Below are 111,673 nucleotides of genomic sequence, written 5' to 3'. Positions count from 1 at the left end.
GCCAGCGCTCGCGTATGCGCTCGGCGAGCTGGGTACCGGTCATCTGCGGCATCGCGTGATCGGTGATGACGAGATCCACGCATGTTGCTTCGAGCACCTGCAGCGCTTCGTAGCCCGATCGTGCGGGGATGACCTGGTAACCGAGCGCTTCCAGCATGTCGACCGTGGTGGTGCGAACGAGGTCGTCGTCGTCCACCATGAGGATGCTGAGGGTCGATTCGGGTGCACAGCGCGCCATTACCGGTTCGTGTCGCGGTTCGCCTGGGGCGGTGCCCGCATGTTCCGGAGCCGCAGGCAACCAGATCTCGGCCGTCGTGCCTTCGTCCACGCGACTGCGCAGAATCAGCGCGCCACCGAGTTGCTCGGACAGTCCATGCACCATGGACAAGCCGAGGCCCGTCCCTTTGCCGACGCCCTTGGTCGTGAAGAAGGGTTCGATCGCCCGCTTGAGCATGGCGTCGTCCATGCCCGCACCCGAATCGGAGACGGAGAGGCGAACATAGCGACCTGGCGCAAGCGACGCATGGCCGTTCTGCACCCAGGCTTCGTCCGTGGCGATCACGAGCCGACCCGCACCGTCCATCGCATCGCGCGCGTTGACCGCGAGATTGAGCAGCGCGGTCTCCAGTTGGTTGGCGTCCGCCTGGATGGGCGGAACGCGCGCGCCGAAGTACGTCTCCAGGGCGATCGTCGGTCCGAGTGAACGGCGCAGCAGTTCGGTCATGTCCTCGACGAGACGACGCAGATCGATGCGCTCGGTCGTCAGGTCCTGACGCCGCGCGAAGGCGAGCATGCGGCGTGTCAGTGCGCTGCCGCGCTCGGCGCCGGCGATGGCATTGGCCACCAGGCGCGTCAGCCGTGGTTGCTCCGGCATGCTCTCACGCAGCAGCTCGAGACTGCCTTGCACGGCCATCAGCAGGTTGTTGAAGTCGTGCGCGATCCCACCCGTGAGATTGCCGAGCGCTTCCATTTTTTGCACCTGAAGCAGCGCCTGTTCGGCCTGGATGCGGGCTGTCTTCTCGACGGCTTCGGGAACCATGGCGACGATATCGCCTGCCTCGTTCATCACGGGACGCATCGAGAAGTCGAACGAGCGCACGCCCGTCGGCAGGTTCAAGGCCATGCTCATGTCCTCGCTCCGGCCGGTGCTGGCGCGTCGCGTTGCCGCTTCGACGGCCTGGGGCATGCCTGGTGTGCCGTCGAACCACGGCGTGAGCCAGAACGGCAGGCCGATCACGTCATCCAGTGTGGCTTCGATGCCGGCCAGTGCGGTGGCGTTCGCGTAGAGGACGCCGCCGTCGGGCGAGAGCAGGTACTGATACAGATGGGACGTCTCGAAAATCGTGCGCAGGTTGGCCTCACTACGCTCGAGCGCGACCGTGCGCTCGGCCACCATCGCCTCGAGATGTTCGCGAAAGCGACGCTCGCCTTCGCGGACGTTCTCTTCTGCGCGGACGCGATCGGTGGTCTCCACGACGAAGGCGATAACGCCGCCGGGCGTGCCGCTTTCATCGAGGACGGGCGAGTAGTCCAGGTTCATGAATACCGGCTCGGACTTGCCGTGTCGCTCGAGCGTGAGCTGCTGATCCTTGTAGGCCAGGGTTCCGCCGGCCAGGCAGACGCGCATCACGTTATCGTTGAAGTCCGCGATCTCGGCCCAGCCTTTACGCACCTCGGACCCGAGGAGATGCGGATGTCGGCCGCCGGCGAAAACGGAGTAGGCATCGTTGTAAATCATGCGGCCCTGGGGACCCCAAAGCAGCACGATGGGAATCGGCGATAGCAGCAGCATGCTGGTGATGGTGCGAAGGCTCTGCGGCCAGGCGCCGAGGGGTCCCAACGGCGTGTGCGTCCAATCGAACGCACGAATCAGCGCGCCAGCTTCGCCTCCCCCGTCCAGCCAGGAAAGATCGCTGTCGTCATGGGGCAAGGATGGGGTGATCTGGGTCATCGGAACCGGTCCGCAAAGGCGCGTCGGCAGGATTCTAGAAACGCGGACGTGACGATGACCGCAAGGCCGCGCGGCTTCCGCGACCGGGGTCAGCGCTGGCTTCGGCGCCGGGCGTCGTCCAGCCGATGACAGAGCAGGTCGACGCTGCCGAGGATCGAGGGCGAGGGCAGGGCAAGCGTCGGTGCGTCGATGGTGAAGACGTTGTCGTGCTTCACGGCGCTCAGGAAGCCGCTTTGCCGCCAGCTCGCCAGGGCATCGTGGCCGCCATCGCCGCTGACGATGACATCGGGGTTGCGCGCCAGTACGGCCTCCCGCGTCACGGTGGGAGCGGCTTGCGAGAGGTCGGCGAAGATATTGTCGCCACCGCAGAGGTCGAGGGCGTCATCGATGATCTGCGCGTGCCCGATGGTCATCAGGGGGCGGTCCCAAATCTGGTAGAACACCTTCAGGCGCGCCTTGCCCGCGTACTCGCCACGAAGCTTCGCCAGCGACGCGTCGAACGCGGCGGCGTTCCTGTTCGCTTCGTCCTGCGTGCCGGCCAGCGTCCCGAAGCGGCGTGTGGCGGGCGCGACATCGGCGAGCCGCGTCGTCTCCGAGTAGAAAATCGGGATGCCGAGCCGGCTCAACTTTTCCACTTGCGCTGCCGGTGTCCCGCTGCGCCAGACGACGATGACGTCCGGTTTGAGCCCGACAATGCGTTCCAGGTCGATCATCGTGGCGTCGCCGACGATGGCCACCTTCTTCGCTTCGGCCGGGTAGTCGCTGAAACGCGACGTGCCCACCACGTAAGCACCAGCACCAGCGGCGAAGAGCGCATCGGTGATGTTCGGTGCCAGGCTGACGATGCGTCGCGCCGGGGCTTTCAGCGCGACAGCCCGACCCGCGTCGTCGGTCACCGTGACGTCGGCGCTGGCGGCGCCGGTGATGAAGAAAGCGAGCAGGGCGAGGCGGCGAATCATGGGGAAATTCCGTTAAGGCGTCCGGCGCGGAAAAATCGTTCGCCGTCGAGAGTCACGCCGTGGATGGGGTGGTGGAAAGCGGCAGACAGATGCTCGCTGGTGATCACCTCGTCCTTGAGGCCGGCGAGTGCGCCGCCGCTGCCGTCCAGCAGTACGGCATGCGTCGCATGCTGGAACGCGAGGTTGATGTCATGCACGGTGTAGACGACGGATTTGTTCTCGCGCTCCGCCGTCAGCAGCAACTCGTGCAAGGTCTTCATCTGGTGATGCAGGTCCAGCGATGACAGGGGTTCGTCGAGGAGCATCACGTCGACGTCCTGGGTGAACAACGCGGCGATGTTCACCCGCTGCCGTTCGCCGCCGGACAGCGTGGTGACGTCGCGTTCGGCGAGTGCCTCGAGTTCGAAGGTCCGCAAGGCGTTCCGCGCGGGTTCGAGGTCTTCATCGCCCCATGCCCAGAACGGAAGGCGCGGATGACGCGCGGCGATCACCGCTTCCATGACCGTGAGGCTGAAGGCGTCGACGATGGATTGCGGCAGGAAGCCCCGCAAGCGGGCGAGTTCGATGGGCCGATACGATCGTATGTCGCGCTCACCCAGGGTCACGCGGCCCTGGTCGGGCTCGCGCAAGCCGGCCAGCGTGCGTAGCAGGGTCGACTTGCCGGCGCCGTTGGGGCCCAGCACACACCAGACCTGCCCCGGATCGACGCGCATGCTCAACTGCTGCACCAGCAGGCGTTCGCGTACGGAGAGGCTGACCGCCTCGGTGGCGAGGACGCTGCTCATCGGCGTTTCACCAGCAGGAACATGAAGGTGGGGACACCGATCACCGCCATGACCGCGCCCACCGGTAACTGGATGGGATCGGCCACGATGCGCGATATGGCGTCGGCGACGACCACGACGATGCCGCCACCGATCGCGCATGCCGGGATGAGGACGCGCTGGTCGTTGCCGATCACCCGGCGCAAGGCATGCGGCACCACCAGTCCGACGAAGCCCACCGTGCCTGCCGTGGTCACGGCCACGGCGGTCGCCAGCGAAGCGATGACGAAGATGGCGGACTTCACGACGTTGGGGCGGACGCCGAGCGCACTGGCGGATTCTTCACCGCGACCGAGCAGGTTCAGCTGTCGCCCAAGCGGTACGACGCACAGTACGCCGAACAGGAGACTGATCACGGGCAGCCACGGATTGGCCACGCCGCTGAGGTCGCCCATCATCCAGAACAGCATGCCGCGAAGATTCTTGTCCGGGGCCAGCACCAGCATCATGCTGACGATGGCACCGAAGCCTGAGGCCAGCATGACGCCGATCAGGATCAGGTCGGTGGAGTCCTCACGTTGTGCCGCACGTTGCCGCGAAAGCAGGTCACGATGACCGAGCACGAAGACCGCGACGCAAGCGAGCAGTGCGCCCGATGCCGCGCCCGCGGCCGTCAGTACCGCCCCCAACCCTCCCAACATGGCACCCAGGGCGCCGACCGAGGCGCCGCCGGAAAGGCCGAGGGTGTAGGGATCGGCCAGGGGATTGCGCACCAGGATCTGCATCAGGCAGCCCGACATCGCCAGCAGGCCGCCCACGCCGTAGGCCGCGATGGAGCGCGGAAGGCGCAGCTCCCAGATGATCGAATGCATCGGCGTGTCTGCCGACGAGACCAGGCCCTGCCATGACGCCGCGATGGTCGAGTCGCCTCCGCCCAGCAGGATGGATGCCAGCAGGGCGATGGCGCCGACGATCAGCATGCCGAGCCAGAGACGGACGGCCGATCCGAAGCTAGCCATGCGCGGTGTTCCCGCAGAACGTCGGATCGTCACCGTGTGGCCTGCATGGGCCAGTCGACGACATAGCGCGTGCTCCGGCCACCACCGGGCAGTTTGCGCAGGAGGCCCTTGTCCATGAGGTCGCCCAGATGACGCGTGGCCGTGGCCTTCGAGACCTTGGCTACGGCCTGGTATTGCGAGGCGTTGATGCCACCGTCGAAACCACGTTCGCCACCGTCGAGCAGCCGGTTGATCACCTTGCGCTGTTCCGCGGATAGCACGTGGTCGCCATGCTCGCGCCAGAAACGCGCCTTGCCGAGCACGCGCTCGATACGCAACAGCGCCTGCTGCAGGCTATCGAGCAAGGTCTGCAGGAACCACAGCACCCATGCCGTGATATCGAGATCGCCTTTCTGACAGTGCTCGAGCACGCGATAGTAGCCCGCACGATCGGCAAGGATGCTGGCCGACATCGTATAAAAGCGGATCGCCTGATGTTCGGCCTGGGCCAGTGCCAGATCGGTGATCGCGCGTGTCAGGCGCCCGTTGCCGTCGTCGAAGGGATGCAATGTGACGAACCAGAAATGCGCGACGGCGGCACGCAGGAGCGGGTCCAGTGTCGACGTATGCACGCTGGATTCGAACCACCTAAGGAATGCGTCGACCTGCGTCTCGAGGCCGTCACGTGGCGGTGCTTCGAAGTGAACGGTCGGCCTATCGAGTCGACCGGAGACGACCTGCATCGGCTCGTCACCTCGAAGTTCTCCTACGCGGATTCGTACGGGAAGCAGTGACTCCCGGGCAGGGAACAGCAAGTGGTGCCACTGAAACAGCCGTTCGAGATTTAGTGGTTGCCTGTAATGCTGGGTCGCGTCCAGCATCAGTTCGGCCAGGCCTTCGCTGCGCGGCGTGCTGCGTCCGTCCGCGTCGCTCTCGATGCCGAGGCGGCGTGCCAGCGACGAGCGCACCGAGCCCGCGTTGAGTTGCTCACCCTCGATGGCCGATGACGTGATGATGTTCTGCAGCAGCGCATCCAGCTCTGTTTCGAGTCCGGCCTCGGCACCGGCCGACCCGACGGCACCCAGGAGGCGCCCCTGGGCCAACTGGCAGGCCCGCAAAAGGGCGGGCACACGGTCTCCCTGCCAGTGAAAGGCAGGCCAGTCAGCGTGTTGCCAGATCCATCGGGGGTCGGTCATCTCGCCTTTCTCGGGCCGGGTGAGCCGAATGAAGGAGCTATTCGGCTCACGGAATGAGCCGAATATATCCGCTAATCGGCTCATTCGCCACCACCTAAGGCGTCTTCGCCACGAGTTTCACGACACTGGAGAAGTCCAGGCCGCCGTTGCCGGCCTGGCTGTTCATCGCATAGAGATTGCGTGCGAGTTCGCCCAGCGGAATCGATGCGCCCACACCCATCGCCGCTTCGGCGGCGAGCCCGAGGTCTTTGAGCATGAGGTCGTTGCCGAAGCCGCCGGTGTAACCCCGCGAGGCGGGCGCGTTCTCGAGCACGCCCGGCCAGGGGTTGCAGACTTCGGTGGCCCAGCTGCGCGCGGTGCTCACGGCCATCATCTGCGACAGCACGGTCGGATCCAGACCATGCGCCGCACCGAGTGCGATCGCTTCGCCGGTCACCGCCATGATGACGCCGAGCGCCATGTTGTTGCACAGCTTGGCCACCTGGCCCGCGCCGTTGGCGCCGACATGGAAGATGTTCTTGCCCATGCTGGCCAACAACGGTCGTGCACGCTCCAGCGCATCGCCCTCACCGCCGACGATGAAGGTGAGGGTGCCGGCTGCTGCCCCGGCCGTGCCGCCGGACACGGGCGCATCGATCATCGCGAGGCCACGCTCGCCAGCGGCGCGAGCCACCTTCTGCGCGGATGCCGGGGCGATCGTGCTGCAGTCGATCACCAGTGCGCCTTCGGCGATGTGCCGGAGTAGCCCGGCGTCGCCGAGGTACAGCCCTTCGACGTGGCGGCTCGCCGGCAGCATGGAAATCACGACCTCCGCATCTTGCACGGCGTCGATCGCCGTGTTCGCGGCCGTGGCGCCGTGGGTGACGGCTTGCGCCACCGCATCGGCGGAAAGATCGAAAACATGCAGCGTGTGCCCGGCCTTGAGCAGGTTGGCGGCCATCGGGCCGCCCATGTTGCCCAGGCCGATGAAAGCGATGCGACTCATCGTTCCGTCCTCGGTGCGGTGTCGTTACCCAGGTCGCGCAGCGGATGTCCGCCCGCGCTCCAGGGTTCGACGAAGAAGGGCTCGACCCAGGCCTGCGTGGCGTTGGTCAGGGTGGCCGGACGCCAGCGCGGCGTGCGGTCCTTGTCGATCAGCAACGCACGGATGCCTTCGGCGAAATCGCCGTAGGCCGCGCAGTGCAGGGAAACGACATATTCCAGGCGGAAGGTGTCCGCCAGCGAAAGAGACGCGACGCGCTGTTGCAGCGCGAACGCCAGTCGTGCCGACCCCGGTGCGCCCGCCTCCAGCGTCTGTCGTGCCGTGACCAGCCAGGGATCGTCGCCCGGCATGGCCTGGATAGCCGCCAGTACAGTGTCGAGATCGTCGTGGGCACAGGCGGCCTCGATCGCGCCACGATGACCCTGCAGCGGACCCGGCGTAGCCGGCACCGCGAAGCCCTCCAACACCTTCGTGAGCAGGTCGGCGTTCGCGTGCCGGTCATCCGTCCATGCGGCGAGCAACAGCGCGGCATCGAGATCGTCACGACGGTCTGCCGGAAGCTGCACATCGGCGAGACCGGCATGGATGGCGTCGCCGCTGGTCAGTGGTGCGCCGGTCAGCGCGAGGAAGACACCCGCGTGCGCCGGTACGCGATGAAGCAGGAAGCTCCCGCCCACGTCCGGATAGAGTCCGATGGTGATCTCCGGGAAGGCGAGCCGCGAGCGTTCGGTGACCACGCGATGGCTCGCGCCCGCCATCAGGCCGATGCCGCCGCCCATGACGATGCCATGACCCCAGCAGAGGACGGGTTTCGGGAACGTATGGATCAGGTAGTCGAGCCGGTACTCGACCGAAAAGAAGTCGCTGGCATACGTGTTGTCGCGCACGTCGGTGCTGCCGCTTGCCTGGTAGTCGCGCATGGACCGATACAGGCTGTGCAGATCGCCACCTGCGCAGAATGCCTTCTCGCCCGCGCCTTGCAACACCACCATGGCGACGGCGTCGTCGCTGGCCCACGCGCGCAGCCGCTCGTCGAGGAGTCGTGCCATCTCCAGCGAAAGGCCGTTGAGCGTCTTCGCGGCGTTGAGTGTCGCGATGCCGATGCGCTTGCCGTTGTCGGCGACGCGTTCCTCGAACAGGACCGGTGCTTCGGGCGGCGGCGGGAGAGTCGTGTCGCTCATGCGTTCTTCCACGTCGGCGCGCGCTTCTCGAGAAAGGCCAGCACACCTTCTTTCTGGTCCTGGCTATCGAACAGGTCGACGAAGGCTTCGCGCTCGCTGACCAGGGCCGTGGCGTGGCTCTGCGTGCGCGTGGCCTGGACCAGGCGCTTGCAGGCCGCGACACTGGTCGGGCTCTGCTTGCCGGCCTGAAGTGCCCAGGCGATCGCGCGAGCACGCGATTCGCCCTTCGGTACCACGTCTTCGACCAGCCCGATGCGCTGCGCGGTCGCTGCATCCACCCGCTCGCCGAGCAGGATCATCCGCTTGGCCCAGCCTTCGCCGACCAGACGAGCGAGGTTCTGCGTGCCGCCTGCGCAGGGCAGCAGGCCCACGCCGGCTTCGGGCAAGGCCATCTGCGCCTGCTCCTCGGCGATGCGCAGGTCGCAGGCCAGGGCGCACTCGAGGCCGCCACCCATGGCATAGCCGTTGATCGCCGCGATGCTCACGCCCCGGAACGCGGAGAGCGCTTCGAACGCCTCACCGAAGCGACGTGCCGCTTCACGGGCCACGGCCTTGTCGCCGTCGGCGAACTGCTTGAGGTCGGCGCCGGCCGAAAAGAACTTCTCGCCCTCGCCCGTGATCACCAGGGCATAGATCTCGCGGTTGGCATCGAGGTCGTGGACGAGGGTCCGCAGGGCGACCAGGCTGTCGCGAGTCCAGGCGTTGGCTGGCGCGCTGGAGAGCGTGACGACGGCCACGTGGCCGTCGATCTCCAGCGTAAGCCCGGTATAGCGCGTCGCGGTGTCGCTCATCGCAGTTCCTCTTCGGTATTGAGCAGGTGACGCGCGATGATAACGCGCATGATTTCATTGGTGCCCTCGAGGATCTGGTGCACGCGGGAATCACGCAGCAGGCGTTCGATGGGGTATTCACGGATATAGCCGTAGCCACCGTGGATCTGCAGGGCGTCGTTGCAGATGGCGAAGCCGGCGTCCGTGGCGAAGCGCTTGGCCATCGCACACCACACGGTGGCGTCGCTGCTGCCGGCGTCGAGCTTGCGTGCGGCCGTGTGTACCATCTGCCGTGCCGCGACCAGCTGCGTCGCCATGTCGGCCAGCTTGAACTGCAGGGCCTGGAACTCGCCGAGCTTCTTGCCGAACTGCTTGCGCTCACCCATGTAGCGCCGTGCCGCATCCAGCGCCCCCTGGGCGGCGCCCAGCGAACACGCGGCGATATTCAGGCGGCCGCCGTCGAGTCCCTTCATGGCGATCTTGAATCCCTCACCCTCGCTACCCAGCCGATGGTCGGCCGGAATGCGCACACCGTCGAAGCTGACGCTTCGGGTGGGCTGGCTGTGCCAGCCGAGCTTTTCTTCGTTGCGCCCATAGCCGATGCCCTGCAGGTGGGCAGGCACGGCGAACGCGCTGATGCCTCGCGCGCCACCCTCGGCCGTACGCGCCATCACCACCAGCATGTCCGTCGCACCCGCGCCGGAAATGAACGCTTTGCTGCCACTGAGCACGTAGGTGTCGCCGTCGCGATCGGCGCGCGTCTTCAGCGCGCCGGCATCCGAGCCCGCACCCGGCTCGGTGAGGCAGTAGGACGCCAGCTTCGTACCGCTGGCGAGAAGCGGGCCCCACATGTCGCGCACCGCCGGCGTTGCATGGGCGGTCAGCATCCAGGTGGCCATGTTGTGGATGCTGATGAAGGCGGCGGTCGATGGATCGATGGCGGCGAGTTCCTCGAACACGATCGCCGCATCGAGCCGTGTCAGTCCGGTACCGCCGGCCTGCTCGTCGACATAAAGGCCGCAGAAACCGAGGTCGCCCGCCTTGCCGATCGCCTCGCGCGGGAACTCGCTCTCGGCATCCCAGCGTGCCGCGTGCGGCGCGAGCTCGGCGAGGGCGAACGCGTGCGCCGCATCGCGGAAGGCCAGTTGATCGTCGCTCAGGTCAGTCTGTGGTGGGGGAATCCGCGGGATATCCATGACCGCGGCCATCACTTGAGACTGATGGTGGTGTTGACGCCGACGTGCAGCGTGTCGTCATCGAACCAGCGCTGCGTCACCGTCTTGGTCTGGGTGTAGAACATGACCACCTGCTTGCCGTAGGGGCCAAGGTCGCCGAGCTTCGACGCGCGCGACCCGGTGAACGAGAACAGCGGCACCGGTACGGGAATCGGCACGTTGATGCCAACCTGGCCCACGTCGATGTCTTCCTGGAAACGTCGCGCCGCGGCGCCGGACTGGGTGAACACCGCCGTGCCGTTGCCGTTTGGATTGGCGTTGACCAGGTCGATCGCCTCGTCGAGCGAGTCGACGGCCAGGATCACCAGCACGGGTCCGAAGATCTCTTCGTCATAGATGCGCATGCCCGGCCGCACGCCCGAGAAGATGGTCGGTCCAACGAAATTACCTTCCTCGAAGCCGGGCACCACCGGCTTGCGGCCGTCGAGTTCGAGGGTGGCACCTTGCTCCACACCCGAGGCAATGTAGGCCTCGACACGCTCGCGCGCCGCACAGGAAATCAGCGGTCCGACATCGGTGCCGGCGGCATGGCCCGCGCCCACCTTCAGCGTCTTCGCCTTGGCCACGAGCTCGGGAATCCAGTTCTGTGCGTCGCCGACCAGTACTGCGGTCGACGCTGCCATGCAGCGTTGGCCTGCCGCACCGAAAGCTGCGCCGGCGAGGGCGTTGAGCGTCTGTTCCTTGTTGGCATCCGGCAACACGACAGCATGATTTTTCGCGCCCATCATGCACTGCACGCGCTTGCCGGTCTGCGAGGCCCGGTGATACACGTGAGTGCCGACGCGCGTGGAGCCGACGAAGGAGACCGCCTTGATATCGACGTGATCGCAGATCGCATTGACTACGTTTTCACCGCCGTGGACCACGTTGAGCACGCCCTTCGGGATGCCGGCTTCGAGTGCCAGTTCGACCAGACGCATCGTCACCATCGGATCCTGCTCGGACGGCTTCAGCACGAAGGTGTTGCCGGTGGCGATCGCCATCGGGAACATCCACAGCGGAATCATGGCGGGGAAATTGAACGGCGTGATGCCGGCACAGACCCCGATCGGCTGCAGAAGCGTGAACGTGTCGACGCCGCCGGCGACGTTGTTGGCCAGTTCGCCCAGCTGCAGGTTGCCGATGGCGGCGGCGTGCTCGACCACTTCCAGGCCACGGAAGACGTCGCCTTCGGCGTCGGGAAGCGTCTTGCCCTGCTCGGCGCTGAGCAGGGCGGCGAGCTCGCCCATGTGTTCGCGAATCAGCTGCTGGTACTTAAGGAAGATGCGCGCGCGTACGCCGATCGGTGTCTTGCGCCAGCTCTTGAACGCCTGCGCGGCGGCGGCGACCGCGGCGTTCACCTCGTCGGTGGTCGCGAAAGGCACGCGCGCCAGGACCGCCTGGGTCGCGGGATTGACGACATCGCGCCATTCGGTGGATCGGGATTCGACGAAGATGCCGTCGATCAGCAATTTGACGGTCGCGACATCGGTCGCCACTGAGTCCAGCTTGTTCATGTCCTGCTCCGTACGCTCACCCGCGAAAGGGGTGCGGCGAAGCAGACAAGAGGACGCGGAGCAGCGGGTGGCCGCGCCGAATCAGCCCGTCCGGTTGCCCGCCGCAACACCCGAGGAGGCGCCCCTGGGGGCACCTGCACAGGCCGGTCTCCGGGCTTGCGAGCGGTGCATGCCGCACCACCCCGACACCTTCCCGCGCATCGCGCAGTGGTTACGTCGTCGGGTGTTCTCGCCTACCGTTGCGGGGGCAGCGCCGGCATGGGATCTCGCGATCCGCACCGGCTTCCCGTTTCACCCTGCCCGCTGCGTGTGCGGCGGCAGGACACCTGTGATCCGCCGAGTGTAGCGTGGTGGCTGACGCGCTCAAGCTGCAGTGCGGTAGAACTCAGCGACCGACGAGGGCTTGCAGGTGCGCGGGGTAGCGCTCGCCTTGCAGCGGAATCCTCGACACCGAGGCATGGATGTCCTGGAGTTCGTTGGCGCTCAGCGCGACATCGGCGGCACCGAGGTTTTCTTCGAGTCGGTGCAGCTTGGTCGTCCCCGGAATCGGTACGATCCACGGCTTCTGGTGCAGCAACCACGCCAGTGCGATCTGGGCCGGCGTGACGTGCTTCGCGGCGGCGATGCTGCCGAGCAGATCGACCAGCGCCTGGTTGGCCTTGCGCGATTCTGCGGTAAAGCGCAGCACGCTGTTGCGGAAGTCCTTGCTGTCGAAGCTCGTGCCCGCGTCGATCTTGCCGGTCAGGAAGCCCTTGCCGAGTGGGCTGAACGGCACGAAGCCGATGCCGAGTTCTTCCAGGGTCGGGATGATCTCCGTTTCCGGTTCGCGCCAGAACAGCGAGTACTCGCTCTGCAGGGCCGTCACCGGCTGCACGGCATGCGCGCGACGAATCGTCTGCGCCCCGGCTTCCGACAGGCCGAAGTGCTTCACCTTGCCCTCGGCAATCAGGTCCTTGACCGCACCGGCGACGTCCTCGATGGGCACGGACGGGTCGACACGATGCTGGTAGAACAAGTCGATCGCGTCGGTGCGCAGCCGCTTCAGCGAGGCCTCGGCGACGGTCTTGATGTGTTCGGGGCGGCTGTTGAGCGCACCCTGCACGCCGCCGACGTCGAAGCCGAACTTGGTCGCGATCACGACCTTGTCGCGGAACGGGGCCAGCGCTTCGCCGACGACTTCCTCGTTGGTAAACGGACCGTAGACCTCGGCGGTATCGAAGAAGGTCACGCCGCGCTCGACGGCGGCACGGATCAGGGCGATGGCCGCGTCGCGTTCGGTAGCGGGGCCATAGCCGAAGCTCAGGCCCATGCAGCCGAGGCCGATGGCGGAGACGTCGAGGCCGGTGGATCCCAGTGTGCGTGTCTGCATGTCGTTTCCTCTTTGAGGTAGCCAATCTAGGGGCGAGCCCCTCGCACGACTAGCCAGCGCGTGCGGCTTGCTCTTATAGCCAGAATTCATGAATCGGCCCGATGGCTTGAGGGCACCTGCGTCCCCCGGGCGTTTTGACGGCTCTCGACCCTTCACGGTGCTAGAGTCCATGCGTCACTCATGAGCAGGCGTCACGTGTCATGCGTAAGGATCTCCACGATCTCGTCGCCTTTCTTGCCGTGGCCAGGGAGGGGAGCTTTACCCGGGCGGCGGCGAAACTGGACACCACCCAGTCGGCCCTCAGCCACACCATCCGCAAACTCGAAGGCCGTCTCGGCGTGCGCCTGCTCGCCCGCACCACGCGCAGCGTGTCGACGACGGAAGCGGGCCAACGACTGGTCACCCGGATCGGCCCGATGTTCGAGGACATCGAGACGGAACTGACCGGCCTGAGTTCGTTCCGGGAGAAGCCCGCCGGATCGATCCGCATCAGCACGTCGGTCCACGCCGTCGAGGCCGTGCTCCAGCCGATGCTGGCGACGTTCCTGCCGCTCTACCCGGATATCCAGGTGGAGGTGTCGGCTAACAACGAACTGGTCGACATCGTTGCCGAACGCTACGACTTCGGTATCCGTCTTGGCGAGCAGGTGGGTAACGGCATGATCGCGGTCCGCGTCGGCCCGGACTTTCGAATGATGGTGGTCGCGGCGCCCTCGTACTTCGAACACCGTCCGCGCCCGGCGGTGCCGCAGGACCTCACCGCGCACAACTGCATCAACATCCGCCTGCCCACCTACGGCACGTTGTTTCCCTGGGAGTTCGAGAAGGATGGCCGCGAGATCAAGGTTCGCGTCGACGGGCAGCTGACGCTAAACAGCACGGCGCACATCTTGCGCGCGGCGCTGGACGGTCTGGGCCTGGCCTGGGTTCCGGAGGACATGGTCGCCGCGCACATCGAGGCGGGCGAGTTGATGCCCGTGCTCGAGGACTGGTGCACGCCGTTTCCGGGTTATCACCTCTACTACCCGAACCGGCGGCACACCTCGTCGGCACTGACGCTCTTCGTCGATGCGCTTCGATACCGCGGATTGGCGTAATCTTCGTACCAGGCGCGCAGCATGCGCGACAACCCTGACCGAGGAGGCGTTATGAGCAAGGGCTTGGATTCAAAGAAGAGCGACAAGAAAAAGCCGGCGAAGACCATGAAGGAAAAGAAGGCCGCCAAGGACGAAAAGAAAAAGAACGCCCGCTGATCCGGGGCCCAATGCCGGCATAGCCGGCTCCCACAGGAGCCGGCTCCCACAACCTTGCTACTGGGCCGCCGTGACCCGCCACACCGTATCGCCGACATCGTCGGCGATCAGGATGGCTCCCTCCTTGTCCTGCACGATCCCCACCGGGGCACCGAACAGCTGCTTCTCGTCCTTCGAGTAGAAGCCGCTGACGACGGACACCGGCTTGCCGACCGGCGTGCCGTCCTTGAAGGCGACGAAGACCACCTCGTAGCCGCTCAATGGCGATCGATCCCAGCTACCGTGCTCACCGATGAAGGCGCCACCCTGGAACGTCGCGGGGAGTGCGTTGGTGGCCGACATCAGCAAGCCCAGCGGAGCGACGTGCGAGCCGATGGCGTAGTCCGGCTTGATCGCCTTGGCGACCATGTCGGGACGTTGCGGTTTGACGCGGGTGTCGACGTTCTGGCCGTAGTAGCTGTACGGCCAGCCATAGAAGGCACCTTCGTGCACCGAGGTCATGTAGTCGGGCACGAGGTCGGCACCGATTTCGTCGCGCTCGTTGACGATCGCCCAGAGCTTTCCGGTGGTCGGCTCCCATTGCAGGCCGGTCGGGTTACGCAGGCCGGAGGCATAGATACGGCTGGCGCCGGTGGCGACATCCACTTCGAGAACGTCGGCACGGCGGTATTCCACGGCCAGGCCGTTCTCGGTGATGTTGCTGTTCGAACCGACGCCGACGTAAAGCTTGCTGCCATCGGGGCTGGCCAGCAGCGCCTTGGTCCAGTGATGGTTGATCGTGTTGGGCAGGTCGGTGAAGCCGACGCCGGGCGTCTTGATCTCGGTCTCGCCGGTCACATAAGGAAACCTCACGATGCCGTCGGTGTTGGCGACGTAAAGCGTGTCGCCGATCAGTTGCACGCCGAAGGGCGAATTCAGGTTCTCGATGAAGACATGCTTGTCCCATCCGCCGCTCGCGTTCTTGCGCAGCAGGGTGATCCGGTTGCCTCCCTTGCCGCCCTTACCCGACTGGTTCTTGACCATGCCGGCGATCAGCTGCTTCGGTGTGGTGACCGGCTCGGTACCGGGCCCGTTGGACTCCACGACCAGTACGTCGTCGTTGGGCAAGACGTAGAGCTGGCGCGGATGCATCAGGCCGGAGGCCATTGCCTCGATCTTCAACCCGGGGGCGACGGTGGGCGTCTGTCCCTGTTTCCAGCCGGCCTTGTCCGGCACCTGCATGGGCGGTACGAGGAAGCTCTGCGCCTTGGGCAGGGGAGGGTTGCCGCCCGATTGCTGGTCCGGCTGGAGCGAGGCCTTCTCGTCGCAGCCGCCGAGGACGGCCACACACGCCATGGCCAATACGCTTCGGTAGAGGGTCTTCTTCATGCGAGGTTCCCCGGCGTGGTCGGCTGCGTGGCGATGACGATATGGGCGACGGCCAGGAGCAGGACCGTGAGGGCCGACAACCAGACCCCGGCGGGCATCACCGCATAGGCGTCGCGGCTGTGCACGAAGGCGTTGATGACGGCGACGGCGATGGCGATCAGGTTCAGCCAGAAATCGAACCGCTCGGTGGCCACGGTCGTGCGTCGCGAGGTGATCCACACCTGCACGAGGTTGACCAGGCGCGGAATGATCGCGAAGAGCAGGCCGATCACGATCAGCCACGCCGCCCCCTTCATCCAGAGGATCTCGCCACTCCTGTCGTAAACGACATCGAAGATCAACGCGGCGACGAAGAAGCCGAAGGGGAGCGGGTTGAAAAGGCCGTAGATGGCGTTGGCCACGACGGAGCGACGCGGTGCAGGGCGATAGCTCATGGGCAGGTGTCTCAATGGGGGCGGGAGGTGCTTGAGGCGGACGCTGCAAGCTAGTCCGGCCCATGTCGAGGCTATGTCTGGGGCGGGGCCGTGGCTTGTACCGGATGCACCTCCTTGTCGACTAAGATCGGCGCATGGCCTCTGAAAGTACCTCGACCGATCCGGAAGCAACGCCCCATTACCCTGCCGGCCTGCGCATCATCGCGGTGTACAAGGCGGTGAAGACCATCGGGCTGATTTTCATCGCCATCGCCGCGTTCCGGCTGGACGAGCAGGAAAGCTTCCAGCACCTCGTGCAGTGGCTGGAGCACCTGCAGCTGACCGAAAGCAACGGCATGCGCTGGAGCCTGGTCCACCTGCTCGAAGGCATGGGTCCGGCGAAGTTCGTCGCCGTCGGCATCGTCGCCCTGGTCTACGCGGCCATCTTCGCCACCGAGGGCATCGGCCTGTGGTTGCGGAAGTACTGGGCGGAGTGGTTTACCGTCATTGCGACCGGCTCGCTGGTGCCCGTCGAGATCTACGAGTGCGTCGAGCGCTTCAGCTGGCTCAAGCTGGCCATCCTCGTGGCGAACGTGCTGATCGTGATCTACCTGGTCCGGGTGGCGATGCGACCGCGCGAGGGCCATGGCAGCCAGCCTGCGAGCTCGCGGCCGAGCGGCGCCTGATCACCGGCCAAGCCATTCTCACGAGTCCTTGATATTCCCGGGGTTTTCTGGAATGACGCCGTCAGCTTCGTGAAACGGCCCGGTCGGCCTACGCGTGTAAAATGGTCGTCTTTTAACCGGCAGAACCGTGCAAGCAGCACCTCTACGGTCGACGGTCCGGGGCCCGGCGTTCATTCGCCTGCTGACACGCCTCACCGACGTCGACGCCCCACAATCCGGCGCCTCCCTTCCGGACCGGCTGAGCCACTGGCTCGACTGGAAGCAGGCGATCGCCTTGTCGACGGCGCTCGACGGCATGCCCGCCGAGCCGGCCGACGACATTCCGGCCTTCGGGGAGTCCGTGGAGGACGAGTGCCGGGGCGCGCGCGATGCGCTGATCCAGGCCATTGCCAACGACCGTGCCTTCCTGACGTCGGCGCAGCGTCAGGCCCAGGGCATGCCGACCCTGGATGCCGCGAACGACTATGCGCCGCTCCGCCAGCGCTATATCGCGCTGCAACGGAAGATCCAGGCGACCACGGGCAGCCTTCGCGGCAACCTGCGCGACATGCTCGCCCAGGCGTCCCCCGAGCTGGCCCGGCTGGCGGAAGTGGATGCGGTGATGGAGATGGCGCTGAGTCCCCGCGAGCAGTCCCTCCTGGGCAAGGTTCCGACGCTGTTGGGTGAGTACTTCGATGGCTTGCGCCAGCGCACCCAAGGCTCCCCCGCCGACGCGTCCGCCCTGTGGCTGGACGTGTTCCGCAAAGACATGCAGAGCGTATTGCTCGCCGAACTGGACGTTCGTTTTCAACCGGTCGAAGGCCTGCTTGCAGCGCTTCGTGCCAGCTAACTGGAAAGTCATGTTCAGAAATTTTCTCAACCTTGCAGTGTTCGTCGTCGGCCTCGTGGCCGTGTGCTGGATCGGCGTGGGCTATGTCGGCTCGAACCCGCTGGGTGCTGCCGTCGCGCTCCTGATCGGTGCCTGCTATGTCGCCGGCGCGCTCGAACTGCATCGTTATCGCCAGGCGACGAGCACGCTCCAGCACGCCGTCGCCGACCTGTCCGTCGCGCCGTCGAGCCTGGGCAGCTTCCTCGAGCGTCTCCACCCCAGCCTGCGTAACGCGGTGCGCCTGCGCGTCGAGGGTGAGCGCGTAGCCTTGCCCGCGCCGTCGCTCACACCCTACTTGGTGGGCCTCCTTGTGCTGCTCGGCATGCTCGGCACCTTGCTCGGCATGATGGCGACCCTGCGCGGCACGGGTCTGGCACTGGAAAGCGCCACGGATCTGCAGGCGATTCGCGGTTCGCTCGCCGCGCCGGTGAAGGGTCTCGGTTTCGCGTTCGGAACCTCCATCGCCGGTGTCGCCACCTCGGCGATGCTGGGCCTGCTGTCGGCGCTGTGCCGTCGCGAGCGGCTGGACGCCGTGCAGCTGCTCGACGTAAAGATCGCGAGCACGCTGCGCATCTATTCGCAGACGCACCAGCGTGAGGAAGCATTCAAGCTGCTCCAGCAGCAGACCGAAGCGATGCCTGTGCTGATGGATCGCCTGCAGACCATGGTGGCCCGGATCGAGCAGCACAGCGAGGACGCCAGCGAGCGGCAGCGCATCAGCCAGGACGCGTTTCACGCCTCGACGAGCGAGATCTACGCGAAGCTCGCGGCATCCGTCGAGCAGTCTCTGAAAGACAGCGTCACCGAAAGCGCACGCGCCGCCAGCGCCGCGTTCCAGCCGGTCATGGCATCGACCATGGCGGGCCTGGCACGCGAGACCGCCTCGTTGCACGCCGCGGTGACCCAGGCCGTGACCCAGCAGCTCGACGGCCTCACGAACGCGTTTGAAACCAGCACGGCCCGCGTTGCGGATGTCTGGACGAAGGCCGTCGCCGAGCAGCAGCGCGCGAATGAAACGTTGGCGCAGGATCTACGCGCATCCCAGGACCGTTTCGCCGGGACGTTCGAAGAGCGCTCGGTCGCCCTGGTCGACCGTGTCGCAGCGCGTCTGGACACGACCGCCGGGAACGTCGCCGAGGCGTGGAACGACGCACTGGCGAAGCAAGCTTCCGCACACGAAGGCCTTGCGACACGCAACGAGCAAGCGCTCGTCGCCGCCTCGGCGGTCTTCGAAGCGCATGCGTCGTCGCTGGTGCGTGTCGTGCAAACCTCGCACGACGATCTGCAGGCCAAGCTGCAGGCGCGCGACGAAGCACGACTGACGACCTGGACCGACTCGCTTACCGCGATGGTCGCCGCACTGAAGACGCAGTGGGAAGAAACGGGCGAAGGCGTCGCTATTCGTCAACAGGACATCTGTGACACGCTGGCACGCACGGCGGACGACATCGCCACGCAGACCCAGGCTCACGCGAGCGAGACCATCGCCGAGATCTCCCGCCTCGTCGACGCGGCCTCGGAGGCGCCGAAAGCCGCCGCTGAAATCGTCGCCGAACTGCGCCAGAAACTTTCCGAGAGCATGGTCCGCGACACCGCCATGCTCGAAGAACGCAGCCGCCTGCTCGCCACGCTGGAAACCCTGCTCGACGCGGTGAACCACGCATCCACCGAGCAGCGCGTCGCGGTCGATGCCCTGGTCACCACGTCGGCTGACCTGCTCGAGCGCGTGAGCACCCGCTTCATCGATCACATCGAAGCCGAGACCGGCAAGCTCGAAGTCGTCGGCGCGCAGGTCGCCGCGAGTGCCGGCGATGTGGCGAGCCTCGGCGAAACCTTCGGCGCCGGCGTGCAGTTGTTCGGCCAGTCGAACGAGGCATTGATGGAGCGCCTGCAGGTCATCGCCACCGCCCTCGACAACTCGCTCGCTCGCAGTGACGAGCAGCTGGCCTACTACGTGGCGCAGGCACGCGAGGTGGTCGATCTCAGCATGCTCTCGCAGAAGCAGATCATCGAGGAGATGCAGCAGCTTGCCCGTCAGCGCGTCTCCGCCACGGCGGAAACGGCATGAGCGACGACATCGAGTTCGAAGGGGAATCGGTCGCGCCGATCTGGGCCGCCTTCGGCGATCTCATGTCGGTGCTGCTCGGCGCCTTCGTACTCATCCTCGTTGGCGTGATCGGCGTGCAGTTGCAGTTGTCGCACCGGCTGGATGAGGAAGTGAAGCAGCGTCAGGCTGAAGCACAGCGGCGTATGACGCTGGAGCAGGCGCTGGCCGCGCCGCTCGCGGCCGGTCGCGTCACGCTCGTGAACGGCCGTATCGGCATTCGTGGCAGCGTGTTGTTCGCGCTGAACTCCGATCAGCTGCAGCCCGAAGGTCGCGATGTGCTGAAGAGCCTCGCCGGTCCGCTGTCGAACTACCTCACCTCACGCGACGAAGTCCTCATGGTCAGTGGGTTCACCGACGACCAGCAGGTGCACGACAGCAATCGTCACTTCACCGACAACTGGGAGCTTTCGGCCCAGCGCGCGCTGACCGTCACGCGCGCCCTGATCGCCGAAGGCGTGCCCGCGCCATCGGTTTTCGCGGCAGCGTTTGGCTCGGAACAGCCGGTCGGTGCGAACGACAGTGAGGAAGGGCGTGCGAAGAACCGTCGCGTGGAGATTGCGCCGATTCCGAAGCCTGCCTCGGCCGCGGTGACGCCCCATGCGCCCTGAGCGCGGTCCACTCGGCCGCATCGCGGACGAACTGGCGGCGCGCCCGTCGTCGTATCCGGTACTGCCGGTCCTCGACGAGTTCCAGAAGATCTGGTCGCGCATGCGCACGGAGAGCCAGCTGCGGCAGTCCCTGCAGGAAGCGCCCGAGAACGCGGGTCCGCTCAACTCCAGCGCCCTCGTGCACCGGTCGATCGCAATGATGCGCGATCTGTCGCCGGGTTATCTGCAGCATTTCGTCTCGTACGTCGACGATCTCTCGTCACTGGAGCAACTGGGTCACAGCGGCCCGGCAGCCCCGCGCGACGTGCCGCAGGCGGCGACCATCGGCAAGCGTCCCCGGGCAAAAAAGGCGCGAACGCGCGGCGAATGACGCGCGTCCTTCCGAAGCACTTTACTTTGCTTCGATGGCCCGCTTCGGCTCCGCCGTCGCCTCGTCGGGACGCGCCACCTTATACATCTCCCGACTCATTTCCTTGAGCAGCGCATTCGGGTCGTCACCCTTCGCGTAGAGATCCATATGCGCCTTGTTGGGCACGAAGCGGATGTCCGACGTCGCGTGCAGCTCATCGAGCACGGCCTTCAGCTTGTGCACCGCGCCGTCGAGGTACCAGCTGTCTTCCGTGCCCACGGCGATGTGGATCTTGCCGTCGAGATCGGGCTGGAGCGTCGGCCAGTTCAGGCGGATGTAGCGCGAGATGTCGTAGTGCTCGATCCAGTACGTCTGGACCTGCGGGTCGATCTGGCCCGAGTAGCGATCGAACAGGAGCATCGGTGTGCCGTCGAGATTGCGTGGCGAGAACACCCACTCGTACGACGACACCTGTCCGCCGTATGGGCCAAGCACGCGCTCCAGTCGCGCCGCATCCTCGAAGGTGCCTTCACCGTGGAAATGCACGCGGCTGATCGGCCAGGGCTGGCCATCCGGACGCCGGTAGAAATTGGCGTTATGTGCGTAGATATCCACGCCGGAGAAGTCGTGGAAGTCGACGGGGTCGGGTGATGTCGACCACGTACCGCCGAAGATCTTCGGGTACTTCGTCTGCAACCAAAGCGTCGCCCAGCCGCCGGACGAGTGCCCGGTAAGCAGGCGGCCCGATGGCGTGGCATCCATGCGGTATTTCGCTTCGAGCTGCGGAATGAGTTCCTGCGTGAGGGCATCGCCCCAGGGGCCGTTGTTCACCGAGTTGGCGAACTCGTTCGTTCCGGTGGCGCCGGACTGGTCGAGAAAGACCCAGATCATCGGTGGCATCTCGCCCTTGCTCGTCGCCAGGTGCACGATGACGAGATCGTCGACGAGGCTGTCCTTGTCGCCACCATAGGCATGCGTGTAGTAGACCGTCGGATAGCGCTTGCCGTCGCCCTTCTCGTAGCCAGGCGGCAGCAACACCCAGCCGCGCGTGTGAATGCTCCGGCCGGTGAAGCCCGACAACAGTGGGCTGATGACATCGAGCGATTGCGTGCTGCGGCGCGCGGCCGCTGCATCGGCCTGGATGTCCGGCGTCTCCCAATCCAGCACCCACGGATCGGGATTGGCGCGCATCTGCACCAGCGGCAGCGTCGGCGGAATGATCAAGGGCAGCCGTACGCTCATCACGGGACTGACCAGGTCACCCGCATCGCGGCCGTAGTAGTTGTAGTCATGATCCTTGTCGAGCACCGCCTGCAGCAGGTACTCGCCCGGTGGCAGATCCGAGAAGCCCGTCGGAAAGGCGATGGCATCGGTATCGATCTCGGTAGTCTGTCCGGGAGCCAGCCGGAAGATCTCCCGCGCCGCGACGGCGGTGCGCTTCGGATGCCACGGATCCGCATCCACCTGGGTGACCTTGCCACCCTTCGCCTGCGCCCGTGCCGCCTTGGCCGGCGTGGCGAAGACCAGCAGGCGACCCGACACGGGCCGGGTCGCGGCGCCGTCGAGCTTCACCAGGACGATCGGTGGCGTCCTGCTGGCACGCCAGCGCAAGGCGACGCCGCTGCCGATCAACGCCACCGCGATCAGGGCGGCGATCCAGATGGCGTTGCGCGACTTCATGCGTGGGTGTGTTCCTTAAGCGGAGGGTCCCTTGGCCGGAGGGAAGATCGTTATGCCGAAGCGTGGCGCATGGCCAAGCAGCTTGTCGATATCGTTCTTCGACGGCGGTGCGGGTGGCCACGCACCGTCATCGTCCGTGACGCAAGAAGCTACGAAGTCCTCGAAGCCCGCCGGCGCGCAAACGACGATGTAGCGGGCATCTTCGCTTTCACCCGTGACGAGGCGGTGAGGCTGGTTCGGTTGCAACACCATGGAGTCACCCGGCGAGAGATGAAAGGTCTCTTCGCCAACGATCACCGCGAGTTCGCCGGAAAGAAGATGGACCGACTCGGTCTCCCGCTCGTGCATGTGCGTGGGTGTGCCCCGCCCCGCGGGGCTGGTGAACTCGAGCATGCAGAACCGGCCACCGGTTTCGCGGCCGGCGATCAGCTCGCGTACGCGCGAGCCGGTGAAGATCACGGTATCGACAGGAAGCGGGGACATGGGGGGGGCATCCGTGGGGGAGGGGAATCCCAAGGATGGGGCGACGGATCGGGCCGGATAAGTACCGTCGGGGCCACGATACTCGTGGCATCATGTCGTCAATGATGGTCAATCTGACTCAATTCGTGGCATTCGCGGCCGTCGCCCGGCACCTCAGCTTCGCCCAGGCCTCGCGCGAACTTGGGGTCGCCCCCTCGAGTGTGGCGAAAAGCGTGGCCCGGCTCGAAACCCGTATGGGTGTCCGCCTGTTCGTCCGCACCACGCGCTCGGTCCAGCTCACCGCGGATGGCGAGGAGCTGTTCCGCCGATGCAGCGACGTGCTGGCGCAGGTCACCGAACTCGAGGAGATGACGGACGTACGCTCCAGCGAACCGACCGGCATCCTGCGCATCAGCGCACCCATCGGTTATGGCGGCAAGGTGGTGATACCGGTGATCGGGACATTGCTCGCGCAGCATCCGAAGCTTCGCGCGGATCTTCGCCTGAGTGACGAGCGTGTCGATCTCGCGAGGGACGGTCTCGATGGCACGCTGCGCTTCGGCAAGTTGCCCGACTCCAGCCTCATCGCCAGGGAGGTCGATCGCCAGCCCCTCGTGCTTTGCGCGAGCCCGGGTTACCTCGCGCAGCGCGGTACACCGACGACACCCGCCGATGTCGCGGACCACGACGTCATCGCCTTTCGCATGCCGGGAAGCGGAAGGGATCGTCCGCTCGAGTTCCGCGTGGAGGGCGAAACGATCGCGCCGACGTTCACGCCGCGGATGTGGCTGAGCCACGGCGAGTCCCTGGTCGATGCCATGCTTGCCGACTGCGGGCTGGCGCAGGTGCCGCAGTTCATGGCGCAGGACGCACTGGCTGTTGGGCGCCTGGTCGAACTCATGCCGACGCTCAGGCCCGAGCCGCTCGAGGTCAACCTGGTGACATCCGGCGGCCGGACGTTGATGCCCCGGGTGAGGGTGCTGCTCGACGCGCTTCGCTTGCGCACCGGCTACGCGAAGGCGAACGGCATGCCCCAGTAGTTTTGCGGGCCGCGTACTCAGGGATCTACCGTTTCCGAACACCGTGGTCGGTTCCAGGCTGAAGGCCTGACTCCTTCTTCGGCCGTGGCCATGGCAACCCAAAGCACCGAGTACCTGTCGCAATCCCTGATTCCTGCCCATCCGGGTTTGAGTAACGGGGCCGGTATCGCCGCGGGGCTCGCGGCGGAAAGCTATATCGAGTCCCTTGCACGCATCGTTTATTACTGGGGCTACCCAGCGGTCAACACGTTCGGGCGGACCAGCTCGTGGGCGATCATGAGGGATGGCCCGGGAGCAACGATGGGTCTGTTTCCCGGCGCGCCCAAGAACACCATGGGCTACCTGGACGATCTCATGGCGTCGGCTCAACGCAAGGTCGTGACGCCGAACCGCGACACGATCTACGGCGCAGGTTTCGCGGACCTCGCAGAGGATGCCGTGGTGATCCAGACGCCGGACAATGTTCCTGCGGGTCATTACTGGACGATCCAGATCGTCGACCTGTTCACTACCGTGATCCACCAGTTGGGTTCGGCATCCCATACGCCCGGGGGCAAGTACCTCTTGGTCGGGCCCAATTGGGAGGGGCGAAAACCCGAGGGTTTCGTCGAGGTGTTGCACTCGCCAACTCATATCTCGGGAGTCTTCGGCCGGAGCTTCGCGGGCCACGGCGCACAGGACATGGCGCTTGCACGCAGCATCCTCAACCAGATCGGTGTCGTCCCGCTGCGAAACGATCACCGCGGTCCGCTCGTCTTCGATTGCGAAGCGAGCGCGCGCAACGCGGTCTTTCCGCCCGGGCTGACACGCGAGATGGTGACGGCCGACCCGGATCTTCTCCGGGTTCGACCGGTGAATGCCGCGACGTTCTGGGACGATCTCGAGAAGGCGCTGGATGCGAGCCCGAAGGTGAGTGCCGATGACACGCCGATGGCCGCCCAGGCGCGTGCCCTGCTTGCGTTGCGCAAAACGAGCAACGAGCTGAAAAGCCTCATCGATCACGTCGCGCTGGCGGCGGACGCGGAACTCCAGGAGGGTGCGCGTTACTACCAGACCGGCGTCGACACGGGAAACGGCTGGCAACGCCAACGCAACGCAGGTGCATGGGGCGCCGACTGGTACGGACGCGCGCAGGCGGCGGTCATCTACATCTACGTTAACGACTTCCACGAAGCGATCTACTTCATTCGTGGCACCGATGCGAAAGGGCAGTTGCTCGAGGGTCGCTATCACTACACGGTAACCTTTCCGAAGGACGGATTGCCCGCTGTCGATCGATCGCGCGGCGGCTTCTGGTCGTTGACGATGTACGACGAGGACTACTACATGCTTGCCCATCCGGACGGCGGCCGGACCAACATCGGTACGGCGGCGCTGGACGCGAAGGAAGTCGACTTCGCACCGGACGGATCACTCACGTTGCACCTGTCGTTCGCTCCGCCGGAAGACGCCGCCGCGCGGAAGAACTGGTTGCCTGCGCCGGATGGGAAATTCGCCTTGCTCATTCGCGCGTATGTCCCCACGGATGAGATCGCCGGCGGTGCGTACGTCCTGCCCGATGTCGTGCGCGCAAGCGTGTGACGTATGCTGTGCCGCGGCCATATCGATGGCTCTAACGCGGTCAGGGGAAGGGTTCGTGATGACGTATCAAAAGACGGCGGTTTTCATCCTTCGGCTGGTGGGAATCCTCTGGGTAGCGTTCTTCTCCTTCGCGTGGGCGCTGTACGCCGTGGAGTTCGCCTTCGGCGTCGAAGTCCAGCGGTATCCGGCGCACATGATCGGCGCAAGCGTCGGCTATATCGTTCTAGGTGTTCTAGTCGTCGCCCTGGCGAAGCCGGTCGGTCGTCTGATCGGGCGAGGACTCGATGTCTGAGGCGACATATCCCGTCGCCATCGTATGGCCGCTCGGCACCCATCTCCGGTGAGCCGCAAGGCCAGCGAAAAAACCTCGGTTGCATCGATATAGTCTAAAATGACAATTCGAGCTTTTTAAATCGTCAAATTAGACTATTTTTTATAGCCGGGGCTGTCTCGGGCTTACCGGTCGATGGCTAACGAAATCCACGTCTGGCGGCTAATCCGGAGCATCAGCGTCTTAATGAACTAGTCTAAATTGACAATTGAAAGCTTTTCAATGATCATTTTAGACCATGAAGATGTCTGCAACTCACTCCCTCAGCCCACGGGGGCACTCGGCCGCCCAATCGTTCGGCCGCAAGCTTCGGGCCGCGCGACAGGCTCGCGGTTATACGCAGCCAGATCTCGCCGCTCGCGCCCGGATCAGCCTGTCGACGCTGGTGCGCATGGAGGCGGGCGATTCTGGAACGGCGTTCGGCATGTGGATCAACGCGTTCGAAGTCCTGGGGCTGCTAAGCATGTTCACGGATTCAAACGATCCGCTGACTGAAAGCGTCGCCCTGGCAAATCTGGATCGCCCAATTCGAAAGCGTAAGCCTTCCAGAAACCTGGATTTTTGATGGCGCACGTCGAACGAATCGTGACGATCGAGTTGCCCGGCGAGCGGAAGCCGGTCCCGGCTGGCCTTCTGGACATGCAGGAAATCGGGGCGACCACGGCGTTCTCTCGATTTAGCTACGGCCTGCGTTATGTGGACCGCCCCAATGCCATGTCGGTCGACCCGATGAGTCTGCCACTGGGTGGCAGCCTGATCGACGTGGCGCCCTACGGTGCCCTTGAGCTTTTCGGCGCTTTGCGAGATGCGACGCCCGATTTCTGGGGGCGCCGTGTCATCGAGAACAAACTAAGGGCCGTGCCAGGTTCCCTCCCCGAGTCGGTATTCCTGGATCACGCCGGGCCAAATCGCGTCGGTGCCCTCGATGTACAGAAAGATCAAAAAGGAGCGCCGTTGCCCAGTGCGCTTCCGAAGCACATCGAACTCGAGTACCTGATGGAAGCTGCCGACCGGGTTGAAGAAGGCTTGCCGGTGCCTGCACAGCTGGAGCACTTTTTCACGGGAGCTCCGTCCCTTGGTGGCGCGCGTCCGAAAGCGCTGATAGTGGACGACGGCTATCAATGGATTGCCAAGTTCCCGGCCCGTGGTGATGTCCTGGACATGGCGTGGCTCGAATACGCGACTCTCGAACTTGCACGCAGAGCCGGCTTGAACGTTCCTTCCGTCAGGCTCGTGTCGTTGCCTGGCAAGCGCAATGTCATGCTCATCCAACGCTTCGACAGGCGAACGGAAGCCGAGTCGTTCTCGAAGCGCCACATGATCAGCGCATTGACGGCCACTGGCTTGCACGAGCAGCAATCACACACATCGAGCTACGCAGACATTGCACGCGCGATAGAACGGTTCGGAACCGCTGGCGGAGTTGCCGACGATCGCATCGAACTATTCAAGCGAATGGTCTTCAACATTCTCGTGTCCAACGATGACGATCACTTGCGCAACCATGCCTTCCTCTACGACGCAGAAAATCACGGATGGCGGTTGAGTCCGCTGTACGACGTTGTGCCGCGACCCTCGTCCACCCACGAGCGATTCCTCCATCTCGGAGTGGGCCCCGATGGTCGGGCCTCACACCTGTCGAATGCGCTGCGCGGATGTGGTCAGTTCGGCCTCTCGACCAGGCAGGCGGCCGCGCTTATCGACGACGTCGCTTCCGTGACGCGCGAGTGGATGGGGTACTTTGAAGAGGCTGGAGTGCCGGGTGTGTTGATCGAACAAGTCCGTTCCGCTTTCCCGCGGCCTTCGGACGTGGGATTGGCCGAGGTGGTCAAACACCTATGACCGGCCGCGCAAGCAAACGGTATTGCCATCGCCATGGATGAGCGTAAGGCGTCCTCCCACTACGTGGTCTCCCTGTTCGTTGGATTGATCGCTCTCCTCACCGCTATCGTGCTCTTCGTGCCGCGGTACGAGAAGGCGGTGCTGCGCGCCCATGCCGCTCCCCCGGTGCGCCAGATCATGCCTTCTGTCGCGGTCTGGCTCAGCACCACCGATCACCGGTCGAAGCTGGCCCCGCAGCCCGATATCCCGGTGAGCCCCCGTGGTTCGGCGACCGCCGATATCGTCATCGATCCCACCACCCGGTACCAGAGCATCACGGGTTTCGGCGCGGCGATGACGGATTCCTCGGCGTGGCTACTCCATACGAAGATGAGCGCGCCCGAGCGCCAGGCACTGTTGCGCGAGTTGTATGGTCCGCCGCCGAACCTCAACTTCAACATGATGCGGCTGACGATCGGCTCGTCTGATTTCTCGTTGAACGTTTACACGCTCGACGACATTCCGTTCGGCCAGATCGATCCGCAGTTAAAGCATTTCAACATCGCGGCCAACCTCCAGGACGTGGTGCCGATGATGCGGGAAGTCCTCGCCATCAATCCCGGCATGCTCACGATCGCTTCGCCGTGGGGCGCGCCGGCGTGGATGCGCACCACCCAGAATCTGCTTGGTGGCGAGCTGCTGGAGCAGTACGAGGGCGTCTACGCGGACTACCTCGTCAAGTATCTCGATGCCTACCGCAGCCACGGCATTCCCATCTTTGCCCTGACCTTGCAAAACGAACCCGCGTACGCACCGATCAGCTACCCCGGCATGACGATGGGTGCGGAGACGCGGGCCCGCGTGGTCTCGAAGTACCTCGGACCGAAGCTCGCTGACCGAAAGCCCAGGACAGCCATCCTCGAGTGGGATCACAACTGGACGCCTGTCGAAGAGCCGCTGGCCGTCTTGGCCGACCCCGATGCCGCGCGTTACATCGACGGCGTGGCGTGGCATTGCTACGGCGGCAGCCAGCACGAGCAGGGCCGCGTCCATCGTGCCCACCCCGATAAAGATGCTTACATCACGGAATGCACCGGTGGCGACTGGCCGTTGTCGGTCAACGGCGAATTGCTGTGGTTCTCACGAAACCTGCTGGTCACCGGCATCCGGCAGTGGGCCCGCGGCGTCGTCTACTGGAACCTTGCGCTGGACGAGAACCACGGTCCGCATTTCGGCGGGTGCTCGCGTTGCCGCGGCGTCGTCACCATCGATTCGGAAACGGGCGAGGTGACACGCAACGACGAGTATTACGCGCTGGCGCACTTCAGCCGGTTCGTCGAACCGGGCGCGTTCCGGGTGAATTCCAACGATACCGATGTCGACGACAGGGGCATCGCCAATGTCGCTTTTCAGAACGAGTCCGATGGCTCGCTCGTCCTGGTGGTGGTGAACCTCAATAAGGACGAACGCCGTCTCTCGGTAACGGACGGGCGTAACCGTTTCGAGTACGCGATGCCGGCGGAAAGCGTGGCGACGTTCGTGTGGGATCCGGACCTTCCCGCGGGTTGGATTCGACGCGCCCAGCGGTGGCTGAGCGGAGCGCGCCCGCAGGCGCGCGTCGACTAGACGCAAGCCTCCCCTGCACGCAGGGGAGGGTCCGATCAGACGATCACGTCATGATGGATCAATGCCAGATGCCCTTGATCTGCGACACCGTAAGGCCGTTGATCAGGCAGTGGTTGGGATTGTTCGGCATGGCGTCGATGACCACGTTACCCTTGAGATTGATTACCGTGGACGCCCGGGTAAGGCCGCGGTTGACGCCCCACACCCGCGTGCCATCGGTGTTGATCAGGTTCTGCACGTTGGCAGCGGTCTCAGTGATGTCGGCACAAAGAACCGACACACCCTGCAGCTTGTCGTCGCTGTCGCTGTCCTCCTTGTCGTAATTCGCCGTGGCGTTGGCTACGCCGCTGCGGACCAGCAGCCACCCCTTCGGAGCGGGATCGCCGTTCTTTGCGAAGACGGGGCAAGCCAGGCCCAGCAGACAGGTGATGAGAGCGACCGTGATGATCGTGTTCTTCATGGGAGTTCCTCGATGTGGTGTCGTGCGCAGCCATTGGCGGCAAGGGAAGCCCATGCCGGGACGATGGCTGGCTGACGCGACGGCCATGCGCCCGCCGCCAGAGTCACGCGGTACCAAGGCGCGAAGTATCAGGCGATTGCTGAGAATCGAAGCGTCACGTGCTGAGTGCGACGCCTGACCAGGCGAAGCCATGCCCCGCGGACGATCTGGCGTAAAATGGCGCCGCAGGTCCTCTGGCTACGTATGAGACGCGTTCGATGGCGAAAAAAATCCTCAGCGCCATCGGTACGACTGAGAACGGCATCGCGCCGCTTCCGTCCAAAGGCCAGGCATCCTTCAGCGCGCTGATCGGCCACATAGAGAAGCGGCGCGCTGCCCTGGCCGAGTGGGAAACGTTCGACGCCGACTTCCGGCGTAAATACAACGATGAGTTCGTTCTGCTGTGGCAGGGCTACGATGCGGTGCGTATACGTCTGATCCATCGCCTCGATCAGTCACATGACACGAGGGGGCTTACCAAAGGCGAACGTCAGACGATCGCCGAACTGATCAGCCAGTTTGCCGCCGACGTGCTCGCGTCCGTTGCCGAGCCTGATATCGCGGAGATCCATCGGCGTTACAACGGATCAGCTGGCGAAACCCAGGTAGCTCATGCCGTCGAGGCGCGTGATGAAGTGCCGGTTGCGTCCACCATAGAGGTCCCTGACGAGGCCGAGCCCGGCTCGCCCGACGACGTGCTCCGGCACATACAGGAACAGCTGGACCAGGAGGAGGCGCGAGAACGCCTCCGTCGCGAGGCGCGCGAGGCGCACCACGCAAAGCGAAAGAAGACGCCCAAGCGCACTGCGACGGAGGAACGCGCGCGGCTCGAGCAGGCTGAGATCCATCTGTCGATCCGCGAGGTCTATCGCAAGCTCGCCAGCGCGCTTCACCCGGACCGCGAGCGCGATCCCGTCGAGCAGCAACGCAAGGCCGCGTTGATGCAGCGAGTGAACCAGGCGTACGCCAACAAGAGCCTGCTCGATCTCCTCGAACTTCAGCTTGAGCTGGAGCATATCGACCAGGCCGCACTGGAGAACATCGGCGAGGACCGGCTCAGGCGCTGGAACGTGATTCTCAAGGAGCAACTCCATGGGCTGGACCAGGAGCTTGCCGAGATCGAGATGGATTACCGGAGGCGGTTCGGTATGAGTCCGGCCACGGCCGTATCGCCGAAGACGGTCAAGCGGGCGCTCACCACGAACATCACCCACGTGCGCGAAAGCATCCGGGCCTTCGAGCATGACCTGCGTGCGTTCGATGATGTCGAGCGACTCAAGGCGTGGCTGAAGGACATGAGGGCCGGTTAAGGGGAATCAATGGAAGCCGACCACTAGCTCGGTTGAGTTTTCGCCTTGCGGAACCAGCTACCGGGTATCGAACATGGTAGCCAGCGACTCCTCTAAACGTTGCTTCTTGTTGCCTGGCCTGTGACGTGCCACGAGGGGCCCCAATGCTTCGGGCATGACCGTCCTTACCATCGGGATTGACCATGCGATTAGCCTGTCGGTCTTCCAGCCATAGCTCAGCGATAGCGCATCTACCAACGACGGAATAACCAGAACCCATAGTTCCGAACTTCCAGAAACGGAGTTCGCCAGCGCAAAGAGTGAATCGGCGCGTCGCAGGCTATGGGGCTCCCGATTCGCCAATTCGACAAATCGACCCAAGTGTTGCGGGACGGCATCTCTATCGACAGATGCCATAACCCGCAACGGCCAGCTGGCAACCGTGACGATTCGATTGATCTGAGTCTGTTCTTCAGCTGACCGCAATGCTTCCGCGAGGACATGCTTGCGTTGCACCGCGTTTCCCCAGTGCTCCGCGACCATCGAAAGTGATTGGCATCGATACCAAGGGTGACGAATGGCTCGCGCGATTTTCAGCGCTTCGCGTGGCTCGGTGAGCACCAGCTTTGCCACGCGCGCTCGACCGGCCACGTCTTCCTTGGTGATTGACGAATCTACCATCGCGTCCGTTCCTCCATGCCGTCACCGCGTTAATCTTGCGGACTCGTACAGGCAGCATACCGGTTGCCCTCCACCTGCGTAACCTCGCCGCGGCCTTCGGCCGTGACGCTCCCTGTGTAGTGCTTGGCGCTGTCGAAATCCACGTGCGCCGACGCCGACGGGGCCAACTTGCAGGTGAGCTTCCACGCCAGCGACGTAGTGTGGCGTTGCTTGTCCGTGGCGGTGCAATCGCCCTCGGCCGGTGTCCACGCGGCGAACGTGGTCCAGGGATCCGCGCCTTCATCCACGCAATGCCAATGCACTTCCGGTGCACCTGCCTTGCCGTTGGTCACGTGCCGCAGCAGGATCTTCCACAGTCCGGGCATGGCGCCGAAGTCACCGGGATCGGCGTGGACAGGTGTGACTGCCGTCATGGCCAGCGCACACGCGGCGAAGGCGGCCCATCGGTGCAGGGAAAGCTTCATCATCATCTGACTCCTTGCGAACACGAAAACCCTGCCCGCTTTCGCGGGCAGGGTCGGCATCGAGCAAACCGTAAACGATCAGTCGGCGATCGCGGCGGTATCGCTGACATCCTTCCGGGTGAAGTTGAACATGTCCATGAGGTTGCCGATGGCCGGCGCGTTCACCGGTACGTACGGGTTCTCCCGGAACGACACCGGGTTAGGCAGGTTGTCGCGGCTGCGAGCAGAGATCTGGTCCTTCAGATTCCAGTTGGCCTCGACGAATTTGTCGAACGAGACATGGTCGTAGTACGTGTGCACGACCTTGCCGCCCTGGGAGAACTTCGACACCACCAGCAGCGGGATGCGCGTGCCGTCGCCGAAGAAGTCGATCGGCTGGATGTAGCCGGAATCGTAGTAGCCACCGCCTTCATCGAAGGTCACCATGATGACGGTGTCGTCCCACACCTTCGGGTTGGCCTTGGCCATGTCGACGATCTTCTGCACGTAGCCTTCGAACAGATCCAGCTTCGACGAGGCCGGATGGCCATCGAGGATGCCGTCCGGCTTGGCGATGGAAACGGCCGGCAGCGTGTTGTTCTGGATGTCGTCGTACAGATCGTTGATGTCCTGGTTCTTGGCGCGCAGTTCCGGGTTGGTCATGACCTGGGTGGAGTACAGGAACGGATCGCAGATGTTGCAGAAGGTGCCAGCCTCGCCGTCTTCCTTGCCGCCACCAAAGCCTTCACCGTAGTACTTCCAGGACACCTTGTGCTTCTCCAGCAGCAGCGCCAGGTTCTCCTGCGTGGTCGGTGGGATGGTGAACTGGTCGGCGCCCAGCGGAGCCGGCGTGCCGTCACCCATGTAGCCCGGGTTGTAGTTGTTCACCAGGTAGTACGCCTTGGCTTTGCAGTCCGTGCCCTTGAACGTCAGGTACGGCAGCGAGCGAAGGTAGTTCTTGATCTGCTTCACGCCCGGCTGGCTTTCGTCAGCGCAATTGACGTACGAACCACCACCGTAGCCGTCCTGCACCCACCAGTTGTTCGTGCCGAACTGCGCGTCCGGGTTCTCGATCTGGTTTTCCGGCGGGGTGGCCGGATTACCGTTGGCGTCGGCGTAGTAGATCAAGGTGCCGAAGCCAAGCATGATGTGGTTGGCACCCGTGCCGCCCATCACCGACTGGTGGAAGTTGTCGCTCAGCGCATACGTCTGGGCCAGCTTCTTGAAGTAAGGCGCATCGCCCTGGGCCATGTTCATGAACTGCATGGCGGTGGAGCCTTCACCGGTAGTCTGGTCGTTGAAGTTCGCCGGCAGCGGAGCGCCGTTGTTACCTGCGCCCATCGTGGTTTCGACCCACGGGAACAGGTCGTTGCGGCAACCACTGGGATTGGCGGCGGCGGCTACCTTGGTGTCGCAATCGAGCTGCTGCCACATCTGGAAGAAGCGGTGCACGGGGCTGTTGGCGTAAGCGTCGTAGCTGATCGACGCATGCATATCCACCGGTGCGTTGACGAGCTTGGCCGGGAAACGCGTATCGACCACGCCGTTGGGCAGGCCCGTGCCACCGGCAGCGAGCATGTCGTAGCTGCCATCGGGTAGAGCCGGTTCAATGCTCTGCGCCTGCGCCGCCGAAGCGAAGGGTGCCGCGGTGGGTGCGCCACCGGTGTTCATCTGCGGAAGCGTCTTGTACTTGCCGGCCTTCTTCGGCGACATGTCGTACTTGCCGGTGCTCGAGGCCATGAACTGCGTCGCAAGGTCCACGTGCGGACCCGGCGTGCCGTCGGCATTGACGATGCCTTTGGACAACAGGTTGTCCACCGACTGCCCCTTGGGCGCAGTGTAGGTGCCATAAACGTGGTCGAACGTGCGGTTTTCACCGATCAGCAGGATCACGTGCTTGATCGGAGTGGCGGTATTATCGCTGTTGTCCTGGCCCTTGGGCGGCTTGTGCAGAACGACGATGCCGCCGGGAAGGCCAGACTGGGTCTTGAAGGGAGCCACGGGCACGTTCTGGCGGAACTGTGCATCGTGATCGGGCGGAGTGGTGTCCTGGGCGCTGACGACGCCGGCGAGGCCGACGGAAAGCGCGCCAAGCAACAGCGGCGAAAGCCGTGTGCGGCGCAACCATGTAACCATTGTGAATCTCTCCCTAGTGGAAGTCTTCCCCCTGATGCATGTCGACTGAGGTTGTGGATGACCCGTCGACCGCGTTGAGCTTCCACCTCGCTTGTGACGGATCGTTGGCACAAGGGAGACAATGCGTGAGGTTGCGATGACCATCACGTGTCAACGCAACATCTTGCGAACAATCCTTATCACCGCAAGAAAAAATCGGTGGCTCAAACCAGTTCGTAGGGGCGCATCATTTCGTTGTCTTCGTGCTCGAGGTAATGGCAATGCCAGACGTATTTACCTGGCTCGCCGTCGAAGCGCGTGATGATGCGGGTGACCATCCCGGGGTCGCAGCGCACGGTGTCTTTCCAGCCGGCTTCGTGCGCGGCCGGCCGTATCGATGGCCCGGTGAACTTCAGTTCCTTGCGGGCGTTCCACGCGAAGAGATCGAACGGACGGCGCTCCAGTACCTGGAAGCGCACAAGGTGCAGGTGGATGGGATGCGCGTCGCCCGTCACATTGACGAACGTCCAGGTTTCCACCGTGCCCTTCCTGGGTTTTTCGCTGATGGGATCGCTCCACATCTTTCCATCGAGCAGCATCGTCATCGGATTGCCGCCCGAATCGTCCTGCTCGCCCAGTGCAAGCACGCGGTCCTGCACCGCCGTGGAAGGATCGATGCGCTGGACCGGACGCAACGCCGCCGGTACCACCGAGGTGTCGCGGCGACCCTTGGCGCGAACGCGGAACTCGACGATGCCGTCGGCCTGGTGGCGTAGCTGCACGGACTGGCCCGCATAGGCACTGAAGTCGACGATCACCTCGGCACGTTCGGCCGGATAGAGTTCGATGTTCAGGCGATCGGTGGGTGCTGCCAGCAGCCCCTGGTCGCTGCCGATCTGCTGGAACGGCTTGCCATGTGACAGCGACAGGTTGAAGAAGCTGGTATTGGCCGCGTTGATCAGTCGCAAACGGTAGCGGCGCGGCTCCACGTCGAGATATGGATACAGCTTGCCGTTGCACAGCACCGCGTCGCCGCGGCATTCGGACACCCAGGGTGCTTCGGGATCGTCCGATACCGGGTAGTAAAGCTTGCCGCTCTTGGCGAGCAGGCGGTCGTAAAGCATCAACGGAATATCGAATTCACCCGAGGGCAGCCCCAGGGCCTGCTCGTCGTCGTCGTGCACATGAAAGCCGCCGAACAGGCCCGCGTAGATGTTCAGCCGCGTGATGCCCATGGCGTGATCGTGGTACCACAAGGTGGTGGCGTCCTGGTCACCGGGGTACAGGGCGGTCAGCGATTTACCCGGCACGTACCAGTCTTCCGGCCAACCGTCGTTCGGCGCGGAAACGCGCGCGCCGTGCACATGGGTGATGGTGCGAACGTCGGGTTTGGATGTCTCCGCGCCATGAATGTTGTGATCGATCGGCAGGAAATGCCGTGTGGGAAGCTCGTTGGCCCATTCCACCAGTACCGGCTCGCCGCGGCGCGTGACGATCGTGGGGCCCGGCGTGGACCCTGCGTAACCCCATTGCGGCGTCGGCGGCAGATCCCGGTGCACCCTGGCACTGAAGGCACGCATCGGCATGCGATAGAAGGGCAACGGCCGGCTTCCGAATGCGGCGTGGGTACGCGTGCCCGTAGGCACGGCGATCGGTGGCACCGGCAGGGCATCGACGAACTTTGCCATGGTTACCGGGTTCACCAGCGGCACGTTCGGCGCGGCCAGGCCCGGCATGGCCATCCGTTGCGTCATCGGCATGGCCATCGGCGACTCCATCGCCTGGGCGACGCGCCATGGTTCGACGAAGACGCATGCACCGGCGAATCCGCCGGCGACCCCCAGGAAACGGCGTCGGGAATGATCCATGGGAGTTACCGCTGATTGCCTGTCGAGCAGTCAACCGTAGGTCGGGCGAATGACAAGGATGTTTCAATCCAGGTCATCGTCGGGAGTCATGCAAGACCGTCCATGGACTTCAACGGCTGCAGCACGATGTCGGCAATGGCTGCCTGGCCTACCTGAAACGCGACCTGGTATTCCGCATCGCCAACCATTTCCCTGAAGGCGGACCGGCGGGGGTACTGCACCAGAATGACGGCGTCCCACTGCTGCGCTTGCCCCGTCGTAAGCAAAGCGAGCCCATCGCCGCCGAAAAGGATCTTTGCACCAAACCGAGCCAGGACCGGTTTAGCCATTGCCAGGTAGTCGAGGTACCTCTCGCGGCCGCCATCTGGCTCGAACCGGAGGAGATTCAACATGACGACGGATGAATCGTCGTCTTCGCTGAGGAACGCATCAATGGCGGCAGGTGACAACGAGACCATACATTTCTCCTTTGGCAGGGCACTGCATAGCGAGTGCGTCCATCAAAGGTAGTCCGGCGCTATGTCAGAAACTGTCAGCAATGAACACCCGTCACCGATTCCTCGTTCCTCGCCTCCTGCACCAGTTCGAGTGTGCTGGAAACGATAAAGTGGCCGTGCCCATAAAGCATAAAGTGGCCGCCACCGCCCCACGTGTCGCTTTGGCGCGCACACCAGGTGAGACGCGCAACGCTGACGGCTTAGCGTGCAGTGCGGCGGCCCTCCCATGCACGCTTAAAAGTGAGCGGACCAAGCAAGACCAGGAGTGGCGGCCTGATAAAATAGGCTTGGTTCTCCCTTGAGCTGAACAATTCAAGTTCGGCTCTCTCGGCACTCACCTTGGTTGGAATGGCCCGAGAACCAGTTACTCGCCCTCGCGGCGGAATATGAACTCCCGATGCCAAGCGAGGTACGGCAAATGACCCGGCGTATGTGCTCGAAGTCGGAGCCCGCTTTCAATACCGAAATGTGGGCGGACCACCATCTCCAAGCGTTGCGAGCACAACAGCGCTCCCTCGTCACTGAAGCCGATCAAGCCCGAGTCGAACATCGCGTCCAAATGGACGGACAGCAGCAGGCCGTTGAACGGATCCAACCTTTCAGTATCACTAGCCTTTGCCCAAGGTTTAGCGTGACTGGCCCGCAGCAACTCTGGCGGTGGTGCTAGGCCGGTCACAGCACAGCGGCCCTGCCAGAGATCCATCAGGGCTTCGCGAAAAACGTCCTGACCGATCCGTTGGCGCACTTCGCGCGTTCGTTCGGTCGCGGGCATCGCCGCCAATCGCGCCTCAAGTCGAGAAGACAGAACGGTCGCAGGATGCGTTTGAAGCGAATGGAGGAGGCGCAAGGCCTCGTAAACCTGCGCCGCACCTCTTGCTACCCCTATGCTGGTCATTCCCAAGGGCGGTGCTCGATCAGACAGAGTCAAGCCGATCCGTGCCGCCATGTTGGGTTCCGGCAGGGCCAGCATCACACCTGCCTCGTCAGCCCATACCAGCACCTTGGCGGGTGACCCGCTGATCCCGGCGACGAACCAGTCGTTACTGGCCACCGATACCAAGTCGTAGCCATTGTCTGCCAATGCCTTGGTTATCAGCACGGGTAGCCGAAGCTCGACGCTACGGCAATGCTCGCCCCGTTGCCTAGCAGAATTGTGCCTCGATGGTAGTTGGGGGCAATCTGTGCCCACTGTAAAATAGGGTAACCACTTGCCACGTTGGAGGATCGCCTCTTCGTCCCATTGACCGAAGCCAATCAGCTTCACGTTGAGGCTTAAGTTGGTATTTTCGATCAGGAGCTTTTTCTTCATGGGGAAAGCCTTATTCTGAGCTTCCCGGTTGACACTCAAGTTGAGCAAGGTCAGGTTCCCGAGTGTGGGGATGACCTTTGCCCGTTTGCGAATGGAGGACTGGCGCTCATTCAGCGCACTACCGCCAATCTCTAGTATGTAATCCGGACAGAATATGCTTGTACGTCAACCATAAAGCGTCCAAAGCGGCCACTTTATGGTTTCCCGCACACGAGGAGAAGAACGACATGAAGAATGGTGGGCCCACCAACCCTCATATGGAAACAATAAGATACTGTTGTATCGAATGTTATTCGAAACACGCCTACACTAGTATCCCTGCCAGTATCCCTTCTCGCACTCCAGTCAGTCTGTAAGTGCGTCTGGATACCACTGAGACATGGGTCTCTTTCTCGCGCACCGGCGGCTATGATCACTGCGACACGCGAGTCTGAACTGTGTCCTAACTAACCGTTCCGTGAAAAGGAAGTCCAATGCCTTATTCGGCAACAGTATTCAGCGTTCTCATCGCATCGCCATCAGATGTGCCGGCTGAACGCGAGGCGATAGCTCGCACTCTTCATGATTGGAACGCCCTGAATTCTCAAGAAACCGGGCATGTCCTCCTTCCAGTGATGTGGGAATCTCATGTGGCTCCCACTATGGGAGACAGGCCGCAGGCCCTCATCAATGGTGTGGCTCGCACGTGCGACATGCTGATCGGCGCGTTTTGGACTCGACTAGGATCTCCAACTGGAGTCGAAGAAAGCGGCACCGTCGAGGAGATCAGATGGTTTCTCAAGCAGAGCAAACCAGTGATGCTCTATTACTCGCAGCAACGTGTGGACCTTGATGCAATCGACACTGGCCAGCTTGAAAAACTGAAGGACTTCAAAAAGTCGATCCGCGACAAGGGAATTCAAGACCAGTACGTATCGCCCGATGATCTGAGGCAGAGGTTGCTTCGGCACCTAACCATCGTCATGCGGGATATGTCCGTGAGTCCTGTTGTCGATGCAAGGGTAGTTAAGGCCGCAAAAGCATCTACAGAACAGGACGAGCCGGCGTCCGAGACGGGTAAGCCAGCGAAGGCGCCATCGAAGGTATCCGCTAAGGCGGATCAAACTGTATGGTTTGAAGATTATACCGATAGGTCATTTGTAGTTCGTGGCGACACGCTTCCGCTCGCAGACAAGCTGCGTTCACTAGGCGGTAAGTGGATACCTCTCAAAAGTGGTGGTAAGGCTTGGAACTTTTCGAAGAAGCGACTTGCCGAAGTCGCGAAAGCAATAAAAATTAAGCCTATTCTTCGCGAGCCGGAGGGCTGAAGACTTAAGGTTGTTTGCTGGCTGCGCTCGCCGGAACATCGGCAAGCAGTGCTTCGACCAGTCCGTCAATTGCCGCTATGCCGGGCAGAAGGTTGTCGATTCGGCGAGACTCCTCTGCTGGGTCAACGGCTTGTCTCACGGCACTTCGCGAGGACGTATGGGCTGCCATGCCTCTCAGCGAGCCGTACTGGTCGATCTCGGTGAGGAAAATTGGGTCAAGCTGCTTGTGGTCAATACCAATCGGTAATAGCAGTGCCAATAGATTCTTCTCCTTGATTCCGTGGTTATCCTTGCGAACCAACTTGTAAAACTCGGTCATGGCCGGTATGAGCTTTTCTCCGATATCGAGGAGAGCTGGCCAGCTGCGCTTTAAATTGTCGCTTGGAGCCTCGAGGCTGTCCGGCGGCGCTTTCATCTCTTTACCCGAGAAAGCGAGCAAGCAAAGCGTTATGTGTGAGACAAACCGCGATGCATCCCAAGCCTCACGGGCACGACTCATCGCCTCGAGAGATCGATCTTCAAAATAAGTCTCGATCTCGGCATGGCACAGAACTCGATAGGCGAGCGCGGACGTCTCGACACGGTCTTGAGAGTCACCATATTGACCGGTATCTGTGAACTCGGCGGGCAGGAGGTGTTCTCTTAACACATCGAGTTGGGCCGATAGCTGAGTAAAGCGATCTGACGGCATTAATCGGCCCAAAACCCATCGAATGTGATGCCCGCCCGGGTCCTCCCGTCACCTAGTTGAATGACTGCGGCTTCTGGGATGCGGAAGTCGAGAGCGAGCTGTTGCCGCAGTGCTTCGCCCCAGATCCGAAGGCGATCGAGGGTATGCGGAACGCCTGCCGTATCGCTGTCGATTGCATCCAAGAATCCAGCGTCCTCTAGGACTCTTGCGTACGTCTCACGTACGCCTTGCGTGTCAGCCGCCATGGCGTCAGCAATGCGCTCGTCCACAGTATAAAAAAGGAGGGTATCGAAGATTGCCCTGTTGAACGATCGGCTGCCGGTCTTCCGCGCGATGGAGTTTGCGCCGAAGATTTCGATCAAAAGAGTGCCGGCTTGCTCGAATCTCTCGATGGCGGCCTCAACTGCTGCACTGCGCTCATCCCATTCTGCATTCAACGTGCCGCAGGCAGAATCCAAGAAATCTTTCATTCTTCCTGCATATGTCGGCAGAAACATCAGAAATGCTAGATACCGCACCAGTAGCTCGACGTCACGCATTCTCGGGTCGGGACTGGTTCGTGATAGCAGGATGCGCAAGATGGGAGACTCGCCTGCCGCGTCATCAACGGCATCGGAGAAGGCTCCCGGGAAAAGTGCTTGTCGCAGCTCCTGAGGCGACAGCTTGACACTCCCCGTATTCAGTCTTAGGAAGACTAAGTGCAGGAAGTCGAAGCTTGGCCAGTTTCGAATTACGACTGTTCGAATCGTGTAGTTCGAGAACGCATTTAGATCTGCGTCGAGGGCGGGGTCATCAGTGAGATCTCGATACGACTTACGCGCGAGATCTGCCCGAGCCTCTAGGCCAGACAGTCTGAAACTATTATTCGGCGCATCGGGATCGGCTAGCCCGGCAAATTGCAGCAGCGATAGTAGACGTTGCTTTCCGTCAAGCACGATGTAGCGGCCTCGATGTCCTTGCTTCTCCGCGAGAACTATCTGAGGAACCGGCAACCCTAAGATCAACGATTCAATGAAGAGGCTCTTTCGTCGGGACGACCACGCGTCCCGACGCTGGAACCTAGGATTGAGTTCGATGTTGCCCTTTGCAAGCTGCGCAACGATGGTCTCGACGGTCCAGTCGGCTGAATGAAGTACAGCTTCCGAAAAAGCTCTTGTCTGTGCGGGGTCAAGTTCGGCATCGACCTCCTCTTTGAATTCGAAGCCGTCTTGCGCAGCCATGTTGGTCCTGTCTTTGTCGTCTCATTGCAAGGTTGGCAGATCCATGGCGACGAGTCGATGGGCCGCTTCGATCAATACCTATACCTTGCGATAGTCGCTCAAACACCTATCAAATCCCCTATCTAAACGCTATTATCACAACATCTAAGGAGATGTGATAATGAGTGAGATCGTTGGATACGCACGAGTGAGTAGCGCAGGTCAGTCGCTGGACATCCAGCGCGACAAGCTCGACGCCTTCGGCTGCACCCGTATCTTCTCCGAGAAGCGGTCTGGTAGGCAGGCCGACAGCCGCCCTGAGTTACAGGCTTGCCTACAGTTTCTTAGGGAAGGAGACACATTGGTGATCTCGCGACTCGACCGCATGGCCCGGTCGATCTTGGATCTGTCTAAGATTTCGGATCTCCTCAAGAAGAAGGGTGTGGTACTGAAGGTTCTTGATCAGGCGATCGACACCGGCACATCAGAGGGAATGCTGATGTTTAGCCTGCTTGGAGCCTTCGCGCAATTCGAGAACGATATTCGCGCCGAGCGCCAAATTGACGGTATTGCGAAGGCGAAAGAGAAAGGAATTCCCTTTGGTCGCAAAAGAGCGCTGACCCCCGAGCAGTGCGAGAAAATCAGAACGCTGCGCGAAGAGGAAAAGTTCTCCATCTCTCAGCTAGCCGAACGGTTTTGCGTAGGTCCTGCGACAATTTATAGAGCACTTCAAGGAGCTGTTCGATAACTTGGATTCTTGCTAATGTCGGTTGTAGGGAACTGCGGAGTCACCTCCCCGGATGAAGGGCATGCGGCGGCGCAGCGTGCGCAGCCAGTCAGGACAACACTACAGGGGCGAAAGGAAGCTATGGGCTTGGAAATGAGAGCGTTCAAGGATATCGATCTCAATGATCCATTCTTCGATTCACTTAAGGCTGATTACAAGGAGTTCCCTGATTGGTTCGCCAAGAAAGCTGCCGGGGGTGACGATGCGTACATTTTCTTGAGTGATACGGGAGGCCTCGATGGCTTCTTGTACCTAAAGGTTGAGGATGGCGCGCTCAATGACGTAGTTCCCGCGCTGCCGCCTCGGCCTCGTTTGAAGGTGGGGACGATGAAGATCAATCCCCATGGGACGCGATTGGGCGAGCGATTCATCAAGAAGATATTCGACCATGCTCTAGCAAAAAAGGTTGAAGAAATCTACGTCACGGTGTTCGAACACCATTCTAAGTTGATCAACATGTTTGCCGAGTATGGTTTCCACGCCTTAGCGTTCAAGACCACAGCAAATGGAACTGAGCAAGTATTGGTGCGGAACATTCATGCACCTTTCAAAGACGTTACCACCAGCTACCCGTTGGTGAAGACAGGCAACAGCACAGTCTTTCAGGTCGCCATTGAGCCAAAGTGGCACACTAAGCTGTTCCCCGACTCGATTCTGAGGAACGAGAGCGCGTCCATCGTCGAAGACGTGTCACATACAAATAGCATCCACAAGGTCTACCTCGCTGGAATGCATGGTATGGAGAAGTTGCGGCGCGGTGACGTCATTCTTATCTATAGAAAAAGTGACGGTGCGGCGCCTGCTCGCTATCGCTCTGTCGCGACGTCTGTCTGCGTCATGGAAGAGTACCGTAGCCTTGGTAGCTTCGCGGACAAAGCCAGCTTCCTAGCCTATTGTAGGCCGTATAGCGTATTTACCGATGCAGAACTGGATTACCTCTGGCAAGTCAAGAAGTATCACCACGTCATTCGCTTCACGTACAACTTTGCACTGAAAAAAAGAGTTACGCGCGGCGACATGATCGATCTGGCTGGTGTGAGCGAATCCGCCTACGCAGGGTTCCTTGAGCTTACACATGATCAATTTAAGAAGATCTTGCAGCTAGGAGAAGCAGATGAAAGTCTTGTTGTCAATTAAGCCGGAGTATGCAGAAAAGATACTTCTTGGTGAGAAACGGTTTGAGTTCCGCAAGGCGGTGCCAAAGAACGCAGCTGTGAGGACCATCGTGATTTACGCCACAATGCCGGTGGGGAAGGTTGTGGGGGAGTTCGAAGTCGGCGGAATCCTCGCCGAGCGCCCTAGGAATATATGGTCGATGACCTCAGCGTTCGCGGGAATAACTAAACGTTTTTTCAACGAATACTTCGAAGGTCGGACGACTGCTTATGCGATCAAGGTCAAGAGCCCTAAGCGATACGATAAACCCCTCGACCTGTCATCGGTGTTGACGAGCGGAATTCCGCCCCAGTCCTTTTGTTACCTCCACTGATCGGCTGGTGTTGCGCGAGACGATCGGCCCGGACCGATCGCATACAAGGCTGGTCTGAATTCGTATGCGTCCGTTCTCGACTGCGAGCGTTCGTATTTTCGTCGGTATCTGTCAGTGGCTCTTGAGGTACGGATGCGCTGCATCTTCTGCAAGAACTTCTGCTCAGAAGATAAATCGGTCGAGCACATCGTTCCGGAGTCGCTTGGAAACGTGAGGCATATCCTGCCCATCGGCGCTGTTTGCGACAGATGCAATAACTACTTCTCAAGAAAAGTCGAGCAGCCACTGCTGGCGTCACCCATGTTTCGATTGCTTAGGGCGGCCGTTGGTGTTCCAAACAAGCGCGGGACTATTCCATCGTGGCAACCCGGAGACGGAACGTCTCTACCTGACCAAAGGTTGATGGGAAGATTCCTAGCCAAAGTTGGTCTTGAGGTGCTCGCACTGAGAACACTTTCGGTGCCTAAATGGAACGAGCATCTCGTCGGTCAGGCTGAGCTAGACGAGTTACGTCGCTTTGCCAGATACAACGAGGGACCTGATTGGCCTTTTACGGTTCGTGCAATACACCCCGTAAATGGTGTCTTTGAGGAGGGCGACGGTTTTTTTGAGGTGCTTCACGAATTTGACCTCTTGATGAGCGAGTCTTCGGAGATCTACCTTGTGATTTCGCTGTTCGGTACAGAGATGGTGATCAACCTAGGCGGACGAGAGATCGACGGTTACGGGCGTTGGCTTGTTACAAACAATGGGGTTTCACCCCTCTACTCAGGAAAAAATGCGGAGCGGATTGCCTGATTCCGAGAGAATCGGCACAAGAGGAACGGTCTTTTGTCCGTTCTCGTGCGGAATCGCACTTGGCAATTTCTATGCGGCCCGTCAGGCGACGGCGTGATGGGCCTCGCCTCCGGTAGAAAGTTCGCGAGGCAACGGTTCAACAATGCTGGATGTGAAGTCTTCGGTGATCGTATGAAAGAATCCGCGACCGCGCAGGAAGCCATCTACGCCCTCGCCGTCATGTCAGGCATCTTTGCATACTGCGCTAGGCACGAGACGCACTACAGAGCTGCGGGCCTCCCTGAAGACGCCATGCCGTACTACGATCGCCACATCGACGAGGTTCGGAGGTTCTTCGCGTCTCCCGTGGCTTTCTACACGGCAATGAAAACGGCACGGTTGAGGGTTCGGCACCACTACTGTCCGCAGTGTACGAACGCGATTGGCTTTAATTAGTTGAGGCGGTTACCTGCGTGTAGCTGACGTCACCTCTTCCGATCGTCCACTTGCACGAACGCGCTTGGCTCATCGCCAATCCCCGGAAGGCACCGGAGATTGTTCCGGCGACCACAATTTGAGCAGCTGAAGTAGCAGCCAAAGTCATCCACATTCACTTCGGCAATGCCGTGCAGCGCGGGCAAGCCACATCGGACGCAGACCCAGTAGCCGCAGGCGGTGGAGTTCTCCATGCTGCAATCCTGCGCCGGGACGGACGTGTGAGCAACTCCAAACCGGATTAGGAACGAAGTCGCTGTCTATCTTGTGAACTCATCCGCCGCTACCGGCTTCGATCCTACGAGACCTTTCCATTGGTATATGCCATGAGGCAGCGGGGTATTTAAGCCAAACCCATTAGGAAACTTGATGGATGCGAAGCCACCGCTGGACCCCACTGTCTTGTCCACGGTAGTTCCTTCAGGCGTTGTAATCCTGAAGGTCACTACGAAGCTCGGCCCTTCGCTCTTATCGCGGACCCATAGCTCGGTCTGGGTGTCCGTAGACTGTTGCCAGCTTCTTTCCGAAGCGATAGCTGCAAATGGCAAGAACGACGCAGCTAGTAGCAGCGCGCATGTGTAATAGATCTTCATCGCTCCCCTCTGGTGGCTAAAAAAGTTTGAGAGCTGAGCAGTGTGAGATGTTGGTCGGACGGCGGTCAAAGACGAATCTCTGCGATGAGATTGCTCTTTGTGAGCTCGCCCATGAGGCCTTGTAGTCGGACAGGCGATATGACGTCGCCCGTTTCGGAGCAGACGGCCACCGACGCATTCTCTGGTAGGTACAACCTGATTACTCGCTCCTCACCGGGCCCCATCAGCTGACCGTAGAGTTGGTTCGCGAGTCCCGGACCTCCTATCATGCGATTCTCCGCATCAAAGCCGGCGCACCTCATGTTGCTTGTTTCGCGGGGATCGTCCCGCGATACATTCTTGACGACGCAGTCATATCCTGCACCTCCTGCGAACGCGCCCTGATACACGCAGGATTGAAACCGTACTAGTCCGATAGTCGTCATCGATCTTGGACCATCGTGCGCGGAGAGGCTGACCCCCGAGTTTGCCAGCGCAAGCATCAATCCTGCCGCACCAAATATCGTTACCAAAGTAATTACAGCCGTGAGTAAAGGGCGGCTACGACGTCGTGTGTCTTGCTGATCCATGTGTTCCCCTATATTAGAATGCGTCAATGCTTATGGAGGTTGAAGTCGACGGGGACGCGAACCATCGCACTCTTCGCGGACATGCACTCTGCATTGGTTACGCGCCAACTTCGTGCTGAATCTTGCGCCGCCTTATCGAGCTCTCGAAAGCCGCTGCTTTCGTCAATTTGAATGTCTATCGGTGTGCCCGACCTGCCGAACGTCAATAAAAGAGTGACCACCCCCTCGTGTCCGAGACGTATCGCCTGTGAGGGATAAGGCGCAGCTTCTTTCATCAGTTTCATGGTCCCCATTGGACAGTCGATAGCACTGGCCTGATTGTCAGGCGCAGCCCGAATTGCAGTTCGGGCTTGGTCACCGTCGGGCTGGACGCTGGAGCCAACAGAGTGCGAAGGCCCGCTATCTGCCCTCGCCGGTTGATTGTTCGCTGCCTCGGGTAATGCCAATGACGCTACGAGCAGATATACGAACCATCCCTTATTCAAAGCTCGTCCCCCTGTGAGGAGACGAACACTAAGGAATACTTAGTATCCAGTCAATCGGGTACGGTCGACCCTGACGCCGGTGCATTTCACGGGCGTACAGGGTGCAGGAGTCGAAACAAAGCGAGCCAAAGGAGGACTTCGGGATCGTTGCGAAGAGGCTCCGGCTTGCCAGAGAAGCCGCTGGGCTTTCACAACGAGAGCTAGGCGTCAGGGCTGGTCTAGATGCATCCGTGGCGTCACCCCGCATCAATCAGTACGAGCGGGGAAAGCACGTGCCGAATACGGCGGTGCTTGGGCAGGTCGGTAAGCAGTTAAACGTACCTGTCGCTTATTTCTATGCAAATGATGATGATCTCGCGCTTTTTATCGTGCGATACCATCGGGCGAGCAGCGCTCAACGCGTAAAGCTGGAAGACGAAGCTCGAAAAATTTTCGGCATTTCGTGAAGCACGTAGGGTAGCTCTTCCGCGATAAATCATAGGACACGTAAAGGCGTCGAACTGCCGCCCGATAGCTGTCAACCGCAAGGCCGTAAATTAGGAAAGGCTACAAATTTCTGTGTACACCTAATTGTGCACTTGCGCTGCGCTAAACCCTCATGAATCTACCCTCCTAAAAAACGGATAGGTTCAAGGATGAGTTGGACGGGTCAGGCTTTATCGGCCGAAGCCTCAAGAAAAACGCACCTTGTCCACGACGCGCGCTCCCGATATGGCGCTTTAGTTCAACGACAAAAAAAGCCTGTTCGCCGTCGGGTCGAGAAATCGCCAAACTTGTTTCTTCGTTTCACGAACAGAAAATCCCAACCGGGACACGCTTTTCAACTGAGGCAACTCGCACGTGCATTATCGCACGTGCGATGCTGGCCGCGTTCACGGTATTGCACAATCAATCCTCAATGGATTGCATTAAATCGGGAGACGTAGCGTCCCATTCAGACTAGCCCGTCGGCGCCGAAATAGAACAAACGGTCTGAAGAGGCCCAATCACCACGATTGGCTTCCTTGAGGATATATTGCATTACGCCGTCGTCGCGCACAGATTGGATGTCGGTGCCGTTCTTGCTCACGAGTACCTTCCCGTTGCTATGCTTTAGACCTTTAGTTACTCGCCTCACCGCCTTTTGCATTTGCCTCACGCCGAGGTCAGCATCAGGATTGAATCGCGGGTGATCCTTGATCAAACAGTGAAAGTGGCAACTGTCGAAATGGCCTTTGCCGCCGCGCTGAATGCTTGCGCGCTCTAGCGTCGCAAGACCTTCGATCTTCGACCCGTCCTTCCACTTGTTGCCCAAAAGATTTCTGTTTAGGCGCTTTACAACGGTAGACATGTGATTCTTGCCTTCTGCATCAGAGGTACGATACTGAAACGTAACGGTGACGAAGTAACGCCATGGGCCCATCATCTCGACGAGCTGTAGGGCCTTTTCATATTTGTTTAGTGTCTTTAAGTTCTTCATTTTTCATTTCCTTTAGGTAATATTTTAAATCTGATGCAGTAGAACTGTCAGGCTTAGGTCTTTGTTTTAGACGAGCGTAAAGTGGTCCTTTGCCCAAGTTCGTTTTCGTAGTCATAGGTATGTATGGCTGATGCTTAATTGGTGTCGCGGTTAGAGCTGCTAATGCGTGCGATTCTCTTGATGAGGGCGCACGGCTTCGCTGCTCCGGTCGCGTCAGAGCCTCGTTCGATTTTCAAAGTTCGTTGCGGACACGGATGAAGAATCGCCGCGTGCCCGCTTAGGAGCGTAACCTTTGTTTGGTCATGCGAGGTCGACTTGACCAGATGCGAACGGCGTTACCTCGTTCTGCCAAGCAGAAGGAAATGCGCTAAGAGCTACGCTGCCCGACGGGAAACGACTGATCGTGACGCCATCCAGTCGACCACCTCTGCTTCCCGCCAAGCGACCGATCGCTTGGTAAGACGTACTGGTTCAGGGAATGTACCCTCGGCCATCATCTTGTAAATCTGCGAGGTTGAAAGGCCGATCATGCTTTGCACATGCCAGCGGCGGATCAGGCGAGAGGAGTTGTTGCTTTCATTATTCATCTTGGTTCCTAGGTGACCCCGGTGCGGCTGCAAGCGGGGGCGCATGACTGCGCGGAACGAAGATTAGACTAGGCTTCGATGATAAAAAAGCTTTTAATTCGTGTGACTGTGTGGCGTTATCTCGCTTAAATCACGTTAAAAATAGTCGCCGGTTGTTCTTGAGCTCCGGAAGGCTGTGCGCGCCGCCGTTCTAATTAAAGAAGGTGTAGGTCGCGAAGGGAGTTCTTCAGACGTCGATCGAGAGTGGCGCTGCGAAAAAAGATTTTCTGACTTCGCTAATCCAGTTTTCTTGCGGCAATCCGTAACGCTCTGGTCGCCTCAGCGAGGTCACCGACGTGGTCGAGGTAGTCGGCCCAAGCTTGCATCATTACTTCGCGCTCCAAGAGCCAGCTGGCCCGGTTGTACGCTGCTCGGGAGCTGTTAGGCTCGCGATGTGCCAATTGTGCTTCTACCGCGTCTGGCGGAAATCTGGCCTCATTTAGCGTGGTCGATGCAAGGGTTCTAAACCCGTGACCTGTCGTCCGGCCTTTGTAGCCCATCCGATATAGTGCAAACAGGATCGTGTTCTCAGACATTGGTTTCCTCGCGTTGACGGCCTGAGGAAGCACATATTTGCTCCCGTCAACGTTCTGCGCTTTCAACTCTTTAAGGATCTCCAGCGCTTGAGTTGATAGCGGGACCACGTGCGTCTCCCTTGCCTTCATCCTCTCTGCGGGAATTTCCCACCGCGCTAGCTCAAAGCTCATCTCGTCCCATGTGGCGAACCGTAGCTCGTTGGTGCGAACGAAGGTTAGGAGGAGCAACCTCATGGCGAGTTTCGTTTGTTGCTCACCTTCATAGCTGAGCATCGCTGCCATGAACTCTGGAAGATCCGTTGCTCTGAGCGCTGAATAATGTCGGACCTTCCTGTGGGACAGAGAGCCCGGTAGATCGCGAGCAATGTTGTGCTCACAAAGTTCGCTATCAATAGCAAACTTGAAGACCATAGAGCAGCGTTGGCAAACCCGTCTGGCCATGTCGATTGCACCGCGCTCGGTCTCGATGCGCTTCAGGCACGCGAGAAGTTCCGTGCGAGTGATCTCGCGGATAGGCTTACTGCCGATGTGCGGGAAGACATCCGCTTCTAATGAGCGCTGGAGCTTGACCCTGTAACTCGCTGTCCATTTGGCTGTTCGGGACGCAATGAAAAGAGTTGCTACTTGTTGGAACGTGTTTTCATCCGCGACTTTGCCCTTCGCCTGAGCGCGGCGCGTCTCTTCGCGGGGGTCAATGCCGCGATGGGCTAGAGCTCGGATTTCATCGCGCCGCGTCCGCGCTTCTTTCAAGGAGACGGCGGGATAGGTGCCCAGTCCCGTTCTGCGCTCGTTTCCACGGAAACGGTATCGGAATCGCCACCATTTGCTACCTGCCGGCGACACGGTTAGATAAAGGCTCTCCGTGTCCTTAAGCTTGTATTCCTTGTCTCGGGGCTTGGCATCTGCAACCTGCTTTGCAGTAAGCCGGACGTTCTTTTTTATCGCGCCGTCGTCGTCATTCTCAGCGTCATCGGGAACATTGGTAATAACGGCATTCAATCGACTTGCTGGCATGCGGACCTCGGATCAGTATCCCTATCATACAGGCCCGTATCCACTATCGGTATCCACAAACTCCGCGCGCTACCCAAGCGTTCCCTTGGACCTTGAAAGAAAAACAAACCCTCTAAGATCAGCGAGATGAGTCGTGATCGAGAAGTCAGTCGACCTTTAAATAATTACGTGTGGTGGGCCCACCAGGACTCGAACCTGGAACCAAAGGATTATGAGTCCTCTGCTCTAACCATTGAGCTATAGGCCCGCGCGCGGTGGCCAAGTGTACCCAATGAGGGATCGTTCGACGATGGGCGGGCGCCCACATGGAAAGCCAAGGAAACGTGACGAAGCCAAGCGCGCGGACGTCGACAGTTCAGCCGGCAGACCCCATGCTTGACCCAGTTCAACCCACAGGGGATTTCATGAAGAAGCTGATCATTTCGGTGGCACTGGCCGTTGCGGCCCTGGCCGCGCCGGCATTGTCGATGGCGCAGTCGCGTCGCGTGGTCGTCGTGCACCACCCGGTGCACCATCGTCCGGTCCATCACCATTACTACCACCATCGCGCGGTGCATCACCGCCCGTATCACCGTCCGCCGCCGCGTCATCATTACCCGGCGCATCGTCCAGTTCACCACCGCTGAGCGGTGGGTGACAGTTTCATTGAGAACGCCCGCATTCGCGGGCGTTTTTTTATGTCTCCTGGCGACATCGATAGGCTCGGTCGTTTCTTCGGCAGAGGGGCTCTCCCTCATGAGCAAGAACGGCCGAGAACGGTCATCACGACGACAACTCCAAGCACAACGAGAGCCCCCACCGGACTCGACCTTTTTCGTGGTCTATTCCCGCGACTGATCGGTCGAGGTTGGCTAGCCGGTGGCGGATGCGACTGCAGCCAGTGGGCGTGACATGCCCCACAGAAAAGCCGCGTCTTGCCGTTTCGCCACGCTTCGATTGTCCGCTGGGTGTGCGGTGTCAGCGCTTTGCATCGCCAGCAGTTGAAGGACTTCTCGCGTGGGCGTCGGGAATCCGGGCCCACCCGCGCGAAGAAGGAGATCGCCAGGAAGACGATCCCCAGCAGGATTACGCCCACGACGTCCTTGGTCGACAAGCTGTCCATTCCGCATTCCCCCTAACCCTCGTGACGCACTCCCGCGGCTCCAGCTCAGGCTGCTTCTGCTTCCTCAAAGCGTACCGTCATTCGAACGGGCTTTGGAGATAGCTGGGCCATGAGTGCGTGGAGAATCAACGCGACAGCGTTCATGGTGGGATTGCCTGCGGGTGACAGTTGGCGGTGGAGCGTTTTGGCGTGGGTTCCCGTCGCGCGTGCCAACTCCTCGAATCCAACGGCATTGGCCAGGGTGCGAAGGACCGAACGGGCCTCCTCCGCATAGCCTTCAGTGATCAGCTCAATGGCTTCGCCGACCATGGCCATCGCAAATTCGGGCTCGCGACGAAGGCGCGCCAGGATTCGTTCGCGCGGGTCTACTGTCATTGTCGTGTTCATAGGGCTAATCCTCATCGTCCGGTGTCCTGCCGGTGTCGCCAGCCATCCGCGGAAACAGAATGGCTCAAGGCTTTCTTCCGCCTTTTATATTCCCGGACGAGCGTCTTCGCATCGGCGATTCCGTGCTCTGCGAACCTTTTCCGTAGCTCCCGCCCATCAAGAGGATCAGCGTATCGCCGTCTTCATGGACGTAGACCCTCACGCCTGGGCCCCAATCCAAAATCCACTCTGCAACGCCACCACCTATGCGCTCGTCGGTTACTCCGATCGCTCCATGCTATATCATCGAGTAGCAAATGTGCTACTTGAAACGAGCATTTATGCTACTCATCGGAAAGCTAGATAAAAGTCGGTGACTTCCGTTGCGCTGCGACGGCGTGTACCGATGAGCTGGGCTCCGGGGCATTAGCGTTCAGCGATCGCATCCCCAAAAGAAAACGCCCGCTTGCGCGGGCGTTCTCGTTTAACTCAACGCGACAACCAATCAATCGATATCAAGGAACGACCGCAGCGTCTCCGAACGGCTCGGGTGACGCAGCTTGCGCAGTGCCTTGGCTTCGATCTGGCGGATGCGCTCGCGGGTGACGTCGAACTGCTTGCCGACTTCTTCCAGCGTGTGATCCGTGTTCATGTCGATGCCGAAGCGCATGCGCAGTACCTTGGCTTCACGCGGGGTGAGGCCGGCAAGCACGTCGCGCACGGTTTCCATGAGACCCGTTTCGGTCGCCGACTCGACAGGCGAGCTGGCGTTGGTGTCTTCGATGAAGTCGCCCAGATGCGAATCTTCGTCGTCGCCGATCGGGGTTTCCATGGAGATCGGTTCCTTCGCGATCTTCAGGACCTTGCGGATCTTGTCTTCCGGCATCTCCATTTCCTTGGCCAGTTCTTCCGGCGTCGGCTCGCGGCCGAACTGCTGGAGCATCTGGCGGGAGATGCGGTTGAGCTTGTTGATCGTTTCGATCATGTGCACCGGAATACGGATGGTGCGAGCCTGATCGGCGATCGAGCGGGTGATGGCCTGACGGATCCACCACGTCGCGTACGTCGAGAACTTGTAACCGCGGCGGTATTCGAACTTGTCCACGGCCTTCATCAGGCCGATGTTGCCTTCCTGGATGAGGTCGAGGAACTGCAGGCCGCGGTTGGTGTACTTCTTCGCGATGGAGATGACCAGGCGCAGGTTGGCCTCGACCATTTCCTTCTTGGCGCGACGGGCTTTCGCCTCGCCGACGGACATGGCGCGATTGATTTCCTTGATGTCGGTCAGCGGCAGGTAGAGGGTGCGCTCGATAGCGGCGAGCTTTTCCTGTTCACCGTCGATCACTTCACGGTAGTTCTTGATGTTCGGCGACCACTTCTGACGCTTGCGACCCAGCTCGGCAGCCCACTCGAGGTTGCCTTCGTTGGACGGGAAGCTCTTCAGGAATTCCGCACGCGGCATCTTCACCTGCTTGACGAAGATGTCCATGAGCACGCGCTCGTGGTGACGGATGTCGTTCACCACTTCGCGCAGCTTGCGCACGAAGCTGTCGATCAGGGCCGACGGGAGCTTCAGGTTGAGGAAGGCTTCCGACATCTGCTCGCGGATCTTGGCGAGCTTCTTGTCGTTGATCTCGGCCTTGGGCGCGGTCTTCTGGAACTTGCCGTGGAGCGAGCGCAGTTCTTCCATGCGACGCTTCACTTCTTCCGGATCGGGACCGGTCGGACCGGCTTCCTCTTCCTCGGCGACAGGAGCGCCTTCGACTTCTTCCTCTTCCTCGCCATCGGCTTCGGCGGCGGCGGCTTCGGCGGCCTCGGCGGCTTCAGCCTTGGCGGCGTCCGCGGCTTCCTCGAGATCGGTGAAGCCAGCCAGGATTTCGCTCAGGCGGCGCTTGCCTTCCACGTGCTGGTCGTATTCCTCGAGCAGCAGCTGGATGGTCAGGGGGAAGCTGGCCAGCGCGGTCTGGACCTGGTTGAGGCCTTCCTCGATGCGCTTGGCGATGGCGATTTCGCCTTCGCGGGTCAGCAGTTCGACGGTACCCATCTCGCGCATGTACATGCGCACGGGATCCGTCGTACGGCCGACTTCGGCGTCGACGGCCGACAGCAGGGCCACGGCTTCTTCAGCGGCGGATTCGTCATCCGTGCTGGAACCGGGGGCGGCGCCGTCGGAAATGGTGTCAGTGTCTGGCGCGGAGTCATGGACCTCGATGCCGACGCCCTTGAGCACCGCCATGATGTCTTCGATCTGCTCCGGATCGACGATGTCGTCGGGCAGGTGATCGTTGATTTCCGCGTAGGTCAGGTAGCCCTGCTCCAAACCCTTGGAGATGAGCTGTTTGATTTCAGACTGCTGCTCGTGAGCTTTATTAGTCATGCCGACCGCCGCGGGTTACAGGAACCGATCAGTATAGTCATTTGATGATTTTTTGACCAGTTTTCAAGTGGATCGGGCTCATCGAGGGGACGCAAGAATCGCGCCAGATGGCCGTTTCCGGCCAGGCGTGGAGCGTCGCGATGAGAAGGAGAGGGCCATGGACCCTGTAAGGACGCCTCAGCGCACCTCCAGACGGAAGGTGACCGGGCCATCGTTGATGAGATGTACCTTCATATGGGCACCGAAGCGTCCGGTTTCCACCCCCGGAACATGAACGGCGCGGGCCAGCGCGACCAGGCGGTCGAACCAGAGCGTCGCTTCCGCCGGAGCGGCGGCCGTTGTGAAGCTGGGGCGCATGCCCTTACGGGTATCGGCGGCAAGGGTGAACTGGCTGACCAGGAGCAGGCCGCCGCCGGTATCGGCCAGGCTCAGGTTCATCTTTCCCTCGCTGTCGGAGAACACGCGGTAGCCGCGCAGGCGCTCGAGCATGCGGACGCACTGGGCTTCTCCATCGCCCGGCTCGATCGCGACTAGCGCGAGCAGGCCGGCGCCGATGGCGCCCACGGTTTCCCCCTCGACATCGACACGTGCGGATTCCACGCGCTGGATCACTGCAATCATGGATAGTCTAACGGCGGATGGCGGCCAAGCTTAAAGGAGGCCGGCACCCGGCGGTACACTTCCCCGGATGCGTCCCGATATCTACCTCCTTTACCTCCTGCTCCGCCTGGTCAGTCTCTTTTCGCTGCGGACGGTCCATGCGGTGGGTGCCTGGCTCGGCCGGCGCGCGCTGCGTGCCCGCTCGCACAGCACGCACGTCACGGCCGTCAACCTGCGCCTCACCCGGCCTGGGCTGTCGGAGGCCGAGCGGGCGGCGCTGCTGCAGCGGACGATGGAAGAAGCCGGCAAGTCGGTGACCGAGGTTGCGGCGATCTGGGGCGCCGGCGCCGACCGCTCGCTCGGCCTGGTTCGCGAGGTCGTCGGTGGCGAGCTGTTCGACGCCGCGCTGGCTTCGGGCAAGGGCGTGATCGTCGCCGCGCCCCACCTCGGCTGCTGGGAGTTGCTCAATTACTGGCTCTGCAGCAAGACGCCGATGGCCATCCTGTATCGGCCGCCGCGTATCCAGGCGATCGAAGGCCTGCTGCGCAAGGTGCGCGGCAAGCTGGCGCCGGAGCAGGTCCGCGCCGAGGGCGCGGGCGTGCGCACGCTGTTCAAGCGCCTGGGCGCCGGCGGCACGGTCGGGATCCTGCCTGACCAGCGGCCCCGCGAAGGCGACGGTGTGTTTGCCCCTTTTTTTGGTGAGGACGCCTTGACCGGCGTGCTCCTGCCGCGCCTGGCGGCACGCACGGGGGCGACGGTGCTCTTCAGCTTTGCCGAGCGGTTGCCCGACGGCGGCGGTTTCCGCATTCATGTCCTGCCGGCACCCGAGGGTATCGACGACGCTGACCTCGATGTGGCCTGTGCCGCGCTCAATCGCGGCGTGGAGCAGTGCGTGGAGCGCGTGTTCGAGCAGTACCAGTGGCACTACAAGCGGTTCAACGCATCCGGTCGCAACCCGTACTGGATCAACCGCGCCGAGAAAGGCGGTTGAGGAAGACGGTCATCTCCTTCGCCGCCTGCATGTCGCCGCGACCGGTGGCCGTGGCGATGCCCTGACGCCAGGCCTCGGCGGCGCCGGGCTCGTCATCCATCGCCAGCAGCGCCTTGCCCAGGAGTTTCCAGGCCGCCGAGTAGGCGGGGTCGAAGCCGAGCGCCTCGCGGAACGCCGTGGCCGCTTCGGCATAAAGACCGTCGCCCAGCTGTGCGTTGCCGATGGAAAAACGCAGCAAGGCCCCGTCGCGAACGCCGCCGATCTGTGCGCGCAGTCGTTCGACGAGGGGATCGGTCATCGCACCGCGGTCCGCGTGCGCCAGTAGTCCTGCGGGTACAGCAGGGTGGGCTGCTTCGGCTCGGGCGGCACGCGGTCCATGTGCAGCGCGTTGAGCGTGGGGGCGTCCCAGATCATCAGCCATCCGGTGCGCGACGGCTGGATCAGTCGCGCAAAGCGGAAGGCATTGGCCGGTGGATGCTTGGCGTACGACACCACGAGGCCGTCCGGATGGTGCCGGGCGAAGTCGTCGAGGCTGTCGCCGTCGTGGACGGTGGTGTCGTCATCGTCATCGTCGGCCTGCGGGGCGGCGCCCGTCAATTCGTTGAGACGCGCGATGGGGTGCATCAGGCGCCCGGCGAAGTGGTACTGGCCGTTGTACTCGGTGCCCAGGTTGCCGATGGGCCGTCCGGCCGCGTCGGCCTGGGCCAGGAAGGCCGACGCCGGTGCGAGGTCGTAGCGATACCAGAGGCCGAGGGTGAACAAGGCATTGAGCGACACCGTGCCGATCAGTCCGGCAAAGGCCAGCCGGCGCATTTCACCGCGGCCGCGGAGCAGGAGCAGGGCACCAAGGACAACGAAGATGACACCGAAGAAGCGCGAGAACGGCGCCATCCCTGTCAGCCAGAGGTTGTCGGGAAAGTGCGTCGGCACGATCGACGGCATGGCGAACAACACGATGGCAAGCAGGAAGGCGCCGAGCGAGAGCGGCCAGGTCCCGAGGGCGTAGCTCGAGGCCAGCCCCTTATGGCGTTCGCGCAGGTCGGCCACGGCGGCCGCCACCAGCATGGTCACGCCAGCCAGCTCCGGCAACACGTAGTAGAGCTGCTTGCCGCCGATCAGCGAGAACGTCAGCAAGGCCGGCAGCAGCCAGACGACGAGGAACTGCAGCCCGGACTCGAGCGGCTGGCGCATCAGCGCCACGAACAGCGGCACCAGCACCAGCACCAGCAGCGCCTGATCCACATGCGCGTTGAAGTGCGCGCCGGCCGCCGAGATCAGCAACAGGAGCAGGGCGGCGCCGGCGATGATGAGGGCCGCACCGGTGCCTGCACGCCAGGGCCGGCGGAACAGGGTCATCGGCAAGGCGACGATACCGCGTAGCCAGCCGCTGAGCGGAAACACGATCACCGGCAGGAAGACCAGGTAATACCAGGCAGGGCGCGCGTGGTTCTGCAGGCCCTGGGTACGTTCGGACACCACGCGACCGGCGGTCTGCGTGAAGAACAGGCGCTGACGATAGGCCTCGCCACCGGCCTGGCCGGCAGGAATCGCCCAGGCCAGCAGGATGGCGAAGCCGATCAGCAGGCCGAGCAGGCCGAAGCCGTACCAGCGCGCCCGGTTCTCGCGCGCCCAGGTGTTCCACAGCGGGCCGAGCAGGAACGGGAACAGGACGTGCACCACCATGACCGGGCCCTTGGTCAGCAGGCCGAGGCCGACCATCAGGCCGAACAGCCACCAGCGCGGCTCGGCGCGAGTGGCGGTGGGGGTGAGACAAAGCAGAGCGGCCAACACCCAGACGACGAGGAGCACCTCGTACATGATCTGCAGGCCGAACAGGAACGCGTAGGCGAATGCCATCAGCAGCCACGGCGTGGCCTTGGCCACCCAGGGACGCGTCGGGAAAAGCCGGCTGGCGAGGACCGAGGCCAGGACCAGCTGCACGCCGCCGAAGGCCACTTCGAGGAAGCGTGGCCAGACGTCGTTGACGCCGAACACGGCCCAGCCGGCGTGGATCATCCAGAACAACAGCGGCACTTTCTCGCTGTACGGATCGCCATTGATGTGCGGCACCAGCCAATGGCCGTGCGCCCACATTTCCCAGGCCACGGCGAGCGTCCGCGTGGAAAACATCGGCATCGGGCCGTGGGAGAACATCGCGAGCAGGGCCATCACTGACCACAGCGGCAGCCACGGCCAGAGGGCACGAAGGTGTTCCGAGCGGATATAGGCGCTATTGGACAAGGGCGTCGTCACCGTTAAAGGATCATGAATTCTAAACGTACGATGGGTGGAATGGCTTACTCCACTCCTACCGCCCCGGTCGTCGCCAGAACGTAGACGCCGTGGCTCCTCAGGCCGGGCCCCAATAGCCGATGCGTCGTCGAATCTTCAGTTTGCGCCACAGATTGAGGGGCTTGCGCCGCCGGTTACGCCCACCTTCGGCAATGAATTGATCGATCGCATCGAGCACCCGTTCGCTGGACTTGCCGTCGCGGTAGGGGTGAATGCTGCTGCCGAAGTCGTCGATCGCCTTCATCAGTTCCGGTGAACGGGCCAGGGCGCGCTCGATGGCCGGCTCGAACTGCGCCGGGTCGTCGATATCGATCAGCTGCGGGCCGGCCGCCCGGTTCTTGAAGGTCACGACCGGCTTGCCCGTGAGCAGGAATTCGCTCAGCGCCGACGAGGTATCCGAGCACATCATGTCGACCTGGCCGAAGAGGTCGAGGATGTTGTCGTCGTCTGCGAAGCGCAGGTGCTCGTTGGCCAGGGCGCGGTACTTGGCCGTGGTTTCCGGGTTCATCTTCGGGTGGAAGGTGACGATGAAGCGGTAGCGGCCGTCGCGCGACAGCTCGCGAACCTTGTCGTAAAGAATCTCCGCGGCGCTCCACGAGGGCGAAAACGTGGAGTGGTAGAGGATCACCGGCGGCTGGCGCACCGGCGGCACCGGCCGCGCACCCATCTCGCCCATGAAGGGATCGAGCTTGGGCCAGCCGGTTTCCTTCACCGCGAAGTGGCCCATCTGCGCGGCGATCTCGCCGAACGCCTTGGTGTCCTTCGGGCCGGTGGTGCAATAGAGATCGAAAAAGCCGCGGATATAGATGTGCCGAGGCTTGCCTGCATTGAAACCGTGGAAGGTTTCGACCTTCACGCCAGGAAAGAAATGCGGCACGGCGTTGCTCGAGGTCACCACCGCAATGGGGTTGAAATGACGCACTTCCTCGGTCGTGCGCAGCCATGTCTCGCCGGCCACGAGGTCTTCGCCACCGGGACCGTCGAAGAACCACGCCGCCTCGTCGCCGCGTGCGCGGATCGCGTCCTGCAGCGGGCGCAGGATGGCCAGCGCATAGCGCTCCGAACCGTAGAGGAGGTAGTGCTTCTTCATGAGGAGGTTTCCGAGCCACGGTCCAGGCCGTGACGGTGCAGGGCCGTGGCGGCGGACTCGCGCGAGGCAGGGTTGTGCTGCATTTCGTAGTAACGCATGCGTTTGTAGACGGCGTAGCTGGCCGCGGTCTGGGCGATGATGAAGCCGCGCCAGCCATCGAGCATGGCCAGGCGGAAGACGTAATCCTTGATGAAAGCGAGCAGGAAGACGAACGGCGTCTGCCACATGCGTGGCGACTTGCCCTTGTCGTACCAGTCCCGGCATTTCAATTCGGAATAGCGCAACACCTTCAGCTGCTTCTCGACCAGGCTGGGGTTGTTCACGTGGTCGAAGGGAGCGCGAAGCGTCCGCGCGGCGCCATCGAAACGCAGCGATTCATGCACGCGTGCATCGGTCCAGCGCGCGCGGTCGCGGTGCCACAGCCGGGCCATCTTCTCGCCGACCGACGGCCGGTACCAGCGCATCGGTGCGCCCATGTAGATGGTGCGGCGGCGCAGGAACACGGCGGCGTCCGGGCTGGCCTGGATCGACGGCAAGGCCGCTTCCAGCTCGGCGGCGAGTTCCGGCGAAAGGAATTCGTCGGCGTCCAGGGCGATCAGCCAGTCGTGGCTGGCCTGGGTGGTGGCGAAGTTGCGTTGCGGACCGAAGCCCAGCCAGTCCTGGTGAACCACGCGCGCGCCGTGCGCCTGCGCGATCGCCACCGTGTCGTCGGTGCTGCCACTGTCGATCACCACTTTCTCGGTCGCGAACGGCACGCTGTCGAGGCAGCGGGCGATCGTATGCGCCTCGTTATAGGTGATCACTACAAGGGTCAGGGGGAGGCTCGCCATCGGGAAAGTCTAACCGAATCGGCCCGTGGGCCCGGACCGGCAAGGTTAAGGCGTTCCCGTTATCCTTCGCCCCCATGCGCATCACCGTCGCCATCATCACGTACAACTGGCCCGCCGCCCTCGAGCGCGTGCTCGAGTCGCTGGCCCGGCAGACCCGTCTGCCCGACGAGGTCATCGTCACCGACGACGGCTCGACCGGGGAGACGCGCCGTGTCATCGAACGGGTGGCCGCGACCTTCCCCGTGCGCCTGGTTCACCTCTGGCAGCCCGACGACGGGGCACGGATGAGTCGCGCGCGCAATCGTGCGATCGCTGCCGCCACGGGCGACTACGTCATCATCCTGGATGGCGACATGGTGGCCGAACCCCATTTCGTCGCCGACCACGAGGCGTTCGCGACCCGCGGTTGCTACGTGCAGGGCTCACGCGTGCTCAGCGACGAAGCGCTGACCCGCCGCATGCTCGCCGACGGCTCGGTCCGCGCCAGTTTTTTCACGCCGGGGATCGAACGTCGCCGTCACACCCTGCGCATACCCTCGCTGGCGCGCTGGTATGCGAAGCCCAGCCAGAAGACGCGCGGCATCAAGAGTTGCAACATGGGTTTCTGGCGCGAGGACCTGCTCGCGCTGAACGGCTTCAACGAGGGCATGACGGGTTGGGGTCGCGAGGATACCGAAATGGTCACGCGTGCTTTCCATGCCGGGCTGCTCCGCCGCGACCTGCGCTTCAGTGCGCTCGCCACCCACCTCTATCACCGTACCCGGAAGAATGTCGTCGACAATCCGAACGACCGCATCCTCGACGAAACGCGTCGGTTGGGCCTGGTTCGTTGCGAGTTTGGTGTGGATCAGCATCTGGCGGAGTTCTTCACGCCGCCGTTGGACGAGCGCCCGGCCTCAGCCTAGGGCGTCCAGCGCCGCGCCCAGGCGCGTCGTGAAGCTCGCCTCGTTGTCGAGGTACCAGCGCCGCGCGTTGTGGCCGAGCGTTTCCCGCTCGGCGGCCGGCATGGTGATCGCACGCGCCACGGCCTCCTCGAGCGCGGATTCGTCGAACCGCCAGGTGCGCGCGAGATGGAAGGGCCCGCCCTCCGATGCCCGCACGGGCAAGCCGCGGCTGGCGTCGATCATCTGGTTCATCGGCGCGCCGTCACAGCTCAGCACGACCGCGGCGCAGCTCATCGCCTCCACCAGGTAGTGCCCCCAGCCTTCCGTCTGCGACAGGCAGAGGTGGAAGGCGCAGGCGTTCTGCAGCCGGCGCACTTCGGCATCCGGCAGGTGCTCGCGCACGATGCGCAGGTTGGTCGCGCCGCCTTCGTCGTCCGCCGTGGGGCCGCCGCGAAGCACGGTGAGCGTGGGCCACTCGGGGTGACGCTTCCACACCGCGATCAGCCGCGCGGTGCCTTTCAGCTGGCTCGATCCGGCGGCATGGAGAAACCCACTGGGGTCGCGCGGCACGCTGGCGTCGTAACGGTCGCGGCTGCGAAAGCCGACTTCGCTCGCGCGCAGGCCGAGGGCGCTGAAGATCCGGGTCGCCTCATGGGTCTTGGTCAGCAGGGCGTCATAGCGACCGAGATAGCGCTGGCCGCGCGCGGACACCCATTCCGGGTTGGGCATGAGCAGGTTGCGTCGCGCCAGCCCGAAGCTCGCCGGACGCACATGTTCGAGCGAAAGGTTGATGTCGAAACGCGGCGCACCGAGCCACATGCGCAGGCGCATGCCGCGTAGCTTCCAGGCACCGTCATGCCGGCGCGAACCTAACCGGGACACCGTGACCTCGTGCCCGAGTTCGCGCAGCGCATCTTCCACCACACGGATGTCGTGCGAGAGGCCGCGCTGGTTGTCCCAGGCGAGCAGGTGGATGCGCACGATCAGGCGTCCGCGAGCGCGTCGCGCCGATCCGCCGGCGGCAAGGCGGTGGCCATGACGAAGCCGAGCACTAGAAAGAGGAAGAACGAATGCGGCATGGCGCGATAGAACACGTTGTCGGTCATGGCCGACAGAACGTACATCGTGATGACGGCGAGCCCCGCGGTGGCGAGCGTGGACGTCCATTCGTCGCGATCGTCCAGGCGCCGGACGAAGTGGATCGCTGGCAAGGCGAACAACAGAAGCACGATGAGAAGCGCCGGCACGCCACCGGTCGCGGCCGCCTCGAGGTACTCGTTATGCGGATGATCGTACTTGGCGATCGATTCGCTCGCCTCGCCAGTCGCGACCCTGGCGCGCGTGTACGTGCCGAACTGGTCCACGCCGACGCCGACGAGGGGGTGCTCACGGAAGGCCGCCCAGGCGGATTGCCACATAGCCATGCGCTCGCGCACCGGACCGGCCGAGTTGTCCTTGCTGAAGGTGGACATCTCGCCGCTGACCTCGCTGAAGCGCCGCACCACCTCGTGGTCGAGGGCGGTCGTGGCGGTCACGACGCCGACGACGAGCACGCCCACGAAGACCAGGGCGCCACGCCATTGGCGCGTACGGCGGATGTGCACCGCGATGACGATGAGCAGGGCCGGCAGGAAGGCCAGCATGGGGCCGCGGCTGTGCGTCAGGATGGCGCCGTAGGCGCCGATGGCGACGGCGATGCCGTGCAGCCAGCGCTCGCCCAGGGTAATGCGTGGCTGGATCAGTCGGATGATCGAGAACAGGGTCATGCACAGCGTGACCATCGTGAACTCGATCGCGCTCCAGTCGCCCCCGTTGATTCCATAGGCCCGGTCCACTCCCAACACGTGGCGCTGGACGATGCAGGAGCCACCGAGAATGAGGGTGGTGACCGCGAAGAAGGTCCAGATGGCACGCCAGTGAAGTCGTCCGGTGAAGGCCGCCGCCGTGACGAGGAATACCAGCGTCTGGGCGGGAAGATCGAGTTCGTTCCAGCCCAGGCGGTGGAAGGCGATATTGAACACCGCGTAGGCGAAACGCAGCACGCAGATGGTCACGATCGCCCAGGCGATCCGGTAGCGCAGGCGGGTTTCCGCGCGCGTGAACAGCATGACGGCGCCGGTGATCACCAGCGCCAGGATCGGCAGCGCCTTGGCCTTCCAGGGAACGGACACGGCAATCGGGATGATCGCCACGAGCGCACTGAGCAGAAGCGCTCGCCAGGAACGTGTGGGATCAGCGGCCGGAGTGGCTGCGGTCATGCATAACTTCCATGCGAATTGGCTCAGATGTTACATCACCGCTTGCGCAGCAACGCGTAGTACATGCCGTCGAGGTCGCCCTCGCCAGGAAGGATCTGCCAGCCGATGCCGGCTGCCTGACCCACGGGCAATGAAAGGGGTACGAGGTCCACATCGGCACGTTCGGCGACGAAGGCACCGACGACACCTTCGTTTTCTGCCCGGAGGATCGAGCAGGTGACATACAGCAGGCTGCCGCCCGGGGCGAGCAGTTCCCAGCACGCGGCCAGAATGCGTGCCTGCTGCGCGATCAGCGCAGGGATGTCGGCCTCGCGTCGGTGCAGGCGAACGTCCGGTCGACGCCGGATCACGCCCGTCGCCGAGCAGGGGGCATCGATCATGACCCGGTCGAACGCCTTGCCATCCCACCAGCCGGACGCGTCGCCGGCGTCGCCGGTGACGACCGTCGCCCGCAGGCCGAGGCGTTCGAGATTCTGGCGAATGCGCGGGATCCGTTTGGCTTCGGACTCCACGGCGACCAGGTGCACATTGGCCCGCTCCAGCGCATGGCAGGCCTTGCCGCCGGGCGCGGCGCAGGCATCGAGCACACGCTGGCCGTTGGCGAGGCCGAGGAGATCCGCAGGTACCTGGGCAGCGCCGTCCTGAACCGCGAAGTCGCCCTGGGCAAAGCCGGGCAGCCGGGTGACATCGGTGCTGTGTGGCAGCACCAGGCCATCGGCGAGCCAGGGATGAAGCTCGACGGCCTGGTCAGCGCCTGTCAGGCGCTCGACGACGTCTTCGCGGGTCGCACGGTTGCGATTGACGCGAAGCATGAGCGGCGGTTCCACGTTGGACGCAGCCATGATCGCCTCCGCCTGTCCGGGCCAGTCGCGGGCGATCACGGCGGCAAGCCAGGCCGGATGCGCATGTCGCGTCGCCGGTGTGGCATCCAGAGCGACATTGAGCGTCTCGCGCTCGCGCTGCCAACGCCGCAATACCGCATTGACCAGGCCAGCGAGCCGCGGGCGGCGCAATTCGCGCACGGCCTCGACGGTGGCCGCGACGGCCGCATACGCCGGCAACTCGAGCACTTCCAGCTGGATCAGGCCGATGACGAGGAGCGCATGGATCTTCGGGTCGTTGCGCCGGATCGACTTGTCCAGAAGACGGTCGATCGCTGCGTCGTATCGCGGCCACCAGCGCGCGCCTTCGTTGAGCAAGGCGGTGAGCAGGGCGCGGTCGCGGGAATCGGGAAGGCGGGGGAAGGCGCGGTCGGCCACCTCACGCAACGAGTGGCCCGACAGGGCGATATCGGCCAGCGCTTCGGCAGCCAGGGCGCGCACCGAGATGGGTTTGTTCACGAGACGGCCTGCTTCAGTTCCGGCCGGGCGTTGAGGTAGTCGGCGGCACCGATCGGACGGCCGCCCGGGCGCTGCACCGTAGTGAGGCGTAACGCCCCGACAGCGCAGGCGATATCGATGCCGTCACGCGTGGCGGCGATGACCTGGCCGGGCTCGGCGCTATGCGTCACCTCGATCGCTCGTGCGGACCAGATGCGCAGGCGCTCGCCGGCGACATCGGCCTCGGCCACCGGCCAGGGATTGAACGCCCGGACCTTGCGCTCGAGGGCGAGGGCGGCAAGCGCGAAATCGAGTCGCGCTTCGGCCTTGTCGAGCTTGTGGGCGTATTCGACGCCCGCTTCGGGCTGCGCGCGCGCGGCCAGCGTCTCGCCGGCCATCGTGCGACGGAGTCCTTCCGCGAGTGCGTCCGCGCCCAGCACGGACAGGCGGTCGTGCAGGCTGCCGCCGGTTTCGTCCGCCGCGATGGCGGTGCGTCGCTCGATAAGGACAGGACCGGTATCCAGGCCCGCCTCCATCTGCATGAGGTCGACGCCGGAGGCGTCGTCGCCGGCGAGGATGGCCCGCTGGATCGGCGCGGCCCCGCGCCAGCGCGGCAGCAGGGAGGCGTGCACGTTCCAGCAGCCCAGCCGCGGAATGGCGAGGACCTTGCGCGGAAGGATCAGGCCATACGCCACCACGACCATCAGGTCGGGCGCATAGGCGGCAAGGCGATCGCGGTCGGCTTCCGCCTTGAACGATGCCGGCTGCTCCACGGGGATGCCGGCTGCGATCGCCGCGGCCTTGACCGGGCTCGCGGCCAGCTTGCGCCCTCGTCCGGCGGGGCGATCGGGCTGGGTGTAGACGGCCACGACCTCGGCGCCGCTGGCGCGGCAGGCCTCGAGGCAGGCAACGGAGAAGTCGGGCGTTCCAGCGAACACCACCCGCAAGGGACGCACCGGCGCGCTCAGGCGCTTGCCTTGCGCTGCTTGTCCATGCGCTTCAGGAGCATCCCGCGCTTGAGCGGCGAGAGGTAGTCGACGAAGACCTTGCCGGCGAGGTGATCCATCTCGTGCTGGATGCAGACGGCCAGGGGGCCTTCCACGTCCACCATGATCTCGGCGCCCGAGGCGTCCTGCGCGCGAACCTTGACGTGCAAGGCGCGGGTCACATCGGCATAGATACCCGGGAAGGACAGGCAGCCTTCCTGATAGACCTGCTGACCGTCCCTCTCGAGAATCTCGGGGTTGATCAGCACCATCGGCTCGTTCCGGTCGTCGCTCATGTCCGCCACCAGGACGCGCTTGTGCACGTTCACCTGGGTGGCAGCCAGGCCGACGCCGTTGGCGGCGTACATGGTTTCGTACATATCGGCGACAAACTGCTTCAGTTCGTCGTCGAAGACGGTGACCGGGGCGGCGACGGTGCGCAGGCGCGGGTCAGGAAATTCCAGGATAGGTAGGGTGGACACGGTGTCACCTTGAACGTTTACGGGCCACTGTGGCGCGTCGTGCCTGGAAAAATGCGGGCAAGTCGGCGAAATCCAAGCAGCGCGACCCTGTAGGATGGCCCCGTATTCTACGCGCGCACCAGGGGCCGGGCGAGCATCCGGACGTATTGTGCCCGTTAACGATTCAGTTACACTCGCGACAGCACCGGGGAAGGGGGAAATCCCGCATGATCAAGAAGTTCGCCATGCTGCTGGGCGGCATGTTTTTCACCGTGGCCGTTTATGCCGCGGCGGCCCAGCTCCGTCCCGATCACCCGGACACCTATACGGTGCGCAAGGGCGACACACTGTGGGACATTTCGGCGCGCTTTCTGAGCAAGCCGTGGCTCTGGCCGGAGATCTGGCAGGCCAACCCACAGGTGCGCAACCCGCATCTGATCTACCCGGGTGACGTGCTGAACCTGTCGATGAATGGCGGTAACGCCCATCTCGGGCTCCAGCCGCGCGTGCGTACCGATGCCGATGCCGTCACGGCCATCCCGCTGGCGGACCTGCGCATGTTCCTCAAGGAACTGCGTGTGATGAACGCGGACGAGGTCGAGCAGGCACCGTACCTGGTCGGCTTCGAAGAAAGCCGCCTGCGTGCCACCCCGGGCAACAAGATCTACGCCAAGGACCTGAACTCGGCCAGGCCGGGCCAGCGCTGGGCCATCGTCCGTCCGACGAACCGGTTCCGCGATCACGACGGCGATCCGGGCAACATCGACATGCTCAACAATCGTGAGCATGGCTCGTTCGTCGCCGACGAACTCGACAGCGACGCCTCCATGGCGCCGGGCCCGTGGCGCGAGGATTCTCGCCACGACACCCACAATGGCCGGGGCACCGACCAGGGCGTCGAGGTTTCCGTCATCGGCACGGCCGAAGTCATCGCCACCAATGGCGAAGTCGCCAGCCTGATCCTTGTCGATTCGACGCTCGAAGTCCGCAAGGGCGATCGCCTGATGCAGATCGACGACAAGCCGTACGACCCGTACTTCTACCCGCACGCGCCCAAGGCGATGCCGGCGGATGCCCGCCTGATCGGTTTCACCGATGCGCTCAGCGGTGCCGGTAGCCGCCAGGTGGTCTCCATCTCGGCCGGCACGGCGGATGGCATCGACAACGGCACGACGTTCACGGTCATGAGCCAGGGCGACAAGGTCCCCGACGAAGTGTCCGGCAACTACGAGCGTCGCGACACCTCGCCCAAGGTGCAGCTGCCGGATGAGTATGGTGGCCACGTCATGGTCTTCCGTACCTTCGACCATGTCAGCTACGCCCTGGTCATGGATGCGCTGCGTCCGCTCAGGAAGGGCGACAAGCTCACCCTTCCAGAGTAAGCCGCCTAGGCCCGCCCCTACCTCCGGTGGGAGCTGGCTTGCCGGCAGTGACGATGAGACGGCCGCCCCCTGGGCGGCCGTTTCCACTTCCGCCGGCAGCCGGTCGGGCCTCTACACTGGCCGGATGATCGATTCCGACGACCTCCGCGAGTGGCTGATCCTCCTTCGTACCCCGGGCATGAATGCTCGTCGCCTCCGCGAGGGCCTGGTCAGCCGGGGCGGTGCCACTCCCCTGCTTGGCTGGCTGACCCGCCACGGAGACGCGCTCGGCGCGGAGGGGCGCGCCTGGGTTGCCGCTCCGGACGAAGCCGTCCTGGCTCGCGACCTCGCCTGGCTGGCAGGCGACGACCAGCGGCTCCTGCGCTGCACCGATGAGGATTTCCCGCCTCAGCTCGAGGCCATCCCCGACCCGCCGGCCGCGCTCTTCGTCAAGGGCGACGCCTCGCTGCTCCTGCGCCCCCAGATTGCCATCGTCGGAGCCCGCCGCGCCCAGGCCCCGGGTCTGGCCAACGCCAGGCGCTTCGCCGAAGCGCTCGCCGTGGGTGGCCTGCTGGTCACCAGCGGGATGGCCGACGGTGTCGATGGCGCGGCCCACGAGGCCGCCCTGGATGCCGGCGAGCCCACCATCGCGGTCATCGGGACCGGTCCCGACCGGGTTTACCCGCGCAAGCACCACGCCCTGGCGCGACGTATCGCGGCTCACGGCGCCCTCGTCAGCGAATACCCGCCTGGGGTGGCTTCGCACGCGCGCCACTTTCCCCAGCGCAACCGGATCATCGCCGGGCTCAGTCTGGGCGTGCTGGTCATCGAAGCGGGGCTGCGATCGGGGTCGCTGATCACGGCCCGTGTCGCCGGGGAACAGGGGCGCGAGGTCTTTGCCCTGCCGGGATCCATTCACAATGCGCTCGCCGAAGGCTGTCACGCTCTCATCGCCGAGGGTGCGCGCCTGGTCCAGCGAGCCGATGAGATTCTAGGCGTACTGGCGCCTGCGGCGGTCGAACTGGGTGCCGAACTGCGGGCACGCCTGGAACGATCCGACGCCGGCACGGCAGTCGGACGGCGCAAGACGGGCCCGTTCGACTGGCGCCAGGATGAGGAATATCGCCGCCTCCTCGACGCCATGGGTTACGATCCCGCCTCTTTGGACGCCCTGATCGGTACGACGGGCTTCACCGCCGGCGCACTGTCTTCGATGCTTCTGATGCTGGAGCTCGAGGGCGAGGTTGCCTCCCTGCCCGGGAACCGCTATCAGCGTGTGGTCTGATCGCCGACGCTTGACAGCCGTCACGGCGATATGTTTCCAACTAAATATATACATACGCTGGGGTTCACTCGCCCCGACGGACTTCGGAACCGACTAACGCATGGCTAAGAACCTCCTCATCGTCGAATCGCCGGCCAAGGCCAAGACGATCAACAAGTACCTGGGGCCCGACTTCCAGGTGCTGGCGTCGTATGGCCACGTGCGCGACCTGCGACCGAAGGAGGGCGCGGTCGATCCCGATCACGGCTTCGCCATGGCCTACGAGGTCATCGATCGCAACGAGAAACACGTCGACGCCATCGCCAAGGCGGCCAAGGCGGCGTCCAGCATCTATCTCGCGACCGACTTGGATCGCGAAGGTGAGGCGATCTCCTGGCACATCAGCGAGATCCTCCGCGAGCGCGGCCTGCTCGAGGGCAAGGACGTCCAGCGTGTGGTCTTCAGCGAGATCACGCCGCGCGCCATCAAGGAAGCCGTGGCCAACCCGCGCAAGCTGTCCCACGACCTCGTGGACGCCCAGCAAGCCCGCCGCGCCCTCGACTACCTGGTCGGCTTCAATCTGTCGCCGGTGCTCTGGCGCAAGGTGCAGCGCGGCCTGTCCGCCGGCCGCGTGCAGTCGCCGGCCCTGCGCATGATCGTCGAGCGCGAGCTGGAGATCGAAGCCTTCACGGCACGCGAGTACTGGACCATCCAGGCCAACATGGCCCACCCGCAGGGCGACTTCGACGCCCGCCTGGTCAAGCTCGACGGCAAGAAGTTCGAACAGTTCGACCTGACCAACGAGGCCGATGCCACGGCCGCACGCGCGGCGCTGGAGAAGGCTGCCGCCGGCAAGTTCACCGTGGGCGAAGTGACCAGCCGTGAGCGAAAGCGCCGTCCGGCGCCGCCGTTCACCACCTCCACGTTGCAGCAGGAGGCCGCGCGCAAGCTCGGCTTCTCGACCAGTCGCACCATGCGCGTGGCCCAGGGCCTCTATGAGGGCGTGTCGTTGGGTAGCGAGGGCAACGTCGGCCTGATCAGCTACATGCGTACCGACTCGGTGGCCCTGTCCGACGACGCCGTGTCCGAACTGCGCGAGCTGATCGCGCGCGAATACGGCAAGGGCGCCTTGCCCGACGCCGTCCAGGTCTACAAGTCCAAGTCGAAGAACGCCCAGGAAGCGCATGAGGCGATCCGCCCCACCTCGGCCATGCACATGCCGCGCACCGTGGCGTCGTTCCTCAACGACGACCAGCGCAAGCTTTACGAACTGATCTGGAAGCGCACCGTCGCCTGCCAGATGGTCCACGCCACGCTCAACACGGTCTCGGTGGAGTTCCCGGTCGAGCAGTCGGCATTCCGCGCCACCGGTACCACCGTGATCGATCCGGGCTTCCTCGCCGTCTACGAGGAAGGCAAGGATCAGAAGAACGAGGACGACGACGAGCAGCGTCGCCTGCCGCGCCTGGCCCAGGGCGATGTCGTGCCCGTCGCTGCCGTCGTGGCCGACCAGCACTTCACCGAGCCGCCGCCGCGCTTCTCCGAAGCCAGCCTGGTCAAGACGCTCGAGGAATACGGCATCGGCCGCCCGTCCACGTATGCAAGCATCATCCAGGTGCTGCTCAGCCGTGAGTACGTGCTGCTGGAAAGCCGCCGCTTCCGTCCGACCGACGTCGGTCGCGCCGTGAGCCAGTTCCTCTCCGGCCACTTCGCGCAGTACGTGGATTACGACTTCACCGCCCGCCTCGAAGACGAGCTGGACGCGGTGAGTCGTGGCGAAGAAGCCTGGGTGCCCCTGCTCGAGCGCTTCTGGCTGCCGTTCAAGACCCTGGTGGACGACAAGACCGAATCGGTCGATCGCAACGAGGCCACCGGCGCGCGCGAACTGGGCGAAGACCCCAAGAGTGGCAAGCCGGTCTCGGTACGCCTGGGTCGCTACGGCGCCTACGCGCAGATCGGCAGCAAGGATGACGAGGCCAAGCCGACCTACGCCAGCCTGCGCCCCGGCCAGAGCATGCACACGATCACGCTCGAGGATGCGATGGAGCTGTTCAAGCTGCCGCGCAACCTCGGTCAGTCCGAGGCGGGTGAGGACATCACCGTCGGCGTCGGTCGCTTCGGTCCCTTCGTGAAGCAGGGCAGCACGTATGCCTCGCTCAAGCCCGAAGACGATCCGTACACCATCGAGCTGCCGCGCGCGCTCCAGCTGGTGCAGGAGAAGCTCGAGGCCATCGCCAACCGCATCATCGCCGACTTCGGCAACGACATTCAGGTGCTCAACGGTCGCTACGGTCCGTACATCACCGACGGCGAGAAGAACGCGCGCATTCCCAAGGACCGCGAGCCGAAGACGCTGACCCTGCCCGAGTGCGTCGAGCTCCTGGCGGCCGCGCCGGTGAAGAAGCCGCGTGGCGGCAAGGCGGCGAAGAAGACGGCCACCAAGAAGGCCGCGGCCAAGAAAGCGGCGACCAAGAAGGCCGCCGCGCCGAAGGACGCCACGGCCAAGAAGACGGCCGTAAAGAAGACGGCGGTCAAGAAGACGGCAACGAAGAAAGCGGCGACGAAGAAGACGGCAGCGAAGAAAACCGCCGTGAAGAAAGCCGCCGCCAAGAAGGCGCCTGCCAAGTCCGCGGCCGCCAAGGCGGTATCCCCGTCCGTCGACTGACATGCACCAGTACACGACGGCCACGGTCGACGCTGCCGCCGCGCTCCTGCGTGGTGGTGGTGTGCTCGCTTATCCCACCGAGGCCGTGTATGGCCTCGGCTGCGATCCGCACCATCGCGCCGCCTTCGACCGCCTGTTCGCGCTGAAGGGACGGCCGGCGACACAAGGCGTGCTGCTCATCGCCGCCGACTTCGACCAGATCGCACCCTATATCGATCTCGCCGCCGTGCCGGCGGCGGTACTCGCCGACGTTCGGACCTCCTGGCCCGGGCCGCATACCTGGATTTTTCCACGTAGCGAGCGGGTCCCCGAGTGGGTCGCTGGCGCGCATGCGGGCATTGCCTTGCGCGTGACCGCGCACGCGCCTGCGGCGGCCTTGTGCCGCGCCTTCGGCGCGCCGCTGGTCTCGACCAGCGCCAACCCCCACGGTGAACCGCCCGCAAGGGACGTTGCCACCCTCGAGCGCTACTTCGGCGATCGCCTGGATGGCGCGCTCGAGGCCGCGCTGGGCGGGCAGGAGCGACCCACCACCATCCGTGACGCCCTCAGCGGCGCTATCATCCGCGCCTGAGAGGGGGAGTCAGCCGTTGTCGATCGTCCATTCCGAGATGTCCGGGCGCCCAGGCGCACCGTCGCTGCCGTTGCTCGTTGGCTCGCTCTCCCGCGTCGTGGCCTGGCGCGACGGACATGCCGTCACAGCGACGACCTTCCTGGCCCACGTGCGTCAGGTGGCGGCCTCGCTTCCCGACGCCGAGAGCGCGGTCAACCTCTGCGAGGATCGCTACGCCTTCCTCGTCGCGTTTACGGCCCTGGTGCTGCGCGGCCAGACGAACCTCCTGCCGCCCTCACGTGCCGCCCACGCCGTCGACGAAGTGATGGCGAATCATCCCGGCGCCTACGCTATCGGTGAGCTCGACCTGTCGCCCTCACCACCGGGTTACCTGCGCATGCCGGCGCTCGACGATGTACCGCCCGCCGAAGGGAGTATTCCGTCCATTCCGGCAGACGCCGTGGTCGCCATCGGCTACACCTCGGGATCCACCGGCAAGCCGAAGCCGAACCTCAAGACGTGGGGCAGCTTCGTCGCCAGCAATGCCGGCAACGCCAGCATGCTCGGGCTCGCGATCGGCGATGCGTTCCATGTCGTGGCCACGGTGCCGCCGCAACACATGTACGGCATGGAGATGTCCGTACTCATGCCGCTGCTTTCCGACGTCAGCGTGCATGCCGGTCGGCCCTTCTTCCCGGCGGACGTCGCGACGGCGCTCGCCTCGCTACCCGAACCGCGCGTGCTGGTGACGACACCGGTGCACCTGCGTGCCTTGATCGAATCCGGCGTCGGCCTGCCATCACTGGCCGCGTTCGTATCGGCCACGGCACCGATGCCTGTCGAACTGGCCCGGTCGGCCGAATCCCACTTCGATGCACCGTTGTACGAAGTTTTCGGTTCTACCGAAACCTGCGTCTTCGCCAGCCGGCGCACGGCGATCGACGACGACTGGAAGCTCTACGACGATGTGGTGCTGCATCCGCAGCCCGATGGCACGTTGGTCGACGCGCCCCAATTGGGCGAGCCCATCGTGCTGGCCGACATCGTGTCGCTGCACGACGAGGGGCGTCGCTTCCGTCTGCGCGGGCGCAACACCGATCTGCTCGAGATTGCCGGCAAGCGTGCCTCGTTGGGCGATCTCAACCGCCGTCTGCTCGCCATCGACGGTGTCAGCGACGGCGTGCTGTTCCAGCTGGACGAGGCGGACGCCGCGGGCATTCGCCGTATCGCAGGCCTCGTCGTTGCCCCCACGCTGACCGTCGACGCCGTTCTCAACGCACTACGCCATGCCATGGACCCGGTGTTCCTGCCCCGGCCGTTGCGCCTGGTCGATGCGTTGCCGCGCAACGAAACCGGCAAGCTGCCGCGCGCCCAGCTGATCGAACTCATCGGCCAGCGCTGAGCGGGTCCCGCGCCCCGGGGTTGCCGACGCCGGGTAGAATGCCGGGCTCAACGTCTGGAGACACCCCATGAAAGTCCTCGTTATCGGCGGCGGTGGCCGCGAACACGCGCTGGCCTGGAAGCTTGCACAGTCCGCGCGCGTGGACGAGGTCATCGTGGCACCGGGTAACGCGGGTACGGCCCGCGAGCCCGGCCTGCGCAATGTGCCGGTGGCGGTGACGGATATCGACGGCCTCCTCGCGCTGGCGCAGAGCGAGGGCGTCGGCCTTACCGTGGTCGGACCCGAAGTGCCCCTGGTCGCCGGCGTGGTGGATCGCTTCGCCGCCGCCGGCCTGCGCTGCTTCGGGCCCACGGCCCGTGCCGCCCAGCTCGAAGGCAGCAAGGCCTTTGCGAAAGATTTCCTGGCCCGCCACCAGATTCCCACCGCGCATTACGCCGTGTTCACCGAACTGGCGCCGGCGATCGCGCACGTGCGCGGCACCGGCGCGCCGATCGTCATCAAGGCCGACGGCCTCGCCGCCGGCAAGGGCGTCGTGGTGGCCATGACGCTCGAGGAAGCGGAGGCGGCGCTGGAAGACATGCTTGGCCAGCAGGCGTTCGGCGACGCCTCGTCGCGCGTCGTCATCGAGGAATTCCTCGATGGCGAGGAAGCCAGCTTCATTGTCATCGCCGATGGCAGGCATGCCTTGCCCATGGCCACCAGCCAGGATCACAAGCGTCGCGACGACGGTGATCTCGGCCCGAACACGGGCGGCATGGGGGCATACTCGCCCGCGCCCGTGGTGACCGACGACGTTTCCGCCCGCGTCATGCGCGAGATCATCCAGCCCACGCTCGATGGCATGGCTGCCGACGGCACCCCCTTCACCGGATTTCTCTACGCGGGCCTGATGATCGACAAGGCGGGTGCCGCCAAGGTCATCGAGTTCAACGTGCGCTTTGGCGATCCCGAGACGCAGCCGATCATGCTTCGCCTGTCGTCCGACCTCGTCGACCTCGTCGAAGCCGCTCTGGACGGCGACGTGACGGTGGCGCGCGCCGAATGGGATGCACGCCCCTCGATCGGTGTCGTACTCGCCGCCGCCGGATATCCCGGCAAGGTGCGAACGGGTGATGTCATCGAAGGCGCTGAGCAGGACTTCGGTCGCGAGGTGAAGGTGTTCCATGCCGGTACCGCAGCCAACGAGCAAGGTGCGGCGGTGAGTGCGGGCGGTCGCGTGCTGACCGTTTGCGCGCTGGGCGCGGATCTGGCCGAGGCCCGCACCCGGGCCTATGCGGCGATCGGCCGGATCGGCCTGGCGGGGGCCTTCTATCGGAACGACATCGCGCATCGCGCCCTGCGGCGCGGTTGAAGGCGACGCCCCGTGTCCGTCTCGGGGCGTCGCCTTGTCCATGCGTGTCAGAGACCGTGGCGTATCGGAAGGGTCTGCCAGCGTTCGGTCGTCTCTACGTAGCGGTAGTCGAGGCCGGGGATCTTCTGGAATGGCGGTTGGCGGCCCGAGAGGTTCGGCACCCAGTCCTCGTCGCTGGGCGGAGAAGGGTAGGACGACCATGGGCGTAGCAGGAAGTGATTGGGATTCGGCGCCATCAGCTGGTGACGTGAGGGATCGAATTTTGCATTCAACGAGCGGTCCCGCAGGTGAAGCCGCCAGGTTTCACCCCCCTCGTACATGGAATGAATGCGATCGGCGGACCATTTCCACTGCTGGTTGAGTGCATGGGCTTGGCAGGGGGCCGTGCTCACGTTTCCATCGCGCGTATCCGTCGTGAGGCAGGCGCCATCCGCGCGGTTGCGATAGGTGCTGTCGGCTTCCAGAATCCATCCACTGCTGCGACCGCTTTCCCTTGTTGCAGGCCGCAAGGCCCACCGCTCCACCGTCGGCCTGAAGGCACTCGCCGAGCGCCGACAGGGACTGGATCAGAATCGTCGCGCTGCGCGTCAGGTAGGGCGAGGAAAGATCGATCTTCGACGCGACCCAAGGCTGGATGTCGCCGCCTTCGTAACGCTTCTTGTCGACGCCGTCCTCCCACGGGAAGCCATTCTTCTCGACCTCGAGGACATCGCGTGAGGCGGTGTCCAGGCGTACATAAGGTCGCCTTTTCGGATCATTGCGTACACCCGTCCACATGAAGGTCCGGTTCTCCACCGTGCCGCGCGTCGCGACCAGGACGGTCTGCTCGTAGTTGCCATCGATCCGCCATTCGGAGGCGGTCTCCAGTGAAGCGCGACGCATCATCGGCGTCATTGTCCGGGTCGAAAGTTTCTTGCTTCCAAAGTAATCGGGGTTGCCACTGATATCGTTGGACAGAGGGAACGTCCAGGTGCTCGCGAGGCCCCAGGGGTACGTTTGCGCGCTGACGGCGACCGAATAATCCTCGACGCTCATTTCCACCCCGGAGCGCTCGCTGGACTCGCTTGCCCAGGCCAATGAAAACGGCACCTTGCCCTGGGCGCTGATACCGTCCTTGTTGAGCCCGCTCTGCACATCGGGCGAGACGGACGCGGTGAACGTGCTCTTGCTCGAAATTTCCTCGGTGATCTTCCGATGGGTCGCGCCGCTGCTCTTGGGCACGGCCTGCAGGAGCCGGGCGCCGGGGGACGTGTCCTTCCACTGAAGGAGGGTCGTCGAGCGATAGGCTTCGGGGGCGTAGAGGAAAAACCCCTCGCCATGGGGCTCGAAGTACGGTGTCAGGCCATCATCATCGTGGCGTTTGAGAATACCGTTCGCGTGGGGAATGACGTTGACGGCGGCTTCCACCGCGATCACCTTGTAGTCGTGACTTGGGGTGGTATCTCGCATGATTCGAATCGTCTGCGAGGCGGAACGACCGTGTTTCGAGAATGTCTGGTCGTCGATCCGCAGGAAGGCGCGCTCGCCCTGACCATCAGCCGGTACCGCGTCCTGCTCCAGGCTGGCCGAGGAAAGCATGGCGGTGTAAACGGCATCGGACGCGTGTTGCCAGGACTCCGCGGCGTCGGGGTCGTCCAGGGCCTCCGTGACCGAGGTAACGCTGTAGCCATCATCGGTGTGCCGGTAGATGGCGGTCCGACCCATCGCCTCGACACCAAAGGTGGCGAGCTCGTGGCGGGTCTCACCCGGGCGGCTGGTGACCAGGACGGCGATGCCTCGCCCGAGCATATTCCTGACCTCGGTCCGTAATGCGGGATCGCCCAAGGCCGCGCTGGAAACCCATGCGGCGAGCGGTATGTCGTCGTGCGTCGCATCGCCGGGTGGCCGGCCCTGTAACGACGCGGGGACATCCCAGCCCGCCGGATTGCCACCGGTCGCAGCGAGCGTCAACGGGATGTCGGTTACCGCGATGAGGTGTGGCGATGCATCGACGGTGCGTGAGGGCTCGACGGCTGATGCATCCGCCTGGGCCGGCTGGCCATAGGCGGCCATCATCGCGGCGATGCAGGCTGGAGCGATCAGGGAACGGTGTCGACGTTTCATGGAGCCATATCCTTGGCGGGGGAACGGATATCTTGTCGGGCGCCGCCCTTTGACTGATGTAGGGAAATTCGTCTATGTGCGTGGGTCTTTCGAGCGGGATGTAGGAAGCGTGATCAGGTCGCGTACGTGTGACGCAGCCGTGCTGTAGGGACATCGCCCGGTCTGCGGAATACGCCTGCGGGGACGGTCGGATACACTCGGCGCATCTCCTGGCGGCGGCACATGGAATGTCTCAGTTCTCCCTGTTGACGAAGCGACGCTTCGCACCCTTCTTCTGGACGCAGGCGCTCGGCGCGTTCAACGACAATGCCTTCCGCAACGCGATGGTCATGCTCGTCGCGTTCCAGATGGCCTTGCCCGATGCCCAGGTGTCGCTCTACACGAACCTCGCGCCCGCGCTGTTCATCCTTCCGTACTTTCTGTTTTCGGCAACGGCCGGACAGATTGCCGAGAAGTTCGAGAAAACCCGCCTCATCCGCTACGTGAAGCTGTTCGAGATCGCGGCGATGGTCGTCGCGGCGATCGGCTTCTTCACCCACCACATTTCCCTGCTGCTGGTGGTGCTGTTCCTGATGGGCATGCACTCGACGATGTTCGGTCCGATCAAGTATTCGATCCTGCCGCAGGCGCTCGAACGCGACGAGCTGGTCGGTGGCAATGCGCTGGTCGAGATGGGCACGCAGCTGGCCATGCTGGTCGGCATGATCGTCGGCAACTCGCTGATGCTGATTGCTGGCTACGGCACGCTCGCGGCGTCGCTGACGACGATTGCGATCGCGGTCACCGGCTACCTGGTGAGTCGTTCCATTCCTGCCGCGCCGGCCACGGCCCCGCAACTGAAATTCAACTGGAATCCCCTGAGCGAAACCTGGCGCGTGCTCAAGCTCACCCATGAAGACCGCGCCATCTTCAATGCGGTGCTGGGTATCTCCTGGTTCTGGTTCTTCGGCACCGTGATGATCGCGCAGCTGCCCAACTACACCCGTCATGTGCTGGGTGGCGACGGCTCGGTGAATACGCTGGCGCTCACGCTGTTCTCGATCGGCACCGGCGTGGGCTCGCTGCTTTGCGAACGTCTCTCCGGCAAGCGTGTTGAAATCGGTCTCGTGCCGATCGGCGCTTTTGGCTTGACGGTCTTCGCGGTCGACCTGTTCTTCGCGCACCCGGCCGTGACGGCTGGCGCGACGCTAGGCTGGACCGCCTTCCTCGCCGTGCCGGGGGCATGGCGCGTCGCGCTCGACCTCACGATGATCGGCGCATTCGCCGGCTTCTACGTCGTACCGCTGTTCGCCTTCGTGCAGAGCCGCGCGCCACGCGAACGCCTGTCGCGCATCATCGCCGGCAACAACATCGTCAACGCGCTGTTGATCTGCATCGCATCGGGATTCGGCATCGGCCTGACCGCCTTCGGCCTCAGCGTGCCGACAATCTTCCTCATCACCGGCCTGATCAATATCGCCGTCGCGGTATACATCTTCACGCTCGTGCCCGAGTTCATGATGCGGTTCATCACCTGGATCCTCGTGCATTCGCTTTACCGCGTGCGCGTGGATGGGCTGAAAAACGTGCCGGACGAAGGCGCCGCGCTGGTCGTCTGCAACCATGTGAGCTTCATGGATCCGCTGATCCTGATGGCCAGCGTGCGCCGACCGATGCGCTTCGTCATGTACTACAAGATCTTCAACATCCCGGTATTGAACTTTGTGTTCCGCACGGCCAAGGCGATCCCGATTGCCGGGCGCAACGAAGATCCCGCGCAGCTGGCACGGGCCTTCGAGCTGATCGACGAGGCCTTGGCCGCGGGCGAAGTGGTATGCATCTTCCCCGAAGGTGGGCTCACCAAGGACGGCGGCATCGCGACATTCCGTCCAGGCGTGGACCAGATCCTCGCGCGCCGTCCGGTGCCGGTCGTGCCGCTGGCGCTGCGTGGCATGTGGGGCAGCATCTTCAGCCGACGCGATAGCGCCATGCACCGCTCGCGCCTGCCGCGCCGGTTCTGGTCGAAGGTCGAGCTGGTCGGTGGCTCGCCGCTGAAGGCGAGCGACGCGAATGCGGCGGTGCTGGAGGCGCGGGTAAGCGAACTGCGCGGCGACCGGGCCTGAGTCAGGCCGCCCTCAGTCAGGCCACCCAGGCGGCGAGGACGATCACCGCGACGACGGCAAGCCAGACGACGAGCACGCGACGGATCACCCGCCGCGCATCCTCGAGTTCGGCCACCGGATCGCTGACGTCCTGAACATAACCGTCGCCGGCCTCGACATCCGCATCGACACCTGCGCGTGCGACCGCACCAAGGAAGTCGGGGTCGAGGCGCGAACGCGGGCTGCCCGAGGTGTGGTGCCAGTGCTTCCAGGCGCCGATCACGGCGTCGAAGTCGGAGACCAGGGCCATGGCGAACACCATCAGGTGGGAGGGAATCCAGTCCAGTGCATCGGCGACGCGCTGTGCCGCGATGCGGGTGGCGCTGTCCAGTGCCAGTGAGGCATTGCGGCCGAGGATCTGCGCCAGGCGATAGCCGAGGCCTCCGGCGGGGCCGAGCAACAGGAACCACAGCAACACGCCGAAGCGGCGACGCAGCGCGCCGTAAAACGCTGCTTCGACCAGCGCCGGCGCGAACCAGGTCAGCGCTTCCTCGTTGTGACGCAGGCCGAGCATCGCCTCGTCGCGACGGAGCGTGTCGGGCGCGCGCAGGATAGCGTCGATGTCGGTTTCGATCTCGCGAGGACCGAGGGCGTAGACCAGGACGGCGATCGAGAAGATCAACCAGGCCAGATCGAAAAAGGGCAGGGATGCCAGCAAGGTGGCGAAGATCGCCGTGGCCAGCACCGGAACGAGCAGGATGACGGCGACGCGCCCGGGGCCCGAAGTATCGCCCAGTCGGTTCACCCAGCCGCGAAACCAGCGGTCGTCACGCCACCGCGCGAGCTGCGGCACGCTCCAGACGATGGCGAGGGCGATGAGAACGGCGAGGAGACGTAGAGCCATGGCGAGCGCGATCCGCTGGTCGATGCACCGATTGTAGGGGATCAGCCGCGGGGCGGCGCACTCGCGATGAGTTCGTCGAGACTGACGCCGCGCAAGCCGAGCCAGTGCTCGATCAGTCGATACGACACCGAGAGCGGCGGCGGCACGCCAAGGTCGCCACTGGCCATGCCGTTGACGATGTCGTCCACCGTGAACCAGCGCGCGTCTTCCAGCTCGTCGTCGCGCAGATGGATCTTGCGCGTCTTCGCCGTGGCGGTGAAGCCGACCATCAGCGAGGCCGGCAGCGGCCAGGGCTGGGACGAGTGGTAGGTCGCGTGGAGCACTTCGATGCCGGACTCTTCGCGTACTTCGCGACGCACGGCGTCTTCGAGCGATTCGCCTGGCTCGATGAATCCGGCCAGCGTGGAATAGCGGCCGGCGGGCCACCCTCGCTGGCGACCGAGCAGGCAGCGGTCACCGTCTTCCACGATCACGATGATCGCAGCGTCGGTGCGCGGGAAATGCATATGCGCACCGTCCGGGTTGGTGCACTGCACGCGATGGCCTGCGGCAACCACGAGGGTCGGTGCGCCGCACTGGCTGCAGAACCGGGTCTGGCGCTGCCAATGGGTGATGCCCTTGGCGAAGGCGAACAGTCCCGCGTCGAACGCGCTGAAGACCAGGCCCGCTTCGCGCAGCGACACACGGCGTGAGCCGGTGAGTGTGGTGAAGAGATCGGCCTGGGCCTCGTCGACGACCAGCGCGAACCAGGCGGCATCCGCGGCAATGCCGAGGAAGGTCGCGGGAATGTCACCGAAGCGCTCGCTACGCATCGTGGGCGACATCCACTCCGGAGCATCGTCGTCGCTGCGTGCGAAAGCCTGGCCATCGCTGTCGAGTAGAAGGAAGCGGCTGCTGGCAGCGCGCTCGACGCCTTCCACCCAGAGGCGGTCGTCACGACGCTCGGCCATGCGATCGATGTCGATGCCGGCGAAGACATTCTCACGGGCGCGCACAGCGACAGCCCGGTCGCGCTCCTGGTCGATCGTCACGCCGCGCGACCGCTCATGCGCTGAACGACGAGCCGCAGCCACAGGTCGTCTTCGCGTTCGGGTTGCGGATGACGAACTGAGAACCACTGAACGATTCCGCGTAATCGATCTCGGCACCGGTGAGGTACTGCAGCGAGAGCGGATCGACGACCAGCGTGACGCCTTCGCGCGAGACCGCGAGGTCGTCCTCGGCCTGGTCTTCGTCGAATGTGAAGCCGTACTGGAAGCCCGAGCAACCGCCGCCACTGATGTAGACGCGCAGCTTCAGGCCGGGGTTGCCTTCTTCCTCGATCAGCTGGTGCACCTTGCGGGCAGCAGCTTCGGTGAAGATCAGCGGCGCACCAGCGGACCGGTAGTCCGGGGACGGCGCCATGGGAAAGGGGTTGTTCATGCCACCCATAATGGCGCCGTTCGGCGACAGGTCAAGCCTCGGCGGGCACCGGGGCGGCCTCGATGGCGGCCTGGGCGAGCTGGCGGACGGTGGCGGGGGCACGGTGGATCATCTTGCCGTTGACCCGTGCGCCGGCCGTCATCTCCAGCACCTGATACTGGACGTCGCCGTCGATCCGGGCCAGCGGGGCCAGTTCCAGACGCTCCGAGACCTCGATATTGCCCGTGACGCCACCGTTGATCACCGCGTGTGGCACATCGATGCGACCGATCACCCGGCCGGTCTCACTGATGGTGAGTACGCCATCGCTGCCCGGATCGGCCTGGACCGATCCCTCCACCACGCCGTCCAGGTGCAGGGTGCCGCTGAACTGCACGTCGCCGCGGATGGTGACGCCGCGGGCGATCAGGCTGGTCGCGGCGGCGCCGACGGAGGGAGCCTGGTGCTTCCGGTTACTGTTGAACATCGTTGACCTCGTCGCTTCGAGTGGCGTCTTCCCAGGGAATCGTACGCGTGACGGGCTCGTCGCCGTCCGGGCTGGCGACGACGCGCAGGCGCGTCGGCTTGAACCCGGCGGGGAGGGTGAAGCTTCCCTGGATCTGCTGGAAATATTTGAACGCAAAGGCGGGCCCCTGCGCCGCGGCGGGCTGGCCGAGCGCCGGCCCCTCGAGCGTCGTGACCTTGCTGCCCTGGATGCCCTCGACGGCCACGCTGAGGTTGCCCTTCAGCACCTCGCCGCGCCGCGCGTTCTGGGTGAGCGTGATCACGACGTTCCAGGCGTTGGGCGATCCCTTGACCGGCTCGGTGCGGGCACCCTGGACTTTCAGCCCGTCGCGCTGGCCATTGCCGCCGACGAGGCGCGAATAGAACGCGAGGTCGGTGCGCAGGCCGCTGATTTCCTCGTCGCGCTCGGCCAGGTTTCGCTTGAGTTCCTTTGCGGCGATGCCGGCGACCTGGTCGGCGCGCTGGAGGTTGGCTACCTGTTGGCGCAAATCCTCGTTTTCCTCGCCGAGCGCGCGAGCGCCCGTCCGGGAGGTGACAGCGGCCGGCCCATGGCTGGTCAGCATCCAGACAAAGAGTCCGACGACGACCAGGCTGGCTGCCCACAGGCCGAGCAGCAGCGCCCGCTTGCGGCCCTCGCGAACCGTGTCGGCGAGGGTGCGCACGACGAATCGTGGCGGGTGCCGGGAAGCCATGGGCGATTCCGTGGAGGAGGCGTGAAGGCCGGATGGTATAGCCCGCCCCTCCCTCCAGGGTCAACCGACAGCCCCCCAAACTGGGACCAGCCGCACTATGTGGGAGTCGATTCATCGGCGAAAGAATCTCGCGACCACCACAAAAAAAGCCGCCTCGCGGCGGCTTTTTTCTTCAGTCGATAAAGGCGGACCTCAATCCGACAGCTTCCCCACCTTGCTCAGCATGTACCGCTCCGGACCGATGTCCGAGATCAGGCTGAACTGCGTTTCGAGCCAGTCGATGTGCTCTTCTTCCTGGCCAAGGATGAACTTGAACAGGTCGCGGCTGACGAAATCGTGGATGCCTTCGCTGTAGGCGATCGCCTCACGCAGGTCCTTGGTCGCGATCATCTCCAGATCGAGGTCGCCCTGCAGGGCTTCGACCACGTTCTCACCGATGCGCAGCTTGCCCAGGTGCTGAAGGTTCGGCAGGCCGTCGAGGAAGAGAATCCGCTCGATCAGCTTGTCCGCGTGCTTCATCTCCTCGATCGACTCTTCGTACTCGTGTTTGGCGAGTTCGTTGTAGCCCCAGTCCTTGAACATCCTGTAATGCAGGAAGTACTGGTTGATCGCGGCGAGCTCGTTGTAGAGCACCTTGTTGAGAAATTCGATGACCTTTGCGTCGCCCTTCATGAGGGGTCTCCCTGACTGTTCAGGGCACGACTATACGTCGCGCCGAAAGGGCATGACGAAACGAGAATGAAGACGGTTCGCGTCCGCGAAAACGCTACGAATGCGCTCAGGCGGGTGTCGGCAGGAAGGTCAGGACCGACCGGGTCTGCTCGACGGCGTCACGCAGGCACTGGCGGGCTTCCGGTTCGCAGGCGCCGCAGCAATCCGAGCAACCCGTGCGGGCCTGGAGCTGGGCAAACGACTCCACGCCCTCGGCCGCGGCGCGGCGGATGGCGTGATCGGTGACGGCATTGCACATGCAGATGTACATGGGTGCGCATTCGAATACGAATGCGAACGATTGTCAACTACACAGATGTGAAGGCGGCCCGAGGGCAGGTCTGACTACTCGCCGCCCTGGGCCAGGCGCAAGGCCTCGGCTTGCTGGGGGCAGGTGCCCACCGTGACCGAGCAGGTGACCTCGACCGTCGGGGCGAACTGGCGCAGGGCCCGCTCATAGACCTGACGCTTGAAGTTCACCACATGATTGGCCGGGTACCAGAAATCCACCCAGCGCCAGGAGTCGAACTCGGGCTTTTCGCAGGCATCGAGCTTCAGGGCGTCCTCGCTGCCGGTCAGCCGGAGCAGGAACCAGACCTGCTTCTGGCCGATGCAGGTAGGGCGCTGGTGGTGGCGGACAAAACGGCTGGGCAGGCGGTAGCGCAGCCAGCCCCGGGTCTCGGCCAGCACTTCGACGTGGTGGGCGTGCAGGCCGGTTTCTTCCTCCAGCTCGCGGTACATCGCCTCCAGGGGGGTCTCGTCGCTGCGCATGCCTCCCTGCGGAAACTGCCAGCCGTCACGGTTCACCCGACGCGCCCAGAACAGGCGGCCGTCCCCATTGAGGAGAACGATCCCCACATTCGGTCGATAGCCATCAGCGTCGATCATCCGCCCTCCGCGAACGTGCCGCGATACGCCCGATTCAACCACACCGCGAGAAGCGTGTACAAGGCGCTACTTGAACGGAGGGCTCGCCCCGATTAAACTGCCCGGCCTTCGTGAGCCCGTCTCACGAACGACCAGGTTCCACGGCTAGGTAGCTCAGCTGGTCAGAGCGCGGCACTCATAATGCTGAGGTCGGCGGTTCGAGCCCGCCTCTAGCCACCAGAAAAAGAAGAAGCCGCGCCCCCCAGGGTGCGGCTTTTTTCTTGCTCGCTTTCCGGGCGTCAGATCGCCCGCAGGGACTCCGTTTCGGCCACATCGTCGACGCGTGGTGGGTTATCCAGCACGGCCCGCGCCAGCTCGATCACGTTATGCACCCGTAGTTTGGCCATCAAATTGGCCCGGTGCAGTTCGACGGTCTTCGGGCTGATGTTGAGCTCGCCTGCGATGACCTTGTTGAGCTTGCCGTTCATGATTCCGTCGAGCACCTGGGACTCGCGTCGCGTCAGTCCGACATCGGGACGCAGCGAGGCCAGCGGGCTTGCCGCCGGCTCATCGGCGGTCGGCTCGTCGTCGGCCAGCGGCATCAGGAAGACGGCTTCAAAGGCACCGGACTTCGCGTCGATGGCCTGTCGCGTCATCCGGAAGCGCCGCGCCGGGGCCTGCCTGTCACGGAAGATGACGTCTCCCGTGTCGCCGACGGGCTCGAGGTGGTTGTCGATCCATGTCGGGCCGGCACGGCCTCGACCGATGCCGAACTCGCTCAGGAAGGCGCCGTTGATCATCACCACGCGCCCACTGTCGCGCTGCCACACGGCGCAGGGCCAGGGCAGGGCAGCAAGTACTTCCTCGGCCAGTCCGCACAGGGGCGCACTGTCGGGCAAACCACGTCCAAGGCCCATGAAGCCTCCCGGTAAATGTGGCTTGCGGAGCCCCCGGCTCCGCGCGTGTCGTTTTGAGCGTAATGCTTATCCCATGAAAGCGGCCCGGATCGTCCGCGTCATCCGTAAAAGTGCGAACCCGGTCGTGAAGGCCTATGGGCGGAAATCGTCGACGTGACTGTACGTTAGAATAGACGGTCACTTCTCGCGACCCGAACCGATGCGCATCTTCAAGACGTTCCATATCGAGGCGGCCCATCGGCTGCCGAATGTGCCCGAAGGGCATAAATGCTCGCGTCTGCACGGGCATTCGTTCCGCGTGGAGTTGCACGTAGAGGGTCCCATCGATCCCGTGTTCGGCTGGGTCATGGACTTTGGCGACCTCAAGGCGCGCTTCCAGCCGCTCTACGATCGCCTCGATCACCATTACCTCAACGACATCGACGGCCTGGACAATCCCACCAGCGAAAACCTGGCGCGCTGGATCTTCGAGCGCCTTCGTGTCGACGTGCCTGGCCTGGCCCGGGTCGTCGTCCATGAAACCTGCACCTCGGGTGCCGAGTTCTCCGCCGACATGGTCTAAAGCTGCCTACGCAGGAATTCGCGGTTGCCGCGTTGCAGCAGACGGGTCTACACTCCCGCACCTCCCCGTTCCCCAACGGTCGTATCGATGTCACACGCAAGCGGTTATGCCGATTTCGCCCGTTTCGTCGAACAGGCTACCGCCGCGCAGGCGCTGGCCTGGCGCGGCATGGAGCGTGTCGCCGATCTGCACCTCCAGGCACTCGAGGGCCATGCTCGCGCTGCGAGCGGCCTGATGGCGGACGCCATGTCGGCTACGGATGAGGCCTCGGTGCGCGTGCTGATGGCGCGTGGCGGGGATCTGCAGCGTGAAGGCGTGCAACGCGCAGCCTCCGCCGCCGGCGACATGTTCGATGTGGCCGTAGAGACGGCAACGTCTCTCGGCGCACTGGCAGGTCAGCCCGCCCGGGCCTGACCTACCGCGGCTCCCTCGCCAACGACGCGACGGATGTCGCGCCGGCGGGTGGTTATGGCCTTTCTTCGCTTGTCCCGTTGTTTACGGCACTGGTATACTTTTCCAGATTAAACCGTGGCCCGTTGAACCATCTGGTGCCGCCTTCGAGCGAAACCACGGGAGCCTCGCGTTGCTCAACAGTCTTGCAGCCGGTCGTCATCTCGCCATGCGCGTCGTTATCGCGCAGCTGGTGGTGGCCGTTTTCGCCGGACTGGCATTTCTCCTGCAGGGGCGTCCGGCCGGTCTGGCTGCCTTCGCGGGTGCCCTGATCGTCGCTATCGCCACCGCGCTGCTCGCTGCGCGGGCGTTCAGTGCGCTGGGAGGTGCGGGAGCAACGTTCGTTCGCTTTCTCGTGGGCATGATCCTTCGCTGGATCGTCCTCATCGGCGGACTGGCTCTCATTCTGGTTCAGTGGAAGCTGCCACCCTTGCCCGCACTCGCGGGCCTGGTAGCAGCCTTCGCGGTCAATGTATTTGCATTCAGATTCAAGGGTTAAGGCATGGCGAGCGAACCGCAAGGCGGTCTGACCGAATACATCCAGCACCACCTGAACCACATGACGGTGAATTTCAGCACCGATCATGGGACGTTCTGGAACCTGCGCGTCGACTCCCTCGCGGTGTCGTTCGTGCTGGGTGCTGCGTTCTGCCTGTGGTTCTGGCTGTTCGCCCGCAAGGCGACCTCGGGCGTTCCGTCCAAGGGTCAGGCACTGGTCGAACTGGCGATCGAATTCGTCGACACCCAGGTGAAGGACACCTTCCACGGCGACCGTCGCACGGTCACGCCGCTGGCGCTGTCCATCTTCATGTGGGTGTTCTTCATGAACGCGATGGACCTGCTCCCGGTCGATCTCGCCGGCTGGCTGGTGCATACGTTCGCCGGTGCGGAGACTGCGCACCACACGTACTTCCGCATGGTGCCGACCGCCGACATCAACACCACGATCGGTCTGTCGCTGGCGGTGATCCTCATCGTGATCGGCCACGGCATCAAGGCAAAGGGTGGCTTCGGCTACGGCAAGGAAATGCTGACGGCGCCGTTCCATGCCGAAAGCATGCCGGCCAAGATCATCCTGCTGATTCCCAACCTGCTTCTCAACGTCGTCGAAACACTGTCGAAACCCGTGTCGCTCGCGATGCGACTGTTCGGCAACATGTACGGTGGCGAATTGGTGTTCATGCTGATCGCCGGCCTGATGGTGAGCTGGATCGGCTTCGTGCCTGGCGTCGTGTTCAACACGGCCTGGGCGATCTTCCACATCCTGATCATCGCCCTCCAGGCGTTCATCTTCATGATGCTGACGATCGTCTACATCGCCACGGCGCGTGAACACCACTAACTCACCGCACCGACGTTAAACCCAGTCCATTCTGTTTCGTTTCACACCACCCTTTCGACTTCAAAGAAATCCCAGGAGAACACCATGGAACTCACCGCACTCTTCGCACACGTGCAGGGCATGACCGCCATCGCCATCGGCGTCATCATCGGCCTCGGCGCGCTCGGTGCGTGTCTCGGTATCGCCATCATGGGCTCGAAGTTCCTCGAGTCGGCCGCCCGCCAGCCGGAACTGGTTCCGCTGCTCCAGGGTCGTATGTTCCTGCTCGCCGGCCTGATCGACGCGGCGTTCATCATCGGCCTGGCGATCGCCCTGCTGCTCGCCTTCTCGAACCCGCTGATCGGCGTTCTGCGCACCGCCGCCGGCGGCTAAGCGAGTGTTCGTCTTGTCGTCGTGGCGTAACCCGCCACGGCGACCGTCAGTACCCCAGCGTTCGGAGTCTTTGGAGAGATCATGGAAATTAACATGACCTTCCTGGGCCAGATGATCTCTTTTGCGATCCTGGTCTGGTTCACCACCAAGTTCATCTGGCCCCAGCTCAACGGTGCCATTGAAGAACGCCAGAAGAAGGTGGCCGAAGGGCTCGCCGCGGCCGAGCGTGCTCGTGCCGAGCTGAAGGATGCCGACGCCAAGGTCGCTGTCGAGATCAAGCAGGCTCGCCTCCAGGCGACCGAGATCATCGACAAGGCCCAGCAGCAGGCCAACCAGCTCCTCGAGAAAGCCCGCGCCGAAGCCACCGGTGAGATCAACCGTCTGAAGGCCCAGGCCCAGGACGAGATCGCCTCGATGGCCCAGCGTGCCCGTGAACAGCTTCGCGAACAGGTCGGTGCCCTCGCCGTGCGTGGCGCGGAGAAGATCGTGCAGCGTGAAATCGATCCGGCGGCCCACAAGGCGCTGCTCGACCAACTCGCCGCCGAGATCTGATCATGGCCCAGGCGCTCACCCTCGCTCGTCCCTACGCACGCGCCGCTTTCGAAGTGGCGCATGCGTCGGGTTCGCTCGCCGACTGGTCCCGTGCGCTGAACTTCGCGGCCGTGGTCGCGGCGGATTCGCGTGTTGCCGGCCTGACCAACGATCCGCGTGTGCTGCCGGCCCAGCTGGTCGCACTGCATCTGCCGCAGGGCATGGCCACCGATACGCCGTTCGCGAGCTTCCTCGCGGAGCTGGCCGACAACGGTCGCCTGGTCCTTCTGCCGGAAATCGCGGCGCTCTACGACGACTACAAGCGTGAGTCGGAGCAGACGCTCAAGGTCAAGGTCACGAGCGCACTGGATCTCGATACGGCACAGGCGGACCTGCTGCGCGCCTCGCTGAAGCGCCGCTTCAAGCGCGAGATCGAACTGGATACGCATGTCGATGCGTCCTTGCTTGGCGGTGTCGTGATCGACACCGGCGAGCAGGTCATCGACGGTTCCGCGCGCGGCCGCCTCCAGCGGCTCGCCAGCGCGCTGACGCACTGATACGAGATAAGGAACAGACCATGTCCAGCACCACACTGAATCCGTCCGAGATCAGCGAGCTGATCAAGACCCGCATCGAGCAGTTCAAGCTCGGCGCCGAGGCACGCAACGAAGGCACGATCATCAGCGTGTCCGACGGCATCGTGCGCATCCACGGCCTGGCCGATGTGATGCAGGGCGAAATGATCGAACTGCCGAACAACACGTTCGCCCTCGCGCTGAACCTCGAGCGCGACTCGGTCGGCGCCGTGGTTCTCGGTGAGTACCAGCACCTGCGCGAAGGCGATGCCGCCAAGACGACCGGCCGCATCCTCGAAGTGCCGGTCGGCCCGGGCCTGCTCGGTCGCGTCGTCGACGCGCTGGGTAACCCGATCGATGGCAAGGGCCCGATCGACGCCGTGGGCACCAGCCCGGTCGAGAAGGTCGCGCCGGGCGTCATCTGGCGCCAGTCGGTCGACCAGCCGATGCAGACGGGCTACAAGTCCATCGACTCGATGATCCCGATCGGCCGTGGCCAGCGCGAGCTGATCATCGGTGACCGCCAGACGGGCAAGACCGCCGTCGCGATCGACGCGATCATCAACCAGAAGCACTCGGGCATTAAGTGCATCTACGTCGCCATCGGCCAGAAGCGCAGCTCGATCGCCAACGTCGTGCGCAAGCTCGAAGAGAACGGCGCGCTGGCCAACACCATCGTCGTGGTCGCTTCGGCGTCCGAAGCCGCTGCCCTGCAGTACGTCGCGCCGTACTCCGGCTGCGCCATGGGCGAGTACTTCCGTGACATCGGCGAAGACGCGCTCATCGTGTACGACGATCTCTCCAAGCAGGCCGTCGCCTACCGCCAGATCTCGCTGCTGCTCAAGCGTCCGCCGGGCCGCGAAGCCTATCCGGGCGACGTCTTCTATCTCCACTCGCGTCTGCTCGAGCGCGCCTCGCGCGTCAGCGCCGAATACGTCGAGAAGATGACCGACGGCAAGGTGACCGGCAAGACGGGTTCGCTCACCGCCCTGCCGATCATCGAGACCCAGGCCGGCGACGTTTCCGCGTTCGTCCCGACCAACGTGATCTCGATCACCGACGGCCAGATCTTCCTCGAGACCGATCTGTTCAACGCCGGTATCCGTCCGCCCGTCAACGCCGGTATCTCGGTGTCGCGCGTCGGTGGTGCCGCCCAGACCAAGATCATCAAGAAGCTCTCCGGCGGCGTGAAGCTCGCCCTCGCGCAGTACCGCGAGCTGGCAGCCTTCGCCCAGTTCGCTTCGGACCTGGATGCCGCCACGCGCGCGCAGCTGGACCGCGGCCAGCGCGTGACGGAACTGATGAAGCAGCCGCAGTACTCGCCGTTGTCGATCGCCGAGTTGGGCGTGTCGGTGTTCGCCGCTGAGAAGGGCTACCTCGACGACCTGCCGATCAACAAGGTGCTGCCGTTCGAGAAGGGCCTGCATGCCTTCTTCCGCCAGAACCACGCCGATCTGATGACCAAGATCGACGCGACCGGTGACTGGGACAAGGACATCGAGGCGACCTTCAAGTCGGCCACCGACGAGTTCAAGAAGACCGGTAGCTGGTAAGAGCGATACACGCGGCGGGCGACATCGCCCGCCGCGTGGAACACCTGGCGTCACCCTTTACAGACGAGTAAGCCATGGCAAGCGGCCGCGAAATCAAAACCAAGATCAAGAGCACGCAGAACATGCGCAAGGTGACGCGTGCGCTCGAAATGGTCTCGGCATCGAAGATCCGCAAGGCGCAGGACCTGATGAAGGCGTCGCGTCCCTATGCGCGCCTCATGCGCAAGGTGATCGCTCACGTTGCCCAGGCCAGCACGGACTTCGTGCACCCGTTCCTCACCGAGCGCGAGAACGTCGCTCGCGTCGGTTTCATCGTGGTGTCGACGGATCGCGGCCTTGCCGGCGGCCTCAACTCCAACCTGTTCCGTCGCACGCTCACGTCGATTCGCGAGTGGCAGGGCAAGGGCGCCGAGATCGATGTGGTTGCCGTCGGCCAGAAGGCCGTCAGCTTCTTCCGTCGCATCAAGGGCGTGAACCTGATCGGTACGGCGACGCACCTGGGTGAGAAGCCGAAGCTCGAAGACCTCATCGGCGTGATCAAGGTCGTCCTCGACGCGTACTCCGATAACAAGCTCGACCGCGTGTTCCTGGTCTACAACGACTTCGTGAACACCATCGTGCAGAAGCCGACCATCGAGGCGCTGCTGCCGGTGTCGCTGGTCGCGCAGGAACTCGAGAACGCCGAAGGCAAGGCCTCCGAGGGCGTGAAGGTCGAGCAGACCCACGACTGGGATTACATCTACGAACCCGACGCGCGCACGGTGCTCGAGCACCTGATGACGCGCTACATCGAGTCCGTGGTGTACCAGGCCGCGCTGGAGAACCTGGCCAGCGAACACGCTGCGCGCATGGTCGCCATGAAGGCCGCATCGGACAACGCGAACAAGGTCATCGGCGAGTTGACGCTGGTCTACAACAAGGCACGTCAGGCGGCGATTACCCAGGAAATCTCGGAAATCGTCGGCGGCGCCGCCGCGGTCTGACCGAAACCCCAAAGCGATGGCGACGCATCATGCGGCGCCGAAACAGAACCTTACGAAGATTCATCCGGAGCATTCCATGAGCCAGGGCAAAGTTGTTCAGATCATCGGCGCGGTCGTCGACGTCGAATTCGCGCGCGACCAGGTGCCGGAGATTTACGACGCACTGAAGGTCGACGGCACCGAGATCACCCTCGAAGTGCAGCAGCAGCTCGGTGACGGCATCGTGCGCTGCATCGCGCTCGGTTCGACCGACGGCCTGCGCCGCAACCTGATCGCCCGCAACACCGGCGAAGGCATCAAGGTGCCGGTCGGCAAGGCCACCCTCGGTCGCATCATGGACGTGCTCGGTCGCCCGATCGACGAAGCCGGCCCGATCGGCGAGAACGAGCAGTGGGTCATCCACCGCGAAGCCCCGGCCTACGACGAGCAGGCTGCCGGCAACGAACTGCTGGAAACCGGCATCAAGGTCATCGACCTGATGTGCCCGTTCGCCAAGGGCGGCAAGGTCGGCCTGTTCGGCGGCGCCGGCGTCGGCAAGACGGTCAACATGATGGAGCTCATCAACAACATCGCCAAGGCGCACTCGGGTCTGTCCGTGTTCGCCGGCGTGGGTGAGCGTACGCGTGAAGGCAACGACTTCTATCACGAGATGAAGGACTCCAACGTCCTCGACAAGGTCGCGATGGTTTACGGCCAGATGAACGAGCCGCCGGGCAACCGTCTGCGCGTCGCGCTGACCGGCCTGACCATGGCCGAGTACTTCCGTGACGAGAAGGACGAGACCGGCAAGGGTAAGGACGTCCTGCTCTTCGTCGACAACATCTACCGTTACACGCTGGCCGGTACCGAAGTGTCGGCACTGCTCGGCCGTATGCCGTCGGCCGTGGGCTACCAGCCGACGCTCGCCGAGGAAATGGGCGTCCTGCAGGAGCGCATCACCTCGACCAAGACCGGCTCGATCACCTCGATCCAGGCCGTCTACGTTCCCGCGGATGACCTTACCGATCCGTCGCCGGCGACGACCTTCGCGCATCTCGATGCCACGGTCACGCTGAGCCGCGATATCGCCTCGCTGGGTATCTACCCGGCCGTCGATCCGCTGGCTTCCAGCAGCCGTCAGCTCGACGCCGCGGTGATCGGCCAGGAGCACTACGACATCGCACGTCGCGTGCAGGGCACCCTGCAGCGCTACAAGGAACTGAAGGACATCATCGCGATTCTCGGCATGGACGAGCTGTCGCCGGAAGACAAGGCCTCGGTGTCGCGCGCCCGCAAGATCGAGCGCTTCTTCTCGCAGCCGTTCCACGTGGCCGAAGTCTTCACCGGCTCGCCGGGCAAGTACGTCGCGCTGAAGGACACGATCCGCGGCTTCAAGATGATCCTCGACGGCGAGCTCGACTATCTGCCGGAGCAGGCCTTCTACATGGTCGGCGGTATCGACGAAGCCATCAAGAAGGGCGAGGACATGGGTGCGAAGAAGGCCGCGTAAGCGCCTTCTTTCCCCACTCCTTACCTAGGAAGACAAGCCCATGACCCACACCATTCGCGTCGACATCGTCAGCGCCGAAGCCGAGATCTACTCCGGCGAAGCCACGCTCGTGGTCGCCACCGGTGAACTCGGCGAGCTGGGTATCGCGCCGCGCCACGCGCCGCTGATCACCCGTCTCAAGCCCGGCCACGTGGACGTGGTCGGTGCCAACGGCGAGCGCCAGCAGTTCTACGTCTCCGGCGGCATCCTCGAGGTGCAGCCGCAGGTCGTGACGATCCTCGCCGATACGGCCGCCCGCGCGGCCGACCTCGACGAGGCCGCCGCCCTGAAGGCGAAGGGCGAGGCAGAAGCCGCCCTGGCCAACCGTGGCGAGACGCTGGACGTCGCCGAAGCCCAGGCCAAGCTGGCCGAGGCCCTGGCGCAGCTCCAGGCCCTCGAGCGCATGCGCAAGACCCTGAAGCACTAAGAGCAGCCCGAAGGGACAGCTTCCCCTTGTGGGAGCCGCTTCAGCGGCGATGCTCTCCAACGAAAAGCCGGCGCCCGACAGCGCCGGTTTTTTTTGTCCGCCCTTCATGCCCCCATGACCGAAAACGCGCCACACTGGCCCGGTCCTTCCCGGTACCCGCTCCCATGCACACCCGCTACCGCCGCAGCCTGTGGATCATCGGCGCCATTGTCGTCGTGCTGGTCATCGCACGGGTCGCGCTTCCGTACGTGGTGCTCAACTACCTCAACGGCCGCCTCGCGAAGATGGGCAACTACGCGGGCCACATCGACGACATCGATATTCATCTGTGGCGTGGTGCGTACTCGATCGATCACATGACCATCACCAAGACCGACGGCAAGCTTCCGGTGCCGCTGTTCGAGACGGCGCGTGCGGAGATCTCCCTGAGCTACACCGCGATGGTCAAGGGTTACGTGCGCGGCAAGATCGACTTCTTCGATCCGGTGGTGAACTTCGTCGACGGCAAAGGCGAGGGCGATACGCAGACGGGTAAGGGCGTCGACTGGCGCACGCCGCTGAAGGCACTCGTGCCGACGCGCCTGGAAGAGGTCAATGTCACCAACGGCACCATCACGTTCCACAACTTCGTGTCGAGTCCGAAGGTCGACCTCAAGATGACCGACGTCAACGGCACGGCCACCAACCTGACCAACGTGCAGCGCGAAGGCGGCTCCCGCGTCGCCCACATGCATGCGACGGCGAAGGTGCTCGGTGACGCACCCCTGGAGACCACGGCGGAATTCGATCCGCTCGAGCGCCTCGGTGACTTCCACTACGAGTTGCGCATCCGCAACATCAAGCTGGTGAAGGCGAACGATCTCGTCCGGGCGTATTCGGGACTGGACTTCGCCGGCGGCGAGGGCGACTTCGTCATGGAACTCCAGGCGAAGGACCGCAAGCTCAACGGATACGCGAAGCCGCTCTTCCACGACCTGCAGGTCTTCAGCTGGAAGCAGGACGTGGAGCAGGATCACAAGGGGCCGGTCAAGCTGGCCTACGAGGCGCTCGCCGAAGGCGTGGCCAAGGTCTTCAAGAACCAGTCGAAGGACCAGTTCGCGACGCGCGTGCCCATATCCGGCACCATTGGCGAGAAGAACATGTCCGCCGGCGACGCCATCATCGGCATCCTGCACAACGCCTTCGTCGAAGCCTATAAGCCCAACCTCGAACACCTGACCCATCGGCCCGAGGACAAGTAGCCGACTTGGCAGGGGCGATGAAACGCGCGAAAGTGCGGCCCTCTCCTTTACGTCAGGCACGAGCCTATGACCGTGACGCCGCTCCATGTCCTGATCCTCGCCGCGGGCGAAGGCAAGCGGATGAAGTCCGCGTCCGCCAAGGTGCTCATGCCATTGGCCGGGCGTCCGCTGCTTTCCCACGTGATCGACGCGGCACGTTCGCTCGCACCTGCCGGCGTCCACGTGGTCTACGGCCACAACGGCGAACAGGTGCGAGCGGCCTATGCCGCGGATACCTCGCTGGGCTGGATCGAACAGCGCGAGCGCCTCGGGACGGGCCACGCCGTGCGCACCGCCCTCGAGGCCTTGCAGGCGGCCGGCAAGCTGGAAGGCCGCGTGCTCATCCTCTACGGCGACGTGCCCCTGATTCGCGGCGAAACGCTGGCGGCGCTCGCCCAGGCGGGCGAAGGCCTGGCCATGCTCGCCACGCGGCTCGTTGATCCACGCGGCTACGGGCGGGTCGTTCTCGACGCGACGGGGAGCGTCCGCCACATCGTCGAGGAAAAGGATGCGAGCGCCGCGCAACGTGCGATCGACCTCGTCAACACCGGCATCGTCGCCGGCGATGCGGCACGCCTGCTTGCGTGGACGCAGCGGCTAGGTAACAGCAACGCCCAGGGCGAGTACTACCTCACCGATGTCTTCGAGATGGCCTCGACCGAAGGCACGCCGGCGGCTTGTGTGGATTGCGACCCGGTGGAAGCATCGGGAGCGAACGATCCCTGGCAGCTCGCCGGTCTCGAAGCCCTCTATCGGGAACGCATGGCGCGGGAGCTCGCGCTGGCAGGCGTACGTCTTGCCGATCCCGCAAGGCTCGACGTGCGCGGCAAGGTCACCACCGGGCGTGACATCGACATCGACGTCAACGTCATCCTCGAAGGCGAGGTGGTGCTGGGCGATGGCGTGCGGATCGGTCCTTTCACGCGGATCCGCAACGTGACGCTCGCGGCCGGCACGATCGTACTCGCGCATTGCGATCTCGATGGCGTGGTGACGCACGGTCCCTGCACGATCGGGCCGTTCGCACGACTGCGTCCGGGGACCGATCTCGCGGCGGGCGTGCACATCGGCAACTTCGTCGAGACCAAGAACGCGGTGATCGCCGAAGGCTCGAAGGCCAACCACCTCAGCTATCTTGGCGACACGGTGATCGGCCGCAAGGTGAACATCGGCGCCGGCACGATCACCTGCAATTACGACGGCGTGAACAAGAGTCGCACGACGATCGGCGATGGCGTTTTCGTCGGTTCGAACAGCGCGCTCGTCGCGCCGGTTACCCTGCACGACGGCGCGACGATCGGTGCCGGCTCGGTGATCACCAAGGATGCGCCGGCGGACGCCCTGACCCTCTCGCGTGCGCGGCAAACCGTCATCGACGGCTGGCAGCGGCCAACGAAGAAGGCCTGATCAGGCCCGGTAACGCCAGCCGTCGATTTCGACGAGAAGCTCCGCACGGCAGATATCGCCGTGCACCAGCAGTAACGGTGCATCGGGCAGATGCCGTGCGGCGAAGGCGCGAATCACCGGTTCGTCCCGCGCGTGTCGCACGTAGACCTTCAGCGGCGCCAGGCGATCGAACCCCGCCGGAAGGCCACCGGCCTCGAGCAAGGTGTCGAGGTTGCGCAAGGTCTCGCCGAGCTGCGCGGCGATATCGCCGGCATGCGCCGACGCGTGGCCGACGACCGCGGCCGTTCCCGAAATCGCCAGGACGTCGTCGGCGGGAAACAGGGTCGCGCGCGCGAAGCTCGGCGGCGTGCGGCCGTACTGCCGCGGATAGCGCCAGGCGCTGACCTGGCGCGGGTTCTCCACCCGTGTCCCGGGTCGATCCGTGGCGAGCAGGTACACCTGCAGCAGGCCGGGATCGGCGTGGTGGCCGATGGCCGTCGCCGCCGGAAACCCCTGGGCGAAGACGTCGCCCATGCCGCGGATGCGTCCCGTGCAGAAGTGCTTGTAGCGCTCGTCGTCGCCGCTGCCATCGTTGATGGCAGCCAGGTAATTCCAGATGCGCTGCACATGCCGTTCGTCGCTGTTCGCCACGAAGCGCGAGAGCAGGCCGTAGGCGTAATCCGCTGCGGCCTCCGTGCCGCCGTGATCGGCTTCCCGACACTCCACCGCGGCGAACAGCCAGCCGCCGCCCCGCGACCAGCGCAGGTCGCCGTCCCGTCCAAACGCGACCTCGGCGTCGACTTCCCAGACTTCGTCGACGCCGGGGCCCAACGGCTCCAGGGCGACACGCAGCCAGCGCGGATCGTCGTGATGGTCGGCGTCGCGGCCGAAGCCGAAGGCGGCCAGGGTACCGGTGGATGGCGCGCCTGCGTTGACCCGGTAGGTCACGGTGGGCGCGGGGGGACCGATGAGCGGCGAGCGCTCGCGCATTTCACTGCCTGGGGGCATCGCCATTCCGAAAGCCAAGGTCGCCGCCATCATATCGTTCGCTTGTCTGCGCCGCGTGTGGGTGACGACGACTTCACGACGCTGAACGCAGAGCCATGGCGCGCAAGGGTGGTGAGAGGGCCCTGTGATAAGCTCCGCGGCTGCTGCCATCCGGGGGGAGGCAGGTAAATCCAGGACCTGGAACGACTACATGGCAACGCAAACCGAAGCACAGAAAGAACTGGCCGAGCTGATCGTCACGAGTCTCAATCTCGAGGCGGTGAAGCCGGCTGACATCGATCCCGAGGCGCCCCTGTTCGGCAGCGACCTGGGACTGGACTCGATCGACGCGCTCGAAATCGCGCTGGCCGTGTCCAAGCGCTATGGCTTCCAGCTGAAGTCCGACAACCCGGACAACCGCACGATCTTCACCAACCTTCGGTCACTCTCCGAGCACATCGAGCAGCACCGCGCGGCCGCCTGACGGTCGTTCAGGTGACACTTGCCCACGGCGTGTTCTGCTTCGCGCAGACGCCGGGGCCACGCCTGTCGCACCGCCGTTCCTGCCCGAGGCCCGGAGCCTGCCGTTGACCGACACCGACGACCTTGCCAGCCACGTCCGCCCGCTGCGTTTCGATGCCGCGCACCCGAGCTTTGCCGGTCACTTTCCCGGCCGGCCGATCGTCGCCGGGGTGCTGCTGATCGAACAGGCCGCCGAGGCGCTGCGTGAATGGCGTGGCAAAGGCGTGCGGCAAGTGATCGACGCGAAGTTTCTCGCACCGCTGCTGCCCGACGAGAACGCCGAGCTGGAACTGGTCGCACTCGCCGAAGGCCGCTACCGCTTCACCGTTCGCCGCGATGCCGACACCTTGCTGCGCGGAACACTGGAAGCGACAGCATGAGCCACTGGAAGCAGCGCGAAGGCGGCGGCATGTTCGCCATCTGGGTGATCCGGACGATTGCCCTGCGGCTCGGGCGGCCCGTGGCGAGGCTACTGCTTTACCCGATCGCCTTCTATTTTTTCCTGCGCCGTGCCGAGGAGCGGGACTCGTCGCGCCGCTACCTGGCGCGCGTCCTGAATCGTCCGGTCACCTCGTGGGATGTGTTCCATCTCATCCACATGTTCGCGGCGACCCTGCTCGATCGCCTGTTCTTCCTCGCTCGTGGCGAACGCGATTTCGTCGTCGATGTCGAAGGGCTCGCTATCCTCGATCGCTATCTCGACGCACGCCAGGGTGTCCTCCTGATCGGTTCGCACCAGGGTAGCTTCGAGGCGCTTCGCGCACTCAGCGGCCGGCGCCCCGACGTGCCCTTGCGCGTGGTGCTCGACAAGCAGAAGACCCCGGCGCTGACCGCCGTGCTCGAGGCCCTGGCACCCGATGTCGGTGCCGCCGTGATCGATGCGGCCCATGGGGGAACCTCGGTCGCCCTGGCCATGGCCGAAAGTGCGGCACAGGGCGCCATGGTCGCCTTGCTGGCAGATCGCGGCCACCAGAACGAGGCCATGCGCATGGTCTCGTTCCTGGGTACGCCCGCCCCATTCCCCGCGGGCCCGTGGCTGCTGGCGTCGGCGCTGAAGATTCCCGTCGTGCTGTGCATGGGCATCTACCTCGGTGGCAACCGCTACAAGCTGATCTTCGAAGCGTTCTCCGACGGTATCGATATTCCGCGTGCGAACCGCAAGCCGGAACTCGACGCCGTGATCGGGCGTTACGCCGCCCGTCTGGAGCACTACGCGCGCGTCTATCCCTTCAACTGGTTCAATTTCTATGACTTCTGGCAAGAAACTGGCCCTGCTGACGAGCCTGCTGGCGCTGCTGCCGCTCACGTCTCCGGCCACTCCGAAGCCTGAGCACGACGACGCGAATGCGTTGATCGCGAGCCTCAATCGTCCGGCTCCCGCGCGTACCCCGTTCGCCGAAGCGCGTTTCATGCGCGTGCTCGACAAGCCCCTCGTCGTTTCCGGTGAACTGGCGTGGCTCGGTGGCGATCGCCTCGAGCGTCGCGTGGACAAGCCGACCAGGGAGACCTCGACGATCGCCGATGGCGAGGTGACCCAGGAGCGGGAAGGGAAGAAGCCGCGTAGCTTTTCGCTCAAGCGCGCACCGCAGTTGAAGGTGCTGCTGGACAGCTTCGTCGCCCTCCTTGCCGGTGATCCCACCCGTTTAGGTGACTCCTTCAACATCGTGCTCGGCCGCGACGCGGACCGCTGGCAGCTCACGCTGACGCCGCGCGATGCGGCCATCGCGAAACAGATCGCGACCATTCACGTTTATGGCCGGGGCAACCAACCGCGTTGCCTGCGCATGGACGAAGGGGACGGCGACACCTCGTTCGATCTCCTCGGCGAGCTCGCCACGGCGATGCCCGACGCGCCCACCCGCGAAGGTCTCATCGCGCAGTGCGGCGGCGCGATGTGACGAAAGCCCGCGTCGGTATTCTCATCGTCTGGCTGGGCGCCCTGGTCTTGCTGGGCTGGCTCGCGGTCACGCACCTACGGATCAGTACCGACCTGCGTAGCTTCATGCCGGCACCGACCACGCCGGATCAGCAGTTGCTGATGGATCAGGTGGGCGAGGGCCCCGGGTCGCGTCTTCTCCTGGTCGCTATCGACGGTGGCGACGAAGCCGACAAGGCCGCCCTGAGTCGCGGCCTTGCTGCCGCCCTGCGCAAGGACGCCGCCTTTACCCAAGTAGTGAACGGCGACTTCGACATGGGCATGCTCGATGCGCGCCTCCTGCCCTATCGCTACCTGCTCTCCCCGACGCTCGATGACACGGCCATGGACGAGACCTTCCTGGCCGACCAGTTGCAGCAGCGCCTCGACGACCTTGGCTCACCGGCAGCCAGCGTGCTCAAGGGTCTGCTGCCACGCGATCCCACACTCGAAGTGCTGAAACTCGCCGAGCGCTGGACCCCCGCGCACTCGCCGGACGTGCGCGACGGCGTCTGGTTCTCCTCGCGAGGCGAAGCCTTGTTGCTGGCGCAAACGCGTGGCGCCGGCTTCGATCCCGGCGCGCAGGGCGAGGCCATCGATCGTCTTCGCGCCGCCTTCTCCGCCCTGCCGCACCACGAGAGCTCGCACCTCACGCTCAGTGGGCCCGGCTATTTCACCGTGACCGTGAATGCACAGACCCGCCATGAGGCCGACTGGATCGGCGGCATCTCGATGGTGGGCTTCGTCATCCTGATGCTCGCCGCGTATCGAAGTTTCGCCAGCCTTCTGTTCGGCGCGCTACCCGTCGCTACCGGTGCGCTCGCCGGTGTGGCGATGATGTTGCTGTTCTTTCCGGAGGTCCACGGCATCACGCTGGCGTTCGGCTTCACCTTGCTTGGCGTGGCGCAGGAATATCCCATCCGTCTGCTGAGCCATCGTCGCGCAGGGGAGTCGGCTGTCGCGAGCGTGCGCGGCCTGTGGCCGCTGCTGCTCACGGCGATCGCCTCGGCTTGCATCGCCTACCTCGCTTTCTATGCCTCAGGCGTCGGCGGCCTGAAGCAGCTGGCCGTGTTCACCATCGCGGGCCTGCTTGCCGCGGGCTTCAGCACTCGCTATGTACTGCCCTATCTCCTGCCGGCGCAGGCGCGCGATATCGCCGACACGCCGGGCCTCGGTCGCTTCCGCCGCTGGCTTGACGCCTTGCCCCGGCCACGCTGGCTGCCCGTGCCCGTCGTCGCGGCCATTGTCGCCATGCTCGCCTTCGCCCCGGGTCCGTTCTGGCAGAACGATCTATCGGCACTGACACCGCTGCCGCGCGATCTGCTCCTGACGGATGCGCGGCTACGTGGGGAGCTGGGTGCGCCGGATGTGCGCTACCTGCTTATCATGCAGGCGCCGACCGCCGACGGCGTGCTCAGTGCGTCGACGCGGCTCGAGCCGGTGATGCGTGATCTCGTTGCGAAGAAAGTGCTCGACGGTTTCGAGCTGCCCTCGATCTACCTGCCGGATCTGGCGACACAACGCGCCAGGCAGGCGCACCTGCCGGACCGTCCTGCGTTGGACGCTGCGCTCGATCGCGCGTTGCAGGGCATGCCGTTTCGCAAGGACCTGTTCGTGCCCTTCCTCGACGATGTCGAGACGGCCCGCACGGCGCCCCTGCTCACGCCGGATGTCTTCGCACGTTCGCCGCTCGGCCAGCGTCTCGCCGCGATGCTGGTACAGCGCGGCGATCACTGGGTGGGCTTGTCGACACTCAGCGGGGTGCACGATCCCACCGCCATCGACCGTGCCGTAGCCGCCGTCGGCGCCGAGGCGCGCCTGCTCGATCTCAAGGCATCGTCCGAGTCGCTGGTGGCCGAGTACCGCACGCGAATCCTGCACGCCGTGCTGGCGGCTGCCGGGCTACTACTCGTCACCATCACGCTAGCCCTGCGCAGCCTGCGACGTGCATGGCATGTCCTGGCGCCGATGACGCTGGCGACCTTCCTCGTCCTCGCCGTCGAGCGCCTGGCCGGCATTCCGGTGTCGCTCTTTCATCTCGTGGCGCTGATTCTTGCCGCCGGCCTCGGCCTGCACTACGCGCTGTTCTTCGAGCGCGACACGAACGACCCGGCCGAACAACGGCGTACCCTGCATGCCACCGTGGTCTGCGTGATCTCCGCATTACTGGTGTTCGGTATGCTCGCGTGGTCGTCGATTCCGGTGCTCCGCGCGATCGGCCTGACCGTCGCGCTCGGCGTCGCCTTTCATTTCTGCCTCTCGATCCTCATGGCACCCCATGCTCGCCAAGACTGATTTCATCGACCTCATTCCCCACGCGGGTGACATGTGCCTGCTCGACGGCGTGGTCGCCTGGGATGACACGACGATTCACGCGATGAGCCGCGGTCACGTGCTCGCCACGCATCCGTTGTGCGGCGAGCAGGGGTTGCACGCCGTGCATCTTGCCGAATATGGCGCTCAGGCCATGGCCGTGCATGGGGCCCTGCGCGCGCGTAAGCAGGGTGCGACGGAGCCGCGGCCAGGCATGCTGGTAAGCCTGCGTGGTGTGAAGCTCGCCGTGCAGCGCATCGATGAACTGGAGGGCGTGCTCGACGTCTACGCCGAGTGCCTGATCGCGGACGCTAACGGAGCGCAGTATCTGTTTCGCGTAGCGCACAACGACAAAGAAATTGCCTCCGGACGCGCAGCCGTGATTCACCCGAGCGTGCATCAGGGCGACATGATGGCCGGCCCGGAGGGTCCTGCGAAAGGGGACTGATGAGGAGCCTGACCGCTCCCTCCGGGCCGACCAGAACAGTCTGCCCGGGGGGCGTCTCAGAACCCGCGACTCAGGCGACCCGGGCGAACAGTTCGGTCCGCTCGCCTTCCACCTCGATCAGGTCGCCCGCGACCTCGCGCAGCGACGGATGATCGTCCACCGCGCGCTCCACGATGCTTGCCGCGAGCAGGCGCATCATCCGGACGTTGTCGCGCAATCGTTGCGCCAGGGTGTCGTCGTCCAGCGCGTCATGCAGCGTGCTGTTCATGTCGGCAAACCAGGCCAGGTCGCGCTGGTCGAGCATGACCTTGCGGTTGCGCCCATCCGACACGTCGTGCCAAGGCTGGAAGAAGGCCTGCACCTTCGTATTCAGATCCGTGGCGGCAAGGAGTTCATCGCTCATCCGTGAGATGAAGGCGCTGTCGCCGAGCCGTTTCTGGAACACGATCTGGCAGAGAACGCCCCAGTAATACGCGTAGTCCCAGATGACCTTGATCGGCAGGACTTCGGCGTCGCCAAAGAGGTTGTACTGGCCACGGTACATCTTCAGCGTTCCCTCGTAGAACGAGAAGAACAGCCGTTCGTAAAGACGCGCGTGCGGCGCCACGTTCTCGCCACGTCGGTCATGCCCGATCAACAGCGTGATGTAGGTGTTGGCGATGGCGATGAAATCGCTGCCGGGAGAATAGAAGGGGTCGAGAAAGGCGCCGGCTTCGCCGGTCAGCGCCCAGCGATCGGACGAGAACATGCGTGAGCAGCTGTAGGAGAAATGACGGAAGAAGGCAAAATCCAGCAGTTTGTCGCGACGCTTGATCACCTGGCGGGCGACGAGGGGCTGGTGTTCCTCCAGCCATTGCACGGCGAGATCGAAGGTCTTCATCTTTTCGATCGGGTGCATCGCCGCGTCGGCGACGATGCCGACCGAGTGGGCGCCCGACGACAGGGGTATCAGCCAAACCCAGTAGCCGGGGCCGCAGAGGTGATTGGTCGACCGCCAGCGCTCGGGTGGATGGCAACGTTCCTTCCATTCCGCGTCGTCGCACCAGCCATCGATCTCCAGCCGATCGTCGATGCGGAACCAGACGGCGTTGGCGTGATGGCCGTTATCGCGCGTGAAGTCGAACTTGCGCCGGATCATGCCGGCACGCCCGGATGCATCGAGCAGCCATCTCGCATGGAACACGTCCACGTTGCCATCCGCCGTGGTGGCGCGGACGGTATGGACCTCTTCGCCGGCGCCGATGTCGAAGCCTTTGACGGTCACGCCATCGCGAAAATCGATGCCGCGGCGACGCGCTTCGTCACCAAGATAGTTCTCGAGGATCCCGCGATCGATCTGGTAGCTCGGCGTCGGCAGGACGGCGCTGACGCCGAGCTCGGTCACGTCGGCGAGATCGTCCTGTCCCTCGGAGAAGAAGAACCGGAAACCGAACTTGCGGATGTGCGAGCTCTCGAGGTGGTCGCGAAGGCCGAGGGTGTCGGCGAAGTAATGCGCCGCGATTTCCACGGTCGATTCGCCGACCTTGTGCGCAGCCTCGGGCAGCGGGCGCGCCTGCCGTTCGAGGACCACGATGTCCATGTCCGGGTATTCGCCCTTCAATTGCATGGCGAGCGAGAGACCGGCAAGGCCTCCTCCCAGAATGATAGCGTCGTGCGGTTTACGATCCATGTTCCACCTCGGTGTCAGTGTGCGGTGCGTGGCTCACGCGATTCGGTGGCGCCGACGATGGTCGGTGCCGAGCGTGAGCGTCGATAGCTAGCCAGGAAGTTGCCATAGTGAAAGACCCGGCCGACGGTGTAGACCGTGATCCGGGTGACATCGCGTACGGGGTTGAAATGACTGACCCTGAAATCGCCCTCGTAGCGCGATGCGATCGGTACCGACACCACGCGCGTACCGCGTTCGCGGCAGGCGGTGATCAGCAGGGCGGCTTCGAAAACGAAGTGCTCGGCGGGGATGTCGACCAGGTCGAGCACGGCGCGCGGATAAAGACGCTGGCCGCTCTGCGTATCCGCGATCGGTTGCGCACAGGCACACGAAATACCCCAATCGGCGACGGCGTTGGCACGGCGGCGTCCCGGCGGTTGTTGCTGCCGGTCGAGGATGCGCGCACCGATGACGATGCTGCCGGGAAACTGCCGGCTCGCGGCGACGATCGCGGGAATGTCGGAAGCCAGATGCTGGCCGTCCCCGTCCATCGTCACGACCGCGTCGAAGCCCTGGCGAAGCACTTCGCGGAAGCCGGTACGCAGTGCTTCACCCTTGCCTCGACGCGTCGCATGGCGAAGCAGGGTGACCGGAAGCGCGCCGACGATCTCGGGTGTGCGATCGTCCGAGCCATCGTCGACGACGATGACCGGAAGGCCGAGCGCCAGCGCTTCGCCGACCACGCGCCCGATGGCGCCTTCCTCATTGAGGCAGGGGATCAGGATGCAGCAGCGTTCGGCACTCGCGGTCATGGGGCGACCTCTACATCCACGTGGATATCGAGCTCGCGCGCGGCGGCCACGCGCAGGGCCGTGGAACGGGCCAGCGCGAGGGCGTGGACCAGGGGGATCGCCTGGGCCGAGGGATTGCTGGCAGCCACCCCGTCCAGCCAGGCGTTCCCGGTCGGCGAGCTGCCGCTGTTGCCCGGCGCCGGCGTGATGTCGAGGCGTACGGCACCGATGTCCGCGTGTGGCGAGAGGACAAGGGCGACGGCGAACGGTCCGGTGGTCGCGGTCATCTCACCGAGCGGACCGGCACCGGCGATGTCGTAGCTGGCGAGCAGCACGTCCTGGTCGTCGGCGACGGCGAGCGTCGCCGCTTCGAGCAAGCCGGCACCGAAGCTCGTTTCGCCGCCGGACACGGCACTCGAGCTCGCGTGACAGTGTGTGGCGATCGTCCAGTAACCGACGGGAGCGTTATGGACCGAGTTGTGGAACTTCGTCGGGGAAAGTTCGGTCGGCGTTCCGGCGAGTGTGGCGCACATGTAATCGGTGATGGTCTGGTCGCCATGCGCGGAAGCGAAGACGCAGGGCAGGGTGGCTGCATCGAGTCCGCTCATCCGCACGGCCTCGCCAGCGGCCGCGGCGGCGAGCAGCACGCTCTCCGGCGCACGCCGGCGCTCGTTCGGCGGAAGCACCTCGGCCACGGGGCGGGCATCGTCGCCGGGCGCTTCACGACCGCCGACGACGGCGCAGAAGGCGGCCCAGTTCGCCGCGCCCGGCGCCCACAGGCCGATACCCTTTACCCAGACACTGAGTGCGGCGCTCATGCGGGCTCCCCTACCTGGGCGAACGCGAGGCAGGCGTTGTTGCCGCCGAAGCCGAACGAGTTGCTCAGGGCGATGCGCACCTCGCGCTGCTCGGACGTCCAGGCCATCTGTGGTCCGCACAACGGGTCCGGTGTGGTCGCGCCGAGGTTGCCTGGAATGCGTCCATCGCGCATGGCGAGGAGGGTGATCGCCGCTTCGAGGATGCCGGCAGCGCCAAGCGTGTGGCCGGTGAAACCCTTGGTCGAACTGGCGCGCGTCGTTGCGGGAAAGCTGCGCGCGACGAGGGCGGCTTCGACCTCGTCGTTTTTCTGGCTCGCCGTGCCATGCAGGTTGATGTAGTCGACATCCCCGGCCTCGATGCCAGCCCGCGCGAGCGCATCGCGCAGGGCAATATCCGCACCCAGACCCTCCGGATGCGGCGTGGACATGTGGTGTGCGTCGCTGGCTTCGCCGTAACCGATCAGCATCGGTCCGGTGGTGTCCTCCGTCACGCGTTCGAGCAAGGCGAAGCCGGCGGCTTCGCCGATCGAGATGCCACCACGGTTCGCGTCGAACGGACGGCAGGGTTCGCCGGATACCAGCTCGAGCGAGTTGAAGCCGAACAACACGCTGTCGCACAGCGTGTCCGTGCCACCGACCACGGCAGCATCGATCAGCCCAAGGCGGATCATGCGTTCGGCATTGCCGAAGACCTTCGCACTCGACGAACAGGCCGTGGCGACGGTGAGGCAGGGCCCTTCGAGATCGAACGCGGTAGCGACGAAGCCAGCCAGCGAGTGCGGCGTATGCAGGACGGGACGATGGAGGTCCGCCGGCATGCGGCCGTGGTCGAGTCGCCGGTAGCCTTCCTCGGTGGCGCCGATGCTCGAGGTGGAGGTGCCCAGCAGCACCGCCACCCGCGATGCGCCATACCGTTCCCGCGCGTCGCGAACGGCGTCGATGAATCCATCCTGGCGCAGGGCCAGCCAGGCCAGCCGGTTGTTGCGGCATTCCCATTCGGCCAGTTCGGGCGGCAGGGGTTCCTCTTCCAGACCCGCCACGCGGCCGATCCAGCAGTCGAGTGGCGCCGAACTGAAGTCGTTGGGTTCAAGACCGCCGCGCGAGGCGAGCAAGGCATCGGCGTGGGCATCGAGCCCGCGGCCGAGGGCGGAGGTGGCGGTATACGCGCGAATGGAAAGCGGAGGCATGGGATGGGGCATACGCGCGAGCCTATCCTTTTTGCCTGGTAGCGTCTCGTGAACGCCATGGGTCGGTTCAGCCGATTGCGCGCCCGCGAGCGGATGGCACAGACTGCGGGTCTTCCCGCGGCCCCTTTCTTATGTCCGGCTTGCTCAAACCCCTGCGTCGAGGCGTCTGGCGGTACCTCAGCGATCGCGACATCCTGCTCGCCGCCCTGGTGACGGCGATCGTGTTCGTAGGCAGCCTGGGCCTTGTCTATGTCGCGCACGCCGTGCGCGTGTGGCGACTGGCGCGGCATAGTCCGACGCTGTCGCCCCGTCGTGGCACCTTGCTGATCTTCGGCCGGCGCCTGGTCGACGATCGCCCCGAATTCGACTTCATCAGCCGGCTCACCTGCGCCCGTGACAACGCGCGGTCCGGCCATGCCGACCGGGTGCTTCTCCTTGGCGGTTTCAGCGGCGGGACCGTCAGTGAAGCGGAGGCGGGTCGCCGCTGGCTCGTCGCCGAAGGCTGGCCGGACGAGGTGCCCCTGCTGCTCGAGCAGGTGTCCATCGACTCGCTCGAGAACCTTCGCCACGCCCGCGAGCTGTTGCGCCCGACCGAGGGCAGCGACCTTCCTGCCGTCAGCCTGGTCACCAGTCGCTATCACCTGGCCCGTTGCATGTACCTGGCCCGGCGCCTGGGCTTTGACGCCTCGCCGATCGGCGCCGAAGCGCGCTTGTCGCTCGACCGCCGTTATGCGTCGCGCATGCTGATGGAAGCGGGCTACCTGATGTGGATCGACACGGGTATGCGCTGGGCCGCCTTGATCGGCAATCACCGCATGGCGGCCCGCATCTCCTGAGCGTCAGCGGCGCGCGGCGGCGTGCCACAGCGGGCAATCCGGGGCGACTTGCTAAGCTCTGCCCTATCGAACCCGTAAGGATGCCTTCCCGCATGTCCGAACAAGCCAATCTCGCCGAATCGTTCCTGCGTGGCCTGCAGGATCGCATCTGTGCCGCCGTCGAAGCGATCGATGGCAAGGCGACGTTCGAAGAAGACGCGTGGACGCGGCCGGCGGGGGGCGGTGGCCGCACGCGGGTGCTGCGCGAGGGAGGCGTCTTCGAGCAGGCGGGGGTCAACTTCTCCCGGGTATCGGGATCACCTCTGCCGCCCAGCGCCACGGCGCATCGCCCCGATCTGGTCGGCGGCCGTTTCGTCGCCACCGGCGTGTCGCTGGTGTTGCATCCGCGCAACCCGTACATCCCGACCACGCATGCCAACGTGCGTTACTTCGAAGCGTCCAAGGAGGGCGTCGAGCCGGTCTGGTGGTTCGGCGGTGGGTTCGATCTCACGCCGTACTATCCGTTCGACGAGGACGTGCGCCACTGGCACACCGTGGCCAGAGACCTCTGCGAACCGTATGGCGACGATGTCTACGATCGCTACAAGCGCTGGTGCGACGAGTATTTCTATCTCAAGCACCGCGGTGAAACACGCGGCGTCGGCGGCCTCTTCTATGACGACCAGAATGAAGGCGGCTTCGACCGTTGCATGAACTTCATGCGCGACGTGGGCGAGGGCTTTCTCGACGCGTATCTTCCGATCGTCGAGCGCCGCCGCGAAACGCCGTACGGAGAGCGCGAGCGTGAGTTCCAGCTGTATCGGCGCGGGCGCTACGTGGAGTTCAACCTTGTCTACGACCGCGGCACGCTGTTCGGCCTGCAGTCGGGCGGGCGCACCGAGTCGATCCTGATGAGCCTGCCGCCACGGGTCCGCTTCGAATACGGCTTCACGCCCGAAGCGGACAGCCCCGAGGCGCGTCTCGCCGAATACCTGAAGCCCCGCGACTGGGTCTGACGCAAGAGCCAATGCATCTGTGGGAGCCGATTCATCTGTGGGAGCCGATTCATCGGCGATCCCGCGGCAGCGGGCCATGTCGCCGCGAGCACCCATCGCCGCTGAAGCGGCTCCCACCCAGCTCGACAGACTTACGGAGCGTTACCCGAGAACTTCTTCGGCGTCGCGCCCTGGATCTTGCCGACCGTCGCCGAATCGCTCACGTAAAGATCCACGTCGCGCTCGAAGGTGAGGTTGCCCTGCACCACGGCGTGAGGGCCGATCACGATCTTCGGGTTGCGGTCGTTGCTGTGGAACCAGCTGTTGGGCTTCTTCACCAGCAAGCCGCCTTCGACCTTCGAGCCTTCGCCGATGGTGACATCCGCGTTGGTTGTCTCGATGCCGCCGCCGACATGCGCGCCGTCCAGTGAGATCTCACCATTGACGTTGGAGAGCTGACCTTTCACGTCCGCGCCGCGCTCCAGCACGACACGGCCGTTCACCGTTTCCACTTCGTCCGCGACGCGCGCGTTGCCGTGCAGGGTGACGCCGCCGTTGACGGTCTTGACGACGGTGGCGGTGGCGCTCTTGCCGAGTTCGACGGCGCCGTTGACCGTACTGGCCTTCTGCACCACCGCGTTGTCGCCGATACGGACCGAGCCGTTGACCGAGTGGACGTCGCCCGCATGCTGGCCGGCCTCGACCTGGGCGGTGCCGTTGACCTTGCTGATGTCGTCGTCGGCCAGGGCGGCGCCGGAGACGGAAAGGGCGATGAGAAGCGAGATCAGGGTACGACGCATGGTGTGCTGCTCCACGGATGGACTAGGACTCCTAGGATGCACCTGCGGGCCGCAAGGTTTAGCGTGACTGATGGCAGGGCTGACCCGAATCGCCAAGTTGACTGCCCCGGGGTCAGGTTTCACCATGGGTTTTTCCTCCCCATCGTTGGACGCCATGTACAAGCTCGTCATGATCCGCCACGGCCAGTCGGCCTGGAACCTCGAAAACCGCTTCAGTGGCTGGGCCGATGTCGACCTCAGCGAGCAGGGCGTGGCCGAAGCCCGCGAGGCCGGCCGCCTGCTCAAGGAAGCTGGCTTCACCTTCAACCTGGCTCATACCTCCTACCTGAAGCGTGCCGTGCGCACCCTGTGGCACGTCCAGGACGCCATGGACCTGATGTGGGTCCCGGTCGTCACCGACTGGCGCCTCAACGAGCGCCACTACGGCGCCCTGACCGGCCTCAACAAGGCCGAGACGGCGGCGAAGTACGGCAACGAGCAGGTGCATGTCTGGCGCCGCAGCTACGACACCCCGCCGCCGGCCCTCGAAGCGGGCACGACCTCGTTCGCCGATGACGACCGTTACAAGGGCATCGACGTCCCGCTGACCGAATGCCTCAAGGACACCGTCGCCCGTGTGCTGCCCTACTGGCACGACGTGCTGGCCCCGGCCATCCGCGCCGGCCATAACGTGCTCATGGCCGCCCACGGCAATTCGATGCGCGCGCTGGTGAAGTACTTCGATGGCATTTCGGACGACGACATCGCCGAACTCAACATCCCCAACGGCATTCCGCTGGTGTACGAATTCGACGCCGACATGAAGCCGGTCAAGCATTACTACCTGGGCGACCAGGCCGAGATCGAGGCCAAGATGGCCGCTGTCGCCAACCAGGGTAAAGCCAAATAATCAGGGGAATGTGGGAGCCGATTCATCGGCGATAAGGACATGTGGGAGCCGATTCATCGGCGAAAAGCCAACGAAGCGGTGAAGCCAAGCGCCCGAAGGCCCGAAGGCCCGAAGGCCCGAATCCCAGGGGGTGACACCAGTCACCCCCAACGCCTAACAACCCGCCCTCGAACCGCCCCGTCTCGGAAACTAACCTAGCCTCACACCGCAGCCCACCGAGACCTACGCCATGCTGGCTCCAACCGCCGTCCCGTTCATCGTCGCCCCGCTGATGGCCTTCGCCGTTTATCGCCGCGTCCGCGGCAGCTTCGGCCGCCAGCCGATCCGTACGAAGCGGATGAGCGTCCGCGTCGGCCTTTTCGCGCTCTTTGCCTGCCTGACACTCACCTCGGGCCTGCAGGACATCCGTCTGGCCGAAGGCGCACTGGGCGGCCTGATCGTCGGCGCCGCGCTGGCCATGGTCGGCCTGCGCCTGACCCGCTTTGAATCGAACGCCGAAGGCGCCGACTTCTACGTGCCCAATCCCTGGATCGGTGCCGCGCTGACCGCCTTGCTGCTCGGCCGCATGGCCTGGCGCTTCCTGGTGCTGGCACCGATGTTCAACGAAGGCGGCGCGGCCGTGCCGGCCCATACGCCGGCGCCGGGCAACAGCCCGCTGACCATGCTCGTGATCGGTCTGACCCTCGGTTACTACATGGCCTACTACGCGGGTGTGCTGTTTCATCACCGCCGGCACAAGCGGCTGGCCCAGGCGACCTGAGCCCCGCGGCGCCCTCGCTCAGAGGGCGTCGTTGTCCAGTTCGCCGGTGCGGATGCGCACCACCTGCTCGAGCGAACTGACGAAGATCTTGCCGTCGCCGATCTTGCCCGTGCGGGCCGCCGCCTGGATGGCCTCGACGACGCGCTCGATCTGATCGTCGGCCACGGCCACTTCCAGCTTGATCTTCGGCAGGAAGTCGACCACGTACTCGGCGCCGCGATAGAGCTCCGTATGGCCCTTCTGCCGGCCAAAGCCCTTCACTTCGGTGACGGTGACGCCCTGGACGCCCACCTCGGCGAGGGCCTCACGGACGTCGTCCAGCTTGAAAGGCTTGATGATGGCGACCACCAGCTTCATGTATCACTCCTAGGGCGCAGCCGCTTGCCGGCGCGCGGACGGCCATTGTGCCATCCGGGTCCCGGGGGCGTCTTCTGGGGCATTTGTAGGAAAAACCCTACACTACGTGTAGGCGTAGGCCTATAGCGCCTACAAACCAATCACCTAAACTTCATTCACGACATCGGGGTGCGCAAGATGGATGTGCAGGGTATCGATCAACTCGCACAGAGGTTGGCATCGTTGGTTCCGCCAGGGTTGGCGCAAGCGCGTGAGGATATGCACGCCAACTTCAAAGATATTCTGGCGCAGGGACTACGCCGCCTCGATCTCGTAACTCGAGAAGAATTCGATGTTCAGAGCCAGGTTCTAGCGCGGACGCGCGAACGGCTCGAAGTTTTGGAAAAGCGCCTCGCCGACCTGGAAGTCAGCGCTGCGGCTCCTGGCCAATAAGGACGGCCGACCGTCCCGGGACCGCCCCCGATCCGTCACCCTCACCCCGAGAGCGGTCGGGGGCGGTTATTTTCCCAGTCGACGCAAGGAGTGCGTATGCGAGCCCGATCCCTACAGGATCACGGTAGTTCGCCACTGACTGGGATGCGTAACCGGTTACGATATCGACTGTCATGAGCCTCGCCGTCACCCTTTCGCGGGCGCAGGAAGGTGTCACCGCGCCGCAGGTCGTCGTCGAGGTGCATCTGTCCGGCGGACTGCCTTCCACCTCCATCGTCGGGCTGCCTGATTCGGCGGTACGCGAAGCGCGTGATCGTGTCCGCGTCGCCATCCAGAACACTGCCTTCGAATACCCCAACCGCCGGGTCACCGTGAACCTGGCGCCCGCCGAGCTGCCGAAGGACGGAGGCCGGTTCGACCTCGCCATCGCCCTGGGCATCCTGGCCGCTGGCTCGCAGGTGCCGCGCGAGCGACTCGATGACTGCGAATTCCTCGGCGAGCTGGCCTTGTCGGGTGAGTTGCGAGCCGTGCCCGGGATACTTCCCGCCTTGATCCGCGCACGCCGCGCCGGCCGGCGCATCGTCGTGCCACGTGCCAATGCGGCCGAAGCCGCCCTCGTCGGCGAAGCCGACGTCCTGCTTGCCGACAGCCTGGCCGAGGTATGCGCCTGGTTGGGCGGCCACGGCAGCCTCAGCGCACCGGCCTCGGCGACCGATTTCTACGACCTGCCCACCTGTGGCCCGGACATGCGCGATGTGCGCGGCCAGTACCAGGCCCGCCGTGTCCTGGAAATCGCCGCTGCGGGCAGGCATCACCTGCTGATGATCGGCCCGCC

General features: G+C 63.9%; 113 protein-coding genes, 2 tRNA genes and 1 riboswitch (2 of these 116 running past the window's edge). Of the genes, 56 read left to right on the top strand and 59 right to left on the bottom strand.

Annotated elements, in window-relative coordinates; translation table 11 throughout:
• The 11 genes from BJI69_RS06315 to BJI69_RS06265 all read right to left on the bottom strand — a co-directional run.
• On the bottom strand, window positions 1-1,951 hold the 5' portion of the coding sequence (locus BJI69_RS06315; protein ID WP_046965711.1) for an ATP-binding protein. 140 nt of this gene lie to the left of the window's left edge; the window shows 1,951 of its 2,091 coding nt (coding positions 1-1,951); the start codon lies at window positions 1,949-1,951; the stop codon falls past the left edge of the window.
• Between the two features lie 89 nt (window positions 1,952-2,040).
• The gene (locus tag BJI69_RS06310; RefSeq protein WP_046981143.1) at window positions 2,041-2,910 is read right to left on the bottom strand and encodes a cobalamin-binding protein; all 870 of its coding nucleotides are present in this window, start codon (window positions 2,908-2,910) and stop codon (window positions 2,041-2,043) included.
• Window positions 2,907-3,695: an ABC transporter ATP-binding protein gene (locus BJI69_RS06305; RefSeq protein ID WP_046965709.1), complete on the bottom strand. Its 789-nt coding sequence runs from the start codon at window positions 3,693-3,695 to the stop codon at window positions 2,907-2,909. The genes BJI69_RS06310 and BJI69_RS06305 overlap by 4 nt, the downstream gene beginning before the upstream one ends.
• Window positions 3,692-4,693, bottom strand: coding sequence for a FecCD family ABC transporter permease (locus BJI69_RS06300; RefSeq protein WP_046965708.1), 1,002 nt, complete (start codon window positions 4,691-4,693; stop codon window positions 3,692-3,694). The genes BJI69_RS06305 and BJI69_RS06300 overlap by 4 nt, the downstream gene beginning before the upstream one ends.
• A gap of 29 nt (window positions 4,694-4,722) precedes the next feature.
• Complete coding sequence (locus BJI69_RS06295) at window positions 4,723-5,802, bottom strand: Fic family protein (RefSeq protein ID WP_244465180.1); 1,080 nt, start codon at window positions 5,800-5,802, stop codon at window positions 4,723-4,725.
• A gap of 160 nt (window positions 5,803-5,962) precedes the next feature.
• Complete coding sequence (mmsB, locus tag BJI69_RS06290; RefSeq protein ID WP_046965706.1) at window positions 5,963-6,853, bottom strand: 3-hydroxyisobutyrate dehydrogenase; 891 nt, start codon at window positions 6,851-6,853, stop codon at window positions 5,963-5,965.
• On the bottom strand, window positions 6,850-8,031 hold the full coding sequence (locus BJI69_RS06285; RefSeq protein ID WP_046965705.1) for an enoyl-CoA hydratase/isomerase family protein: 1,182 nt from the start codon (window positions 8,029-8,031) through the stop codon (window positions 6,850-6,852). The genes mmsB and BJI69_RS06285 overlap by 4 nt, the downstream gene beginning before the upstream one ends.
• Window positions 8,028-8,822 carry an enoyl-CoA hydratase gene (locus BJI69_RS06280; protein ID WP_046965704.1) on the bottom strand — a complete coding sequence of 265 codons (795 nt, stop codon included), beginning with the start codon at window positions 8,820-8,822 and terminating at the stop codon, window positions 8,028-8,030. The genes BJI69_RS06285 and BJI69_RS06280 overlap by 4 nt, the downstream gene beginning before the upstream one ends.
• Entirely contained in the window at window positions 8,819-9,997 is a 1,179-nt protein-coding gene (locus tag BJI69_RS06275; RefSeq protein WP_046965804.1) for an acyl-CoA dehydrogenase family protein, read from the bottom strand. The genes BJI69_RS06280 and BJI69_RS06275 overlap by 4 nt, the downstream gene beginning before the upstream one ends.
• Window positions 9,998-10,008: 11 nt before the next feature.
• Window positions 10,009-11,532, bottom strand: coding sequence for a CoA-acylating methylmalonate-semialdehyde dehydrogenase (locus BJI69_RS06270; RefSeq protein WP_046965703.1), 1,524 nt, complete (start codon window positions 11,530-11,532; stop codon window positions 10,009-10,011).
• Between the two features lie 124 nt (window positions 11,533-11,656).
• A riboswitch (cobalamin riboswitch) is annotated at window positions 11,657-11,877 on the bottom strand.
• 40 nt (window positions 11,878-11,917) lie between these two features.
• On the bottom strand, window positions 11,918-12,901 hold the full coding sequence (locus tag BJI69_RS06265; RefSeq protein WP_046965702.1) for an aldo/keto reductase: 984 nt from the start codon (window positions 12,899-12,901) through the stop codon (window positions 11,918-11,920).
• Between the two features lie 200 nt (window positions 12,902-13,101).
• Here BJI69_RS06265 and BJI69_RS06260 point away from each other — a divergent pair, with 200 nt between their 5' ends.
• Window positions 13,102-13,998, top strand: a complete 897-nt coding sequence (locus BJI69_RS06260) for a LysR family transcriptional regulator (protein WP_046965701.1) — start codon at window positions 13,102-13,104, stop codon at window positions 13,996-13,998.
• Between the two features lie 21 nt (window positions 13,999-14,019).
• Window positions 14,020-14,154, top strand: a complete 135-nt coding sequence (locus tag BJI69_RS23010) for a hypothetical protein (protein WP_280136177.1) — start codon at window positions 14,020-14,022, stop codon at window positions 14,152-14,154.
• A 57-nt stretch (window positions 14,155-14,211) separates the two neighbouring features.
• Here BJI69_RS23010 and BJI69_RS06255 read toward each other — a convergent pair whose 3' ends face one another.
• The gene (locus tag BJI69_RS06255; protein ID WP_046965700.1) at window positions 14,212-15,522 is read right to left on the bottom strand and encodes a PQQ-dependent sugar dehydrogenase; all 1,311 of its coding nucleotides are present in this window, start codon (window positions 15,520-15,522) and stop codon (window positions 14,212-14,214) included.
• Window positions 15,519-15,956 carry a DUF2231 domain-containing protein gene (locus BJI69_RS06250; protein WP_046965699.1) on the bottom strand — a complete coding sequence of 146 codons (438 nt, stop codon included), beginning with the start codon at window positions 15,954-15,956 and terminating at the stop codon, window positions 15,519-15,521. Before BJI69_RS06250 ends, BJI69_RS06255 begins: the two co-directional genes overlap by 4 nt.
• 134 nt (window positions 15,957-16,090) lie before the next feature.
• Between BJI69_RS06250 and BJI69_RS06245 the strand changes: the two genes are divergently transcribed.
• The 5 genes from BJI69_RS06245 (at window position 16,091) to BJI69_RS06225 (ending at window position 20,574) form a co-directional block, all read left to right on the top strand.
• Entirely contained in the window at window positions 16,091-16,621 is a 531-nt protein-coding gene (locus tag BJI69_RS06245; RefSeq protein WP_046965698.1) for a DUF2127 domain-containing protein, read from the top strand.
• A gap of 127 nt (window positions 16,622-16,748) precedes the next feature.
• Window positions 16,749-17,450: a DUF3348 domain-containing protein gene (locus BJI69_RS06240; RefSeq protein ID WP_046965697.1), complete on the top strand. Its 702-nt coding sequence runs from the start codon at window positions 16,749-16,751 to the stop codon at window positions 17,448-17,450.
• A gap of 10 nt (window positions 17,451-17,460) precedes the next feature.
• Window positions 17,461-19,557: a DUF802 domain-containing protein gene (locus BJI69_RS06235; RefSeq protein WP_046965696.1), complete on the top strand. Its 2,097-nt coding sequence runs from the start codon at window positions 17,461-17,463 to the stop codon at window positions 19,555-19,557.
• On the top strand, window positions 19,554-20,204 hold the full coding sequence (locus BJI69_RS06230) for an OmpA family protein (protein WP_046965695.1): 651 nt from the start codon (window positions 19,554-19,556) through the stop codon (window positions 20,202-20,204). The genes BJI69_RS06235 and BJI69_RS06230 overlap by 4 nt, the downstream gene beginning before the upstream one ends.
• Window positions 20,194-20,574, top strand: a complete 381-nt coding sequence (locus BJI69_RS06225; RefSeq protein ID WP_052766974.1) for a DUF2894 domain-containing protein — start codon at window positions 20,194-20,196, stop codon at window positions 20,572-20,574. The genes BJI69_RS06230 and BJI69_RS06225 overlap by 11 nt, the downstream gene beginning before the upstream one ends.
• Before the next feature lie 21 nt (window positions 20,575-20,595).
• Here the strand turns inward: BJI69_RS06225 and BJI69_RS06220 are convergent, their stop codons facing one another.
• Together BJI69_RS06220 and BJI69_RS06215 are read right to left on the bottom strand one after the other, a co-directional pair.
• Window positions 20,596-22,233 carry an alpha/beta hydrolase gene (locus BJI69_RS06220; protein WP_046965694.1) on the bottom strand — a complete coding sequence of 546 codons (1,638 nt, stop codon included), beginning with the start codon at window positions 22,231-22,233 and terminating at the stop codon, window positions 20,596-20,598.
• Between the two features lie 15 nt (window positions 22,234-22,248).
• Window positions 22,249-22,716 (bottom strand): cupin domain-containing protein, encoded by a 468-nt coding sequence (locus BJI69_RS06215; protein WP_046965693.1) that lies wholly within the window; start codon window positions 22,714-22,716, stop codon window positions 22,249-22,251.
• Window positions 22,717-22,841: 125 nt separating this feature from the next.
• Between BJI69_RS06215 and BJI69_RS06210 the strand changes: the two genes are divergently transcribed.
• The 6 genes from BJI69_RS06210 to BJI69_RS06185 all read left to right on the top strand — a co-directional run bounded on the left by BJI69_RS06210 (window position 22,842) and on the right by BJI69_RS06185 (window position 29,094).
• Window positions 22,842-23,735: a LysR family transcriptional regulator gene (locus BJI69_RS06210; protein ID WP_162201001.1), complete on the top strand. Its 894-nt coding sequence runs from the start codon at window positions 22,842-22,844 to the stop codon at window positions 23,733-23,735.
• A 90-nt stretch (window positions 23,736-23,825) separates the two neighbouring features.
• Entirely contained in the window at window positions 23,826-25,316 is a 1,491-nt protein-coding gene (locus BJI69_RS06205) for a DUF1254 domain-containing protein (protein WP_046969028.1), read from the top strand.
• A 58-nt stretch (window positions 25,317-25,374) separates the two neighbouring features.
• Complete coding sequence (locus BJI69_RS06200; protein WP_046969027.1) at window positions 25,375-25,608, top strand: hypothetical protein; 234 nt, start codon at window positions 25,375-25,377, stop codon at window positions 25,606-25,608.
• A 277-nt stretch (window positions 25,609-25,885) separates the two neighbouring features.
• Window positions 25,886-26,212, top strand: coding sequence for a helix-turn-helix domain-containing protein (locus tag BJI69_RS06195; RefSeq protein WP_052767324.1), 327 nt, complete (start codon window positions 25,886-25,888; stop codon window positions 26,210-26,212).
• Window positions 26,212-27,489: a type II toxin-antitoxin system HipA family toxin gene (locus BJI69_RS06190; protein ID WP_046969026.1), complete on the top strand. Its 1,278-nt coding sequence runs from the start codon at window positions 26,212-26,214 to the stop codon at window positions 27,487-27,489. The genes BJI69_RS06195 and BJI69_RS06190 overlap by 1 nt, the downstream gene beginning before the upstream one ends.
• 33 nt (window positions 27,490-27,522) lie before the next feature.
• Window positions 27,523-29,094 (top strand): glycoside hydrolase family 30 protein, encoded by a 1,572-nt coding sequence (locus tag BJI69_RS06185; RefSeq protein WP_078023041.1) that lies wholly within the window; start codon window positions 27,523-27,525, stop codon window positions 29,092-29,094.
• 58 nt (window positions 29,095-29,152) lie between these two features.
• Here BJI69_RS06185 and BJI69_RS06180 read toward each other — a convergent pair whose 3' ends face one another.
• Complete coding sequence (locus BJI69_RS06180) at window positions 29,153-29,554, bottom strand: hypothetical protein (protein WP_046969025.1); 402 nt, start codon at window positions 29,552-29,554, stop codon at window positions 29,153-29,155.
• A 257-nt stretch (window positions 29,555-29,811) separates the two neighbouring features.
• Here BJI69_RS06180 and BJI69_RS06175 point away from each other — a divergent pair, with 257 nt between their 5' ends.
• The gene (locus tag BJI69_RS06175) at window positions 29,812-30,903 is read left to right on the top strand and encodes a J domain-containing protein (protein WP_046969024.1); all 1,092 of its coding nucleotides are present in this window, start codon (window positions 29,812-29,814) and stop codon (window positions 30,901-30,903) included.
• Between the two features lie 57 nt (window positions 30,904-30,960).
• On the opposite strand, the gene BJI69_RS06170 is transcribed toward BJI69_RS06175, so the two are convergent.
• The 6 genes from BJI69_RS06170 to BJI69_RS22830 all read right to left on the bottom strand — a co-directional run bounded on the left by BJI69_RS06170 (window position 30,961) and on the right by BJI69_RS22830 (window position 37,843).
• Window positions 30,961-31,563, bottom strand: coding sequence for a hypothetical protein (locus BJI69_RS06170; protein ID WP_052767323.1), 603 nt, complete (start codon window positions 31,561-31,563; stop codon window positions 30,961-30,963).
• Window positions 31,564-31,592: 29 nt separating this feature from the next.
• Window positions 31,593-32,030 carry a DUF3617 domain-containing protein gene (locus tag BJI69_RS06165; protein WP_046977976.1) on the bottom strand — a complete coding sequence of 146 codons (438 nt, stop codon included), beginning with the start codon at window positions 32,028-32,030 and terminating at the stop codon, window positions 31,593-31,595.
• A gap of 75 nt (window positions 32,031-32,105) precedes the next feature.
• The gene (locus BJI69_RS06160; protein ID WP_052767322.1) at window positions 32,106-34,142 is read right to left on the bottom strand and encodes an alkaline phosphatase family protein; all 2,037 of its coding nucleotides are present in this window, start codon (window positions 34,140-34,142) and stop codon (window positions 32,106-32,108) included.
• 203 nt (window positions 34,143-34,345) lie between these two features.
• Window positions 34,346-35,989, bottom strand: coding sequence for a multicopper oxidase family protein (locus tag BJI69_RS06155; protein WP_052767321.1), 1,644 nt, complete (start codon window positions 35,987-35,989; stop codon window positions 34,346-34,348).
• An 86-nt stretch (window positions 35,990-36,075) separates the two neighbouring features.
• The gene (locus BJI69_RS06150; RefSeq protein ID WP_046969022.1) at window positions 36,076-36,447 is read right to left on the bottom strand and encodes a DUF1330 domain-containing protein; all 372 of its coding nucleotides are present in this window, start codon (window positions 36,445-36,447) and stop codon (window positions 36,076-36,078) included.
• Between the two features lie 403 nt (window positions 36,448-36,850).
• Entirely contained in the window at window positions 36,851-37,843 is a 993-nt protein-coding gene (locus tag BJI69_RS22830; protein WP_078023039.1) for an HNH endonuclease, read from the bottom strand.
• A 425-nt stretch (window positions 37,844-38,268) separates the two neighbouring features.
• Here BJI69_RS22830 and BJI69_RS06135 point away from each other — a divergent pair, with 425 nt between their 5' ends.
• Window positions 38,269-39,102 carry a hypothetical protein gene (locus BJI69_RS06135; protein WP_046969021.1) on the top strand — a complete coding sequence of 278 codons (834 nt, stop codon included), beginning with the start codon at window positions 38,269-38,271 and terminating at the stop codon, window positions 39,100-39,102.
• Window positions 39,103-39,106: 4 nt separating this feature from the next.
• On the opposite strand, the gene BJI69_RS06130 is transcribed toward BJI69_RS06135, so the two are convergent.
• On the bottom strand, window positions 39,107-39,793 hold the full coding sequence (locus BJI69_RS06130; RefSeq protein ID WP_046969020.1) for a HEPN domain-containing protein: 687 nt from the start codon (window positions 39,791-39,793) through the stop codon (window positions 39,107-39,109).
• Window positions 39,793-41,013, bottom strand: coding sequence for a DUF262 domain-containing protein (locus BJI69_RS06125; RefSeq protein WP_046969019.1), 1,221 nt, complete (start codon window positions 41,011-41,013; stop codon window positions 39,793-39,795). Before BJI69_RS06125 ends, BJI69_RS06130 begins: the two co-directional genes overlap by 1 nt.
• 160 nt (window positions 41,014-41,173) lie before the next feature.
• Between BJI69_RS06125 and BJI69_RS06120 the strand changes: the two genes are divergently transcribed.
• From BJI69_RS06120 to BJI69_RS06105, 4 genes are all read left to right on the top strand, one after another.
• The gene (locus BJI69_RS06120; protein WP_046969018.1) at window positions 41,174-41,740 is read left to right on the top strand and encodes a recombinase family protein; all 567 of its coding nucleotides are present in this window, start codon (window positions 41,174-41,176) and stop codon (window positions 41,738-41,740) included.
• A 15-nt stretch (window positions 41,741-41,755) separates the two neighbouring features.
• Window positions 41,756-42,916 carry an N-acetyltransferase gene (locus BJI69_RS06115; protein ID WP_244465326.1) on the top strand — a complete coding sequence of 387 codons (1,161 nt, stop codon included), beginning with the start codon at window positions 41,756-41,758 and terminating at the stop codon, window positions 42,914-42,916.
• Window positions 42,894-43,268 carry an ASCH domain-containing protein gene (locus tag BJI69_RS06110; protein ID WP_046969016.1) on the top strand — a complete coding sequence of 125 codons (375 nt, stop codon included), beginning with the start codon at window positions 42,894-42,896 and terminating at the stop codon, window positions 43,266-43,268. Before BJI69_RS06115 ends, BJI69_RS06110 begins: the two co-directional genes overlap by 23 nt.
• Before the next feature lie 132 nt (window positions 43,269-43,400).
• Window positions 43,401-44,066 carry an HNH endonuclease gene (locus tag BJI69_RS06105; RefSeq protein WP_071924893.1) on the top strand — a complete coding sequence of 222 codons (666 nt, stop codon included), beginning with the start codon at window positions 43,401-43,403 and terminating at the stop codon, window positions 44,064-44,066.
• A 1,659-nt stretch (window positions 44,067-45,725) separates the two neighbouring features.
• Here the strand turns inward: BJI69_RS06105 and BJI69_RS23125 are convergent.
• Entirely contained in the window at window positions 45,726-45,977 is a 252-nt protein-coding gene (locus BJI69_RS23125) for an energy transducer TonB (protein WP_425476891.1), read from the bottom strand.
• A gap of 311 nt (window positions 45,978-46,288) precedes the next feature.
• On the opposite strand from BJI69_RS23125, the gene BJI69_RS06085 reads away from it, so the two are divergent.
• A complete protein-coding gene (locus BJI69_RS06085) occupies window positions 46,289-46,633 on the top strand; it encodes a helix-turn-helix domain-containing protein (protein WP_244465325.1) in 345 nt (114 codons plus the stop codon).
• A gap of 488 nt (window positions 46,634-47,121) precedes the next feature.
• Here the strand turns inward: BJI69_RS06085 and BJI69_RS06080 are convergent, their stop codons facing one another.
• The 4 genes from BJI69_RS06080 to BJI69_RS06065 form a co-directional block, all read right to left on the bottom strand.
• Entirely contained in the window at window positions 47,122-47,646 is a 525-nt protein-coding gene (locus tag BJI69_RS06080) for a hypothetical protein (protein ID WP_046969012.1), read from the bottom strand.
• Between the two features lie 374 nt (window positions 47,647-48,020).
• A complete protein-coding gene (locus BJI69_RS06075; RefSeq protein WP_046969011.1) occupies window positions 48,021-48,233 on the bottom strand; it encodes a helix-turn-helix transcriptional regulator in 213 nt (70 codons plus the stop codon).
• 275 nt (window positions 48,234-48,508) lie between these two features.
• The gene (locus BJI69_RS06070) at window positions 48,509-49,822 is read right to left on the bottom strand and encodes a tyrosine-type recombinase/integrase (protein ID WP_078023037.1); all 1,314 of its coding nucleotides are present in this window, start codon (window positions 49,820-49,822) and stop codon (window positions 48,509-48,511) included.
• Window positions 49,823-49,993: 171 nt separating this feature from the next.
• Window positions 49,994-50,069, bottom strand: a tRNA-Ile gene (locus BJI69_RS06065).
• 157 nt (window positions 50,070-50,226) lie between these two features.
• On the opposite strand from BJI69_RS06065, the gene BJI69_RS06060 reads away from it, so the two are divergent.
• Window positions 50,227-50,448: a hypothetical protein gene (locus BJI69_RS06060; protein ID WP_046969010.1), complete on the top strand. Its 222-nt coding sequence runs from the start codon at window positions 50,227-50,229 to the stop codon at window positions 50,446-50,448.
• Between the two features lie 521 nt (window positions 50,449-50,969).
• Here BJI69_RS06060 and BJI69_RS06055 read toward each other — a convergent pair.
• The 3 genes from BJI69_RS06055 to dtd form a co-directional block, all read right to left on the bottom strand.
• Window positions 50,970-51,311, bottom strand: coding sequence for a helix-turn-helix domain-containing transcriptional regulator (locus BJI69_RS06055; protein WP_046969009.1), 342 nt, complete (start codon window positions 51,309-51,311; stop codon window positions 50,970-50,972).
• Between the two features lie 484 nt (window positions 51,312-51,795).
• Window positions 51,796-53,667 (bottom strand): RNA polymerase sigma factor RpoD, encoded by a 1,872-nt coding sequence (gene rpoD, locus BJI69_RS06050; RefSeq protein ID WP_046969008.1) that lies wholly within the window; start codon window positions 53,665-53,667, stop codon window positions 51,796-51,798.
• Window positions 53,668-53,844: 177 nt separating this feature from the next.
• Window positions 53,845-54,288, bottom strand: coding sequence for a D-aminoacyl-tRNA deacylase (gene dtd / locus BJI69_RS06045; RefSeq protein ID WP_046969007.1), 444 nt, complete (start codon window positions 54,286-54,288; stop codon window positions 53,845-53,847).
• 67 nt (window positions 54,289-54,355) lie between these two features.
• Between dtd and BJI69_RS06040 the strand changes: the two genes are divergently transcribed.
• Window positions 54,356-55,258, top strand: coding sequence for an LpxL/LpxP family acyltransferase (locus BJI69_RS06040; protein ID WP_046969006.1), 903 nt, complete (start codon window positions 54,356-54,358; stop codon window positions 55,256-55,258).
• On the opposite strand, the gene BJI69_RS06035 is transcribed toward BJI69_RS06040, so the two are convergent.
• The 4 genes from BJI69_RS06035 to BJI69_RS06020 form a co-directional block, all read right to left on the bottom strand.
• Complete coding sequence (locus BJI69_RS06035; RefSeq protein ID WP_046969005.1) at window positions 55,233-55,556, bottom strand: tetratricopeptide repeat protein; 324 nt, start codon at window positions 55,554-55,556, stop codon at window positions 55,233-55,235. The genes BJI69_RS06040 and BJI69_RS06035 overlap by 26 nt on opposite strands.
• The gene (locus BJI69_RS06030; RefSeq protein ID WP_046969033.1) at window positions 55,553-57,499 is read right to left on the bottom strand and encodes an ArnT family glycosyltransferase; all 1,947 of its coding nucleotides are present in this window, start codon (window positions 57,497-57,499) and stop codon (window positions 55,553-55,555) included. Before BJI69_RS06030 ends, BJI69_RS06035 begins: the two co-directional genes overlap by 4 nt.
• A 109-nt stretch (window positions 57,500-57,608) precedes the next feature.
• A complete protein-coding gene (locus tag BJI69_RS06025) occupies window positions 57,609-58,640 on the bottom strand; it encodes a CDP-glycerol glycerophosphotransferase family protein (RefSeq protein ID WP_046969004.1) in 1,032 nt (343 codons plus the stop codon).
• On the bottom strand, window positions 58,637-59,470 hold the full coding sequence (locus BJI69_RS06020; RefSeq protein WP_046969003.1) for a glycosyltransferase family 2 protein: 834 nt from the start codon (window positions 59,468-59,470) through the stop codon (window positions 58,637-58,639). Before BJI69_RS06020 ends, BJI69_RS06025 begins: the two co-directional genes overlap by 4 nt.
• A 74-nt stretch (window positions 59,471-59,544) precedes the next feature.
• On the opposite strand from BJI69_RS06020, the gene BJI69_RS06015 reads away from it, so the two are divergent.
• Complete coding sequence (locus BJI69_RS06015; protein ID WP_046969002.1) at window positions 59,545-60,375, top strand: glycosyltransferase family 2 protein; 831 nt, start codon at window positions 59,545-59,547, stop codon at window positions 60,373-60,375.
• On the opposite strand, the gene BJI69_RS06010 is transcribed toward BJI69_RS06015, so the two are convergent.
• The 5 genes from BJI69_RS06010 to def are packed head-to-tail and all read right to left on the bottom strand — an operon-like array spanning window position 60,367 to window position 65,399.
• Window positions 60,367-61,335 carry a glycosyltransferase family protein gene (locus BJI69_RS06010; RefSeq protein WP_244465324.1) on the bottom strand — a complete coding sequence of 323 codons (969 nt, stop codon included), beginning with the start codon at window positions 61,333-61,335 and terminating at the stop codon, window positions 60,367-60,369. The genes BJI69_RS06015 and BJI69_RS06010 overlap by 9 nt on opposite strands.
• A 2-nt stretch (window positions 61,336-61,337) precedes the next feature.
• Window positions 61,338-62,612 (bottom strand): O-antigen ligase family protein, encoded by a 1,275-nt coding sequence (locus BJI69_RS06005; RefSeq protein ID WP_052767316.1) that lies wholly within the window; start codon window positions 62,610-62,612, stop codon window positions 61,338-61,340.
• A 35-nt stretch (window positions 62,613-62,647) separates the two neighbouring features.
• The gene (gene rsmB / locus BJI69_RS06000) at window positions 62,648-63,952 is read right to left on the bottom strand and encodes a 16S rRNA (cytosine(967)-C(5))-methyltransferase RsmB (RefSeq protein ID WP_244465323.1); all 1,305 of its coding nucleotides are present in this window, start codon (window positions 63,950-63,952) and stop codon (window positions 62,648-62,650) included.
• Window positions 63,949-64,878, bottom strand: coding sequence for a methionyl-tRNA formyltransferase (gene fmt, locus BJI69_RS05995; protein ID WP_046969029.1), 930 nt, complete (start codon window positions 64,876-64,878; stop codon window positions 63,949-63,951). Before fmt ends, rsmB begins: the two co-directional genes overlap by 4 nt.
• A 17-nt stretch (window positions 64,879-64,895) precedes the next feature.
• A complete protein-coding gene (gene def, locus BJI69_RS05990; protein WP_046969001.1) occupies window positions 64,896-65,399 on the bottom strand; it encodes a peptide deformylase in 504 nt (167 codons plus the stop codon).
• Between the two features lie 206 nt (window positions 65,400-65,605).
• Between def and BJI69_RS05985 the strand changes: the two genes are divergently transcribed.
• The 6 genes from BJI69_RS05985 to purD all read left to right on the top strand — a co-directional run bounded on the left by BJI69_RS05985 (window position 65,606) and on the right by purD (window position 73,971).
• Window positions 65,606-66,760 carry a LysM peptidoglycan-binding domain-containing protein gene (locus BJI69_RS05985; protein ID WP_046969000.1) on the top strand — a complete coding sequence of 385 codons (1,155 nt, stop codon included), beginning with the start codon at window positions 65,606-65,608 and terminating at the stop codon, window positions 66,758-66,760.
• A 124-nt stretch (window positions 66,761-66,884) separates the two neighbouring features.
• Complete coding sequence (gene dprA / locus BJI69_RS05980; protein WP_046977977.1) at window positions 66,885-68,024, top strand: DNA-processing protein DprA; 1,140 nt, start codon at window positions 66,885-66,887, stop codon at window positions 68,022-68,024.
• Between the two features lie 100 nt (window positions 68,025-68,124).
• Window positions 68,125-70,668 carry a DNA topoisomerase I gene (locus BJI69_RS05975; RefSeq protein WP_046966935.1) on the top strand — a complete coding sequence of 848 codons (2,544 nt, stop codon included), beginning with the start codon at window positions 68,125-68,127 and terminating at the stop codon, window positions 70,666-70,668.
• A 1-nt stretch (window position 70,669) separates the two neighbouring features.
• Window positions 70,670-71,239 (top strand): L-threonylcarbamoyladenylate synthase type 1 TsaC, encoded by a 570-nt coding sequence (gene tsaC, locus BJI69_RS05970; RefSeq protein WP_046966936.1) that lies wholly within the window; start codon window positions 70,670-70,672, stop codon window positions 71,237-71,239.
• 37 nt (window positions 71,240-71,276) lie between these two features.
• Window positions 71,277-72,620 carry an AMP-binding protein gene (locus BJI69_RS05965; RefSeq protein ID WP_046966973.1) on the top strand — a complete coding sequence of 448 codons (1,344 nt, stop codon included), beginning with the start codon at window positions 71,277-71,279 and terminating at the stop codon, window positions 72,618-72,620.
• A 67-nt stretch (window positions 72,621-72,687) separates the two neighbouring features.
• Window positions 72,688-73,971: a phosphoribosylamine--glycine ligase gene (gene purD / locus BJI69_RS05960; RefSeq protein WP_046966937.1), complete on the top strand. Its 1,284-nt coding sequence runs from the start codon at window positions 72,688-72,690 to the stop codon at window positions 73,969-73,971.
• A gap of 47 nt (window positions 73,972-74,018) precedes the next feature.
• On the opposite strand, the gene BJI69_RS05955 is transcribed toward purD, so the two are convergent.
• Together BJI69_RS05955 and BJI69_RS05950 are read right to left on the bottom strand one after the other, a co-directional pair.
• Window positions 74,019-74,243, bottom strand: coding sequence for a hypothetical protein (locus BJI69_RS05955; protein WP_125902994.1), 225 nt, complete (start codon window positions 74,241-74,243; stop codon window positions 74,019-74,021).
• Window positions 74,244-74,274: 31 nt separating this feature from the next.
• Entirely contained in the window at window positions 74,275-76,074 is a 1,800-nt protein-coding gene (locus BJI69_RS05950; protein ID WP_046966939.1) for a hypothetical protein, read from the bottom strand.
• 227 nt (window positions 76,075-76,301) lie between these two features.
• On the opposite strand from BJI69_RS05950, the gene BJI69_RS05945 reads away from it, so the two are divergent.
• Window positions 76,302-78,176 (top strand): MFS transporter, encoded by a 1,875-nt coding sequence (locus BJI69_RS05945; protein ID WP_071924891.1) that lies wholly within the window; start codon window positions 76,302-76,304, stop codon window positions 78,174-78,176.
• 16 nt (window positions 78,177-78,192) lie between these two features.
• Here the strand turns inward: BJI69_RS05945 and BJI69_RS05940 are convergent, their stop codons facing one another.
• The 8 genes from BJI69_RS05940 to BJI69_RS05905 all read right to left on the bottom strand — a co-directional run bounded on the left by BJI69_RS05940 (window position 78,193) and on the right by BJI69_RS05905 (window position 83,276).
• Entirely contained in the window at window positions 78,193-79,059 is an 867-nt protein-coding gene (locus BJI69_RS05940; protein WP_046966941.1) for a hypothetical protein, read from the bottom strand.
• Between the two features lie 41 nt (window positions 79,060-79,100).
• A complete protein-coding gene (gene nudC, locus BJI69_RS05935; protein ID WP_244465232.1) occupies window positions 79,101-80,090 on the bottom strand; it encodes an NAD(+) diphosphatase in 990 nt (329 codons plus the stop codon).
• A gap of 13 nt (window positions 80,091-80,103) precedes the next feature.
• A complete protein-coding gene (gene erpA, locus BJI69_RS05930; protein ID WP_046966942.1) occupies window positions 80,104-80,490 on the bottom strand; it encodes an iron-sulfur cluster insertion protein ErpA in 387 nt (128 codons plus the stop codon).
• Between the two features lie 22 nt (window positions 80,491-80,512).
• Entirely contained in the window at window positions 80,513-80,947 is a 435-nt protein-coding gene (locus BJI69_RS05925) for a bactofilin family protein (RefSeq protein WP_046966943.1), read from the bottom strand.
• Window positions 80,934-81,647 (bottom strand): DUF6776 family protein, encoded by a 714-nt coding sequence (locus BJI69_RS05920; protein WP_244890713.1) that lies wholly within the window; start codon window positions 81,645-81,647, stop codon window positions 80,934-80,936. Before BJI69_RS05920 ends, BJI69_RS05925 begins: the two co-directional genes overlap by 14 nt.
• A gap of 222 nt (window positions 81,648-81,869) precedes the next feature.
• Window positions 81,870-82,349, bottom strand: coding sequence for a bacterioferritin (bfr, locus tag BJI69_RS05915; protein WP_046966945.1), 480 nt, complete (start codon window positions 82,347-82,349; stop codon window positions 81,870-81,872).
• A 106-nt stretch (window positions 82,350-82,455) separates the two neighbouring features.
• Window positions 82,456-82,659, bottom strand: a complete 204-nt coding sequence (locus BJI69_RS05910) for a (2Fe-2S)-binding protein (RefSeq protein ID WP_046966946.1) — start codon at window positions 82,657-82,659, stop codon at window positions 82,456-82,458.
• Between the two features lie 74 nt (window positions 82,660-82,733).
• Window positions 82,734-83,276, bottom strand: a complete 543-nt coding sequence (locus BJI69_RS05905; protein ID WP_046966947.1) for an RNA pyrophosphohydrolase — start codon at window positions 83,274-83,276, stop codon at window positions 82,734-82,736.
• 142 nt (window positions 83,277-83,418) lie between these two features.
• On the opposite strand from BJI69_RS05905, the gene BJI69_RS05900 reads away from it, so the two are divergent.
• Window positions 83,419-83,495 (top strand) — tRNA-Met (locus BJI69_RS05900).
• Between the two features lie 59 nt (window positions 83,496-83,554).
• Here BJI69_RS05900 and BJI69_RS23005 read toward each other — a convergent pair.
• Window positions 83,555-84,172: a LuxR family transcriptional regulator gene (locus tag BJI69_RS23005; RefSeq protein WP_052767088.1), complete on the bottom strand. Its 618-nt coding sequence runs from the start codon at window positions 84,170-84,172 to the stop codon at window positions 83,555-83,557.
• Between the two features lie 199 nt (window positions 84,173-84,371).
• Between BJI69_RS23005 and queD the strand changes: the two genes are divergently transcribed.
• The 13 genes from queD (at window position 84,372) to glmU (ending at window position 95,182) form a co-directional block, all read left to right on the top strand.
• Window positions 84,372-84,734, top strand: coding sequence for a 6-carboxytetrahydropterin synthase QueD (queD, locus tag BJI69_RS05890; protein WP_046966948.1), 363 nt, complete (start codon window positions 84,372-84,374; stop codon window positions 84,732-84,734).
• Between the two features lie 87 nt (window positions 84,735-84,821).
• On the top strand, window positions 84,822-85,148 hold the full coding sequence (locus BJI69_RS05885; RefSeq protein WP_046966949.1) for a phasin family protein: 327 nt from the start codon (window positions 84,822-84,824) through the stop codon (window positions 85,146-85,148).
• Window positions 85,149-85,317: 169 nt separating this feature from the next.
• Window positions 85,318-85,683: an ATP synthase subunit I gene (locus tag BJI69_RS05880; RefSeq protein ID WP_046966950.1), complete on the top strand. Its 366-nt coding sequence runs from the start codon at window positions 85,318-85,320 to the stop codon at window positions 85,681-85,683.
• 3 nt (window positions 85,684-85,686) lie between these two features.
• Window positions 85,687-86,526 (top strand): F0F1 ATP synthase subunit A, encoded by an 840-nt coding sequence (atpB, locus tag BJI69_RS05875; RefSeq protein WP_046966951.1) that lies wholly within the window; start codon window positions 85,687-85,689, stop codon window positions 86,524-86,526.
• Between the two features lie 84 nt (window positions 86,527-86,610).
• Window positions 86,611-86,898, top strand: a complete 288-nt coding sequence (gene atpE, locus BJI69_RS05870) for a F0F1 ATP synthase subunit C (RefSeq protein ID WP_036109522.1) — start codon at window positions 86,611-86,613, stop codon at window positions 86,896-86,898.
• Window positions 86,899-86,979: 81 nt separating this feature from the next.
• Entirely contained in the window at window positions 86,980-87,450 is a 471-nt protein-coding gene (locus tag BJI69_RS05865) for a F0F1 ATP synthase subunit B (RefSeq protein WP_046966952.1), read from the top strand.
• Window positions 87,451-87,452: 2 nt separating this feature from the next.
• Window positions 87,453-87,986: a F0F1 ATP synthase subunit delta gene (locus BJI69_RS05860; protein ID WP_046966953.1), complete on the top strand. Its 534-nt coding sequence runs from the start codon at window positions 87,453-87,455 to the stop codon at window positions 87,984-87,986.
• A 20-nt stretch (window positions 87,987-88,006) separates the two neighbouring features.
• Entirely contained in the window at window positions 88,007-89,557 is a 1,551-nt protein-coding gene (gene atpA, locus BJI69_RS05855; RefSeq protein ID WP_046966954.1) for a F0F1 ATP synthase subunit alpha, read from the top strand.
• Window positions 89,558-89,631: 74 nt separating this feature from the next.
• Window positions 89,632-90,540: a F0F1 ATP synthase subunit gamma gene (gene atpG / locus BJI69_RS05850; RefSeq protein WP_046966955.1), complete on the top strand. Its 909-nt coding sequence runs from the start codon at window positions 89,632-89,634 to the stop codon at window positions 90,538-90,540.
• 76 nt (window positions 90,541-90,616) lie between these two features.
• A complete protein-coding gene (atpD, locus tag BJI69_RS05845) occupies window positions 90,617-92,029 on the top strand; it encodes a F0F1 ATP synthase subunit beta (protein ID WP_046966976.1) in 1,413 nt (470 codons plus the stop codon).
• A gap of 40 nt (window positions 92,030-92,069) precedes the next feature.
• Complete coding sequence (locus BJI69_RS05840) at window positions 92,070-92,495, top strand: F0F1 ATP synthase subunit epsilon (RefSeq protein WP_046966956.1); 426 nt, start codon at window positions 92,070-92,072, stop codon at window positions 92,493-92,495.
• Between the two features lie 164 nt (window positions 92,496-92,659).
• Window positions 92,660-93,736 (top strand): AsmA family protein, encoded by a 1,077-nt coding sequence (locus tag BJI69_RS05835; protein ID WP_046966957.1) that lies wholly within the window; start codon window positions 92,660-92,662, stop codon window positions 93,734-93,736.
• Window positions 93,737-93,802: 66 nt separating this feature from the next.
• Window positions 93,803-95,182: a bifunctional UDP-N-acetylglucosamine diphosphorylase/glucosamine-1-phosphate N-acetyltransferase GlmU gene (gene glmU, locus BJI69_RS05830; RefSeq protein WP_046966958.1), complete on the top strand. Its 1,380-nt coding sequence runs from the start codon at window positions 93,803-93,805 to the stop codon at window positions 95,180-95,182.
• On the opposite strand, the gene BJI69_RS05825 is transcribed toward glmU, so the two are convergent.
• Window positions 95,183-96,169: a chorismate transformation FkbO/Hyg5 family protein gene (locus BJI69_RS05825; protein ID WP_052767091.1), complete on the bottom strand. Its 987-nt coding sequence runs from the start codon at window positions 96,167-96,169 to the stop codon at window positions 95,183-95,185.
• A gap of 190 nt (window positions 96,170-96,359) precedes the next feature.
• Between BJI69_RS05825 and BJI69_RS05820 the strand changes: the two genes are divergently transcribed.
• From BJI69_RS05820 to BJI69_RS05795, 6 genes are all read left to right on the top strand, one after another.
• Window positions 96,360-96,632, top strand: coding sequence for a phosphopantetheine-binding protein (locus tag BJI69_RS05820; protein ID WP_046966959.1), 273 nt, complete (start codon window positions 96,360-96,362; stop codon window positions 96,630-96,632).
• 103 nt (window positions 96,633-96,735) lie between these two features.
• The gene (locus BJI69_RS05815) at window positions 96,736-97,050 is read left to right on the top strand and encodes an ApeI family dehydratase (RefSeq protein WP_046966960.1); all 315 of its coding nucleotides are present in this window, start codon (window positions 96,736-96,738) and stop codon (window positions 97,048-97,050) included.
• On the top strand, window positions 97,047-98,000 hold the full coding sequence (locus BJI69_RS05810) for a lysophospholipid acyltransferase family protein (protein WP_046966961.1): 954 nt from the start codon (window positions 97,047-97,049) through the stop codon (window positions 97,998-98,000). The genes BJI69_RS05815 and BJI69_RS05810 overlap by 4 nt, the downstream gene beginning before the upstream one ends.
• Entirely contained in the window at window positions 97,918-98,568 is a 651-nt protein-coding gene (locus BJI69_RS05805) for a LolA-related protein (RefSeq protein ID WP_052767089.1), read from the top strand. Before BJI69_RS05810 ends, BJI69_RS05805 begins: the two co-directional genes overlap by 83 nt.
• Window positions 98,565-100,880, top strand: a complete 2,316-nt coding sequence (locus BJI69_RS05800) for an MMPL family transporter (RefSeq protein ID WP_244465233.1) — start codon at window positions 98,565-98,567, stop codon at window positions 100,878-100,880. Before BJI69_RS05805 ends, BJI69_RS05800 begins: the two co-directional genes overlap by 4 nt.
• Window positions 100,864-101,346, top strand: coding sequence for a hotdog family protein (locus tag BJI69_RS05795; RefSeq protein ID WP_046966963.1), 483 nt, complete (start codon window positions 100,864-100,866; stop codon window positions 101,344-101,346). The genes BJI69_RS05800 and BJI69_RS05795 overlap by 17 nt, the downstream gene beginning before the upstream one ends.
• Before the next feature lie 70 nt (window positions 101,347-101,416).
• On the opposite strand, the gene BJI69_RS05790 is transcribed toward BJI69_RS05795, so the two are convergent.
• From BJI69_RS05790 to BJI69_RS05775, 4 genes are read right to left on the bottom strand one after another with little or no spacing between them, the layout of a single operon-like run.
• The gene (locus BJI69_RS05790; protein WP_046966964.1) at window positions 101,417-103,015 is read right to left on the bottom strand and encodes an NAD(P)/FAD-dependent oxidoreductase; all 1,599 of its coding nucleotides are present in this window, start codon (window positions 103,013-103,015) and stop codon (window positions 101,417-101,419) included.
• Between the two features lie 14 nt (window positions 103,016-103,029).
• Window positions 103,030-103,806 carry a glycosyltransferase family 2 protein gene (locus tag BJI69_RS05785; protein WP_046966965.1) on the bottom strand — a complete coding sequence of 259 codons (777 nt, stop codon included), beginning with the start codon at window positions 103,804-103,806 and terminating at the stop codon, window positions 103,030-103,032.
• A complete protein-coding gene (locus BJI69_RS05780; RefSeq protein WP_046966966.1) occupies window positions 103,803-104,603 on the bottom strand; it encodes a beta-ketoacyl synthase chain length factor in 801 nt (266 codons plus the stop codon). Before BJI69_RS05780 ends, BJI69_RS05785 begins: the two co-directional genes overlap by 4 nt.
• Entirely contained in the window at window positions 104,600-105,802 is a 1,203-nt protein-coding gene (locus tag BJI69_RS05775) for a beta-ketoacyl-[acyl-carrier-protein] synthase family protein (RefSeq protein WP_181016743.1), read from the bottom strand. Before BJI69_RS05775 ends, BJI69_RS05780 begins: the two co-directional genes overlap by 4 nt.
• Window positions 105,803-105,921: 119 nt before the next feature.
• Between BJI69_RS05775 and BJI69_RS05770 the strand changes: the two genes are divergently transcribed.
• Window positions 105,922-106,626 (top strand): YdcF family protein, encoded by a 705-nt coding sequence (locus BJI69_RS05770; protein WP_046966968.1) that lies wholly within the window; start codon window positions 105,922-105,924, stop codon window positions 106,624-106,626.
• A 92-nt stretch (window positions 106,627-106,718) separates the two neighbouring features.
• Window positions 106,719-107,621: an oxygen-dependent coproporphyrinogen oxidase gene (gene hemF / locus BJI69_RS05765; protein WP_046966969.1), complete on the top strand. Its 903-nt coding sequence runs from the start codon at window positions 106,719-106,721 to the stop codon at window positions 107,619-107,621.
• A 131-nt stretch (window positions 107,622-107,752) separates the two neighbouring features.
• Here the strand turns inward: hemF and BJI69_RS05760 are convergent, their stop codons facing one another.
• On the bottom strand, window positions 107,753-108,400 hold the full coding sequence (locus tag BJI69_RS05760; protein WP_046966970.1) for a DUF4097 family beta strand repeat-containing protein: 648 nt from the start codon (window positions 108,398-108,400) through the stop codon (window positions 107,753-107,755).
• Between the two features lie 154 nt (window positions 108,401-108,554).
• On the opposite strand from BJI69_RS05760, the gene gpmA reads away from it, so the two are divergent.
• Both gpmA and BJI69_RS05750 read left to right on the top strand, forming a co-directional pair.
• The gene (gene gpmA, locus BJI69_RS05755; protein ID WP_046966971.1) at window positions 108,555-109,289 is read left to right on the top strand and encodes a 2,3-diphosphoglycerate-dependent phosphoglycerate mutase; all 735 of its coding nucleotides are present in this window, start codon (window positions 108,555-108,557) and stop codon (window positions 109,287-109,289) included.
• Window positions 109,290-109,518: 229 nt separating this feature from the next.
• Entirely contained in the window at window positions 109,519-110,049 is a 531-nt protein-coding gene (locus BJI69_RS05750) for a CcdC protein domain-containing protein (RefSeq protein WP_046966972.1), read from the top strand.
• An 18-nt stretch (window positions 110,050-110,067) separates the two neighbouring features.
• Here the strand turns inward: BJI69_RS05750 and glnK are convergent, their stop codons facing one another.
• A complete protein-coding gene (gene glnK, locus BJI69_RS05745; RefSeq protein WP_046981907.1) occupies window positions 110,068-110,406 on the bottom strand; it encodes a P-II family nitrogen regulator in 339 nt (112 codons plus the stop codon).
• 177 nt (window positions 110,407-110,583) lie between these two features.
• On the opposite strand from glnK, the gene BJI69_RS05740 reads away from it, so the two are divergent.
• Both BJI69_RS05740 and BJI69_RS05735 read left to right on the top strand, forming a co-directional pair.
• Window positions 110,584-110,838, top strand: coding sequence for an accessory factor UbiK family protein (locus BJI69_RS05740; RefSeq protein WP_046981909.1), 255 nt, complete (start codon window positions 110,584-110,586; stop codon window positions 110,836-110,838).
• 173 nt (window positions 110,839-111,011) lie between these two features.
• Window positions 111,012-111,673, top strand: the beginning of a protein-coding gene (locus BJI69_RS05735) for a YifB family Mg chelatase-like AAA ATPase (RefSeq protein ID WP_071924889.1). 841 nt of this gene lie beyond the right edge of the window; only the first 662 of its 1,503 coding nucleotides appear in the window; the start codon lies at window positions 111,012-111,014; the stop codon falls past the right edge of the window.

The organism is Luteibacter rhizovicinus DSM 16549, from assembly GCF_001887595.1.
Classification (GTDB): Bacteria; Pseudomonadota; Gammaproteobacteria; order Xanthomonadales; family Rhodanobacteraceae; genus Luteibacter; species Luteibacter rhizovicinus.
Note: the sequence above shows the minus strand (reverse complement) of the source record. Positions and strands in the feature narration are given on the sequence as shown.

Excerpts from the sequence above, each read along its gene's own strand:
- BJI69_RS06310 (WP_046981143.1), bottom strand. The coding sequence starts at position 2,910 with ATGATTCGCCGCCTCGCCCTGCTCGCTTTCTTCATCACCGGCGCCGCC.
- BJI69_RS06305 (WP_046965709.1), bottom strand. The coding sequence starts at position 3,695 with ATGAGCAGCGTCCTCGCCACCGAGGCGGTCAGCCTCTCCGTACGCGAA.
- BJI69_RS06300 (WP_046965708.1), bottom strand. The coding sequence starts at position 4,693 with ATGGCTAGCTTCGGATCGGCCGTCCGTCTCTGGCTCGGCATGCTGATC.
- mmsB (WP_046965706.1), bottom strand. The coding sequence starts at position 6,853 with ATGAGTCGCATCGCTTTCATCGGCCTGGGCAACATGGGCGGCCCGATG.
- BJI69_RS06285 (WP_046965705.1), bottom strand. The coding sequence starts at position 8,031 with ATGAGCGACACGACTCTCCCGCCGCCGCCCGAAGCACCGGTCCTGTTC.
- BJI69_RS06280 (WP_046965704.1), bottom strand. The coding sequence starts at position 8,822 with ATGAGCGACACCGCGACGCGCTATACCGGGCTTACGCTGGAGATCGAC.
- BJI69_RS06275 (WP_046965804.1), bottom strand. The coding sequence starts at position 9,997 with ATGGATATCCCGCGGATTCCCCCACCACAGACTGACCTGAGCGACGAT.
- BJI69_RS06270 (WP_046965703.1), bottom strand. The coding sequence starts at position 11,532 with ATGAACAAGCTGGACTCAGTGGCGACCGATGTCGCGACCGTCAAATTG.
- BJI69_RS06265 (WP_046965702.1), bottom strand. The coding sequence starts at position 12,901 with ATGCAGACACGCACACTGGGATCCACCGGCCTCGACGTCTCCGCCATC.
- BJI69_RS06260 (WP_046965701.1), top strand. The coding sequence starts at position 13,102 with ATGCGTAAGGATCTCCACGATCTCGTCGCCTTTCTTGCCGTGGCCAGG.
- BJI69_RS23010 (WP_280136177.1), top strand. The coding sequence starts at position 14,020 with ATGCGCGACAACCCTGACCGAGGAGGCGTTATGAGCAAGGGCTTGGAT.
- BJI69_RS06255 (WP_046965700.1), bottom strand. The coding sequence starts at position 15,522 with ATGAAGAAGACCCTCTACCGAAGCGTATTGGCCATGGCGTGTGTGGCC.
- BJI69_RS06250 (WP_046965699.1), bottom strand. The coding sequence starts at position 15,956 with ATGAGCTATCGCCCTGCACCGCGTCGCTCCGTCGTGGCCAACGCCATC.
- BJI69_RS06245 (WP_046965698.1), top strand. The coding sequence starts at position 16,091 with ATGGCCTCTGAAAGTACCTCGACCGATCCGGAAGCAACGCCCCATTAC.
- BJI69_RS06235 (WP_046965696.1), top strand. The coding sequence starts at position 17,461 with ATGTTCAGAAATTTTCTCAACCTTGCAGTGTTCGTCGTCGGCCTCGTG.
- BJI69_RS06230 (WP_046965695.1), top strand. The coding sequence starts at position 19,554 with ATGAGCGACGACATCGAGTTCGAAGGGGAATCGGTCGCGCCGATCTGG.
- BJI69_RS06225 (WP_052766974.1), top strand. The coding sequence starts at position 20,194 with ATGCGCCCTGAGCGCGGTCCACTCGGCCGCATCGCGGACGAACTGGCG.
- BJI69_RS06220 (WP_046965694.1), bottom strand. The coding sequence starts at position 22,233 with ATGAAGTCGCGCAACGCCATCTGGATCGCCGCCCTGATCGCGGTGGCG.
- BJI69_RS06215 (WP_046965693.1), bottom strand. The coding sequence starts at position 22,716 with ATGTCCCCGCTTCCTGTCGATACCGTGATCTTCACCGGCTCGCGCGTA.
- BJI69_RS06205 (WP_046969028.1), top strand. The coding sequence starts at position 23,826 with ATGGCAACCCAAAGCACCGAGTACCTGTCGCAATCCCTGATTCCTGCC.
- BJI69_RS06200 (WP_046969027.1), top strand. The coding sequence starts at position 25,375 with ATGACGTATCAAAAGACGGCGGTTTTCATCCTTCGGCTGGTGGGAATC.
- BJI69_RS06195 (WP_052767324.1), top strand. The coding sequence starts at position 25,886 with ATGAAGATGTCTGCAACTCACTCCCTCAGCCCACGGGGGCACTCGGCC.
- BJI69_RS06190 (WP_046969026.1), top strand. The coding sequence starts at position 26,212 with ATGGCGCACGTCGAACGAATCGTGACGATCGAGTTGCCCGGCGAGCGG.
- BJI69_RS06185 (WP_078023041.1), top strand. The coding sequence starts at position 27,523 with ATGGATGAGCGTAAGGCGTCCTCCCACTACGTGGTCTCCCTGTTCGTT.
- BJI69_RS06180 (WP_046969025.1), bottom strand. The coding sequence starts at position 29,554 with ATGAAGAACACGATCATCACGGTCGCTCTCATCACCTGTCTGCTGGGC.
- BJI69_RS06175 (WP_046969024.1), top strand. The coding sequence starts at position 29,812 with ATGGCGAAAAAAATCCTCAGCGCCATCGGTACGACTGAGAACGGCATC.
- BJI69_RS06170 (WP_052767323.1), bottom strand. The coding sequence starts at position 31,563 with ATGGTAGATTCGTCAATCACCAAGGAAGACGTGGCCGGTCGAGCGCGC.
- BJI69_RS06165 (WP_046977976.1), bottom strand. The coding sequence starts at position 32,030 with ATGATGAAGCTTTCCCTGCACCGATGGGCCGCCTTCGCCGCGTGTGCG.
- BJI69_RS06160 (WP_052767322.1), bottom strand. The coding sequence starts at position 34,142 with ATGGTTACATGGTTGCGCCGCACACGGCTTTCGCCGCTGTTGCTTGGC.
- BJI69_RS06155 (WP_052767321.1), bottom strand. The coding sequence starts at position 35,989 with ATGGATCATTCCCGACGCCGTTTCCTGGGGGTCGCCGGCGGATTCGCC.
- BJI69_RS06150 (WP_046969022.1), bottom strand. The coding sequence starts at position 36,447 with ATGGTCTCGTTGTCACCTGCCGCCATTGATGCGTTCCTCAGCGAAGAC.
- BJI69_RS06135 (WP_046969021.1), top strand. The coding sequence starts at position 38,269 with ATGCCTTATTCGGCAACAGTATTCAGCGTTCTCATCGCATCGCCATCA.
- BJI69_RS06130 (WP_046969020.1), bottom strand. The coding sequence starts at position 39,793 with ATGCCGTCAGATCGCTTTACTCAGCTATCGGCCCAACTCGATGTGTTA.
- BJI69_RS06125 (WP_046969019.1), bottom strand. The coding sequence starts at position 41,013 with ATGGCTGCGCAAGACGGCTTCGAATTCAAAGAGGAGGTCGATGCCGAA.
- BJI69_RS06120 (WP_046969018.1), top strand. The coding sequence starts at position 41,174 with ATGAGTGAGATCGTTGGATACGCACGAGTGAGTAGCGCAGGTCAGTCG.
- BJI69_RS06115 (WP_244465326.1), top strand. The coding sequence starts at position 41,756 with ATGTCGGTTGTAGGGAACTGCGGAGTCACCTCCCCGGATGAAGGGCAT.
- BJI69_RS06110 (WP_046969016.1), top strand. The coding sequence starts at position 42,894 with ATGAAAGTCTTGTTGTCAATTAAGCCGGAGTATGCAGAAAAGATACTT.
- BJI69_RS06105 (WP_071924893.1), top strand. The coding sequence starts at position 43,401 with ATGCGCTGCATCTTCTGCAAGAACTTCTGCTCAGAAGATAAATCGGTC.
- BJI69_RS23125 (WP_425476891.1), bottom strand. The coding sequence starts at position 45,977 with ATGAAAGAAGCTGCGCCTTATCCCTCACAGGCGATACGTCTCGGACAC.
- BJI69_RS06080 (WP_046969012.1), bottom strand. The coding sequence starts at position 47,646 with ATGAAGAACTTAAAGACACTAAACAAATATGAAAAGGCCCTACAGCTC.
- BJI69_RS06075 (WP_046969011.1), bottom strand. The coding sequence starts at position 48,233 with ATGAATAATGAAAGCAACAACTCCTCTCGCCTGATCCGCCGCTGGCAT.
- BJI69_RS06070 (WP_078023037.1), bottom strand. The coding sequence starts at position 49,822 with ATGCCAGCAAGTCGATTGAATGCCGTTATTACCAATGTTCCCGATGAC.
- BJI69_RS06060 (WP_046969010.1), top strand. The coding sequence starts at position 50,227 with ATGAAGAAGCTGATCATTTCGGTGGCACTGGCCGTTGCGGCCCTGGCC.
- BJI69_RS06055 (WP_046969009.1), bottom strand. The coding sequence starts at position 51,311 with ATGAACACGACAATGACAGTAGACCCGCGCGAACGAATCCTGGCGCGC.
- rpoD (WP_046969008.1), bottom strand. The coding sequence starts at position 53,667 with ATGACTAATAAAGCTCACGAGCAGCAGTCTGAAATCAAACAGCTCATC.
- dtd (WP_046969007.1), bottom strand. The coding sequence starts at position 54,288 with ATGATTGCAGTGATCCAGCGCGTGGAATCCGCACGTGTCGATGTCGAG.
- BJI69_RS06040 (WP_046969006.1), top strand. The coding sequence starts at position 54,356 with ATGCGTCCCGATATCTACCTCCTTTACCTCCTGCTCCGCCTGGTCAGT.
- BJI69_RS06035 (WP_046969005.1), bottom strand. The coding sequence starts at position 55,556 with ATGACCGATCCCCTCGTCGAACGACTGCGCGCACAGATCGGCGGCGTT.
- BJI69_RS06025 (WP_046969004.1), bottom strand. The coding sequence starts at position 58,640 with ATGAAGAAGCACTACCTCCTCTACGGTTCGGAGCGCTATGCGCTGGCC.
- BJI69_RS06020 (WP_046969003.1), bottom strand. The coding sequence starts at position 59,470 with ATGGCGAGCCTCCCCCTGACCCTTGTAGTGATCACCTATAACGAGGCG.
- BJI69_RS06015 (WP_046969002.1), top strand. The coding sequence starts at position 59,545 with ATGCGCATCACCGTCGCCATCATCACGTACAACTGGCCCGCCGCCCTC.
- BJI69_RS06005 (WP_052767316.1), bottom strand. The coding sequence starts at position 62,612 with ATGACCGCAGCCACTCCGGCCGCTGATCCCACACGTTCCTGGCGAGCG.
- BJI69_RS05985 (WP_046969000.1), top strand. The coding sequence starts at position 65,606 with ATGATCAAGAAGTTCGCCATGCTGCTGGGCGGCATGTTTTTCACCGTG.
- dprA (WP_046977977.1), top strand. The coding sequence starts at position 66,885 with ATGATCGATTCCGACGACCTCCGCGAGTGGCTGATCCTCCTTCGTACC.
- BJI69_RS05975 (WP_046966935.1), top strand. The coding sequence starts at position 68,125 with ATGGCTAAGAACCTCCTCATCGTCGAATCGCCGGCCAAGGCCAAGACG.
- tsaC (WP_046966936.1), top strand. The coding sequence starts at position 70,670 with ATGCACCAGTACACGACGGCCACGGTCGACGCTGCCGCCGCGCTCCTG.
- BJI69_RS05965 (WP_046966973.1), top strand. The coding sequence starts at position 71,277 with ATGTCCGGGCGCCCAGGCGCACCGTCGCTGCCGTTGCTCGTTGGCTCG.
- purD (WP_046966937.1), top strand. The coding sequence starts at position 72,688 with ATGAAAGTCCTCGTTATCGGCGGCGGTGGCCGCGAACACGCGCTGGCC.
- BJI69_RS05950 (WP_046966939.1), bottom strand. The coding sequence starts at position 76,074 with ATGAAACGTCGACACCGTTCCCTGATCGCTCCAGCCTGCATCGCCGCG.
- BJI69_RS05945 (WP_071924891.1), top strand. The coding sequence starts at position 76,302 with ATGTCTCAGTTCTCCCTGTTGACGAAGCGACGCTTCGCACCCTTCTTC.
- BJI69_RS05940 (WP_046966941.1), bottom strand. The coding sequence starts at position 79,059 with ATGGCTCTACGTCTCCTCGCCGTTCTCATCGCCCTCGCCATCGTCTGG.
- erpA (WP_046966942.1), bottom strand. The coding sequence starts at position 80,490 with ATGGGTGGCATGAACAACCCCTTTCCCATGGCGCCGTCCCCGGACTAC.
- BJI69_RS05925 (WP_046966943.1), bottom strand. The coding sequence starts at position 80,947 with ATGTTCAACAGTAACCGGAAGCACCAGGCTCCCTCCGTCGGCGCCGCC.
- bfr (WP_046966945.1), bottom strand. The coding sequence starts at position 82,349 with ATGAAGGGCGACGCAAAGGTCATCGAATTTCTCAACAAGGTGCTCTAC.
- BJI69_RS05910 (WP_046966946.1), bottom strand. The coding sequence starts at position 82,659 with ATGTACATCTGCATGTGCAATGCCGTCACCGATCACGCCATCCGCCGC.
- BJI69_RS05905 (WP_046966947.1), bottom strand. The coding sequence starts at position 83,276 with ATGATCGACGCTGATGGCTATCGACCGAATGTGGGGATCGTTCTCCTC.
- BJI69_RS23005 (WP_052767088.1), bottom strand. The coding sequence starts at position 84,172 with ATGGGCCTTGGACGTGGTTTGCCCGACAGTGCGCCCCTGTGCGGACTG.
- queD (WP_046966948.1), top strand. The coding sequence starts at position 84,372 with ATGCGCATCTTCAAGACGTTCCATATCGAGGCGGCCCATCGGCTGCCG.
- BJI69_RS05885 (WP_046966949.1), top strand. The coding sequence starts at position 84,822 with ATGTCACACGCAAGCGGTTATGCCGATTTCGCCCGTTTCGTCGAACAG.
- atpB (WP_046966951.1), top strand. The coding sequence starts at position 85,687 with ATGGCGAGCGAACCGCAAGGCGGTCTGACCGAATACATCCAGCACCAC.
- atpE (WP_036109522.1), top strand. The coding sequence starts at position 86,611 with ATGGAACTCACCGCACTCTTCGCACACGTGCAGGGCATGACCGCCATC.
- BJI69_RS05865 (WP_046966952.1), top strand. The coding sequence starts at position 86,980 with ATGGAAATTAACATGACCTTCCTGGGCCAGATGATCTCTTTTGCGATC.
- BJI69_RS05860 (WP_046966953.1), top strand. The coding sequence starts at position 87,453 with ATGGCCCAGGCGCTCACCCTCGCTCGTCCCTACGCACGCGCCGCTTTC.
- atpA (WP_046966954.1), top strand. The coding sequence starts at position 88,007 with ATGTCCAGCACCACACTGAATCCGTCCGAGATCAGCGAGCTGATCAAG.
- atpG (WP_046966955.1), top strand. The coding sequence starts at position 89,632 with ATGGCAAGCGGCCGCGAAATCAAAACCAAGATCAAGAGCACGCAGAAC.
- atpD (WP_046966976.1), top strand. The coding sequence starts at position 90,617 with ATGAGCCAGGGCAAAGTTGTTCAGATCATCGGCGCGGTCGTCGACGTC.
- BJI69_RS05840 (WP_046966956.1), top strand. The coding sequence starts at position 92,070 with ATGACCCACACCATTCGCGTCGACATCGTCAGCGCCGAAGCCGAGATC.
- BJI69_RS05835 (WP_046966957.1), top strand. The coding sequence starts at position 92,660 with ATGCACACCCGCTACCGCCGCAGCCTGTGGATCATCGGCGCCATTGTC.
- glmU (WP_046966958.1), top strand. The coding sequence starts at position 93,803 with ATGACCGTGACGCCGCTCCATGTCCTGATCCTCGCCGCGGGCGAAGGC.
- BJI69_RS05825 (WP_052767091.1), bottom strand. The coding sequence starts at position 96,169 with ATGCCCCCAGGCAGTGAAATGCGCGAGCGCTCGCCGCTCATCGGTCCC.
- BJI69_RS05820 (WP_046966959.1), top strand. The coding sequence starts at position 96,360 with ATGGCAACGCAAACCGAAGCACAGAAAGAACTGGCCGAGCTGATCGTC.
- BJI69_RS05810 (WP_046966961.1), top strand. The coding sequence starts at position 97,047 with ATGAGCCACTGGAAGCAGCGCGAAGGCGGCGGCATGTTCGCCATCTGG.
- BJI69_RS05805 (WP_052767089.1), top strand. The coding sequence starts at position 97,918 with ATGACTTCTGGCAAGAAACTGGCCCTGCTGACGAGCCTGCTGGCGCTG.
- BJI69_RS05795 (WP_046966963.1), top strand. The coding sequence starts at position 100,864 with ATGCTCGCCAAGACTGATTTCATCGACCTCATTCCCCACGCGGGTGAC.
- BJI69_RS05790 (WP_046966964.1), bottom strand. The coding sequence starts at position 103,015 with ATGGATCGTAAACCGCACGACGCTATCATTCTGGGAGGAGGCCTTGCC.
- BJI69_RS05785 (WP_046966965.1), bottom strand. The coding sequence starts at position 103,806 with ATGACCGCGAGTGCCGAACGCTGCTGCATCCTGATCCCCTGCCTCAAT.
- BJI69_RS05780 (WP_046966966.1), bottom strand. The coding sequence starts at position 104,603 with ATGAGCGCCGCACTCAGTGTCTGGGTAAAGGGTATCGGCCTGTGGGCG.
- BJI69_RS05775 (WP_181016743.1), bottom strand. The coding sequence starts at position 105,802 with ATGCCCCATCCCATGCCTCCGCTTTCCATTCGCGCGTATACCGCCACC.
- BJI69_RS05770 (WP_046966968.1), top strand. The coding sequence starts at position 105,922 with ATGTCCGGCTTGCTCAAACCCCTGCGTCGAGGCGTCTGGCGGTACCTC.
- hemF (WP_046966969.1), top strand. The coding sequence starts at position 106,719 with ATGTCCGAACAAGCCAATCTCGCCGAATCGTTCCTGCGTGGCCTGCAG.
- BJI69_RS05760 (WP_046966970.1), bottom strand. The coding sequence starts at position 108,400 with ATGCGTCGTACCCTGATCTCGCTTCTCATCGCCCTTTCCGTCTCCGGC.
- gpmA (WP_046966971.1), top strand. The coding sequence starts at position 108,555 with ATGTACAAGCTCGTCATGATCCGCCACGGCCAGTCGGCCTGGAACCTC.
- BJI69_RS05750 (WP_046966972.1), top strand. The coding sequence starts at position 109,519 with ATGCTGGCTCCAACCGCCGTCCCGTTCATCGTCGCCCCGCTGATGGCC.
- glnK (WP_046981907.1), bottom strand. The coding sequence starts at position 110,406 with ATGAAGCTGGTGGTCGCCATCATCAAGCCTTTCAAGCTGGACGACGTC.
- BJI69_RS05740 (WP_046981909.1), top strand. The coding sequence starts at position 110,584 with ATGGATGTGCAGGGTATCGATCAACTCGCACAGAGGTTGGCATCGTTG.